100 protein-coding genes, 1 tRNA gene and 5 pseudogenes (2 of these 106 only partly in view) are annotated in these 115343 nt (G+C 47.5%); 47 read left to right on the top strand and 59 right to left on the bottom strand.

The window, feature by feature from the left end; all coding sequences use genetic code 11:
- Window positions 1–1341: the 3' portion of a type I DNA topoisomerase gene (gene topA, locus AC5JR3_RS10535; protein WP_495845641.1), read on the top strand. 1326 nt of this gene lie to the left of the window's left edge; the window shows 1341 of its 2667 coding nt (coding positions 1327–2667); the start codon falls outside the window, past its left edge; it ends in the stop codon at window positions 1339–1341.
- 192 nt (window positions 1342–1533) lie between these two features.
- Complete coding sequence (locus AC5JR3_RS10530; RefSeq protein WP_495845639.1) at window positions 1534–2136, top strand: PNPOx family protein; 603 nt, start codon at window positions 1534–1536, stop codon at window positions 2134–2136.
- Between the two features lie 100 nt (window positions 2137–2236).
- Here AC5JR3_RS10530 and AC5JR3_RS10525 read toward each other — a convergent pair.
- Window positions 2237–2431 (bottom strand): annotated as a pseudogene (locus AC5JR3_RS10525) (ADP-ribosylglycohydrolase family protein); the annotation flags it as partial.
- 227 nt (window positions 2432–2658) lie between these two features.
- On the opposite strand from AC5JR3_RS10525, the gene AC5JR3_RS10520 reads away from it, so the two are divergent.
- Window positions 2659–3234, top strand: coding sequence for a DUF981 family protein (locus AC5JR3_RS10520; RefSeq protein WP_495845637.1), 576 nt, complete (start codon window positions 2659–2661; stop codon window positions 3232–3234).
- Between the two features lie 60 nt (window positions 3235–3294).
- Complete coding sequence (locus AC5JR3_RS10515) at window positions 3295–3429, top strand: hypothetical protein (protein WP_495845635.1); 135 nt, start codon at window positions 3295–3297, stop codon at window positions 3427–3429.
- Window position 3430: 1 nt separating this feature from the next.
- Here AC5JR3_RS10515 and AC5JR3_RS10510 read toward each other — a convergent pair whose 3' ends face one another.
- From AC5JR3_RS10510 to AC5JR3_RS10495, 4 genes are all read right to left on the bottom strand, one after another.
- Window positions 3431–4156, bottom strand: coding sequence for a DUF8832 domain-containing protein (locus tag AC5JR3_RS10510; RefSeq protein ID WP_495845633.1), 726 nt, complete (start codon window positions 4154–4156; stop codon window positions 3431–3433).
- Window positions 4105–4359, bottom strand: a complete 255-nt coding sequence (locus tag AC5JR3_RS10505) for a hypothetical protein (protein ID WP_495845631.1) — start codon at window positions 4357–4359, stop codon at window positions 4105–4107. The genes AC5JR3_RS10510 and AC5JR3_RS10505 overlap by 52 nt, the downstream gene beginning before the upstream one ends.
- Window positions 4352–4900, bottom strand: a complete 549-nt coding sequence (locus AC5JR3_RS10500; RefSeq protein WP_495845629.1) for a cupredoxin domain-containing protein — start codon at window positions 4898–4900, stop codon at window positions 4352–4354. The genes AC5JR3_RS10505 and AC5JR3_RS10500 overlap by 8 nt, the downstream gene beginning before the upstream one ends.
- A gap of 87 nt (window positions 4901–4987) precedes the next feature.
- Entirely contained in the window at window positions 4988–5290 is a 303-nt protein-coding gene (locus AC5JR3_RS10495; protein ID WP_495845627.1) for a hypothetical protein, read from the bottom strand.
- A gap of 325 nt (window positions 5291–5615) precedes the next feature.
- Here AC5JR3_RS10495 and AC5JR3_RS10490 point away from each other — a divergent pair, with 325 nt between their 5' ends.
- Window positions 5616–6161: a methanogen output domain 1-containing protein gene (locus AC5JR3_RS10490; RefSeq protein ID WP_495845625.1), complete on the top strand. Its 546-nt coding sequence runs from the start codon at window positions 5616–5618 to the stop codon at window positions 6159–6161.
- Window positions 6158–7804 (top strand): ATP-binding protein, encoded by a 1647-nt coding sequence (locus AC5JR3_RS10485; protein WP_495845623.1) that lies wholly within the window; start codon window positions 6158–6160, stop codon window positions 7802–7804. Before AC5JR3_RS10490 ends, AC5JR3_RS10485 begins: the two co-directional genes overlap by 4 nt.
- 50 nt (window positions 7805–7854) lie before the next feature.
- Here the strand turns inward: AC5JR3_RS10485 and AC5JR3_RS10480 are convergent, their stop codons facing one another.
- The 3 genes from AC5JR3_RS10480 to AC5JR3_RS10470 all read right to left on the bottom strand — a co-directional run bounded on the left by AC5JR3_RS10480 (window position 7855) and on the right by AC5JR3_RS10470 (window position 10843).
- Entirely contained in the window at window positions 7855–8133 is a 279-nt protein-coding gene (locus AC5JR3_RS10480; protein ID WP_495845621.1) for a DUF1540 domain-containing protein, read from the bottom strand.
- Window positions 8134–8301: 168 nt separating this feature from the next.
- The gene (locus tag AC5JR3_RS10475) at window positions 8302–10563 is read right to left on the bottom strand and encodes a heavy metal translocating P-type ATPase (RefSeq protein WP_495845620.1); all 2262 of its coding nucleotides are present in this window, start codon (window positions 10561–10563) and stop codon (window positions 8302–8304) included.
- An 85-nt stretch (window positions 10564–10648) separates the two neighbouring features.
- Complete coding sequence (locus AC5JR3_RS10470) at window positions 10649–10843, bottom strand: heavy-metal-associated domain-containing protein (RefSeq protein ID WP_495845618.1); 195 nt, start codon at window positions 10841–10843, stop codon at window positions 10649–10651.
- Window positions 10844–11040: 197 nt separating this feature from the next.
- On the opposite strand from AC5JR3_RS10470, the gene AC5JR3_RS10465 reads away from it, so the two are divergent.
- From AC5JR3_RS10465 to AC5JR3_RS10455, 3 genes are all read left to right on the top strand, one after another.
- Window positions 11041–11427: a hypothetical protein gene (locus AC5JR3_RS10465; RefSeq protein ID WP_495845616.1), complete on the top strand. Its 387-nt coding sequence runs from the start codon at window positions 11041–11043 to the stop codon at window positions 11425–11427.
- Between the two features lie 541 nt (window positions 11428–11968).
- A complete protein-coding gene (locus AC5JR3_RS10460) occupies window positions 11969–17362 on the top strand; it encodes a trifunctional serine/threonine-protein kinase/ATP-binding protein/sensor histidine kinase (RefSeq protein WP_495845614.1) in 5394 nt (1797 codons plus the stop codon).
- 147 nt (window positions 17363–17509) lie between these two features.
- Entirely contained in the window at window positions 17510–18247 is a 738-nt protein-coding gene (locus AC5JR3_RS10455; RefSeq protein ID WP_495845612.1) for an iron-containing redox enzyme family protein, read from the top strand.
- A 143-nt stretch (window positions 18248–18390) separates the two neighbouring features.
- Here AC5JR3_RS10455 and AC5JR3_RS10450 read toward each other — a convergent pair whose 3' ends face one another.
- From AC5JR3_RS10450 to AC5JR3_RS10440, 3 genes are all read right to left on the bottom strand, one after another.
- The gene (locus AC5JR3_RS10450; RefSeq protein WP_495845610.1) at window positions 18391–19203 is read right to left on the bottom strand and encodes a hypothetical protein; all 813 of its coding nucleotides are present in this window, start codon (window positions 19201–19203) and stop codon (window positions 18391–18393) included.
- Between the two features lie 358 nt (window positions 19204–19561).
- Window positions 19562–21295, bottom strand: a complete 1734-nt coding sequence (ureC, locus tag AC5JR3_RS10445; RefSeq protein WP_495845608.1) for an urease subunit alpha — start codon at window positions 21293–21295, stop codon at window positions 19562–19564.
- A gap of 257 nt (window positions 21296–21552) precedes the next feature.
- Complete coding sequence (locus AC5JR3_RS10440; RefSeq protein ID WP_495845606.1) at window positions 21553–21999, bottom strand: NUDIX domain-containing protein; 447 nt, start codon at window positions 21997–21999, stop codon at window positions 21553–21555.
- A 111-nt stretch (window positions 22000–22110) separates the two neighbouring features.
- Here AC5JR3_RS10440 and malQ point away from each other — a divergent pair, with 111 nt between their 5' ends.
- Window positions 22111–23622 (top strand): 4-alpha-glucanotransferase, encoded by a 1512-nt coding sequence (gene malQ, locus AC5JR3_RS10435; RefSeq protein WP_495845605.1) that lies wholly within the window; start codon window positions 22111–22113, stop codon window positions 23620–23622.
- A gap of 113 nt (window positions 23623–23735) precedes the next feature.
- Here the strand turns inward: malQ and AC5JR3_RS10430 are convergent, their stop codons facing one another.
- Window positions 23736–24533 carry a helix-turn-helix domain-containing protein gene (locus AC5JR3_RS10430; RefSeq protein WP_495845604.1) on the bottom strand — a complete coding sequence of 266 codons (798 nt, stop codon included), beginning with the start codon at window positions 24531–24533 and terminating at the stop codon, window positions 23736–23738.
- Complete coding sequence (locus AC5JR3_RS10425; protein ID WP_495845602.1) at window positions 24530–25318, bottom strand: pseudouridine synthase; 789 nt, start codon at window positions 25316–25318, stop codon at window positions 24530–24532. The genes AC5JR3_RS10430 and AC5JR3_RS10425 overlap by 4 nt, the downstream gene beginning before the upstream one ends.
- Window positions 25319–25552: 234 nt before the next feature.
- Here AC5JR3_RS10425 and AC5JR3_RS10420 point away from each other — a divergent pair, with 234 nt between their 5' ends.
- Window positions 25553–26290, top strand: coding sequence for an LmeA family phospholipid-binding protein (locus AC5JR3_RS10420; protein ID WP_495845600.1), 738 nt, complete (start codon window positions 25553–25555; stop codon window positions 26288–26290).
- A gap of 234 nt (window positions 26291–26524) precedes the next feature.
- On the opposite strand, the gene AC5JR3_RS10415 is transcribed toward AC5JR3_RS10420, so the two are convergent.
- The gene (locus AC5JR3_RS10415; RefSeq protein ID WP_495845598.1) at window positions 26525–27427 is read right to left on the bottom strand and encodes a phosphatidate cytidylyltransferase; all 903 of its coding nucleotides are present in this window, start codon (window positions 27425–27427) and stop codon (window positions 26525–26527) included.
- A gap of 144 nt (window positions 27428–27571) precedes the next feature.
- Entirely contained in the window at window positions 27572–28174 is a 603-nt protein-coding gene (gene cbiT / locus AC5JR3_RS10410) for a precorrin-6Y C5,15-methyltransferase subunit CbiT (RefSeq protein WP_495845596.1), read from the bottom strand.
- Between the two features lie 648 nt (window positions 28175–28822).
- On the opposite strand from cbiT, the gene AC5JR3_RS10405 reads away from it, so the two are divergent.
- The 5 genes from AC5JR3_RS10405 to atpC all read left to right on the top strand — a co-directional run bounded on the left by AC5JR3_RS10405 (window position 28823) and on the right by atpC (window position 36319).
- On the top strand, window positions 28823–30268 hold the full coding sequence (locus tag AC5JR3_RS10405) for a DUF2079 domain-containing protein (protein WP_495845595.1): 1446 nt from the start codon (window positions 28823–28825) through the stop codon (window positions 30266–30268).
- A 616-nt stretch (window positions 30269–30884) separates the two neighbouring features.
- Entirely contained in the window at window positions 30885–32456 is a 1572-nt protein-coding gene (locus tag AC5JR3_RS10400; protein ID WP_495845593.1) for a PKD domain-containing protein, read from the top strand.
- 614 nt (window positions 32457–33070) lie between these two features.
- Window positions 33071–34132, top strand: a complete 1062-nt coding sequence (locus AC5JR3_RS10395) for a hypothetical protein (protein WP_495845591.1) — start codon at window positions 33071–33073, stop codon at window positions 34130–34132.
- A gap of 240 nt (window positions 34133–34372) precedes the next feature.
- The gene (gene atpD, locus AC5JR3_RS10390) at window positions 34373–35821 is read left to right on the top strand and encodes a F0F1 ATP synthase subunit beta (protein ID WP_495845589.1); all 1449 of its coding nucleotides are present in this window, start codon (window positions 34373–34375) and stop codon (window positions 35819–35821) included.
- 87 nt (window positions 35822–35908) lie between these two features.
- Entirely contained in the window at window positions 35909–36319 is a 411-nt protein-coding gene (gene atpC / locus AC5JR3_RS10385) for an ATP synthase F1 subunit epsilon (protein WP_495845588.1), read from the top strand.
- Between the two features lie 83 nt (window positions 36320–36402).
- On the opposite strand, the gene AC5JR3_RS10380 is transcribed toward atpC, so the two are convergent.
- Window positions 36403–36720, bottom strand: a complete 318-nt coding sequence (locus tag AC5JR3_RS10380) for a 30S ribosomal protein PSRP-3 (protein ID WP_495845587.1) — start codon at window positions 36718–36720, stop codon at window positions 36403–36405.
- Window positions 36721–36830: 110 nt separating this feature from the next.
- Between AC5JR3_RS10380 and AC5JR3_RS10375 the strand changes: the two genes are divergently transcribed.
- The 3 genes from AC5JR3_RS10375 (at window position 36831) to AC5JR3_RS10365 (ending at window position 38521) form a co-directional block, all read left to right on the top strand.
- Window positions 36831–37622 (top strand): TIGR01548 family HAD-type hydrolase, encoded by a 792-nt coding sequence (locus tag AC5JR3_RS10375; RefSeq protein WP_495845585.1) that lies wholly within the window; start codon window positions 36831–36833, stop codon window positions 37620–37622.
- Between the two features lie 247 nt (window positions 37623–37869).
- Window positions 37870–38301, top strand: coding sequence for a beta-carboxysome assembly chaperone CcmS (ccmS, locus tag AC5JR3_RS10370; RefSeq protein ID WP_495845673.1), 432 nt, complete (start codon window positions 37870–37872; stop codon window positions 38299–38301).
- 40 nt (window positions 38302–38341) lie between these two features.
- A complete protein-coding gene (locus AC5JR3_RS10365; protein WP_495845583.1) occupies window positions 38342–38521 on the top strand; it encodes a hypothetical protein in 180 nt (59 codons plus the stop codon).
- On the opposite strand, the gene AC5JR3_RS10360 is transcribed toward AC5JR3_RS10365, so the two are convergent.
- From AC5JR3_RS10360 to AC5JR3_RS10340, 5 genes are all read right to left on the bottom strand, one after another.
- Entirely contained in the window at window positions 38518–39216 is a 699-nt protein-coding gene (locus AC5JR3_RS10360; RefSeq protein ID WP_495845581.1) for a phosphatase PAP2 family protein, read from the bottom strand. The genes AC5JR3_RS10365 and AC5JR3_RS10360 overlap by 4 nt on opposite strands.
- A 185-nt stretch (window positions 39217–39401) precedes the next feature.
- Window positions 39402–39665 (bottom strand): DUF7219 family protein, encoded by a 264-nt coding sequence (locus tag AC5JR3_RS10355; RefSeq protein ID WP_495845579.1) that lies wholly within the window; start codon window positions 39663–39665, stop codon window positions 39402–39404.
- Window positions 39666–40579: 914 nt separating this feature from the next.
- Window positions 40580–40678: a cytochrome b6-f complex subunit PetL gene (gene petL, locus AC5JR3_RS10350; RefSeq protein WP_495845577.1), complete on the bottom strand. Its 99-nt coding sequence runs from the start codon at window positions 40676–40678 to the stop codon at window positions 40580–40582.
- 198 nt (window positions 40679–40876) lie between these two features.
- Window positions 40877–42922: a mechanosensitive ion channel domain-containing protein gene (locus tag AC5JR3_RS10345; RefSeq protein WP_495845575.1), complete on the bottom strand. Its 2046-nt coding sequence runs from the start codon at window positions 42920–42922 to the stop codon at window positions 40877–40879.
- A gap of 168 nt (window positions 42923–43090) precedes the next feature.
- Window positions 43091–43666, bottom strand: a complete 576-nt coding sequence (locus tag AC5JR3_RS10340; RefSeq protein ID WP_495845573.1) for an FHA domain-containing protein — start codon at window positions 43664–43666, stop codon at window positions 43091–43093.
- A 415-nt stretch (window positions 43667–44081) separates the two neighbouring features.
- Here AC5JR3_RS10340 and AC5JR3_RS10335 point away from each other — a divergent pair, with 415 nt between their 5' ends.
- Window positions 44082–46082: a protein kinase domain-containing protein gene (locus AC5JR3_RS10335; RefSeq protein ID WP_495845571.1), complete on the top strand. Its 2001-nt coding sequence runs from the start codon at window positions 44082–44084 to the stop codon at window positions 46080–46082.
- Between the two features lie 297 nt (window positions 46083–46379).
- Here the strand turns inward: AC5JR3_RS10335 and era are convergent, their stop codons facing one another.
- Complete coding sequence (gene era / locus AC5JR3_RS10330) at window positions 46380–47354, bottom strand: GTPase Era (protein WP_495845569.1); 975 nt, start codon at window positions 47352–47354, stop codon at window positions 46380–46382.
- A 151-nt stretch (window positions 47355–47505) separates the two neighbouring features.
- Window positions 47506–48387 (bottom strand): sugar kinase, encoded by an 882-nt coding sequence (locus AC5JR3_RS10325; protein ID WP_495845567.1) that lies wholly within the window; start codon window positions 48385–48387, stop codon window positions 47506–47508.
- Between the two features lie 162 nt (window positions 48388–48549).
- Between AC5JR3_RS10325 and rsmI the strand changes: the two genes are divergently transcribed.
- On the top strand, window positions 48550–49431 hold the full coding sequence (gene rsmI / locus AC5JR3_RS10320) for a 16S rRNA (cytidine(1402)-2'-O)-methyltransferase (protein ID WP_495845565.1): 882 nt from the start codon (window positions 48550–48552) through the stop codon (window positions 49429–49431).
- Window positions 49432–49568: 137 nt separating this feature from the next.
- Here the strand turns inward: rsmI and AC5JR3_RS10315 are convergent, their stop codons facing one another.
- Entirely contained in the window at window positions 49569–50648 is a 1080-nt protein-coding gene (locus AC5JR3_RS10315; protein WP_495845563.1) for a hypothetical protein, read from the bottom strand.
- 367 nt (window positions 50649–51015) lie between these two features.
- Between AC5JR3_RS10315 and AC5JR3_RS10310 the strand changes: the two genes are divergently transcribed.
- Entirely contained in the window at window positions 51016–51471 is a 456-nt protein-coding gene (locus tag AC5JR3_RS10310) for a hypothetical protein (RefSeq protein ID WP_495845561.1), read from the top strand.
- 45 nt (window positions 51472–51516) lie between these two features.
- On the opposite strand, the pseudogene AC5JR3_RS10305 reads toward AC5JR3_RS10310, so the two are convergent.
- Window positions 51517–51675: pseudogene (locus AC5JR3_RS10305) on the bottom strand (nucleoside hydrolase); the annotation flags it as partial.
- Between the two features lie 6 nt (window positions 51676–51681).
- Window positions 51682–52912, bottom strand: a pseudogene (locus AC5JR3_RS10300) (RNA-guided endonuclease InsQ/TnpB family protein).
- Window positions 52913–52950: 38 nt separating this feature from the next.
- Here AC5JR3_RS10300 and AC5JR3_RS10295 point away from each other — a divergent pair.
- Complete coding sequence (locus tag AC5JR3_RS10295) at window positions 52951–53109, top strand: plasmid mobilization protein (protein ID WP_495845558.1); 159 nt, start codon at window positions 52951–52953, stop codon at window positions 53107–53109.
- 102 nt (window positions 53110–53211) lie between these two features.
- Here the strand turns inward: AC5JR3_RS10295 and AC5JR3_RS10290 are convergent.
- Window positions 53212–53910 (bottom strand): annotated as a pseudogene (locus AC5JR3_RS10290) (nucleoside hydrolase); the annotation flags it as partial.
- 61 nt (window positions 53911–53971) lie between these two features.
- Between AC5JR3_RS10290 and AC5JR3_RS10285 the strand changes: the two are divergent.
- Window positions 53972–54403 (top strand): nucleoside deaminase, encoded by a 432-nt coding sequence (locus AC5JR3_RS10285; RefSeq protein WP_495845556.1) that lies wholly within the window; start codon window positions 53972–53974, stop codon window positions 54401–54403.
- A 12-nt stretch (window positions 54404–54415) separates the two neighbouring features.
- On the opposite strand, the gene AC5JR3_RS10280 is transcribed toward AC5JR3_RS10285, so the two are convergent.
- The 4 genes from AC5JR3_RS10280 to AC5JR3_RS10265 all read right to left on the bottom strand — a co-directional run bounded on the left by AC5JR3_RS10280 (window position 54416) and on the right by AC5JR3_RS10265 (window position 60209).
- Window positions 54416–55792: a cytochrome P450 gene (locus tag AC5JR3_RS10280; RefSeq protein WP_495845554.1), complete on the bottom strand. Its 1377-nt coding sequence runs from the start codon at window positions 55790–55792 to the stop codon at window positions 54416–54418.
- A gap of 48 nt (window positions 55793–55840) precedes the next feature.
- Window positions 55841–56773, bottom strand: coding sequence for a ribokinase (rbsK, locus tag AC5JR3_RS10275; RefSeq protein ID WP_495845552.1), 933 nt, complete (start codon window positions 56771–56773; stop codon window positions 55841–55843).
- A gap of 71 nt (window positions 56774–56844) precedes the next feature.
- On the bottom strand, window positions 56845–57954 hold the full coding sequence (locus tag AC5JR3_RS10270; RefSeq protein ID WP_495845550.1) for a hybrid sensor histidine kinase/response regulator: 1110 nt from the start codon (window positions 57952–57954) through the stop codon (window positions 56845–56847).
- Between the two features lie 5 nt (window positions 57955–57959).
- Window positions 57960–60209: a CBS domain-containing protein gene (locus AC5JR3_RS10265; RefSeq protein WP_495845548.1), complete on the bottom strand. Its 2250-nt coding sequence runs from the start codon at window positions 60207–60209 to the stop codon at window positions 57960–57962.
- A gap of 308 nt (window positions 60210–60517) precedes the next feature.
- On the opposite strand from AC5JR3_RS10265, the gene AC5JR3_RS10260 reads away from it, so the two are divergent.
- From AC5JR3_RS10260 to AC5JR3_RS10225, 8 genes are all read left to right on the top strand, one after another.
- The gene (locus AC5JR3_RS10260) at window positions 60518–62983 is read left to right on the top strand and encodes a dynamin family protein (RefSeq protein ID WP_495845547.1); all 2466 of its coding nucleotides are present in this window, start codon (window positions 60518–60520) and stop codon (window positions 62981–62983) included.
- A gap of 299 nt (window positions 62984–63282) precedes the next feature.
- A complete protein-coding gene (locus AC5JR3_RS10255) occupies window positions 63283–63621 on the top strand; it encodes a KGK domain-containing protein (RefSeq protein WP_495845544.1) in 339 nt (112 codons plus the stop codon).
- Between the two features lie 160 nt (window positions 63622–63781).
- On the top strand, window positions 63782–64069 hold the full coding sequence (locus AC5JR3_RS10250; protein ID WP_495845542.1) for a KGK domain-containing protein: 288 nt from the start codon (window positions 63782–63784) through the stop codon (window positions 64067–64069).
- 93 nt (window positions 64070–64162) lie between these two features.
- A complete protein-coding gene (locus tag AC5JR3_RS10245) occupies window positions 64163–64516 on the top strand; it encodes a KGK domain-containing protein (RefSeq protein ID WP_495845539.1) in 354 nt (117 codons plus the stop codon).
- Window positions 64517–64564: 48 nt separating this feature from the next.
- Entirely contained in the window at window positions 64565–64810 is a 246-nt protein-coding gene (locus tag AC5JR3_RS10240) for an HNH endonuclease (protein WP_495845537.1), read from the top strand.
- A 102-nt stretch (window positions 64811–64912) separates the two neighbouring features.
- The gene (gene thrB / locus AC5JR3_RS10235) at window positions 64913–65854 is read left to right on the top strand and encodes a homoserine kinase (RefSeq protein ID WP_495845536.1); all 942 of its coding nucleotides are present in this window, start codon (window positions 64913–64915) and stop codon (window positions 65852–65854) included.
- Between the two features lie 300 nt (window positions 65855–66154).
- Window positions 66155–66664: a hypothetical protein gene (locus tag AC5JR3_RS10230; protein WP_495845533.1), complete on the top strand. Its 510-nt coding sequence runs from the start codon at window positions 66155–66157 to the stop codon at window positions 66662–66664.
- A 227-nt stretch (window positions 66665–66891) separates the two neighbouring features.
- Window positions 66892–68526: an NAD(P)H-quinone oxidoreductase subunit 4 gene (locus AC5JR3_RS10225; protein WP_495845531.1), complete on the top strand. Its 1635-nt coding sequence runs from the start codon at window positions 66892–66894 to the stop codon at window positions 68524–68526.
- A 185-nt stretch (window positions 68527–68711) separates the two neighbouring features.
- Here the strand turns inward: AC5JR3_RS10225 and AC5JR3_RS10220 are convergent, their stop codons facing one another.
- The gene (locus AC5JR3_RS10220; protein ID WP_495845529.1) at window positions 68712–70658 is read right to left on the bottom strand and encodes a GAF domain-containing sensor histidine kinase; all 1947 of its coding nucleotides are present in this window, start codon (window positions 70656–70658) and stop codon (window positions 68712–68714) included.
- 670 nt (window positions 70659–71328) lie between these two features.
- On the opposite strand from AC5JR3_RS10220, the gene AC5JR3_RS10215 reads away from it, so the two are divergent.
- On the top strand, window positions 71329–72450 hold the full coding sequence (locus tag AC5JR3_RS10215) for an EAL domain-containing protein (RefSeq protein WP_495845527.1): 1122 nt from the start codon (window positions 71329–71331) through the stop codon (window positions 72448–72450).
- Window positions 72451–72593: 143 nt separating this feature from the next.
- Here AC5JR3_RS10215 and AC5JR3_RS10210 read toward each other — a convergent pair whose 3' ends face one another.
- The 10 genes from AC5JR3_RS10210 to AC5JR3_RS10165 form a co-directional block, all read right to left on the bottom strand.
- Window positions 72594–73214: a hypothetical protein gene (locus AC5JR3_RS10210; protein WP_495845525.1), complete on the bottom strand. Its 621-nt coding sequence runs from the start codon at window positions 73212–73214 to the stop codon at window positions 72594–72596.
- A gap of 138 nt (window positions 73215–73352) precedes the next feature.
- Complete coding sequence (gene moeB / locus AC5JR3_RS10205) at window positions 73353–74531, bottom strand: molybdopterin-synthase adenylyltransferase MoeB (protein WP_495845523.1); 1179 nt, start codon at window positions 74529–74531, stop codon at window positions 73353–73355.
- Between the two features lie 93 nt (window positions 74532–74624).
- A complete protein-coding gene (locus AC5JR3_RS10200) occupies window positions 74625–75104 on the bottom strand; it encodes a M67 family metallopeptidase (RefSeq protein ID WP_495845522.1) in 480 nt (159 codons plus the stop codon).
- Window positions 75105–75252: 148 nt separating this feature from the next.
- A complete protein-coding gene (locus AC5JR3_RS10195; protein ID WP_495845520.1) occupies window positions 75253–75987 on the bottom strand; it encodes an ABC transporter ATP-binding protein in 735 nt (244 codons plus the stop codon).
- A gap of 86 nt (window positions 75988–76073) precedes the next feature.
- Complete coding sequence (locus AC5JR3_RS10190) at window positions 76074–76298, bottom strand: ferredoxin family protein (protein ID WP_495845518.1); 225 nt, start codon at window positions 76296–76298, stop codon at window positions 76074–76076.
- A gap of 52 nt (window positions 76299–76350) precedes the next feature.
- Entirely contained in the window at window positions 76351–77589 is a 1239-nt protein-coding gene (locus tag AC5JR3_RS10185) for an ATP phosphoribosyltransferase regulatory subunit (RefSeq protein WP_495845516.1), read from the bottom strand.
- Window positions 77590–77713: 124 nt separating this feature from the next.
- Window positions 77714–78751, bottom strand: a complete 1038-nt coding sequence (locus AC5JR3_RS10180; RefSeq protein WP_495845514.1) for a J domain-containing protein — start codon at window positions 78749–78751, stop codon at window positions 77714–77716.
- 126 nt (window positions 78752–78877) lie between these two features.
- Window positions 78878–79708: an inositol monophosphatase family protein gene (locus AC5JR3_RS10175; protein WP_495845512.1), complete on the bottom strand. Its 831-nt coding sequence runs from the start codon at window positions 79706–79708 to the stop codon at window positions 78878–78880.
- A 98-nt stretch (window positions 79709–79806) separates the two neighbouring features.
- Window positions 79807–80322, bottom strand: coding sequence for a thermonuclease family protein (locus tag AC5JR3_RS10170; protein ID WP_495845510.1), 516 nt, complete (start codon window positions 80320–80322; stop codon window positions 79807–79809).
- Between the two features lie 103 nt (window positions 80323–80425).
- The gene (locus tag AC5JR3_RS10165) at window positions 80426–80794 is read right to left on the bottom strand and encodes a 2Fe-2S iron-sulfur cluster-binding protein (protein WP_495845508.1); all 369 of its coding nucleotides are present in this window, start codon (window positions 80792–80794) and stop codon (window positions 80426–80428) included.
- Between the two features lie 139 nt (window positions 80795–80933).
- On the opposite strand from AC5JR3_RS10165, the gene AC5JR3_RS10160 reads away from it, so the two are divergent.
- Window positions 80934–81018: transfer RNA gene (locus AC5JR3_RS10160), tRNA-Ser, on the top strand.
- Window positions 81019–81233: 215 nt separating this feature from the next.
- Here AC5JR3_RS10160 and AC5JR3_RS10155 read toward each other — a convergent pair.
- On the bottom strand, window positions 81234–83012 hold the full coding sequence (locus AC5JR3_RS10155; RefSeq protein WP_495845506.1) for a DMT family transporter: 1779 nt from the start codon (window positions 83010–83012) through the stop codon (window positions 81234–81236).
- Window positions 83013–83170: 158 nt separating this feature from the next.
- On the opposite strand from AC5JR3_RS10155, the gene AC5JR3_RS10150 reads away from it, so the two are divergent.
- A complete protein-coding gene (locus AC5JR3_RS10150) occupies window positions 83171–83347 on the top strand; it encodes a hypothetical protein (RefSeq protein WP_495845504.1) in 177 nt (58 codons plus the stop codon).
- Between the two features lie 146 nt (window positions 83348–83493).
- Here AC5JR3_RS10150 and AC5JR3_RS10145 read toward each other — a convergent pair whose 3' ends face one another.
- On the bottom strand, window positions 83494–84759 hold the full coding sequence (locus AC5JR3_RS10145) for an inorganic phosphate transporter (RefSeq protein ID WP_495845502.1): 1266 nt from the start codon (window positions 84757–84759) through the stop codon (window positions 83494–83496).
- Window positions 84756–85292, bottom strand: a complete 537-nt coding sequence (locus AC5JR3_RS10140; RefSeq protein WP_495845501.1) for an O-acetyl-ADP-ribose deacetylase — start codon at window positions 85290–85292, stop codon at window positions 84756–84758. Before AC5JR3_RS10140 ends, AC5JR3_RS10145 begins: the two co-directional genes overlap by 4 nt.
- A gap of 217 nt (window positions 85293–85509) precedes the next feature.
- Between AC5JR3_RS10140 and AC5JR3_RS10135 the strand changes: the two genes are divergently transcribed.
- Together AC5JR3_RS10135 and cobO are read left to right on the top strand one after the other, a co-directional pair.
- Complete coding sequence (locus AC5JR3_RS10135; protein ID WP_495845499.1) at window positions 85510–85788, top strand: hypothetical protein; 279 nt, start codon at window positions 85510–85512, stop codon at window positions 85786–85788.
- 11 nt (window positions 85789–85799) lie between these two features.
- Window positions 85800–86507: a cob(I)yrinic acid a,c-diamide adenosyltransferase gene (gene cobO / locus AC5JR3_RS10130; RefSeq protein ID WP_495845498.1), complete on the top strand. Its 708-nt coding sequence runs from the start codon at window positions 85800–85802 to the stop codon at window positions 86505–86507.
- Between the two features lie 233 nt (window positions 86508–86740).
- On the opposite strand, the gene AC5JR3_RS10125 is transcribed toward cobO, so the two are convergent.
- Complete coding sequence (locus AC5JR3_RS10125; RefSeq protein ID WP_495845496.1) at window positions 86741–87901, bottom strand: RNA-guided endonuclease InsQ/TnpB family protein; 1161 nt, start codon at window positions 87899–87901, stop codon at window positions 86741–86743.
- 58 nt (window positions 87902–87959) lie between these two features.
- Between AC5JR3_RS10125 and AC5JR3_RS10120 the strand changes: the two genes are divergently transcribed.
- Window positions 87960–88106, top strand: coding sequence for a ribbon-helix-helix domain-containing protein (locus AC5JR3_RS10120; protein ID WP_495845494.1), 147 nt, complete (start codon window positions 87960–87962; stop codon window positions 88104–88106).
- A 202-nt stretch (window positions 88107–88308) separates the two neighbouring features.
- Here AC5JR3_RS10120 and AC5JR3_RS10115 read toward each other — a convergent pair whose 3' ends face one another.
- The 8 genes and pseudogenes from AC5JR3_RS10115 to AC5JR3_RS10080 form a co-directional block, all read right to left on the bottom strand.
- Window positions 88309–88896 carry a hypothetical protein gene (locus tag AC5JR3_RS10115; protein WP_495845492.1) on the bottom strand — a complete coding sequence of 196 codons (588 nt, stop codon included), beginning with the start codon at window positions 88894–88896 and terminating at the stop codon, window positions 88309–88311.
- Between the two features lie 426 nt (window positions 88897–89322).
- Complete coding sequence (locus tag AC5JR3_RS10110) at window positions 89323–90306, bottom strand: RNA polymerase sigma factor, RpoD/SigA family (RefSeq protein WP_495845490.1); 984 nt, start codon at window positions 90304–90306, stop codon at window positions 89323–89325.
- 930 nt (window positions 90307–91236) lie between these two features.
- Complete coding sequence (locus AC5JR3_RS10105) at window positions 91237–91791, bottom strand: GNAT family N-acetyltransferase (protein WP_495845488.1); 555 nt, start codon at window positions 91789–91791, stop codon at window positions 91237–91239.
- Window positions 91792–91966: 175 nt separating this feature from the next.
- Window positions 91967–93418: a xylulokinase gene (xylB, locus tag AC5JR3_RS10100; protein ID WP_495845486.1), complete on the bottom strand. Its 1452-nt coding sequence runs from the start codon at window positions 93416–93418 to the stop codon at window positions 91967–91969.
- Between the two features lie 61 nt (window positions 93419–93479).
- On the bottom strand, window positions 93480–94448 hold the full coding sequence (locus AC5JR3_RS10095; protein ID WP_495845484.1) for an FHA domain-containing protein: 969 nt from the start codon (window positions 94446–94448) through the stop codon (window positions 93480–93482).
- Window positions 94449–94897: 449 nt separating this feature from the next.
- On the bottom strand, window positions 94898–95104 hold the full coding sequence (locus tag AC5JR3_RS10090; protein ID WP_495845482.1) for a glycogen debranching protein: 207 nt from the start codon (window positions 95102–95104) through the stop codon (window positions 94898–94900).
- 60 nt (window positions 95105–95164) lie between these two features.
- A pseudogene (locus AC5JR3_RS10085) lies at window positions 95165–95669 on the bottom strand (GNAT family N-acetyltransferase).
- Window positions 95670–95833: 164 nt separating this feature from the next.
- Entirely contained in the window at window positions 95834–96877 is a 1044-nt protein-coding gene (locus AC5JR3_RS10080) for an RNA polymerase sigma factor, RpoD/SigA family (RefSeq protein ID WP_495845671.1), read from the bottom strand.
- A gap of 822 nt (window positions 96878–97699) precedes the next feature.
- Between AC5JR3_RS10080 and priA the strand changes: the two genes are divergently transcribed.
- The gene (gene priA / locus AC5JR3_RS10075) at window positions 97700–100279 is read left to right on the top strand and encodes a primosomal protein N' (RefSeq protein ID WP_495845481.1); all 2580 of its coding nucleotides are present in this window, start codon (window positions 97700–97702) and stop codon (window positions 100277–100279) included.
- A 296-nt stretch (window positions 100280–100575) separates the two neighbouring features.
- Here the strand turns inward: priA and thrC are convergent, their stop codons facing one another.
- The 3 genes from thrC to rimO form a co-directional block, all read right to left on the bottom strand.
- Window positions 100576–101688, bottom strand: a complete 1113-nt coding sequence (thrC, locus tag AC5JR3_RS10070; protein WP_495845480.1) for a threonine synthase — start codon at window positions 101686–101688, stop codon at window positions 100576–100578.
- A 155-nt stretch (window positions 101689–101843) separates the two neighbouring features.
- Window positions 101844–103235 (bottom strand): DEAD/DEAH box helicase, encoded by a 1392-nt coding sequence (locus AC5JR3_RS10065; RefSeq protein ID WP_495845478.1) that lies wholly within the window; start codon window positions 103233–103235, stop codon window positions 101844–101846.
- 133 nt (window positions 103236–103368) lie between these two features.
- Window positions 103369–104733: a 30S ribosomal protein S12 methylthiotransferase RimO gene (gene rimO / locus AC5JR3_RS10060; protein WP_495845669.1), complete on the bottom strand. Its 1365-nt coding sequence runs from the start codon at window positions 104731–104733 to the stop codon at window positions 103369–103371.
- 283 nt (window positions 104734–105016) lie between these two features.
- Between rimO and btpA the strand changes: the two genes are divergently transcribed.
- The 3 genes from btpA (at window position 105017) to AC5JR3_RS10045 (ending at window position 109503) form a co-directional block, all read left to right on the top strand.
- Window positions 105017–105865, top strand: coding sequence for a photosystem I biogenesis protein BtpA (gene btpA, locus AC5JR3_RS10055; protein WP_495845476.1), 849 nt, complete (start codon window positions 105017–105019; stop codon window positions 105863–105865).
- A 115-nt stretch (window positions 105866–105980) separates the two neighbouring features.
- Window positions 105981–106961: a vitamin K epoxide reductase family protein gene (locus AC5JR3_RS10050; protein ID WP_495845474.1), complete on the top strand. Its 981-nt coding sequence runs from the start codon at window positions 105981–105983 to the stop codon at window positions 106959–106961.
- A 373-nt stretch (window positions 106962–107334) separates the two neighbouring features.
- Window positions 107335–109503 carry a CHASE2 domain-containing protein gene (locus AC5JR3_RS10045; RefSeq protein WP_495845472.1) on the top strand — a complete coding sequence of 723 codons (2169 nt, stop codon included), beginning with the start codon at window positions 107335–107337 and terminating at the stop codon, window positions 109501–109503.
- Window positions 109504–110077: 574 nt separating this feature from the next.
- Here the strand turns inward: AC5JR3_RS10045 and nadB are convergent.
- Entirely contained in the window at window positions 110078–111799 is a 1722-nt protein-coding gene (gene nadB, locus AC5JR3_RS10040; protein ID WP_495845470.1) for an L-aspartate oxidase, read from the bottom strand.
- Window positions 111800–111892: 93 nt separating this feature from the next.
- Window positions 111893–112321, bottom strand: a complete 429-nt coding sequence (psbU, locus tag AC5JR3_RS10035) for a photosystem II complex extrinsic protein PsbU (protein WP_495845468.1) — start codon at window positions 112319–112321, stop codon at window positions 111893–111895.
- A gap of 222 nt (window positions 112322–112543) precedes the next feature.
- Between psbU and AC5JR3_RS10030 the strand changes: the two genes are divergently transcribed.
- The 5 genes from AC5JR3_RS10030 to AC5JR3_RS10010 all read left to right on the top strand — a co-directional run.
- Window positions 112544–113182 carry a peroxiredoxin gene (locus tag AC5JR3_RS10030; RefSeq protein WP_495845466.1) on the top strand — a complete coding sequence of 213 codons (639 nt, stop codon included), beginning with the start codon at window positions 112544–112546 and terminating at the stop codon, window positions 113180–113182.
- Between the two features lie 60 nt (window positions 113183–113242).
- Window positions 113243–113827: a Uma2 family endonuclease gene (locus AC5JR3_RS10025; RefSeq protein WP_495845464.1), complete on the top strand. Its 585-nt coding sequence runs from the start codon at window positions 113243–113245 to the stop codon at window positions 113825–113827.
- 81 nt (window positions 113828–113908) lie between these two features.
- Complete coding sequence (locus AC5JR3_RS10020; protein ID WP_495845462.1) at window positions 113909–114898, top strand: cysteine synthase A; 990 nt, start codon at window positions 113909–113911, stop codon at window positions 114896–114898.
- A gap of 59 nt (window positions 114899–114957) precedes the next feature.
- Complete coding sequence (locus AC5JR3_RS10015) at window positions 114958–115104, top strand: hypothetical protein (protein ID WP_495845460.1); 147 nt, start codon at window positions 114958–114960, stop codon at window positions 115102–115104.
- Window positions 115083–115343: the 5' portion of an LmeA family phospholipid-binding protein gene (locus AC5JR3_RS10010; RefSeq protein WP_495845458.1), read on the top strand. The gene runs 480 nt beyond the window's last position; the window shows 261 of its 741 coding nt (coding positions 1–261); the start codon lies at window positions 115083–115085; its stop codon lies off the right edge, out of view. Before AC5JR3_RS10015 ends, AC5JR3_RS10010 begins: the two co-directional genes overlap by 22 nt.

The following is a 115343-nucleotide window of genomic DNA, read 5'->3' as shown; positions in this document are numbered from 1 at the left end:
GGGTCTGATGATCCCGACGCGGCTCTCGAAGATCAAGAAGTGATTTTGCCGCCGTTGCACAAAGGCGACCATCCCAACTGCAAAGAATTAGACGCGATCGCTCACGAAACCCAACCCCCCGCCCGTTACACCGAAGCTTCCTTGGTGAAAACCTTAGAAAGCGAAGGCATTGGGCGTCCTAGTACCTACGCCAGCATCATCGGTACGATCATTGACCGGGGCTACGCTCAGATGCAGAAAAACGCCCTAATTCCCACCTTCACCGCCTTTGCTGTCACCAGTCTCCTAGAAAAACACTTTCCTGATTTAGTCGATAACAGCTTCACGGCGCGGATGGAACAAACCCTCGATGAGATCTCTACTGGAGAAGCCGATTGGCTCCCTTACCTGCAAAAGTTTTATCTGTCAGAAAAGGGACTGGAAAACCAAGTCAAAGAGCGCGAAAGCCAAATTGATCCCACCGAAGCCCGCACTGTCGATCTGGAAAACTTAGCGGCGAAAGTTCGTATCGGTCGGTATGGCCCTTACATTGAAACGGAAAGTGACGATGGGCGCATCTCTGCCTCGATTCCTAAAGATCTGACCCCTGCTGACCTTGATCCTGAGCGGGTCGAGACACTGCTGCGGCAGAAAACCGAAGGGCCAGAAAAAGTCGGTCTACATCCAGAAACAAGCGAACCCATTTATCTGTTGGTTGGCACTTACGGCCCCTACGTGCAGTTAGGCGAAGCTACCGAAGAGAATAAAAAACCCAAGCGCGTCTCCCTTCCCAAAGGCGTCAACATCGAAGATGTCACCCTAGACATGGCACTCGGTCTGCTGTCACTTCCTCGTACCTTAGGGGTTCATCCAGAAACAGGCTGTAAAATCAAAGCCAGCTTGGGACGCTTTGGCCCTTATGTGGTACATGACCAGGGTAAGGAAGGGAAAGACTATCGCTCCCTGAAAGCTAGTGATAATGTATTGACAATTGAGCTAGACCGTGGATTAGAGCTGCTGGCGGAACCGAAGAAGGGACGGGGCGGCAGTACACGGAAGTCAAAGGCACCGCTACGAGAACTGGGCGCTCATCCGGAAGATGGCGAACCCGTGAATATCTACGATGGGCCCTATGGCCCCTACGTGAAGCATGGTAAAACTAATGCTTCTATCCCTGAAGAGGAATCTGTAGAGGAGATAACTTTGGAGAAGTCGCTGGAATTGTTAGCAGCAAAGGCTTCTACAAAGAAATCTACTCGCTCTAGTAAGTCAACAAGTTCCACTAAGAGTAAGACAACTACAGCCAAAAAGACAACTCGGAAGAAGACAACGAAAGAGACAAGTACGAGTAAGAAAGCCTGATTTTGGAGGGTAAAAAAGTTTTTTGACCTTTTGCTACCGTTTCTAATCTTGGCTCTGCTCGATGAGTTTAACCAAACCGTCTCCCAACAGTAGGAGGCGGTTTTTTCGGGCTTGATTAGAACCTAAAGCGTCAGCAACAATAAGAAGCTGTAGGTGAGTTTTCTTACTGTTCACTTGGGATCTTTGACTTTAATGGAACGTTTCTCACAACTGAATCAATTGCTGGCTCATATCTGGTCTGAAGTAGAGCAAGGGGGAAGGGAACCTGGTCATCCTTACAATACTCCTACTTTTGGAACGGTCAGTAGTCGGGGTGCATCTTTACGCACGGTGGTACTGCGCCGAGTTGATGCCAAAGCGCGATCGCTACTCTTTCATTCAGACTGTCGGGCACAAAAGATTAAAGAAATCCAGCACCAAAACCGGGTAACGTGGCATTTCTGGGACTCTAATAGCAAGCAGCAGTTGCGCTTGATGGGGGAAGCGGATCTTCACTTTGATGACGAGTTAGCCAATGAAGTTTGGCAAAGCAGTCATCCAAAAAGTCTCAAGATTTACGTCAAGCCGACTGCGCCAAATACAAAAGTTGATCAACCGCGATCTGGGCTTTCAGAGCAAGTAGAGTCCGTCCGACTTTCTGAATTGGCACAGGTTGCTTCGGGGCGGGAGAATTTCGCCGTTGTGCGTACCCTAATTGACGAAATTGACTTTCTGCATCTTCACCCCGAAGGCAATTATCGAGCAAGTTTTGTGTGGACTCCTCAGGGAGTAGAGAGTAGTTGGATGATTCCCTAAGGTTGACGCTGTTCTGGAGTCTAATCTTTCTACATGACAAAATTTGACGGGAGAAATAGAAGTGCAGCGATCGCGGAGGTCGTTTTCACTATCGAAAATAGGGATAGCGACGGTAGTACCGCTTGAACTGCTCAATGTATTGGTCAGCATTGAGAAGGGTATCGGCAACCGCAACTGTCAGCACGGTGTCATCAGTGAAGCGACATTTAGGGTGGAATAGGGGAAACTCTTTGGTTTTGATGTTGTTTCCCTCGTAAACTGAACCGATAATGTCGCCCGCGATCGCTCCTAGCATGATTGTCTCCTTTACCTCAGACAGTAAGCTTTCCTGGTGCGATGAGAGCCGTGCAGGGATGGTGAGCGATCGCCAAATTGATGCTGTGTGAATAAAAGCTTGCGATTAGTCGTCATTTATCAAGAGATTCGATATCTAAATAAAGTTAAAAATTTCTTATTAAATCAATTATATTGCCAATAAATCCTATCTTTATATCAGTCGCTTTTTGGATGGCTTAATTCTTTATGATTAACTACATCACATTGATGTTGATTAATATGGTAGCGGGGCTAGTTCTATTAGCTTTATTTGTCTATAAAGGGTTAGATGACTCTTACCAAAAACGTTGGATTCCCGGTTTTGGCATGACTGGCGCGATCGCGTTTGTAACAGGCTTACATATGATCTTTACCTGGCCCATAACAGGCAGCTTCAATATTGCTTTCGGCGAGACTTCCGTGTTGTTTGGCACCTTATTCCTCGGTGCATCTGTATCTCTAGCATTGGGTTGGGATTTAATCACTGTCGCCATTTATGCCTTCTTTGCAGGGACAGCAGCAATTGTAATTGGGTTACGAATCATCAATCTAGGGCTAACACGACAGCCTCTAATCTCAGGTATTGGTTTTATCCTCTCTGGTTTAGCTGGCGTTTGTGCTGCCCCCGCACTGTATTGGAAAACCAATCGCGCTTTTCGCTTAATTGGTGTCGCTGTCTTGGTTATTGCTGCCTTAATTTGGGCAATCACGGGATTTCGAGCCTATTGGGGACACTTGGCTGACTACACCGACTGGAAGCCGCTTCCGATGCAGTCGCCATAGTTGTAGCAAGTCCTAAAGTAGGGGCACGGGAAGCCACATGGATGTCAACTTAAGGTAGAAATGCCTTCTGTATCAGGCTTTTGGCGCTCTCCCACCCTACGGGAAGCAGGCACTCGTCCCCTAACCCCTTCTCCCCGCTCACGGGGAGGGGCGATTATGAAGCGCAATATTATAGAGAAGTGGTACAACTCATAACTCACTTCACCTCTACCCAAAAATCTGTGGTTACAATTTTGCCCCCACGGTTGAATTGTCCCCAAAGTTTATATTTTCCAGGCTGAGGAAAGCTGGTATGAAAACTTACTTCTCCAACGCGACTCTTGCCTAGGGCATGGGCGTGAATGTAGTTTTCTTGGATGATTGGTGAGGATTGGCGAAGGATGACGAGATGCCCTTTTTCTCCTAAGTAAGGCTGCAAGTTTGTCAGCGGTTGATTAGTTTTCGCATCTTGCAAGTTGAATTGCAAGGTCACTTCTTCACCTGCTTTGATTGTCGGGTTAGAAAGGCTAAGTGTGGCTTTTGTATCGCTAAAGGTTTTGGTGCGATTTAAATCGGTAGGAAAGGGAGTTGAAAGTTTTCCTGGAACTGTTGCTTTTAGCAGCGAAACTTGTTCCTTTTGTCCCGCAGGTTTGTAGTCAGCGAACAGGTTGTAATTTCCAGGTTGAGGAAAATCGGCATTAATTTCAAAGCGTCCGTTGCCTTTGAATTCGGGATGAAGATGGCTGAAATGTTGCAGGTCGTCGCTCACTACGATTAAGTGCATGAGCTGTTCTTGAAAGGTATCGAAATTCGCGATCGCCTTCCCGTTTGAGCCTTGAACATCAATAACCAGGGGAACTGATTGATTCGGGGCAATTGTTTGAGGAAGCGTCAGTTTTGCTTGTGCGGTTTCTGTCTTGTGAGGAGTGGCGGCGTTGTCCATCTGATGCCCTGCATGAGAGTCATGGTTTGGCATTGAATGCCCTGCATGGGGTCAGTGGCAGGGTTGGAATGTGTCGCGTCGTGCATCATGCCTTGATGATTCATTTTGCTGAGGGAGTGGATTGCCACTGTTGCAACCGTTCCCCCAGCTAGCAAAGCAGCGATCGCGTAAATCAATGAGGATTTTTTGATGGTTCTACGCATGGGTATTTCTTTGAGAATTAGACGCTGATTCTTGAACTTCGACGACACCCCGGAACATATTCATGCCACAGGTAAATTGATACTGTCCTGGCGTTTCTGGCGTAAATTCTACAGGTGTCACCTGATTCAAATCCAGATCGGCTGCAATGTGGAAATCTGGTAGTAATACTTGCTCCAAGCAGCTACTGGGATCTTTTCGCACAAAATTCAACCGCACGGGTTGCCCCGCTTGCACAACAACGCGGTCTGGATCGTAACCGCCATCGACCGCGATCGCTATTTCCTGCACTCCTTCACCCGCCTCAGCTTGCTTTGCAGAACTTTTGCTAAAGAGAAACCACCACAACTCTGCACCGATCAATGCCAAGCCACCGAAGGTTACAGCAAGTTTCAATGGCAACGGTTGCTCAATGGGTTGAAATTCGCCAGTTGTCTCCACCCCAGTTTCAATTGGTCTAGCTGTAGCAGGAGTACCGGAGGCAATTGAGAGCAAAAGCCCCAATCCTACGAGGCGTCCGTAAATCTTTGTTTTAGTTAGCATGGCTCAAAGGCTCTTTCCTTAATGCTCCACCTTTCTATTATGAAGTCTCCACTGTAGTGGAGAGTCAAGAAAAACAGGGTGAAGAAATTAACCTCCATCCAGCTTCTGAGCCACCAGATATTGCCGCTCCTCACAATCTGTCCCTTCAGACTGCAAGGTTTCGCAATCCATAAAATAGGTTGGGTCTTCTCCTACAACTGCCGGGTTTCTTTCCACTATCGTTCCATCAAGTCGGCACCAGTAATCGCGCTGTTTTTGAAAGGGCATCAGCAGCACATTCCATAGCTTGTTGTCATCGGGGTTGGAGTACGCTGGAACGCCGATGTCGATTTCTGACTGGGGGACGTTTAGCCGCAGGGTGCGATGGAGTCCCACCAAGGAAATAAGCAACTATAAGTCATCCTCAATGAGCGGGACTTCTAAAAGAGGGCAGCGATCGCGTCGCTCTTTTTTCTTTATTTCCACTTCAAAGAAGCGGTTACTGATATTTTTGCGTCTGTTGATTGAATAGATTAGAAAAATTGTTAAGCGCCTATTTTGCAGAAGACAATTCTTCAGATGGTGACATTAGTGAAGATTTTGGAAGAGCCGTTCTTCAAACAAAGTTCTTTATCTAAGATTGAGGTTACTTAGACGGCTAGGGTGGCAAAAGTTACAATATAGGCTTGTTGCAACTCAGCGATCTACCTGAGCAATTTCTTCACGAGAAATCACGATGAATAGTTCTTCTAAAACTGATTCGATAAGCGATCGCAGCATCCCTTTAGAACGCGATGTATTTTTACGCACCTTAATTCGAGAATTGGCTGGCACCCTTCAAGATGTAGTTGGTACAGAGGAAGCCTCAGGGTTTATTAGCGTAGTTGGTCAAAACATGGGTAGGCAGATAGACCGAGACTACAAATCGGCTCTCAAGGTTTCTAATCTGACGCGGGAGCAAGTAGCCGATGTCTTAGTAGACTTAAAGCGGCGAATTCAGGGCGACTTTTTTATCATTGAGCAAACAGATGAAAAGATTGTTTTGGGGAATCGTGCTTGTCCGTTTGCCGACAAAGTCATCGATCGCCCTGCCATGTGTATGATGACCTCAAATGTCTTTGGTTCGATAGCCGCCGATAACCTAGGGTATGCCAAGGTGGAACTGCAAGAGACGATTGCCATGGGCGATGCTGGATGCAGAGTGGTTGTTTACTTAAAACCCACTCCAGAGGCAGAAGAAAGTCAAGGAAGAGAATACTTTAAGGGAGAGGATGAGGGTTGACGCCCGAACAGTTTCTTGAACTCGCCAAAGTATTACCGGAACCCTCGCTCCTGATTACTGGAGACGGACAGATTCTAGCTGCCAATCCACCAGTTACTAAGACACTGGGGCTACGCCGTCAGGAGCTGGAGGGAAAAATGCTTGTTGAGTTGGTAACAAATCCTCCTGAGAAAGTTAAACAATATCTAGGTGCTTGCTCCAGAAGCCGGGAAATGGTGCTTAGCTCGTTAACGTTTCGTAATACTGAGGGACAACCTTGCTTGTATCGCTGCGAAGGGGCAGTGCTGCAACCGCGATCGCCGGAATCTCCTTCACTGATTTTCTTGCGTTTAAAAAACATGGACTCCGCTAGCAGCAGATTCGTCCTCCTGAACAAAAAAATAGATGAATTGGCAAAAGAAATCCGGGAGCGTCAACGAGTAGAAGCAGAACGGGCGCAACTGTTGGTGCGGGAGCAGTTGGCACGAGCGGAGGCTGAGAAGCTGAATCGATTGAAGGATGAATTTCTCTCCACCCTTTCCCACGAGTTGCGGACTCCCCTCAATTCTATCCTCGGCTGGTCTCAAATCCTTCGCACCCGCAAATCGAACGAAGCAACGACAATTCGTGCCTTAGAAACAATCGAGCGCAATGCTAGGTCTCAGGCGCAGCTAGTTGAGGATCTCCTCAATGTTTCACGCATCATTACGGGCAAGATTCGTTTGCATGTTCAAGCAGTTGAGCTAATATCAGTCATTGAAGCCGCAATGGATACCGTGCGACCTGCCGCTGAGGCGAAAAACATTCGACTGCAATCAGTCCTCGATCCAGCAGCAGGGCCGATTTTAGGAGACTTTGAGCGGTTACAGCAGATCGCCTGGAATCTCCTCAGCAATGCAATTAAGTTCACGCCAAAAGGCGGGCGCGTTCAGGTGGGGCTGAAACGAATTAATTCTCATGTTGAGATTATTGTGACGGATACAGGGCAAGGCATTAGCGCGGAGTTCCTTCCCTACGTCTTCGATCGCTTTCGCCAAGCCGATAATTCCATCACCCGAACCTTTGGTGGGTTGGGGCTAGGGTTAGCGATTGTGCGTCAGCTAGTTGAGCTACATGGCGGAACAGTGCATGTGGAGAGTCCAGGTGAAGGACAAGGAGCGATGTTTACTGTAAATTTACCGCTGATGGCAGTTAGCCCGAAGGCTATTGAACCAGAATGGGTACATCCAACAGTGGGAGGTAGCGTTCCGTTTGACTACTCACCTCGGCTAGATGGATTAAGGATACTTGTCGTGGATGATGAGGCGGATGTCCGCGAGCTAATTACCTACATACTAGAAGCCTGTGGGACTGAAGTCCTAGCGGCGGCTTCGGCAGATGAAGCGATCGCAGCACTGACTCGCTCTTCTACAGCAATAGATGTGTTAATCAGCGATATTGGGATGCCGGATGAAGATGGTTATACGCTGCTGCGTAGAGTGAGAGCGCTAAAGCCAGAAAACGGCGGAAAAATTCCCGCTATAGCCCTGACAGCCTATGCCAGAACGGAGGATCGTAGGACTGCTCTTTTAGCAGGCTTCCAGTGCCATATTGCCAAACCCGTTGAACCTGCCGAATTAGTTGCAGTAGTTGCAAATTTAGCCGGACGCACTCAATATCTCTAAATTTTTGTCAGTCAATTAGGGCAGCGATCGCCTAAATGCAACGGAGCTACCTACCCAGTAGCACCACTTGAGGTAGTAGTGTAAGTGGCGCACTGTGCAACACTATCCAGAAGGTTAACGGTGATTGAATCTGCTATGCACCTCTGCCCTTCGTTATAGGTGCAGTCAATTACGTCGCACTGGGACACATCGCCCGCTCCTCTGGCAACCTGCACTGAAGACGATGGCTCTTCTGTTGTGTAGGTGTAACACTGGGCCAGATCATCTAAAAAGGTAACGTCAATTGCGCCTGCTATGCACCTCTGCCCTTCGTTGTAAGTGCAATTCATTACGTCGCATTGAGACACAATACCTAAGTCGATAGGCTCGCCTGTTTGAACCATAGCTTCTCCTGCCGCAAGCTGTTTGCTTAGAGCACTTTAATCACAATAGTTCGCGAAAATCGTATCGTAGGCAACATGGGATGCGATCACAGGTGAGGCTTAAATAATCCTGTTTTATTCATTACTTTTGGGTTGAAAATTCCGCAAGCGCAAGGCATTAGTTACGACGGAGACAGAACTAAACGCCATCGCCGCCCCGGCAATAATCGGGTTCAGCAACCAGCCTGTAAAGGGATAGAGAATTCCGGCAGCAATGGGAATTCCTAAGGTGTTGTAGATAAAGGCAAAAAAGAGATTTTGGCGAATATTGCGAATCGTCGCGCGAGAAAGCTGAATTGCCGTCACGATTCCGGTTAAGTCGCCAGAAATTAAGGTAATATCGCTGGCGGCGATCGCCACATCTGTTCCCGTACCGATCGCTATCCCGATATTTGCCTGAGCAAGGGCGGGAGCATCGTTGATTCCATCCCCTACCATCGCCACAATTTTGCCTTCTTGTTGCAGTTGCTTGATTTTTTCTGCCTTTTGATCGGGACGAACTTCGGCAAAAACCCGCTGAATGCCAACTTCGCGGGCGATCGCTTCTGCGGTTTGGCGATTATCGCCCGTAAGCATCACCACCTCTAAACCCATCTTGCGTAGCGCTTTTACGGCACTGGCTGAAGAGGATTTCAGGGTATCGGCAATGCCAACAGCCGCTTCAACTTGCCCATCCACCGCAATTAAAGCCGTGCTTTTGCTAGAGGCTGCCCATTGTTCGAGAGAATCTAAGAGCGATCGCGCCTCAATTCCCAACTCCGCCATCCATCTAGACGTGCCGATTTGTACTAAGCGATCGTTAACTGTTCCCTGAACTCCTTTCCCAGGAACCGCTTCAAAGTTGCTGACATCGGGTAAAGGTTGTTCCGCCCCTTGAGATTTTGCGTATTCAACAATTGCCGCTGCTAAGGGATGCTCGGAATTGCGTTCAACAGCAGCAGCAAGCCGCAATAGCTTAATTTCGTTGTGGTGGGCAGTTCCGCGAACGGTGATGTAATTCGTTACTACAGGCTTACCTTCTGTGAGCGTTCCGGTTTTATCGAGAACAAGAGATTGAATTTCGTGGGCAGTTTCCAAGCTTTCCGCCCCTTGAATTAAAATGCCGTTTTCCGCCCCTTTACCCGTACCTACCATTACCGAAGTTGGGGTGGCTAAACCCAAAGCACAGGGACAGGCAATAATTAGCACTCCCACTGTTGTAATCATTGCTAGGGTGAGATTGCCCATCAAATTGAACCAGATCACGAAAGTAGCGATCGCGATCGCCATGACGACAGGGACAAACAACCCCGTCACCCGATCCGCCAAGCGCTGAATGGGGGCTTTTGAGCCTTGCGCCTGCTGCACTAACCGCACGATTTGCGCCAGTACCGTATCCTTCCCAATCCGCGAGGCTTGGAACTTGAAGCTACCTGACTTATTAATTGTTGCGCCAATTACTTCATCACCCGGTTGCTTTTTCACAGGCAAACTTTCGCCCGTCACCATCGCTTCATCAACCGTCGAAGTGCCATCCACCACTTCCCCATCCACCGGGATTTTTTCCCCCGGACGCACTAAGATGACATCGCCAACCTGCACTTCCTCAATGGGGATATCGACTTCCTCCCCTTGGCGAATTACCCGTGCTGTCTTCGCTTGCAAGCCCATGAGTTCGCGAATCGCTGCTGAGGTTTGCCCTCGCGCCCGATTTTCAAAAAATCGCCCCAAGAGGATTAAGGTAATCACAATGGCGGCAGTTTCGTAATAGACGGCTGGCTCTAACCCTTGCGCGATAAAAAATCCGGGGAAAATCGTGGCAAATAGAGAATAAAAATACGCCGCACTCGTCCCTAAGGCAATTAGGGTATTCATATCAGCCGAGCGGCGTTTAAATGCCTTCCACGCACCGCGATAAAACGACAACCCGCACCAAAACTGTACGGGTGTCGTCAACACGAGTTGCAACCAAAAATTGTGCAGCCATCCGGGAATCAGGGGGATATGCACTCCTGTCATCATCGGTAGCCCTCCAATCAGCAGCACGACACTGATCGCACCACCCACGATGAGTTTGCGGATTAAGTCTCGCTTTTGGGCTTTGCGAATCTCTTGCTCGGTATCGTCTTCCACCGCCCCCATTTCCTGAAGCGGCGAAGCACCGTACCCGGCATCCGTAACGGCTTGCTGAATGGCTTCTAAGTTGGTTTTTTGGGGATTGTACTGAACTGTTGCTTGTTCGGCTCCAAAGTTGACGCTGCACTCAACCACGCCAGGGGCGGCTTGAATGGCTTGCTCGATATTGGCAGCACAACCTGCACAACTCATACCCCGCAGTTTTAATGTGAGGGTTTCCATGACTAGCTTTTGCTCTTGGTTACTTTCCCTCAGGATAAAGTCTCCAGTCAAAGGGAGAGTCAAGTCCCGCCGCCGTTAATATTATTTAGACCACAGGATATCCGGCTGAGGCGATCGCTTCTCGCACGGCAGTTTCTGGCTTTTGCGTTTCGACGTTGACTATCTTGTTTTTTATGTCAACATCTATACGGGCATTAGGATCGAGAGAATGAACGGCTTTGGTGACTGTTTCTACGCAGCTAGCACAAGCTATTTTGGGAACCTGGAGTTGCATGGGCATAAAATCCTCACTGTTAAGAAATTTGAAGACGAATTGCGATCGCCTTACTCAAAACTACCGAACTTTTCTCTTCCCTATTGGGAGGCTTGTAAATCGGCTTTCCCTCAACCATAAGAAAGATTTGCTGTCCTATTCATCCCAACGGTTAATTTCTAAAACAATCAGACATCAGTTAATAGATGTAAAATTAATTCACTATGTTTGACTCCAATTCTCTCTTTGAGTTTTCCCGGCAGTACTGCATCGCCATCTGTGCGTTCCTCGTCCCCCTCAACTTGCTGCTAGCGGGGCTGACAATGACGTTTGCCGGACTGAATCGTTCGCGAAGACAGATTTCTCGGACGGCGGCGATCGCCTGTATCCCGGCGTTAGTGATGATATTTCATGTATACACGTGGCTGGCGATCGGGGTGGTGATGGCACCCACCTACATCCTGCTGTGGCTGGGGAGTACCTGTCTTTGTCTAAATCTCTGGGCAATAATTCATCCCCAAAGCATGAGGATCTTGTTGAATTTGGTTGTTAGTCGCCTAAAAGCACTGAAACGGCGGCAAAACAGCATCGGTGCTAAAAACTTTCACTAAGAAACTGGCAACAGACCCCTCTTAGACTCTCTTCTCTATGAAAGCGATCGCTACCTCACCGTCAGGAAGGGAGTAGGCGTCAGTTGGGCAATGTCCATCTGACGTTTAATGCGATCGCTCTACTTAAATAAATTTAACTTGCGGAAAATACACAACTTTGATTACAGCGCAACAGACGCTTACGTAAAATTCCCATGTAATTCTTTTAACAAAACGTATATGATATTCCCTTGACAAAATAAAAAACTACTGCTCATCTCTGGCTTGCTCCTAAGTGCACTGTATAGCCTACGCATTCTACAGAGCCACCCCTTCAATATTGCTCTCACCCACCTTTTTAAAGAATCAAAAGACCGTGAGTAACGTTTATTTTAAAAGGGAATAGGGGGAGGCTTTGTCATGATTGAATTACGTGAGTTTAGTTCTCAGGACTTATGCAACTATTTATCAGCAACACGATAAATAACATCTGCTCAAAAAAGCCTGATTTTGTCAAAGATACATAACGGCTACTATCAATAAATCTAGGAAAACTTCAGGTATGATAACGCTTCCTGGCTACCAGATTCACGATTTGATCTATGAAGGTACTAAGTCTCTGGTGTATCGGGGTATCCGTAGACAGGATGAGCAAAGTGTTATTCTCAAAGTTTTAAGAGTTGACTATCTAACACCAGAAGAACTTAACAGACATAAGCAGGAATATAAAATTACCCGTTCTTTGAACCTAAAGAGCGTTGTGAGAGCCTATGAGCTGCAAAAATATCAAAACACTCTAGTTATGATACTGGAAGACTTTGAGGGAGAATCTTTAAAGAAGTTAATGGCTTGTAGAGAGTTAACACTTTTAGAGTTTCTCCTACTCGCTCTAAAGATTGTTGAAAGTTTGAGCCAACTTCATCAACAGAATATTATCCACAAAGATATTAATCCATCCAATATTGTATTTAACCCCGAAACGGGGCAACTCAAACTAATCGACCTTGGCATCTCCACCGTCTTGACGCGGGAAAATCCTACCTTAAAAAATCCCAATGTCTTAGAAGGTACCCTTACCTATATATCGCCCGAACAGACAGGTAGGATGAATCGTTCGCTAGATTATCGAACAGACTTTTACTCTCTCGGTGTTACTTTCTACGAACTACTAACCCAGCAGTTGCCCTTTACATCATTAGATGCAATGGAGTTACTGCATTGTCACATTGCTAAACAGCCAGTTCCGCCTCATGAACTTAATAAACAGGTTCCTCATGCTGTTTCAGATATTGTCATGAAACTGTTAGCAAAAACTGCCGAAGATAGATATCAAAGCGCCTATGGAATTAAAGCGGATTTAGAAAATTGTCTAACTCAACTACAGACAAATGGACAAATTATAGACTTTCCTATCGGTCATCAAGATATTTCTAACAAGTTCCAAATACCCCAAAAACTATATGGTCGAGAACTCAACACTAATGCCCTCCTAGCCGCCTTTGAACAGGTTAGTCAAGGTAGCACTGTGATGATGTTGGTGTCGGGTTATTCGGGTATAGGCAAGTCATCCTTGGTACGAGAGATTTATAAACCCATAACCCAACAACAGGCTTATTTCATTTCTGGAAAATTCGATCAATTTCAGCAAAATATTCCCTATTCTGCTATAGCCAGTGCCTTCTCAGAATTAGTTCAACAACTTTTAACCGAAAGTGAAGCCCAGCTCAATCAGTGGAAAGAAAAACTTCAACAAGTCTTTGGCCCTAATGGAAAACTTATTACTGATGTAATTCCGGAATTAGAACTGATTGTAGGGCCTCAGCCCATTGTTCAAGAACTAGGGCCAGCGGAGTCACAAAATCGCTTTAACTTAGTTTTTCAAAACTTTGTTCGAGTATTTGGCCAGCCGTCACATCCCTTAGTTATTTTCCTGGATGATTTGCAGTGGGCTGACTCCGCAACACTTAATCTTGTGGAATTCATCCTGACAAATTCGGATGTGCAATATCTACTTCTGATTGGAGCTTATCGAAGTAATGAAATCAGCCCCACTCATCCTTTGATGATGACTCTTTCTGAGGTACGCAATGCTGGAGCCTTTATCAGCCACATTACTCTAGAACCCTTAGAACTTGAGCATATTACTGATTTGATTGCAGATACCTTGCATAGCGATAGGGAATCAGTCGTATCCTTGGCATCGCTTGTACTGCGTAAAACTATCGGAAACCCATTTTTTATTAATGAATTTCTAAAATTTCTTCATCAGGAAAAGTTGCTCACATTCAATTTTGAAAAATTGATTTGGGAATGGGATATAGTAACAATTGAAGCAACAGACATCACTGACAATGTCGTGGAATTAGTAATAGGAAAGCTAAAAAGGCTTCCTAAGTCAACACAGGAAGTTTTACGTTTAGCTGCCTGTGTTGGCAACAAATTTAATTTGGTTAATATCTCTATTGTTTATAAAAAATCAATATCAGAAACATTTAAAGATATTGTCCCCGCTCTCACTGAAGAGTTAATTGCCTCCACTTCTGACTTGGAATTATCAGAAAATGAATTAAATGATTCTCAATTAATAATTTCCAACTATAAATTCCTGCACGACCGCGTACAGCAAGCAGCTTATGCCTTAAGTGACGGAGAAGAACGAAAAGCTATTCATCTTCAAATAGGTCGGTTACTACTAAGGAATACACCGTCTGAACAATATTTAGAAAGAATTTTTGAGCTAGTCGATCATCTTAATATTGGACAGGAATTACTGACGGATGAACCAGAGAAAATTAAACTCGCCGCGCTGAACCTGGAAGCGGGGAAAAGAGCTAAAGACGCAATGGCTTATGCTTCAGCCCTGCAATATTTAACGGCTGGTATGGAGATTTTACCGAATAGTAGCTGGAATCAGCACTACGAGCTGGCTTTCTCACTACAGAAGAGACGAGCTGAGGCGGAATATTTAAATGGTAACTTTGAGCAATCCGAAGCTTTGATTGAACAGATATTGCCTCATACAAAATCCATCTTGGAGAAGGCTGAAATTTATAGTTTGCTGATTGTACAGTATACCTTATTAGCGAAATATCAAGAGGCAATTCAGGCAGGACGGAAAGCTCTAATTTTGTTAGGGATAGACTTACCTAGAGAAAATTTGCAAGCCGCGATCGCTATTGAACTTGCTGAGGCAAAAATAAATTTAGCTAATCAAGAAATTGCTTCTTTGATTGATGTAAAAGAGATTACATCTCCAGAGAAAAAAGTCGCTGTAAAATTGTTATCCCATATCGGGCCATTGGCTTACTTTTTTGATTTTGAACTATGGCAATTAATTACTATCAAAACGACTAATCTCTGTCTCAGGTATGGTTACACTTCAGGAACAGTTTACTGCTATTCTTGTTATGGAATGATACTTAGTCAAATCTTAGGAGATTATCAATCAGGTTATGAGTTTGGTTTATTAGCAAAAAAATTAAGCAATAAATTTAATAATTTAGAACAAAAATGTACAGGGCTTGTACTTTTTGCTAACTACTTAAGTAACTGGGTAAAACCAATCAAACTTAGTCATTCAATTAACAACGAAGCTTATCAAGTTGGTTTAGATTCTGGGGAATTGCAATGGGCTGGATACAGTCGCCTTCACAAAGCCATTTCTCGATTTTATCAGTGTCACAATCTTGAGCAGATGTTAGAAGAGATACAGCCTTTTTTGCTGTTTTGCCAAAAAACAAGAAATCAATGGGCAACTGATATCATCCTGGCATATAAACTGACAACTATGAATTTGCTGGGATTGACTAAAAATCAATTTGACTTTGATTCAGAAGATTTTAGTGAAGCCCAGTATTTAGAAAAATGCCAGCAACATAAAAGTTTGGCAGCAATCTGCGAATTTTATATCTTAAAATCTCAAGTTTTTTATCTATATGAAAATCCCCAGGAGGCTTTGCATTTTGCTGTATCTGCATCAAAGCTGATTAATTCTATTCTGGGTCATATATCAGTTGCCAAACATAATTTTTATTATTCACTCATTTTACTAGCACTCTACCCAGAAGCCTCAGAAGAGGTACAAAAAGAGTATTGGCAGCAGTTGGAGACTAATCAACAGCAACTAAAAGTTTGGACAAAAAACTGTCCAGATAATTTTCTCCATAAGTATCTGTTAGTTGAAGCAGAAATAGCTCGGGTTACTGGTAAAACTTTAGAAGCCTTTAACTTATATCACGACACTATTGAATCAACGAAAGAAAAGGAATTTGTTCAAAATGAAGCATTAGCTAATGAACTAGCGGCAAAATTTTGGTTGAGCCAAGACAAAGAAAAGTATGCCAAAGTTCACCTCAATGAAGCCTATTACGCTTATCAACGTTGTGGAGCCAAGCGGAAGGCAGAAGATTTAGAGAAAAAATATCCGCATTTGCTTGCCAGAATGTCAGCAGCTGGTAGTAAAGACACTTTAAATTCTAGTAGTAGTTCTTCTACTAGCAGTAGTTCGGGAATGCTGGACTTAGCGACAGTTATGAAAGCTTCGCAAGCTATAGCTGGTGAAATTGTGTTGGATAAGTTGCTGGCTTCTTTGATGAAGATATTAATCGAGAATGCTGGTGCAGAAAAAGGCGTGCTGCTTTTATTAAGAGAGGAAAAACTTCTAATAGAAGCTTCCTTATCAGTTGAGTTAAAAGAGATAGTTTTACAGCAGTCTATTCCGCTCAACATCTATCAAAACTTGCCTGCTACCGTGATTCATTACGTACAGAGAACTGGCTCTGATGTGGTTTTAAATAATGCAGCTTGTGAGGGGAAGTTTGCCAATGACCCTTATGTTGTTTCCAACCGTTTGAAATCTATTTTATGTACCCCTATCTTTAGTCAAGGTCAGCTAGTGGCTGTTCTCTATCTGGAAAATAATTTAACTGTTGGGGCATTTACTCCTGAACGTCTAGAAATTCTCAGATTACTTTCTGCTCAGGCAGCTATTTCTCTGGAGAATGCTTTGCTGTATGCCTCATTAGAACAGAAAGTGCAAGAAAGAACGCAAGAGTTAAATAAGAAAAATGTGCGTTTATCTCAAACTCTGCACGAACTTCAAGACACTCAGCTGCAATTGATTCAGAGCGAAAAAATGTCTAGTCTTGGTCAGTTAGTTGCTGGTGTTGCCCACGAAATTAATAATCCTGTTAACTTTATTTATGGTAATGTTATTCACGCTAATCAGTATACGAAAGACCTACTAAGCTTAATCGAGTTATATACTGAACATTATCCTGATCCGGTTTCGGAAATTCAAGATTTAAAGTATGAAATTGATATAGATTATTTGGTTGAAGATTTGCCCAACATGCTGTCATCTATGAAGATTGGGGCGGATAGAATTCGTCAAATTGTCTTATCACTGCGGAACTTCTCACGACTGGATGAGGCGGATAAGAAAGCAGTTGATATTCATGAAGGGATAGATAGCACCTTACTGATTCTGCAAAACCGCACTAAAGCTAAACCCGACCGTCCGGCAATTGAAGTGATTAAAGAGTATGGTCAATTGCCGAATGTAGAATGCTATGCGGGTCAGCTTAATCAAGTATTTATGAATCTGCTCACTAATGCTTGCGATGCTTTGGAGGAGAAGATGAAGTCTGAAGTTCAAACTTCGCACTTGACGTTTGAGCCTTTGATTCAGATTTGTACTAAGGTCGTAAATGGTAGTCAGATTGCCATTAGCATTGCAGACAATGGTCTGGGGATGACGGAACAGGTGAAGAAACGATTATTTAATCCTTTCTTTACAACTAAAGCTGTTGGTAAAGGGATGGGGCTGGGTTTGGCAATTAGCTACCAAATTGTTGTGGAAAAACATGGTGGTCAGTTGCAGTGTATGTCAGTACCCGGAGAGGGCACGAAATTTGTCGTGGAGATTCCAATAACAACTCATTTTTGTCAAGGGTGATAGCACTGTTCTCGGAATATGTTTTTTTGATGAAGTTCTAGGTAGAGATATTGAATAAGCTTTAAAAATCGCGTAGTTTCACGGTGTGCGTTTCAGCAATAGACTTCTTACCTTGTACTCATGAAGTTTTCTGGGAAGAGGTGAGCCATGATGCTATTAAAAACTGAGTCTGTCACTGCCGAGAAAAAGTTAGTTACTTCCAAATTGTCTGTAGAAGATGTTGTCAGAAGTGCCACGTTTGAAGAAGCAGTGCTGAAAGTCAGTCAAGCTTATGATTTTCACCATCATCCCTACCTGCTTTGGATGCAGTTAGGCTCTACGTCACGCTCGGAGTTTCTTCACACACAAATACCAGTTATCTTTGCCATTGAGTCGTTTTCCCAGGCGTTAGCTGCAGTGTTGGCTCGCACTCCTGTGTTGGAACAACGACTATCTTTGTTTGAGAACGTGGCGGAAGAACATGGTCAAGGGCAAGTGCAGCACTCTCATAAGCACACCTTCCGGCAATTCTTATGTGCTCTCGGTGCGACCCCAGAAGACCTGAGTGCATCTTACCCTGCATTCGTACTGGCTTTCAATCATTCGCTTCTCAACTATTGTCTGACCCAACCTGGGGAAGCGGGTGCAGCCGCATTAGGGATACTTGAGCATCTGTATGTAAATGTTAGTGCAGCGATCGCGCATACTGTAACTCACAGAGGTTGGACGGCACCAGGTAGCCAGACACACTATACCGTCCATGAAGAACTGGACGTAGAACATGCGCGAGAGCTGCTGATTTTGGCAGAACCCGTTTGGAATGAACCACGCAGCCGCCCTCTTGTGGCTCAGGGATTGATGCTGGGTGCCCACTATTTATGGAATTTGTACCTTGACCTGCTCTAGTCTTGGCAAAGAAGTGAGCGTCTTAGTACATCAGGGATTCAATTATCGGGTAGATGGACGAGGAGTTTGGGTTCGCAAACGGTAGATTTTTGGTATAAAAAAGGGGAGCAATCTCTGCTCCCTTTTTTGCTGTACCGCTTTACTTATAGAGCGTCCTCAACAGCTGAGGGATAAACATCATCTGCAATCAGCACAGGTCTGTCTTTGTATTCAACTTCAAGCTGTCTTTGCAAGTCCAAATCCCAAGTTAAATCGTAATCTCTTTCGATTTCAGCGATGACAAATGGGCGTAGTTGACCTGTAGCGACAACAGCCTCGCCATCTGCAATGGTTCGCTCTGGATTTGCAACTAAGACTAGCAAATCTCCACCGCTAGTTAACTGGTCTTCGTCAATTGTAAATGCTGTCGGGCCGACAATATCTTCAACTTCACCCTTGACAGCAAGTGTCTTGCCGTAGAACAGGTTAGGGTTCTCTGTGACTTCGCCGGGTTCAGGAGCTAAGGCGATTGACTGGGCAACAATTGCTGGTCTGTTTTCGTATTCTACATACAATTCCCGTTCCAAGCCTAAATTAAACTCTCGTTCTACATCAGCAATTACGAACTGACGAACTTCTCCGGTTACTTGAAGTTCTGTATCGTCGTCAGAAACAACTGGGAGAGGTTGACCTGTGGCGTTGACAACTAAGATATCTTCACCATTGAAAAACTGATCGTCTTCAATTTTGAAGGCATTGGTGCCGATTGCTTCTTCGATTTCGCTTCTGACAGTGACGGTCTGACCAACTAGTGCTGCGGTATTATCAGCAACGTCCTCAGCCGTGACGTTTTCTTGCGTATCGGGGACAGTTGCTGTGTCGGTTCGATTAGCACTGCAGGCGGGAAGTAAAAACGCTGAGAGTGCTAAAGCGATCGCACCTGTACGAAAATTTCCCTCCAGTGGTTTGTTAAACATTTTTGATTTACCTCTTCATTCTAAAATTTAGGACGTCGCGATAGCGCTAGCTGCCATTGCTGGTAGCTCACTTGTCCAATTCTTGACATCCCAAATTGTGATTATCTAATAACTATATTTAGGGTAATGTTATTCATTTTGCCTCTCTCTATTGGAGTAGCGCTCTTGCTTTTATACCTAAGGATAGATTTTTTTTAGAAATTTTACTTACTTTTTGTCCCAAAGTTGCATTACTTTGGAAGTTTTGAGTTCTAGCTGAGAATAGGCTTTCATCCACTCTCTGTAAGTGAAAGCTTGGGGAAGCGAAACTTTGTAGAGACAGTCCCAGCAGTCTCTACGACTATACAAATAGCTAGTTTTAGAACAAGAAGTAACGCTGTGCCATAGGAAGAACAGTGGCAGGTTCACAGGTTAGTAATTCACCATCTGCCCTGACTTCATAGGTTTCAGAATTGACCTCAATCTTTGGTAAAGCGGCGTTGAGTTTCATGTCTTGCTTGCTAAGTTGCCGCGTATTGGAAACCGCAACGGCGGGTTTTTGTAAGCCGAGTTGGGCAGGAGTTCCGTTTTCTAACGCCGCTTGCGAGACAAAGGTAAGAGAAGTTGCCGCGATCGCGCCCCCAAAACTGCCAAACATCGGACGCATATGCACAGGTTGCGGGGTAGGGATACTAGCATTAGCATCCCCCATCTGCGCTGCTGCGATCGCCCCACCTTTAATTACCATCTCCGGTTTCACCCCAAAAAATGCCGGACGCCAGAGGCACAAATCCGCCAACTTACCTTCTTCAACGGAACCGACATAATCCGCAATTCCATGGGCGATCGCCGGATTAATCGTGTATTTAGCTATGTACCGCTTTGCCCGGAAGTTGTCGTTCCGTTCTAATCTCTCCACGTCTCCCCCATTTTCCAGGGGAGGGAGAAAGCCGCGTTGTACCTTCATTTTGTGGGCAGTCTGCCAGGTACGAATAATCACTTCTCCCACGCGTCCCATCGCTTGCGAGTCAGACGCAATCATGCTGAATGCGCCTAAGTCGTGGAGGATATCTTCAGCGGCGATCGTTTCCCGACGAATCCGAGACTCAGCAAAGGCGACATCTTCAGGAATTCCTCGGTCTAGGTGATGGCATACCATCAGCATGTCGAGGTGTTCTTCTAAGGTATTGCTAGTGTAAGGGCGAGTGGGATTTGTGGAAGATGGCAAAACATTCGCTTCCCCGCACACTTTGATAATATCCGGGGCATGTCCGCCGCCTGCCCCTTCGGTGTGGTAGGTGTGGATGACGCGATTTTTAAAAGCCGCGATCGTGGTTTCGACGAATCCAGCTTCGTTAAGGGTGTCGGTGTGGATGGCTACCTGAACGTCATACTCATCGGCAATACTGAGGCAAGTATCAATAGTGGCGGGAGTTGTCCCCCAGTCTTCGTGCAGCTTTAACCCCATCGCCCCAGCGATAACTTGTTCTCGTAATCCTTCCGGTTGGGTGCTGTTTCCTTTTCCTAAAAATCCCAAATTCATTGGGAAGGCGTCAGCGGCTTGTAGCATCCGGTAGATATTCCAAGGCCCAGGAGTGCAGGTGGTGGCGTTGGTTCCAGTGGCTGGGCCCGTACCGCCGCCTAACATCGTGGTGATGCCAGAGGCGATCGCTGTTTCGATTTGCTGCGGACAAATAAAGTGAATGTGGCTATCAATTCCGCCTGCGGTAAGTATCATCCCTTCCCCCGCCACCACCTCAGTACCGGGGCCAATAATAATATCAACGTTGTCCTGAATATAAGGATTTCCCGCTTTACCGATTTTGAAAATCTTGCCGTTTTTAATTCCAATATCAGCTTTCACCACCCCCCACCAATCGAGAATCAGAGCGTTGGTAATCACCGTATCCACCGCTCCATCAGCATTAGAGATGGGAGATTGCCCCATACCGTCACGAATCACCTTGCCGCCACCGAACTTCACCTCGTCGCCGTAGGTGGTGTAGTCGCGTTCGACTTCGATCACGAGTTCTGTGTCTGCAAGTCGGACGCGATCGCCTACAGTTGGCCCAAACGTCTCCGCGTAAGCGCGGCGATTCATACGGTAACTCATACGCTTAACTTTCCCTTGAGGTGAAAAATATAGGCAAACTCCCGCTTTTGTTCGGGAAAAATTTGCTTGATAACTCGCTCAACTTCCGCCTTAGTTTTGCCGTTAGCAATTGGCATTTCTTTAAGTAGCGCTATCGAGACATCAGCCTTTTACAAAGTTTTTCCATTCCTTGACAATTGCAGAGAATTTGGCTGTTTGTCTTCACTCACTACTAATAGAGGTCAACTATAGCCAAGGAGAGACTCTTAAGTATCAAATTACGCCTGTCCTGCTGACGACAAGCGAGGACGCCAGCCGTAGTGCCGATAGTGCCAGTAATCCTTGAGAATGCGATCGTGGTCAAAACACAGCCCCTCAGGAATCTCCCAGCTATTAAAAATCCCCAAACTTTTGGCATCATCTGCCGCTTTTGGTTCTCCCTTACCCGTAGCGATAAACACAACACTTAAAGTGTGCTTGCGAGGGTCACGTTTGGGATCAGAATACACCTGAAACTGCTCTAGTAATTCCACCTGCAAACCAATTTCCTCTTTTGCTTCTCGTTGTGCTGCGGCTTCTACCAACTCGCCATAATCAACAAACCCTCCCGGAAGTGCCCAACCCAAAGGAGAGTTTTTGCGCTCAATGAGAATGATCGGTCGATGGGGTCGATCAACTAACTCAATGATGATATCGACCGTAGGAATCGGATTTCTATAAGTCATATTCAAACATCTTGCAGTACTAGTCCACCAAATCCTACCTGGGAGCGAGGTTGAAACCCTTCCTTGCCGTGATAGATTCGTGAAGTTTGGAACACATCTCCCACGTCATTTATGCCGTTTCCCAGATCGAGTGGCGTTTTGCTACATCCTACTTCTTTGCCCAGCCAATTTGGCATTGGTGACTTGGGCTTAGAAGCGTTCCGCTTCGTTGACTTTTTGGCAGAGGGTGGTCAAACACTTTGGCAGGTTTTGCCCCTAGGGCCAACGGGGTATGGTCATTCTCCCTACATGTCTTACTCCGCCATGGCTGGCAATCCGTTGCTAATTAGCCCAGACAAGTTACGGGATCAAGGGTTACTTTCCGATGATGATTTTCAGAATTTACCAGAGTTTCCTCTGGAGAAGGTAGATTACGATCGCGTAATTCAAACCAAGATGCCCTTGCTCCGAAAAGCTGGCGAAAATTTCAAAGCTCAGGCAACACCGTTGCTACAAACGGAATTTGCTGGCTTTTGTGATAGCAAAGCGTCTTGGCTTGATGACTATGCCTTATTTATGGCACTCCGGGAGGTTCACGAAGGGCAAAGCTGGCATACCTGGGAGCCGGAACTTGCCCACCGTCAACCCGAGGCTCTTGAGGAGTGGCGTCAACGTCTCGATGCAGAGATTCAGTATCACAAATACTTGCAGTTTCAGTTTTTCCGCCAGTGGTCGGAGCTGAAGCTTTATGCCAATATGCGCGGCATTCAAATCATTGGCGATATTCCGATTTATGTTGCTCACGATAGTGCGGAAGTCTGGGCGCATCGGGACATGTTTTGTTTGGATGAAAAAACTGGCGAACCGTCACTGATGGCGGGGGTGCCGCCAGACTATTTCAGCGCCACAGGTCAGCTATGGGGCAACCCGGTTTATAACTGGGATCATTTACAGGAGACTCACTTCCAGTGGTGGGTGCAGCGCTTCGAGATGCTACTAGACTATGTAGACATTATCCGCATCGATCATTTTCGAGGTTTTGAGGCGTACTGGGCAGTTAAGCGGGGGGAATCAACAGCCCTGAATGGGGAGTGGATGAAGGCACCTGGCGAAACTTTTTTTGAGGTACTCAAAGGAAAACTCGGTCAGTTGCCGATTGTGGCTGAGGATTTGGGCACGATTACCCCAGAGGTACACGCACTACGCGAACAGTTTGAGTTTCCTGGTATGAAGATTTTGCAGTTTGCCTTTGGTGAGGGGCCAGATAATCCCTATTTGCCCTTCAGCTACGAGCGCAACTGTATGGTTTACACGGGAACCCACGATAACGATACGATTGCAGGCTGGTATAGCGAGTTTCCAGAAGAGAAAAAGGAAAGTCTTGTGCGCTACTTAGGTTGTACGAGTCCTGATGGCATTCACTGGGATTTCATTCGGCTCGCTATGGCTTCTGTAGGCAATCAGGTGATTATTCCTCTCCAGGACATCTTGGGATTAGGCACCGAAGCGCGGATGAATTTTCCGAGCAAAGCTGAGGGGAACTGGGAATGGCGCTATCAACCGGGTACTTTGACGAAAGAGTTAAGCGATCGCGTACATACCCTAACCTACACCTATGGTCGCCTCAGAGGTGCCGCTAGCTAACAAAGAGGGTGGGCAAGTTGCCCACCCTCTTCGCTAATTGCCCTGATCAAAACCTTTTCGCCTTTTATTTATCAGTCGTCATTACACAAAGGCAACTCAACTTAAGTTCAGCCTTAAGATTCTCGTTGGGCAGCAAAGGTCACTTCCTGCACTTCACCAGGAGCGCCCATTTGTTTGGCTTGCTCATCATTAAACTCCACCAAAACTCCTCCAGCATTACCCGCTCTGACAATCACTTGTTGATTGCCAGCCCAGGTACGTTGGGTTCCTTCCGGCAAGACGCCCTCAAATTCTGTCTTGCCATCAGCAACTACCCGCAACCAGGATTGAGATTTGAGAATCACACCGACCTGAACAGGCTTTCCCCCAGCACCATTTACATTGGCAGCGTTTAGGTTAACTGTTGCTCCTTGCTGTTGAGGGGCAGTTGGGGCGGAGTTTGCGGCTATAGGAGCAGGGCCTGCGGGGGGTTGGGGAGTAGAAACAGGAGCAACCTGTATCGCTGATCGGTTCACTAGGTAAGACAGACCGCTAACTGAACCAATCACGAGTAAGACATAAAGCCCATAAAGATGAATTGGCCGCAGTTGGGCGGAGGGTAAGTGCCGCCAGGTGGGTCTGATCAACTGTAAACCTGGCCCCGTCGTCGGAAAGGCACTAGCAAACTCTGTGCCATTTAAACCTAAAACGTCGGCGAAACGCTTGATAAAGCCTTGAATGTAAACGGGTTCTGGCAGTTCTTCAAGCTGACCTTGTTCAATAGCGTTTAGTAAACGTGCCTGAATTCGAGTCCGAGCGGCGACCTCTTCCAAGGAGATACACTGTTCAGTGCGGAACTGGTGCAGGTAAGCCCCCAGTTCTTGTAGCTGCTCAATTTGTTCTTGCTGAAAATGCAGCTTATTCTCCTTCATACACGCTCCTCCTTACTCTGGACTGGCACTTTTTCTGATACTAAGTTGACTTGGTCTTGGAGAAAATGAACTTCAAAATCTTGCAGGTGACGATAACGACCAGGAAACAGGGGTTCCCCTGCTGCTTGTAATTGAATCGAACCGATCGCGCTGCGGTGGAGATGAATCACAGGATACCCTAATAGCTCTGCAATACGACGAATTTGGCGATTTCTTCCTTCTGTCAAGACAATTTCTAAAAGTGTTTTTGAGGCTTGACGCTCGATCGGGTTCACGCTTGCAGGTAGGGTCTTTTTTCCCGACAAAATCATACCCTGACGCCAAGATTCTAAGATTGAATCAGGAGGATGTCCTTGTACCCAAACTTGATAAGTTTTGGGGAAGTGGTGGCGAGGGTGGGTAAGGTGAAATGTTAGTGCGCCGTCATTAGTCAGAATTAGTGCCCCTGTAGATTCAGCATCCAATCGTCCGACGGGATGGATTCCTTGGTCGTGACGTAGTTGGGGGGGGAGTAAGTCAAGAACGGTAGTGCGCTTTTGAGCATCACGGCAGGTGGAAACGACTCCGGCAGGTTTGTGTAATAGCAGGTAAAGCAACTGGGGACGGTTGTCTGCTTTTATAGGCTTACCATCGACTTCTAGGTAGTCTGTTTCTGGATTGGCTTTTTGCCCCAAATGCACTACGGCACCGTTAACCCGAACGCGCCCTGCTAAGATGATTTTCTCAGCTTCGCGTCTTGAGGCGATTCCCCACTGGGAAAGAATTTTTTGTACTCTTTCTTCCATGAACAGACTAATCAATATGTAAACTTTTCCATTGCAAAAGGGCTGATTGATTCACGGCGTATTGCCAATTGGCTGACTACGTGACATTGACCTAGATAGACTATGTACAAATATTACAAGAAGTCAGATCCGTATCAATACCCAGTTTTGCAAAAAACAATAAAAAACTGGATAATTAGCCCCCTGGCTCCTTTTTAGGTGTAGTTACGTCGCAAGAGAAGAATGTCGTCAGTTATGAATATGGAAGCTGTGGAGCCAGTGAAGCCGCATCGGAGCCGAATTATTAGCCGGGTGTTGTCACCCGCATTGCGGTTATGGCTGCGATCGCAAGTCGAACAAGTAGAAGCACTAGAGTTTACCGTTGAAGGAGGCGATCGCCAAATTCTCAGTGGTCATATTCCTAAAGTCTTCGTTGCCGCCCGCTACGCCGTTTATCGTGGCTTGCACCTGAGCCAAATTCAACTTACTGGTAGCGAAATTCATATTAACCTAGGTCAAGTCATCAAGGGCAAACCGTTGCGCCTCTTAGAACCCATCCCCGTTGTCGCTCAGTTACGACTAGAAGCCGCCGACTTGATGGCATCTCTGGACGCCCCTCTGCTCTCCAATGCCCTGACCGATTTGTTGGGAATTCTCTTGACCTCTGGCGGCAGTTCCAGCTCGGCTGAGTCCTTGAAAGACAGGCAAATTAGCTGGGACAAGGTTGTCTTTGACGACGGGCAATTAACCTTAAGTGGCACAATTACTGATGCAAATCATCAGATAACTCCTGTAGAAATTTGTGCCGGACTTCAGCTCGCCAGTAACCATACCCTACAACTGTATCCTCTCAAGATTAGCGCAGCTCCTGAACTATCGGTAGGCAGTTGGGAAAGCTATGAGATTGACTTAGGTTCAGACGTTGATGTTCAGGAACTAACCCTCACCCCCGGTCAGTTAGTTTGCCAAGGACGCCTGATGGTCAGACCTTGAGCAGAGTGCTGAGTCCTGAGTGCTGAGTCCTGAGTCCTGAGTAGGGGAAAAAGTATGAAGGATGAAGGATGAAGGGTGAAGGATGAAGTATGAAGGGTGAAGTATGAAGTATGAAATAGGCGATTGGAGTGATGGCTAATCGTCGTCAATTTTTCTCTACCCCGCTCCCCTGCGCCCCTGCGCCCCTGCTTCCCCTGCGCCCCCGCTCCCCTACTCCCCTGCTCCCTCAAGCCCTTACAGAGTGGAAGGTAGCAACGGTAACAGGAGGGTGATGAAATAGTAGACCAGGGGAGCGGTGAAAACGTAGCTGTCGGTACGGTCTAGTATGCCGCCGTGACCGGGGATTAATTGTCCGGAATCCTTGACACCCGCATCTCGCTTCATCATCGACTCGGTCAAGTCTCCCAAGAGGCTGGCGATCCCTACTAGTAAGCCGAGAGCGAGTCCACTGAGTTGCCAACTGGGCCAGTGGAGGTACCAAGCACCAGCCGAGGCGATCGCCATACTACCTGTGAAGCCGAAGACAGCACCTTCGACGGTTTTTTTCGGGCTGATATCAGAAAGGCGGGTGCGACCCCACAACCGACCGAAAATGTAAGCTCCAATATCTGCTGCCCAGATGCAAGCAAAGGCTAAAAGCGTCACGGTCAGTCCTTGGGGAAAGTGGCCAAAATCGAGCCAGGAATTGGGCCAGTAGCCATTTAAGGGTAAATTGGAGGCGATCGCATCAGAAGGTAAGGAGGAGACTTGTGCTAAGTCTATTTGTCGCAGCCGCAGCCAATAGCTGGGCAAATAACCACCGTAAAACAATCCTAAAATCGAGGTAGAAATATCGGCGATCGTTGCCAATTTGGGCTGGAATAGCAGGTAAAAACAGATAAATGCTCCAGCTAAGGGAAACAAGGCATCTGTCAGAGTCGGTGAAAAGGTGGTGCTTACCAGCAGCAGTAGCGAAACAATCAGAGTAGTTTTGGCAGCCGGGGCAATTCCTTTGGCTTTGACCAGTTCAAAATATTCCAGTTCACCGAGATAGACGATTATGGCAAAGCCAAGGGTGAAGTACCATCCCCCAAGGATAATCATCCCCAAGGCGATCGCGATCGCTACAATTGCACTAAAAATCCGAGACCAAGGCATAGTAGGTTTTAAGTTTTGAGTTTTGAGTTTTGGGTTTTGGGTTTTGAAGATTCAGGGCAGGTTTACTAAATAGATTTTGCTTTTTTCTCTCTACCCCCTACTGCCTACTCCCCACTCCTACTTCCGTCCCCCTGAGGCGGCGCTTCAATCTAGCTTCTCACCACTGAGTACAAAAATGGGATTAACCGCTGCAAAGGTTTGATGAATGCCTCGTTTCTCCAAGCGATTGACGGCTGACTGCACTACTTCAATATTACGAGCTTGTAACTCTGCAAATCCTTCAGATAAGGCATAAAGATTTTCTAAATTAGCAGCAGTCGCGACTACTCGACCCGATGGTTGTAGGTATTGCCAGACTTCCTTGAGGAGTCCCTTGATAGGGCGTCCTCCCTCAATGCAGATGCGTTGCGGCATTACGGTTAATTCCCGAAGACATTCTGGAGCGCTCCCTTCAATGACCTGGACATTGCGAACGCCGAAGCGATCGCAGTTGCGGCGAATTAAATTGGCGACATCTTCATCCCGTTCGACAGCGATTACTTGCCCCTGAGGACACAGTAACCCAGTTTCTACGGGAATTGTTCCAGTTCCCGCCCCGACATCCCACAAAACTGAGTCGGCTTGCAACCGCAACGCCGAAATGATCAGCAACCGCACTTCTCGCTTGCTCAGAGGAATCCCCGGTAAGCGCTCAAATAGCTCATCAGGAATACCGGGGGTCACGTATGGCCAGAAAGAGGAATGCATAAAAAGTGCAAAAGAATTGAGCTGATACCCTTACCGTTTTACAACGCGTGATGCTAAAGATCGCCCTGCAATGGGAACGAGAACGAAGGCTTAGGAGCGTACACCTGCCAATTGTCTGCTTCCCCCTAGGTGGCACATCAGCGTAGACACCTCAGGACTTACGCCAGTTATTAAGCCAGATCCAATCAGTAGGAGCGATCGCCACGGATACCTATCTCCAAAAGCCTAGGGAAATTTTTTTAATCTCTCTCTGGGTAGAATAGCCGCTTTAGTTTTTGCTTTATTCTGAGCCTAATCAAAATTATTGGGATAAATTTAACGAAAAATTTATTCTTTATAGACAAACTTATCCCTTTCTCATCCTGAGAAGAACTCAGAAAATTACCAAGCACAAACAGACACTGCCACAACAGTAAACACGGAAAGTCTCCTTGATTGCTCCAGAGCTAGTTAACATTAGCCGTCGCCGGATGTTAACTAGCTTTTTTAGGGAACAACCCTTGATAACTTAATCCTCATCGCCTACTTCTTAGCAATGAGTTCTCTGGGACAAATTTTCGTCAAAATTCCTCCTACATAAAACTGTCTGCATTCATTAGGCAATCGGTTCCGGCTCAGTGACTTAGACCCTATTTTTTATCACGCGCCATGCAAAACTCTTCTCCTGTAAATGCCAGACTTGTAGATCAATCTCTCAGCAGAACTCAATCGCAATCGCAATTCCCAATTCTTACGGGGATGATTGTCGTCAGTGCCTTGATTTTATTTGCTGCAAGTAGCCTCCGACATGCACTGATTCAGTCCAATGCTTGGGATTTAGGAATTTTTGATCAAGCCGTTTATCTAATTAGTCAGGGGCAAACCCCCTTCTCCTCTTTTCTGGGTTTTCATATCATTGGCGATCATGCGGCGTGGCTTTTCTATCCCTTAGCGTTGCTGTATAAGATTTCTCCAAACGTCCATTGGTTACTAGGGGTACAAGCGATCGCCTTAGCTGGGGGGGCAATTCCCACCTGGTATCTGGCAAGGTTAGGAGGACTCGAACCAGAGCAATCGGTGGCAGTAGTTGCCACCTATTTGCTATTTCCAGTTGTTTTTAATACAAATTTGTTTGACTTCCACCCGGAAGTATTTGCCCTTCCTGCCCTTCTGACGGCAATTTTGGCAGCACGCTTGGGTAGGGTGATTTGGTTTGTTTTGGCGATTATTGTGATCTTGGGATGCAAGTCGATCATGGCGCTAACCGTAGCGTCTCTCGGCTTTTGGCTCTTGGTATTTGATCAACGCCGCTTGTGTGGAGCGATCGCCTTAGTGGCGGGTATTGCCTGGTTTCTCTTGGCAACAGAAGCCATTATTCCGTCCTTTGGCGGGGGTCAAGAAGTCTCACTAGCGCGTTATGCCTATCTAGGCGGCTCGGCTTTAGAAATTGCCAAAAATGTATTTCTTAAGCCGGGAGCAGTCATCTCTGTTGTCTTTTCCTGGCTGAATCTGAAGTACTTGGTTCTACTATTTTTGCCCGTAATTTGGGGGCTATCTCCAGCTCATCTGACGCCGCTAGTCGGAGCATTTCCAGCCTTAGCGCTAAATCTCTTAGCGGACTACGAACCCCAAAAAAGCTTGGTTTACCAATACTCCCTTCCCATTTTGCCCTTTATCTTAGTTGCCATCATCTCCACCCTGGCAGCGGGTAAGGGATTTTTACGCAGTAAACGGGCGATCGTTCTCTGGTCGCTATTTTTCTTCTTTGCTCTAGCGCGGTGGAGCTATTTTTTCACCAAGTATATGCCAACGCTCGATACTTGGCAGGCAAGCCGAGAAGCGATCGCTTTAGTCCAAACCCAAGGCGGTGTTTTGACAAGCGAGCAACTGGCTCCCCAAGTATCTCAAAGACCCTTGGTGAAGCTAGCTCTTCCTTATCAAGAACTCCCTGAGTTTGAGAGCTTCCAGTATGTTTTGTTAAATACTCGTCATCCGGGTGTGAATATCGACCCCAGTTTTGCCAAGGGTGTAGCCGAAAAAGTTAAGCGCAGAGGAGAATTTCAACTGCGCTACCAACGCGATGATGTATTTTTGTTTGAGAAAATTATCAACTAGTGCTCGTAATGCCATCTCTCAGCAACTAGAACTGATGTGATGCGTAAACAAGAGTGAGTTTTAACCTTAGGGATATAAGCTGGTAGCTAAATTGCTCCAGCTAAGAGTAGTAAAATGCTTATAGGTTTGGGTGACTGCTACAAGAGCTGGATGTTGAAGTTCATCGGAACTCCCCTGCAACGAGAAAAGAAAATTAAAATTTGTATCTGTGTAGAGCACTGCTCGCTGCTAGATACATCGGGAAATATCAGGGTGCATCACTGAGGTAAGACACACCTGGGATGCTTGGTGAGAGGCTCGGGAAGGAGTTAAACTTTGGCTCCTCAATAACCCCAGAATCAGCGCCTATTTATAGCACTGAATGTCAGAACCCATCAAACAGTATCAATATGATATAGGGTACTATTCTCTCTAAAGAGGCGTGAACGAGCAGCGTCACATCTTTTTCAACTGGCTCTTCCGCCGCTTAGTAAAAGTTTTGCGGTGCATTCTACTTTTTCAGCCACAACTTTAGCCAGTGTGTAGCCTGGCTCCCCAATCGACAGTCGTTGTCTGGGGAAGCTGCGCTCACCCATAATTCCTGACCTGTCTTTAATATCTATAGATATTTGGTTCTATGAATCGTCCTCTTATCAAAATCCTTGCCACCAGCTTTACGGGGGCAACTCTGCTTGCCTTAGGCTCTACAACCACCCCGGCGATCGCTACCACTCTCACAGGCTTCTCCACCTTCGGGGATATGATGGGCGGTATGCAGGTGACAGTCGGTTTCTCAGACGGCACCTTGAGTCAAGGAACCTGGAGAGCCACAGCCAGAGGAGCAGGGGCAGCATCTGGGGCTAATTGGCTATTAAAGCAATCCGGTGATACCTTCAATAATCTTTGGACATTTACCAACAGGGGTCAAGCCGTTAAGTCTTTGGTGATTAACGCTATTCCCGGAAATACGGTTTTTGACATTCTGCCGGATCTGGGGCTTCCCAGGAGTACACCCAAGTCTGCTGATGGCTGGGCATTTCAGGTCTATAGCGGGCCTAGACCAGACACCTACGTCTACTCAGACCCCATCGACATCTCGGTAGGCGACCTCTTTGGCTCCCTCTCTATGTATTGGAGCAATGGCTTTCGAGATACAATCACCTTCGGAGCCGATACTGACAGCGGTGCTCCTGACGATCCTGTCCAACCACAAGCTCCCGTCGTAACTCCTGTCCCGCCACCACCTCCCCCCGTAGTCAGTCCTGTCCCGCCGCCACCACCTCCTGTAGTCATCAACACCCCTCCTGCAATTACAGCCTTTTCTCTACCGCAGGTGATCAACGAAGGGCAATCCGCCGCTGCTGTCTTATTTGCTGAAGACCCAGACGATGATGCCGTCACGTTCTTCCTAAATGGCGAGAGTTTGGGTACAGATGAGCGCCTTAGTGAAACTCGTTCTGCTAGCAAAGACCTGGGTGTCTTTGTCAATCAAGGAGTGTTTACTTATACAGGGCTAGCGAGAGACGACGAGGGCAATTTTAGTAACTCAGTAACGTCATCGATTACGGTCTTAAACGTTGCACCCACCATCACCCAACTGACGAATGATTTAGTGATCAATGAAGGGGATGCCTTTACCTTTGGCGCTACAGCGACCGATCCAGGAATTCAGGACATCCTAGCGTTTGATTGGGATTTGAATAATAACAGCGTTTTTGACTACTCTACAAGTAGTAGCGATCGCGCCAGCACGGGACAGTATTCCTTTGCGGATGAAGGTGACAATCCGATTAATCTCCGCGTCTCTGATGGGGATGGCGGCTTTGATTACGGTTCGTTTAGAGTCAAAGTGCAAAATATCGCCCCAACCATTACCTCTGTCACCTCTAACCTGTTGTTGAGATCCGGTGAATGGTTCGATTTTGCGGCGGCTGCCACTGATCCCGGTGTTTTTGACCTCCTCACCTTTGACTGGGACTTAGATGGCAATGGCGAATACGATAACTTTACAGGCGATCGCGGCGGTTATGCCTTCGATGAAAAAGGCGTCTACACCGTTGGGCTAAGAGTATCCGATGGAGACGGCGGCTTCGCGTATAGTTCCTTCACAGTGGAAACTGTCCCCGAACCTGCTTCAGTTCTTGGTCTTTTAACCTTAGGAGCCTTGGGTGCTGGGGGAGTTTTGAAGCGAAAACAGCTAAAACACTGATTCACTGAGAAATCTTTCCCCCTCATCCCCTAACCCCTTCTCCCTTGGTGGGAGAGGGGGAGTAAGCTCTCACTTACTCACCCACCCAGAGTTAAAACTTTGGGCTAATAGCTTAAGTACACGCTTTGTGGACTAAAACTGAATTGCACTGACCTAACATAGGTTGCACGTTAGCACTGAAGTGCTGGCGGAGTTAAAACGCTGACTACAAACCTTTAAGTCAGTGCCATTTAACGCAGATGTTGCTTCCACCGGAGGCAAATCTTTATTAGCTTTTAACTTAATCAAAACTTCATATAAATATGTTTTTTTGGTAAAGACATTGACAAAAACTCTTAAAAAAGAAGAAATCATGTCAGTATTTACACAGAAATTTAAGCAAATCCGGCTAAACGCTTACTACCTGTACGGGCGTTTAGGTGGAGAATTTTGCTGTCATCAATAAACTAGTAACGCGCACTCGCTCTACCAGCCAACACCAGGTTAGCCCCATTTTATGTTATTTACAATCCTTTACTTATTTTAACAGTTTAAGTACTTTCACTAACAAGCAATAACCGATGCGATCGCACTTTTAAATAAGCTCATTTATGTAAGATACAGGAGCAATATATATGAAGCGGATTTTTAACACGGTTAGCTCAATTGCTATTGCGACAACGGCTACCTTTAGCATTTCCACTGTGCCAGCAATGGCAGCTATCCTAAGTAACCAACCTGGTGCTGGTACGGTGACAGTAGGCGTCGATGCGTTTGGCTCTTTTGGGGCATTTTTGGGTGGCGACGGCACTAGCGATGCATTTTATACAACAGTGGATGGAGATACCGCCAGAACAGTTGCCCAATCTGGCATAATCGTCCGCCGACAAGGTGAAGACCCAATCTTTCTGACGAGTGGTTCCTTCTTCGATATTCAAGGAGGAGAAAATCCTTTATTCTTGGATACTGCATCAGATGATGCGACAAGTACGTTCCGCCTTGGTGACTTGTCGTTCAACTTAAGGCAGGAGCTTACAGCGCAGTTAGATGACGGCAACAACCAGATCGGCTCGGTGCTGACACAGACTTATCTAATTACAAATACCTCAACAACAGCGATTGACTTCGACTTATTTCGTGTCCTAGATGCCAATGTGTTATTTTCAGGCAGATTTAATGACGATGGTGGCGGTCGAGTCAGCGTTCCTAAATTAGGCGATTTAGTTTTTGCCACCGATACAATTTCAGAAGACGGGACTATCGATCCAATTAAGTTTGTTGGCATCACAGCCACAGGCGGTACAATACCCGCAACGGGCCGCTTTGAAGTCGATTTCGTTAATAACATACTGCTTGGCTCGATTCAGCCCATTGGTGGCAGGCTTAGAGATGGAGTGGTCTATGATGCTGGTTTCTCTGGCAACAATAATGACATTCTGGAACTCTCTGATCTTCCTGTTCCAGACATAGATACTAACCTCTCGTCAGTTTTGGACAATGTGTTCTCTCTTAATGTTGGCGAGACAAATACTTACACCACTCGAACATTCTTTGGCAGACCCCTCAAAAAAGTAGAGCCAGAACCCGAACCGATCCCAGAACCGACCCTGGCATTAAGCTTATTAGCCTTGGGTGGTTTAGGTGTAGCCTTGCAGTCAAGTCGCAAACAGCAAAAGAAAGTGAAAACCAAAGTCTAGATCAACAAACTCAACCAGGTGTAAATCCCCTTTTGTAACTGCCGTTTCTTTTAGCAAGAAGGAGGGCAGTTTTTTACATTGAACCTACGCAGGCAGAGCGATCGCTCCTATCCCCTTGAAACCGTTGCCTCGATAGTGAGAGCGTCCTTTCGGTGGTACTCTGGAAAGGGACATTTTTAATTGTTAAGACTGTTTTTTAGCATCAACAGTCAATAGCTTCTCTAAACAATAGGCGTAAGCATGGTCAGCACCACAGAAAAGACAAACACAGGTTTTCTTACTCAAATCATCGGCCCGGTTGTAGACGTTGAATTCTCTAGCGGTCATATGCCGCCGATTTACAACGCCTTGAAAATCGCAGGCAAGAACGAAGCTGGACAGGACGTTTCCGTTACCTGCGAAGTGCAGCAACTACTGGGCGGCAATCAGGTACGCGCCGTTTCCATGAGTAGTACAGACGGACTTGTGCGGGGCATGGAAGTCGTAGACACTGGCGCTCCTATCAGTGTACCCGTTGGTAAAGCCACCCTGGGTCGGATCTTCAACGTCTTGGGTGAGCCTGTAGATAACCGGGGTCCCGTCGATGCTGAGGACAGCTTCCCCATCCACCGTCCGGCTCCCAAACTGACAGACTTGGAAACCAAGCCTTCTGTCTTTGAAACAGGAATTAAAGTTATTGACCTGCTGACTCCCTATCGGCGGGGCGGCAAAATTGGTCTATTTGGCGGTGCTGGTGTCGGCAAAACCGTCATTATGATGGAGCTGATCAACAACATTGCCACCAACCATGGTGGAGTTTCGGTGTTTGGTGGTGTGGGCGAACGCACCCGTGAAGGAAATGACCTCTACAACGAGATGATTGAGTCAGGGGTTATCAATAACGAAAACCTCAACGAATCAAAGATCGCCCTAGTCTACGGTCAGATGAACGAACCACCGGGAGCAAGAATGCGCGTCGGTCTTTCGGCTCTGACCATGGCTGAGTACTTCCGGGATGTGAATAAGCAGGACGTGCTACTGTTCATTGACAATATCTTCCGGTTCGTGCAAGCGGGTTCTGAAGTGTCGGCGTTGTTGGGACGGATGCCTTCTGCGGTGGGATACCAGCCAACCTTGGGAACTGACATGGGAGACTTGCAAGAGCGCATCACCTCCACCACGGAAGGGTCGATCACCTCAGTCCAAGCGGTTTACGTACCTGCTGACGACTTGACTGACCCCGCTCCTGCTACCACCTTTGCTCACTTGGATGGAACAACAGTATTGTCCCGTGGCTTGGCATCTAAGGGGATTTACCCCGCTGTAGACCCACTGGGTTCAACTTCGACGATGCTCCAGCCGAGTATCGTTGGCGAGGAACACTACGACACCGCTCGTGCAGTCCAGTCAACTCTACAGCGCTACAAGGAACTCCAGGACATCATTGCCATTTTGGGCTTGGATGAATTGTCTGAAGAAGACCGTCTAATTGTTGCCCGTGCTCGGAAGGTTGAGCGCTTCTTGTCACAGCCTTTCTTTGTGGCAGAAGTCTTTACAGGTTCTCCAGGGAAGTATGTATCTTTGGAAAAAACCATTAAGGGCTTCCAGATGATTCTCGCGGGTGAACTGGATGAGTTACCGGAGCAAGCCTTCTACTTGGTAGGCGACATCGACGAAGCGGTCGCTAAAGCTGAAAAAATGAAAGGTTAGTCCCTAGTGATTAGCTATTAGCCATTAGTCGTTAGCTAATGGCTAATGGCAAAGGACACTGACAACTGACAACAAACAACTGAACAAATGGCATTAAATGTTCGTGTAATTGCGCCAGATAAAACAGTCTGGGACTCACAAGCTGAGGAAGTTATTCTACCCAGTACTACTGGTCAATTGGGAATCTTGAGCGGTCACGCTCCTTTATTAAGCGCCTTGGATATCGGTGTGATGCGGGTTCGTCCTGGCAAAGACTGGGTGGCGATCGCGCTAATGGGTGGCTTTGCCGAAGTTGAAAACGATCAAGTCACCATCTTGGTCAACGGTGCCGATCGTGGTGACAACATTGATACAGAATCGGCGCGGACGGCTTTTACAGAAGCTGAAGCCCGTTTCAATCAGCTACAAGGTACTGACAATCGTCAAGAAAAAATGCAGGCGACTCAAGCCCTAAAACGTGCCCGCGCTCGCTTTCAAGCGGCTGGTGGCATGGTGTAGAGGGAAAATTTAAAAAGATAAAAGGCAAAAGAAGGAGGAGTTCTCATTTCTTTTGCCTTTTATCTTTTTACCGCTACTTGCGATCAGGCGCTGCCAGTAAAACTTACTTCCGGAAACTTAGATTGAGCTTCTGACATTGGACGCCTCCGTCCTTCCTCTTGCCAGTAATTAATTACTTCTGTGGCTTTGTTAAGTAATTCGACGCGATCTACCTCACTGATCCAGTGTTTGGCTTCCAACTCCTTTTTTAGTTGTTCCCAAGCATCGTTCCGGGGCCAAAAGAAGTAAGAAGTTAGCGGGCTTGTACCTTTACCCACCACCTGATCGACGGCAAGTGCCACATTCTCTTCTAGCCAGAGAACTTTTAAAATAAACTTCGACAATTCCACGTCCGAGGACATCCCAGACTACTCCCATCGCTTTACAATCCTTAATTGTACCCCACTGTTACCCCTGTAGCGCAAATGATTCGAGGTTGGGGATGAGCAATAAATCCTAAAATCATCAACTAATGACTAATACAAAAGCGGTTGTTGTTTACGATATTGACGGTGTAGTGCGTGATGTTAGTGGGTCTTACCGACGAGCACTGGCTGATACTGTGGAGCATTTTACTAATGGCGCTTATCGCCCTTCATCGATAGATATTGACCGACTCAAGTCAGAAGGCATTTGGAATAATGATTGGGAAGGTTCGCAGGAACTGTTGGCTCGCTACTTCGAGACACAAGGACAAACGCGATCGCAAATCAATCTTGACTACGATACAATTGTTGCCTTTTTCCAGTCGCGTTATCGCGGCACCAATCCCCACAACTGGGACGGCTACATTGCAAATGAACCTCTGCTCTTACAAGCTAGCTACCTAGAACAGCTAACCGCCACAGGGATTCCCTGGGGCTTTTTTAGTGGTGCGACTAGGGGTTCAGCCGAATACATTCTGCAAAAACGCCTAGGGCTGCAAACACCCGTGTTGATAGCAATGGAGGATGCACCAGGGAAGCCTGACCCTACAGGATTATTTGCCACAGTGCGCCTGATGGAGGAACGCTTTGCGGTAGAAGCGACAACCCCCGTATTCTATGCAGGAGATACGGTGGCTGATATGTACACGATCCAGAAGGCAAAAACCCTCCAGCCAGAACGATCCTGGATTGGTGTGGGAATTTTGCCACCTCACGTACAGGAGATCGCCGAACGTCGTGATGCCTATGCTGCTACGCTTAAAGAAGCGGGCGCGGCAGTAGTTTTCAGTAATATTGAGCAGTTAACAGCAGAAGCTATTCAGCAACTGCTGGAGTGATGGGGAGCAGGGGTGCAGGGGAGCAGGGGAGCAGGGGAGCAGGGGAGCAGGGGAGCGGCGGAGAAAATAACCAACCCTATTCACCCTTCACCCTTCACCCTTCACCCTTCATACTTCATATTTTCTCACCGACTCAGGACTCTCTTCGCCTGATCAAGTGAGGAATTAACCATTTTCAACCTGAGTTGGGAAATAGACAAGTTAAATTCACATCAACTTTAGTCAGTTTTTAGTCGTAATCGTCATGATTCAATTTGGTAAAAACCCTTCAGAACCTGGACAAAAGAGTTGGCGTCGCCAGCTCGATCAGTTTGTGAAGGAAAATCAGCAAGACTTAGCCGCACTATCCTGGGGGCTATGGCTAGAAAATGGCGATTCTCAGGGCAGTATAGGTATCGATATCGAACCCACGCCACGTTTTATCTATTGCCCAAAAGCAGCGATTGAGAAACTAAATCATCAAGCAGAGGACACGCTGCGGGAGATGTTAGGTGTCATTGATGCTCATAATCCAGAGTTAGAAGTTCTCTTGATCGGGATTAGCAGTGGACAGATTAATCTGGTGCAGTTTAAACCAGAACCCGCTCCTCCTGTTTGTTTTGAGGAAGTGGGAAGGGATGTCGATACATTGCTGACTCAGTTAGAGGAATCCCTCAGCAAGCATCTCACAAGCGTTTAGCCGATGATGGTGAGTAAGAGTATCTCTTCTAGGGAGCAGCATGAATGATCATGAGTCAGATGAGCAAAGAAATTGGCATCAAAAACCTGTGGTTAGAGTGGTGCTGCTCTTGCTGCTTCCACTGATTGTTGGGGGCTTGTATCTGATTTCTACTTACATCACTCTCACAAAACCGCCATCTGTACCAGCGACTCCTGAGCCTTCAGTTCCAGAACGTTAGGTAAGATGATGGCTCTTCTTGTGAGGTCTAATGAGCAGAGCAACTCCTACTGTCCAGCCAACAGATGCCGTCCAACCTGCAATAATATCGCTGGGATAGTGAACGCCTAAATACAATCGCGTCCAGCCAATCGCCAATACAAACACGCTGCCAATAATCAGCAGAGGAACGCGCCAGCGAGTATCCCAAGTCAAAATAACTAATACAGCAACCAGCGTCATACTCGACATAGCATGTCCACTGGGAAACCCGTAGTCAAATTCAGGAGCGGGTGACTCCCAAAGTTGGGGACGAGCACGATGCAGTAATACTTTGGCGGTGCGGTTAAGAACAATACTACCTAAGAGAGTCGTGAACAAAAATGTCAGCGATCGCCACCGATGTTTCTGGAACAACACCAACGCCGTCAGCACAGCCGCCGGAAATACTCCCCAAAATACCCCAAATTTAGTCAGCGTCGTGGCAAAAGCGTCTAACTGAGGGGACGCCATACTGTGAATAGCAAGCAAAATGGGTCGATCCCAGGGGAAGCCGCCTTCATTTTCCCAGACTTCCTCCGCCAATTCTCCAAAAATCTGCAACGGTAAAAAGACGCCGATGAGCAGCAAAAGAAGCGATCGCCAATGAGATATAAGCGATCGCTTCAAAAAACTTAGAAAAGACTGGCCGAACTGCCAAACGCGAGACTTGAACATTCGTCTACCCAACTATCTATGAGTGCTTGTGTTTTAGAACACTTTGCTTATTGTCTAAGATGGGCGGCGATCGCTTCTAAAAGCTTGGCAGTTGTCCTTATAGATATTCTGGCTAGACTCAGCAGTGAGAAAGACAAAGGAAGTATTAATCGTTGAAATGTTGCTTAGACGTTTGATACAGTTAATTACTTCGTTTCTGGTGGCAGATCAGAGCCAATCTGCATCGCCTTCTTACTCTGCTTCAACTCCTTCCACAAACCTTTGACCTTGTCATAGGCTTGGATGGGAGAAAGCTTACCACCCGTTTCCAATGCAGAGATGTAGGAAACTCTCTGAGCAAATTCTTGTAAATTCGCGTTAAACGCTAACTGCTCAGGTGTAAATGTTCCGTAGTAGCGGCTACGGGGATAGAGAAAGTTGGTTTTGCTAATTTCGTCAGAATCGTTCATTGCTGCCTCCTATTAAATGTCTGTTCTTAAGTAGTTATTGGCTCCGGATTGCTATCTTAACCTTTGCTTCAAGTCATTTTAACCAACCCTTAACCAAACTTCCCCTATTTCCTAGGGAAGATATTTTGGGTTGGTCAGTGAATACGAATATACTTCACGCCAGGGGAGAGGCAATCAGTGAAAATAAGCATCCCTGGCGTAGGGTTTGCGAAAACTTTTGCGTGAAGTCTATGCCTAACGCACTTCCGTGAAGGCGCGTCTACGTAGCTTATGTAGCTAATGACTACGAATGCGTTTTACTCAAAGAGCATTGGCAAGTTCCGTCCCCCTACGCACCCCCTTACTTTCTACGGTAAGCGATCGCTCAACTTCCCGATGTGGTTTTAGTACAAAGGGTAGGAATGGTGCCAAAAACCCTGCACCTCGTCCGTTAATCTTTCACAGAAGGAGCAAGATTCGAGACCCTGAGGTGTAAGTCCCTCCTTGCCACAGAACAGAAACAAGAAATTTTGCCGCTTTTCTACACTAGCGGCGGTAACAAATTATCCTCAACATTTGGCTCTCCCGTACAGATACCTATAGTGCAGCATAGGGAAGCCGAACTAACTGGCACTTCACCAATGTCAACTAAAGGCACCAAGTGTGAAGGATGAAGTATGAAATTTCAGCCCCATAAATCAATTCTGGGGTTTGAAGTCAGGACGCTAGTAATGATTCGACGCCTAAACGGCTGACTCCCATCAGATGTTTTTCTGCTCTTTGGATTTAAACCAAGGGGAGAGAGACTATTGATGGTTTTCACTCATACTTCATCCTCCATCCTTTTTAGTCATTTTGAACAGAACGCCATGGAGAGCTTGGGTGTGTTTGGTATGACCTGGTGAGGTTTGGGGGATGTCGCTGACGGCTTAGGCTTAAATTAGCTTAATAGCTTTTAGACCAAAGAACAGGGCAAGAGCCGTACCTGTGGCACCTGCCAGAATCAAGAAATAAGCAATAACGGCGGAAACCATAAATCTCCTTTGAATCTACTAAATATATTGAAACATCTAGCGAGATAGAATTATCGAGGAATTGGAGCTAGAAGCTCCCTCTTCTAGGGGATTCTGAGCAGTAACCGTTACAGAACCAGTACCGACGGATGTGATTTGGAACGTTCTTCAGCAAATGCAGCCTTAGTGATTGGAAGGTGAGAGCTAATTATTTTGCGCTCAATGAGCCGAATTTAACAGCACTTGCTCATCCCCAGCGCAGCGGTAAAAGCTGTAATCATCGCGGAAGGGATAGTCCCCCCAAACGTGATGAATAATGCCTCGCTCGATTAACAACTGCCCTAACTGAATTGCTTGTTGGCGCGTACAGTTTTGTTGTTGTACCAGCCATTCTACGGCTTCTGCACCGATAAAGCAGGCGGGATAGAGGTTGAAGCGATAGCGGCGGTCTTTGATTTCCAGTTCTCCCGATTCTCGCATGGCTGTGGCTAGGGCATTGAGATCAACAGCGACCAATTTCTCGTCGGTAAGAACAGCAGCTACGGCTTGTTCGGGTAGCGGTTCTAAGGAAGAATCGGGGAAGCGATCGCTGCGGTTGTTTCCATTGGTACTAGGCGTATCGGTTGCCATCGGTGCTTGGTGCTCAAACCAGGTATGGAAGAACTTTTCTAGTTCTGGCGATCGCACATGCAGATCCCGTTGGGGGAACGGCACTTCTATACCAGATTGCCTGAGGCTTGCCTCAATGCGGTAGTAGAGGTCACTTCTGACCCGAAACTGCTTTTTGGGTTCCCCAGTCCAAACCATCAGCTCGAAGTTCAGCGAATTGTCCCCAAACCCCTGAAACCAAACTTGGGGTTGAGGTTTGACCAGCACATCGGGGTGAGTTCTTGCTGCCTCTAGCAGCGCCGCCTGTACCTGCTCTACCGATGAGCTATACGCCACCCCCACGGGAATCTTGAGGCGGGATACAGGGTCGCCATGACTCCAGTTAATCACCTCAGTTTCCAAAAAGCGGGAGTTGGGCACAATAATTGTCACCTGATCGAGGGTGCGAATTTCTGTACTCCGCGCCCCAATACGCTCAACTGTCCCCACCAATTCACTTACTTTGACAAAATCTCCCACTTGAATGGGTCGCTCTAGGGTGATGATCAAGCCACTGATGAAGTTGTTGGTGATGTTCTGGACGCCAAAACCAATCCCCACACCGAGGACACTAGCGAGAATTGCCAGAGAACCGACATCTAGCCCCCAGATTTGCAGCAATACAATCAGCCCTAGGAAGGTGAGGATGTATTGCGCCAAAATGGCAATAACTTCCTGCATCCCCGGATCGGCACCTGTTCTCACCAGAACATAGAATCGGAAAACTTTGGTGAGGGCGCTAACTGCAAACCATAACCCGATGGTAAAGGCGAAGAGCAGCAGTAGTTGCAGGGCAGAATAATTGGTTGTTCCTAGTCCAATGATCGGGGAATTGATGAAGTTAAATAGCTGGTAGCGCCAGTGGCGGGCGACGGGAAAAAGATCGCTAATGTAGAAGGCAACGGCGATCCATAATCCGGTCTGCAAACCGATGAGGGCGAGTTGCAGGAATAACTTGAGCGGTGATTCTCTCAAGTGTAGGGGAGAGGGGATCGCGCCGAACCAGCGTAGGATTTGGTGGGAGAGCAGCTTACCGAGGACGTGCAGACAAAGATGGATGGCGATCGCTCCTAGTAGCACCCCCATACTGAAAATTAGCGCCTGACGCTCATAACTGGAAGTGCGTTCGAGTCGGCTTTGTTGTAAGGAATTTACAATGGAGCGCCGCCAGATAACTCCTTGACTGAAGGGACTAATGCCAGGAATGACATCTTCCTTCGTTACCGTAACGAGATTGCGATCGGTAGGTATACCATCGGGGTTATTGGCGGTGCGACTGCGAATAGTCGTTAGCTGGTTGTCCTGAACTACATCAATTTCAACAGGAGCGAGCGATCGCGCTTCTTGGGCTAAGGCTGTATTGATAATTGCCGCTCGTTCAGCCGCCGTGAAGTTGCCAGAGTTTCTGACCTTAAACAACACTCGACCATCGACGACAACAGGAGCCTCGGCGGTACGCTCAGGAATAGGAGCCTGCGCCGTGCTAGAAACGGGGGTTAAGACAAGTAGTAGGGTTAAGATGCCCAGCAAAATTGTTGCCAAGTGCCGTGGCGATCGCCTCCTCCGACCAAATTGAATGAACCCGTCGCGAGTCGTGGTGTGCTGGGAGAAGGGCATGAGGGGAATGGGGAGCAGGGGAGCAACAGAGGAATGGGGGCAGAGGGGAGAATCTTACTAGCCCACTTTTTTAAACGGGGTTGGGGGAGCAGATTTTTTATAAATTAACTTTTAGGCATCGATATATCTACTCAGTTTTAGCACCCGATAAATTCTCTTTCTACTTCGTCAACTAATCGGGGAGCGTTGCAAAGGTACGCTACTGACAGGGGTGGGAGCTTCGGGAACGCGGGGACGCGATCGCTCGAGCAGGTTGCTGACTAAAAACCAAGCCCCAATACCCATCAGCACCAACACCAGCCCACCTACTAACCAAATAACTAAAGCGTTACTGGGTAGGCTACTACCTTTTTGAAAATGGGTATGCTCCCGGTTGATTTCCGTGGAATCGAGGTCGTTGTCCCGCACTAAGCTCGCGATAATTTTGTAAGAACCAATGCGGAGGGTGTCTTTGCTAGAAAAAGGGTGATTACCGGGGCGAAGGGGTTGCCCATTGAGAAAGGTGCCGTTGGCGCTGCGATCGGTGACGTAGAGCTGATGATTCACCACCGTAATTAAGCAGTGAAATCGGGAGACTTGCTTGTTGGCTAACTCCAGGCGAGAGACAGCTTGTTCGCCTAAGTTTTCTGGCATTTGGTCTAGCTCTCGACCCATAGCGATCGGTGGTGCCAAAATGGGCTGCTGGGATTCACCAGTCTCGGTGTCTTCCCAGATCAATTGAACGTAAAGAGGTTCAGCAGACATAACACGCCTTTGAAATTCAAAAATCGGGAGTTCGGAACTGGAGAGAGATTGCCGCTTCTAAGCTGTGTCGGTCTTAGGTCAGTTTTGTTCTCTAACATAACCTGGTAGCGGCAACAATAACGGTGGATTTTACGTCATTAGTGTACTTGAGGCTTGCCGTGTCTGGTCAAACCTATTGGGTTGTATATGGTGTTATAACCCAGTCAGGATCATAAAAGAATTTAGCAGATGGCGCTTGGCTTTCCGGTTGTCCGGAAAATGGTTGGGGATACTATCTCACCGATCATTTAGCCTTAGCTTCACTGGGTCTTCAGGAAATTTTGAGATATTTACTCAAAGTCGATCCAAATAATCGCTTCTGAAGTGGGTATTTATAAATAAAGAACAGCAATCGCTCACAAGTAAAGGGCACGGTATGGCACTCAACCTTTTAAATCTATTTCAACCAGCTAATTCTGAGAAGCCTCTAGGCGGACGCTACATAGTCATTAGTGAGCTGGGAGCGGGGGGATTTGGTCAAACCTTTCTGGCAGAGGATTTGCACTTGCCAGGACAGCCCCGTTGCGTGGTGAAACAATTCAAGCCTCAGGTGAGCGATGCTGAAAGTTTACAAACGGCAAGCCGACTGTTTGAGACAGAAGCGAGAGTGCTTTATCAATTGGGTATTCACGACCAGATTCCTCGCTTACTTGCCCACTTTGAGGATAATCAGGAGTTTTACCTGGCTCAGGAGTTGGTTGAAGGGGAACCTCTGACGCAAGAGCTGATTTTAGGGCAACCTTGGTCAGAAGCTAAGGTGGTGGCGCTATTACAAGATATTTTGTATGTACTAGCGTTTGTGCATCAGCAGAATGTGATCCACCGCGATATTAAGCCTTCTAATCTGATGCGCCGCCGCGAAGATTATAAAATTGTGCTGATTGACTTTGGTGCGGTGAAGCAAGTTAGCTCCCAGCTTGTTAATACTAAAACTGGACAAACGAATTTAACTATTTCTATTGGTACGCAGGGCTATATGCCTAGCGAACAACTTAGTGGAAATCCCCGCTTTAGCAGCGATCTCTATGCAGTGGGGATGATTGGAATTCAAGCCTTAACAGGAGTTCATCCCAAAAACCTCAGCCAAGATCCACAAACGGGCGAAGTGAGTTGGCGCGATCGCACTCGGCAGGTTAGCCCAGAACTGGCGGCAATCCTTGATTGTATGGTGCGTTACGACTTCCGCGCCCGTTACCGGAGTGCTGTAGAGGCAATGGATGCCTTAAGCCATCTTCCTGCCAATCTTGCCGAATCTTTACCCCCACAACCGTTAGTCTCAGAACCGACAGAAGTTGTAAGGCCTCAGGAATTTCCTTCACCTACCCTGACTGGATTAACGGCACCAGGAATGAGGCAACCGCAACCGAGCACCCGCCCGCAATCTAGGAGAATAGTAGTTCCAACTACCGTTAACCAAACGCGATCGCTCAAGCCTGGGACTGCACTAGCCGTTTTGTTGGCTGTGGGAGCCAGCTTTTTTGCCACAAAAACGCTCCTCTCTTCCCAATTTGCTAACTCCCAGTCTCCTATCCCTAGGGTGTTGGCAAAAAAAACAACGGCAGAGGTAGAGGCGGAGCCGAACGCGGTCTCTATTGAGGAGTCTACCCAGACTTCTGAGGGTGAGACAGCCGCCCCTAAGGAAACGGCTAATGAACCTGAAGAATCTACCCCATCTGTTCCTACTAGTGCTACGGGTAGACCTGAAGTCGAAGCCTCACCAGAAATTAAACAATCGGCAGCAGTCGTTACTCCGCCCAGACCAGTACAAGCGGCTGCCCCTGTCGCTCCTGCCGCTCCTGCTCCTTCAGAGCCGAAGGTGGCAGACGTGCTCGCTCAGGCAGAACGCCTGCGACAAGGCGGACAGTACCAAAAAGCGATCCAATTTTATGACCAAGCCCTGAGCCGCAAGTCAGATATTTCTGAAGCTCACTGGGGACGCTGCTATAGTCTGAACTCTTTGCAGCAAATCAATGAGGCGATCGCGGCTTGTAATGAAGCCTTGGCAATCAACCCCAACTATCCAGAAGCCCTAACTAGCAAAGGCTATGCATTAGAACAGCAACAGCGCCATTTAGAAGCCTTAAAACTCTACGAGCAAGCCACCGAGGTCAGACCCAATTTTGCCGATGCTTGGAATAATCGGGGATCGGCTCTTCTGGTCTTAGGTCGTAGCTCAGAAGCAGTTGACGCCTTTGATAAAGCAACGTCCCTCAAGCCCGATTTTGCTGATGCTTGGGCAAATCGAGGGGCGGCTCTTTGGGACTTAGGACAATTGGACTTGGCGATCGCGTCTATGGACAAAGCCCTCCAAATCCAACCCAACAACTCCAGCGCCGTTCACCTCCGTCAGTTAGCACGGCAAAAGTTAGGACGATAGTTAGTTAGTCCTGAGTGCTGAGTCCTGAGTGCTGTAGGGAAGAAAGGATGAAGGGTGAAGTATGAAGGGTGAAGTATGAAGTATGAAGGGTGAAGTATGAAGGGTGAAGTATGAAGGGTGAAGTATGAAGGGTGAAGTATGAAATTATTAGGGGATTGAAGTAATGGCTAATCGTCATCAATTTTTCTCTCCTCATCTCCCTCGTTCCCATACTCAGGACTTACCGGATCAGGATTCTTTTCATACTTCATATTTCACCCTAGCCTCCGGCAACGGCTTCGCCGAACATACTTTTTTTTACTCTTCGACCCTATAACCCAACTCAGCTAATTGCAAGCGAGATTGACGCCATTTGGGTTGCACTTTTACAAATAACTCTAGATAAATCTGACCCGCAATTAATTTCTGGATTTGTTGGCGGGCATCACTGCCGATCGTCTTGAGCATGCTGCCTTTTTTGCCAATAATGATGCCTTTTTGCGAATCACGTTCAATGTGAATCGTTGCTAGCACCCGCGTAATCGTTGGTTCTTCCTCGACGACATCAATGGTAATTGCCACGGAGTGGGGAATTTCCTCGCGGGTATGGAGTAAGATTTGCTCTCGAATCAGTTCGCCCATGATGAAGCGTTCTGGCTGATCCGTCACTAAGTCAGGGGGATAGTAGTAAGGGCCAGGTTCTAGTTGCTCAATTAACAAGTGCAGTAAGGTATCTAGTCCCTCGCCTGTAAGGGCAGAGAATTTTGCCATCTGCCAGTTGTAGGTTTTAGCAAATTCAGCGTAACTATCATCGAGTTGCTGCGAATCCGCTGGCTGTTGGTCGGATTTGTTAATTCCTAAAATCACTGGGGTTTCGGTGTTTTCCAGGAGTTCGGCAATAAAGCGATCGCCTCTTCCGGCTGCTACCGCTCCATCCACCACAAACAGCACCACATCCACTGAGTGAATCGCAATCTGGGCATTTTTCACCAGCACTTTCCCCAATTGGTGATGGGGTTTGTGGATTCCTGGCGTATCGACGCAAATCAGCTGGGCTTCTGGTGTGGTCAAAATCCCTCGTAAGCGATTGCGGGTTGTTTGCGCTACGGGTGAAGTAATGGCAATCTTTTGCCCTACCAGTTGATTCATCAACGTAGACTTCCCCACATTCGGGCGTCCCACAATGCCCACAAATCCAGATTTAAATCCCTCTGGGGCTTGAGGAATACTCAGCTCAAAGATGTCTCCTCGATCGCTGTCTAGGGCGAAGTTTACTGGGTTGCCGTCTTCCATGCTCTATCAGGGGGTGCAAATTTTCTACTTTCTTCAATTTATACGAAGGAGGAAGGATGAAATTGATGATCTAGATTGGTGAGCCGCCATGATTCCAGACTGGCGTAGCCGAAAGGGAGCGCCAACGATCAACAGATCCCAACATTACCGCTCAAATCTCAGGACTCTCTTCTCCTTCCACCTCCATCCAACGTCGTGTGCCGAAAAATTGACAGGAATGGGAGGCAATTTTTGCGGCGGAGGCTAAAGCGTGGGGAAAGCTTTGCCAAAGGATGTAGTGGCAGAAAGCACCGTGAAAGATATCGCCTGCGGCTACTGTATCGACGGCGTTGATTTGCGGTACGACAAGTTGAGCAGTTTCCCCGGTGTTGACGTACTGAATCGGTTTTTCGCCGTTAGTAATGGCAATGTGAGGAATACCAATGGCTTGCAGGTAGGTGATCGCTTCCTCTGCATTTCCACAACCAGGGGGATAGAAGTTAGCAGAACAAAGAGCATAATCCACAAATGGCAGTACGGTTTCAAACCCAGGCTTCCAACTGCCGCCATCAATGACGACGGGGATATTGCGGGCTTTGGCAAGGGAGGCGATCGCTCGTCCGGCTACCATTTGATGACCGTCAATTAAAACCACATCAATATTGGAGATAAGATCGGCAGTCAAACGATCGCTAGAGAAATCAGTTTTGGGGGCTGGGAGAGAAACGACGGCGCGATCGCCTGTGGCTTGGGTAATGATGATGGAAGCTAGGGGAGGAGGTTGGGATTGGGTGGAATTTAAGTCAGCGATCGCTACGTTATAAGTTTCCAAATCCGCTTTAATTAGATGACTGAGGGGATGATTGCCCAAAACTCCCACAATTGTGGATTGATTTTTCAGATAACTAAAGGTGACGGCGGCATTTGTGGCTGGCCCTCCCGCCGCCATCGCGTAGTCAGATGCGGCAATTTTTTGGTTACTACTCGGAGGCCCATCGGTAAGATAAATCAAGTCCCAAGTAACCATCCCGACAAACAGCCCTCGTTTAGCCATCTTTTCTCTTCCAGCTCAAATACATCCACACTCTCCCATGGTGGAGCTAAAAAACTAGCGTTGTAGAGACTTGCATACCACTTCTCTACTCAAGCTTTAGCCTGATGACCGCTATGATTAAGGGTGATTAACGGCAAATCTTGTTGGTGTGGTGGCAGTTTAGTGACTACAGGTATTCTTTATCTTGTCGGAACACCGATTGGCAACCTGGAAGATATGACCTTCCGGGCGGTACGAACTTTGCAGTCTGTGGATGCGATCGCGGCTGAAGATACTCGCCACACGGGAAAACTCTTACAGCACTTTCAAATTACAACGCCGCAACTGAGTTACCACGAACACAATCACGCCCAGCGATTGCCGGAGTTGCTGGGACGGTTGAGCCAGGGGGAAGCGATCGCCTTAGTGACGGATGCGGGAATGCCAGGAATTTCCGATCCCGGTTATGAATTGGTCAAGGCTTGCGTTGAAGCCGAAATTACAGTTGTGCCGATTCCTGGCGTGACGGCTGTAATCACAGCGTTGACGGCTTCCGGCTTACCCACGGCTCAGTTTCTCTTTGAAGGTTTTCTGCCAGCAAAACCAAAAGAACGCTCTTTGCACCTAGAATTGCTCTCTACGGAAATGAGAACGTTAATTTTTTACGAGTCTCCCCATCGGTTGCGGCAGACGTTGCAAGACATTGCCCAGATGCTGGGAGCAACTCGTCAGATTGTCTTGGCGCGGGAACTGACGAAGCTGCACGAAGAGTTTTGGCGCGGGAGTGTTGAGGAGGCGATCGCTTATTACACCCAACACGATCCCAAAGGAGAATTCACATTGGTGTTAGCAGGGGCAGAACAAACTACGCCTGTCCTTTCAGAATCTGCCCTGATCGCGGAATTGAAGCAGCTATTGAGATCCGGCATATCGCGATCGCAAGCCAGCCGTCAGCTAGCCAAAGCCACTTCTCTTCCCCGCCGCCAAATTTACCAACTCGCGTTAGAAATTCCAGAATCTCCCAATTCCGAGCTGGATACTTCATCAGTAGCAGAAAAAAGTTAACTGAAATTTCCACTCAAAAGCGAGTTTACCTGCCTTTCATCTGAGTTCAAAGCAGTGAATTCCCGAACATCCTTTCCGACGCAGAGTATGGGTAATCCTCTCAAGCAAATCTCATCCCTTCGCCACCGGAAACAACATTATCTGCCTTGAAACACCTCATCAGAAAACATCTCAGTCATCGTCCGCAGATAGGGCATGAACGTTGCCATATCTTCAGGAGTCAAGGTGTTGAACATCTCCCAGCCCACAATCTTAAGCATGTCTTGCACTAACTTCCAGCTCACCCCCAAGCGAGGATATAGCATTACGCAGAGCGGGAAGAGTTCTCGCTGTACTGAGCGGATGTCATCTTCCAAGACACACAAGCATAAATACACCTGAAACATCTCTGCATCACGAATACTCGCCGTTTTGACCACCGACTCAGTGAGAGAACCGCTGTAGGTACGATGCGCGGGGTGCAGGCGGCAGATTTGATCGCACACTAGGTGAGCAATCTTGGTGCTGACTGGCAGTAGATGCTGTACAGCTTTAATGGCAGGAGAGTTGTATTCATGATTTCCGGCGGCGTCGTAGGCAGCCCGAAGCGGCATGTACATATGGTCGTCCATCACCTTTAAGTAGGGCTTCCATAATGCTTGTTCTACTGGCGATAGCCACTCTAATAAAAGCTGCCCTGTATAGTGAAACTGCATACTGACAAAGCCAATAGCACGGGGGTCTTCAGAGGTATATTTCTGTCGAACTTTCCCAAAGTCCTGCCCTAAGACAACAGACAACCGTCTAGGAGTTGCCCGCTCACCGTAGGCAGCCAGTGCTTTTTCAAACAGATGGCGAGTATCGGCGGCAATCTGCAATGGATTGAGCAACTCGGGGTTGATGCCGTGGCGTTGAACTTCTTTTGACAGCAGCGTTTCTGTTAAAGACCAGGCGCGGGCACTACCCAAACTTAGGTTGCTCAAAAGCTTTTCAGCCGTATAGTCGCGACCTTCTTTCGAGGTGACTTCCCTTAAGCTCTCACTCTTACGTAGCTGCTCTGCGTCGTAATCCTTGGTAACAGCACTGAAGTATTTCCTCGCCCAGAGTGCCGCGAGGGAATGAACATTTGACTTAGAAGAGTTACTGCTAGATTCCCGTGAAGAATTTGTCACAAGTTGAGGCTTGGGAATCGTAGCGTTAGGAGTATGAGATTGAGATGATGCGAGATAAGAAGTCATACCAAATCCAAATGTAAAATAATGGAAAATTAAAATTCAGGCGTCCCCAAGCCACCAAAAGTGAGAAGCCGGAAGCCAAGAATAACATAGTCAATCAATAGCAAAGCTAGCCAAAGCGACCGCTCCAACCCTTGGGCTAGTCTCACTTTAGACAGAAGCGCTCTGCTCCTTAATAAACTTAGATTATTCCGTAGTTTCACTGGTTTCTGATAATAAAACAGACATTTATTTACGAAGGTTAATTTAAATTAATACTTTCTCATTATTTTACGTAGCACGGGAACGAGGCTTGGGTTAGAACTAGATTTGTGTAGGCAAAGAAGCGCTCACAAAGGATTTCAGGGGAAATAGGGAGACGATCGCCCCAGTGCCGCGATTATCTAGCCTACAAATCGATAAACCTCAGGTCAACCAAAAAGCGATCGCTCCAAAGGGGTGCCAGCTTAAGTCCTTACAGCTAGAGACAACAGCAAAAATCATGAACACGTTTTTGTTCAAACTCATTGGATTGATTCTCCTTCTCGTTGGCGTTTACTTTCTAGGACAAAACATCATCTTCACCACTCAGTACTCCCCTTACTTTTGGCGAGACATTCCTGCTGCTGCCTCTGTTTTGGCACTTATAGGCGGCATGATTAGCCTGCTCCTGTTTCCCAGAGAAACGGGCAGCTTAGGATGGATTTTATTAATTATTGGTTGTGTGCTCGTATTTTTGAGCGGTGGCGTAGTTTTAAGACCCACCAGTTTGTGGACGTTCTTCGTTGCCTTTGCCGCATTGATTGGTGGATTTAAGTTATTAACCGAGGGGAGAGTTCGGTTTTAAATTCCTCAACTACTTACAACCCTTCAGAGCCGAAAATAGCCAACTTCACCGCGCCCATTGTTGTAAAAGATAGTCGTAATACTTAGACTTATTCACCTGCTCCATCGCCTGAATCTTTCTGCCACCACCTTCTATCTTTGTCCGTCCCTGACTCTCTCCCGTCGTCACAATTACAGTTTCCCATTCTCGCAATTGTTGACACTCCCCCGGCTAAAGCACGGGGGATTCTAAGTTCATCGTCAGAACTTGCTCTACCAGGTTTGCACCAAGTAGCGTAGAGATTCCAACTCCCTTAGCGTTACTTCGGGACTGTCCATCCCTAGATTTTGCTTTGAGCAAAATATTTATTGCCGCGTTCCAATCCCTTTGCAGAATCAATCCACACGAGCAAACGTGAGATAAGAGTACTGAGGGATTTTTTGACTATCGCCTTACACTGGCTGCATTCTTGTGAGGTGTACTGAGGTGGAACAGCAACAGCTAATCTGCCAAACTTAGTAGCAAAATACTCTATCCACTGCCTGAACTGATACCAGCTAACATCAGCAATTGACTTAGCTAAACAGTGGTTTTTGAGTAAATTGCTAACCCTTAAGTCTTCATAGGCTACTAGGTCGTTAAACCTGCAAACGTGACGCGCTAGCTTCTTAGCGTGTTCGGTACGTTGCCTACTTACTCTTAAGTGTTTTCGGGAATATTTAGCTCTTGCCTTACGGCGTCCAGTTGAACCTTTGACCTTTTTGTAAATGGCTTTTTGACTGTGTTTGATAGCCACCTCAGCTTTCCGCAAAAACTTAGGATTTGGCTCTTGATGTCCGTTTGAATCGGTGTAGAACGACTCTAGGCCAACATCTAAGCCAATCTCCTGACCTGTAGGCGGCTGAATATCAATACACTCGACATCAACAGCAAACTGGCAGTAATACCCATCGGCACGTCGCACTAAACGTACTCTCTTGATGGACTTTACAGGATATTGATGAATATCCCACTTACCTAGAAGCTTAAGTTCACCAATTCTTTTTTTATCGGTGATGTTGATACGTCTTTTGGTTTTGTGAAGCGACCACGCTTCGAGAGGCCTCAGCGACCATCCAGAGGTTTTGTACTCTACTGAACGGTTGTCTTTCTGGAAGCGAGGGAACCCCTTTTTACCAGACTTCTTAGACTTGCAATTATCGTAAAACCGAGAGATTGCCAGCCACCCACGTTCAGCAGCAGCCTGTACTGCCATCGAGTTAAGGTCTTTGACAAAGGAGAATTCATGGCGGAGTTCTGTTGAATACTTATTCAAAGCAAACCGATTGATTTTGGTATCTTTGGGTGCATCCATCCAATAGCGAATCGTTTTATTTCGGATGAACTGCACTGTCCTGATAGCTTCATCAATAGCCTTGTATTGCTGCGGTTTGGCTTTGATTTTGTACTCTAAGACTCGCATTGATTCGACCTCTCAACGTGCTTTTTTGATTATAGTATATGTGTAGCCAAATGTGTGTACAAATGAAGACAGAGAGATTAGATATTAGGCTGACCAAATATGAGATGCGACAACTACAGGAAGAGGCGGTTAGACGAGGGATGAGTAAGTCTGAATTGATTAGGAGCTTGATAGCTTGTTTCCCCACTCCTTTGTAGTTTAGTCATCTCCGTACCGTTCGGCTGAGCGCTCACGTCGAAGCCTCCGATGACCCGCCTTATATCCCCCGGCTAAAGCACGGGGGTTTTACGGCGTTTCCGATAACATTGTCCAGCAAAATCAGAAAGGGGATACTGACGTTGTTTACCTAACCTATAGACAAACTCTGAAGTTACAGGCACCGTATTGGTAATATCCAACGGACACATCACAATCGGAATTGCGGTTTGCCAGACGCGATGGGCAGCGATAGAGTCCCAGTAAACATTCCATTCTGCCGAACCATCCTGTCCCGCCTCTAAGCTTTTTTCAACATTGCCAGGAACATTAAGCGCTCCTCCCATCCAGACAATTTGCTGAATTTTGGCTTCAATTTCTGGTGCTATATCTAGCGCCGTAGCAACGGTTGTCAATGGCCCCGTTACCAGCAGCGTTACGGGTTCCGGCGCGTCTTGCAGCACCTTCACCATAAATTCTTGCCCTGATTTTTTCACCAATGGCGTCTCTATTGTCTCTTGCTCGTTGAGGATGGGGAGATGGTCAACGATAAATGAATCGCGGCGATAGAGTCGGGGAAAGGGATTAATTCCGCGCACCGTACTTTCTGCCACTGGAATATCAGAACGTCCCAGCAAATCCAAAATCTTGCGCGTCGCAGCAACGGCGGGTTGAATATAGCAATCGGCGGGAGTGACGATAACGCCAAGAGGTTGGACGCCATCCATCGTCATCAGCAGTAAAGTGGCGAGGTAGTCATCCACACCGCCATCGTGATCCATTAGCACCAGTTGTTTGGGCATAGATATCTAGTGGAGTTGGGGTAAAAATTAGGAAGACCGTCTACCGGAGAATAAACGCGCCATGAACGAATTTATGCAAGCAGCTATTGAGGAAGCCAAAGCGGGACTCAGTGAGGGAGGAATTCCTATTGGTTCGGTGCTGGTGAAGGAGGGAAAAGTGGTTGGTAGAGGGCACAATCAGCGCGTCCAAAACAACGACCCCGTTACCCATGCTGAAATTGACTGTCTGCGAAATGCGGGGAGAATTGGTAACTACACAGGAACAACCCTGTATTCAACTTTAATGCCTTGCTACCTCTGCTCTGGTGCGGTGGTGCAATTTGGGATTAAAAAAGTGATTGCTGGGGAATCAGCCACGTTTCCTGGTGCTAGGGAGTTTATGGAGTCTCATGGCGTTGAGGTAATTGATCTGGATTTGGAGGAGTGCAAACAGTTGATGAGTGACTTTATCCACAGCAATCCGGACTTGTGGAATGAAGACATTGGCAACTAAAGGGCGCTGAGTTTATTTAGGCAATGTGTTGGCATTTTGAGCCTCGGCTGTTTTCACCCGCTCTATGACAACCATCTGCATCTTGCTAGGAGGAGCCACGGTTAAGCCACGGCGTACAGGCTTGGCGGGACGCTGATCAACCAGAGCTAGGTGAAAGCGGGACAGAATCGTCGCCAGTACTAGTTTCATTTCCATCTGTGCTAGTGCCATGCCAATACAGAGGCGATCGCTTCCACCAAAGGGGAAATACTCGTAGGGTGAAAATTGCCGTTCTAGAAAGCGCTCTGGCTGGAAGCGCTTAGGTTCTGGGTAGATATCCTCCCGCTGATGCACTAAATAAATGCTAGGCAACAGTACCGTACCTGCTTTAAAGTCATGCCCCATTAGCTCTAGCGGTGATTTGAGAATTCTAGGGAAGGTTGTTATGGCAATGGGATAAATCCGCAGGGTTTCCTGGCAGACTGCCGTGAGGTAGGGAAGCCGGGAAATTTTGCCCTTGTCGGCGTCATCGCTGAGGGTTCCTAGCTCACAACGCAGCTTTTCCTCGACTTCGGGGAGGTGATGAGTCCAGTACAATGCCCAGGTGAGAGCGGATGCGGTGGTTTCATGCCCCGCAACTAGCAGTGTCATCAACTCGTCGTGTAACTCTTGGTCTGTCATGGGCTGACCCGCTTGATCGCGAGCTGACATCAGTAACGTGAGGATATCAGTGCCAGAGAAGTCACCTTGCTCTCGGCGATCGCGAATCTCATCATAGATTAGCTGCTGAATTTTCTGCTTTTGACGCAAAAAGCGCCCCCACGGGCTAAGTGACCCCCAATCCTTTTGGAGTGAAGGAAAAAATAGCAAGGCGGAACTCAAGGGAGAACCGATCGCCTCTAGCAGCGAACTGAGCAGTTGCCTGAGTTGCTCGTAACGATCTCCTTGATGCAGCCCGAACACGGCTTGGAGAATCACTCGTAGGGTGATTTCTTGCATCGATAAACGGATCGGGAAAGGCTTGCCAACTTCCCACTGTGCCGTCACCTGTGCGGTAATATCGCAGATTAGCTGGTTGTAGGTACGCAAGCGATCGCCATGAAAAGGTGGCATCAACAGCCGTCGCTGGCGCTGATGTTGAGGTCCATCCATCAATAGCAGGGATTTGTCCCCCAGCAAAAATCGTAGAATTCTATTTCCCTTACCAATTTCAAACCGCTCTGAATCGGCGGTAAAAAGCTCCTGGATTGCCTTGGGGTTGCTACAGTACACGACGGGAGAATTCTGGCTACCCACCGTGAAGAAATCCCCATAGCGTTGAGCATAGTCATCCATGTACTCTAAGGGACGAGCCACCAGCTTCAGCGTCCGGAGAAGTTGAGGAGTTTTCGGGCCGTTGGGCAGTTTCATAGAATTAATCGCCAGTGCTTTTCTTTTATTGTGACTTGGCGATCGCGGCTACTGCTTCCCGTCGTTTCTCACCAGAAACGCCTCAAGAGTTTCTCGCTCAGGTAGAGATGGTTGCGCCCCAGCTTTCGTTGCTGACAAGGCACCAGCCCCTGCCCCCCAGAGGACGGCTTCCCGCAAGGAACGCCCTTCTGCTAAGGCGGCTGCTAAAGCGCCATTGAAGGCATCCCCAGCTGCGACAGTATCAATGGCTTCTACGGCAAAGGCAGGAACAAAGAAGGTTTCGACCGTTGTGGCGCAAACAACACCTTTTGCCCCCAGTTTCACAATTACTGTACAGGCTCCTCGGCGCTGCAACTCAGCGGCTGCTCGTTGAGCGGTTTCTGGGCTATTCACAGCAAAGCCGACTAACTGACTGGCTTCGACTTCATTGGGCGTGAGGATATCTATTAAGGGATAAAGTGCCGCCGGGATGTCTTGGGCGGGTGCGGGGTCGAGGATCGCAGGTACCCCTGCTTGCTGTGCGGCTTGAGCTGCCGCCATCACTGCCGCGAGCGGAATTTCTAGTTGTAAGAGTAAGGCGGCGGCATTGGGTAATAAGGTACAAAGGCGGGCAACATCTGACTCATTCACCTGTCCATTTGCCCCAGCAACAATGATGATGTTGTTCTCGCCAGCATCATCTACGGCAATAACGGCAACACCAGAACTGACGGTATCTACTAGGAGTTGGTCGGTTTTGACTTCCGCCGCGTGCAGGCTAGTAAGCAGGGCGTTGCCAAAGTTATCGTTTCCCACCCGTCCCACCATTTGAGTTGGGATTCCTAGGCGTGCGACGGCGACGGCTTGATTGGCTCCTTTGCCACCTGCAGTGATCGAGAAGTCATGACCGTGTAAGGTTTCCCCTGCTACGGGTAGCCGAGGAGTTCGGACTACCAAATCCATGTTGATGCTGCCGAAGACGATAACTCTTGGTGATTTCACGAGCAAAAAAAGTTTGGCGATCGCCTCTAAATCAGTAGGTGAGAATCAATCAAACTCCATAAAGCAATGGTTTAAATGAAAACACAGTTAAATAAAGGTAACGTCACGGTAAACGTTGTACCCACACCCGGTTCGCTTTCGACGGTGATTTTCCCGTTGTGGAGATCTAAGCATTTTTTGACCATCGTTAGCCCTAGCCCATGTCCGGGAATATCACCAACGTTTGTAGCACGGTGGAAGGACTCAAACAGCCGCTTTTTATCCGCTGGAGGAATACCAATACCCTTGTCTTTAACCTTAAAGATCGTTTCTCCATTCTCACAATGCAGATCAAAGTAAATGTTAGCGACATGGGGAGAATATTTTAGGGCATTGACTAGCAAGTTACTCAGAATATGCCGGATTAGCTTTCTATCGAGGCAGACATCTGTGCAGTCCCCATGAATATTAAGAATAATTTGATGCTTATGTCCAGCGCTAAACTGCAACTCTTCGACCAAATTACGACAAAATTCCTCTAAATCGAATTTTTCAAGCTTACATTCTAATTTTCCACTTTCTGCCCTGGCAAAATTCAAAACTTCATTCAACAACTCATTTACAGAGTAAACAGAGGTTTGAATCAGATAGAGATATTCTCGGCGTCTAATTTCTGACAATTCATGGCTGTGGTTTTCTAGAAGTTCTGCCGCTGAAGAGATGGCTGTGAGGGGGTTGCGAAACTCATGGACAACCATAGACCAGAAGCGAGATTGGATTTCGCTGACTTGTTGGGCTTTTTCTAAGGCAATGCGAGTGGCGGCTTCTGCCAAATGCCGACGCAGCGCAATTTCAATCGTCGTTTGCAAATCTCGCTCATCGAAGGGTTTTAGGATGTAGCCGAATGGCTCAGTGATTTTGGCTCGCTGGAGGGTATTTTCGTCAGCATTTGCTGTCAAATAGACAATGGGGATATCAGAAATATATTTAATTTGTTCTGCGGCTTCAATACCATCCATGTCTCCTTGCAAGTAAATATCCATCAAGATTAAATCTATCTGGTCTTCTCTGGCTTTCTGAATTGCTGTTTCTGCGGAAGCAACAGAAGCAACAACGGTGTAACCTAATTCTTCTAGACTTCTTTCTATATCTTTAGCGACGATTCTTTCGTCTTCTACTATTAAAATCCGGGCGCTTTCCATTTTTATTATTCCCGTCCTATGTTTTCTTTTTCTGCAAAAACAGTTTTGAAGGATGTTCCTTGACTACTATTAAGCTCAATTGTGCCACTTAACTGCTCGGCTAGGGTGCATACTAATTCTAAACCTAGTGATTTGGTTTTTCTAAAGTTTAAGTCTTCTGGGAACCCAACACCGTTGTCACTAACTATTAGTGTTAACTGATCCTTTTTTTGAGATTGCAGCTCAATCGTGATTCTGTTGTCTGAGCTGGCGTTGGGGAAGGCGTGTTTCAAGGCGTTGGAAACTAGCTCGTTGACAATCAAGCCACAAGGAATTGCGGTATCAATACTCAAAGGAATGCTGTCAAGCTGGCTTTCAACAGTCAGGAGTTGGGTGTTAGCACTATAGGAACGGAGAAGATTTTTGGATAAGTCGCGAATGTAATCAACGAAGTTGACTTTTGATAAGTCTTTAGACTGATATAACTTCTCGTGGATGAGAGCCATTGAGCGGATGCGATTTTGGCTATCTTTAAAGAGTAACCGTGCTTCTTCATCTTTGATATAGCTAGATTGCAGCCGCAGGAGACTAGAAATAATCTGCAAATTGTTTTTGACGCGGTGGTGAATTTCCTTGAGCAATATCTCTTTTTCTTTGAGGGAAACTTTAAGTTTTTCCTCAGCGCGTTTGCGTTCAGCGAGTTCTGTTTGGACTTGCTGATAAAGTTCTGATTGTTGAATGGCGATCGCAATTTGCGTGGCTAATTGTTTTAGCAGATCGATCTCATACTCTCGCCAACGTCTTGGGCCAGAGCAATTATAGGCACATAGTAGCCCCCATAAGTGGTCGTTTTGCAGGATAGGGACAACCAAGTTAGCACGAATATCAAAGAGTGTCAGGATGTCGATGTGACACTGGCTCAACCCCGCCGTATAAATATCCTCTGTAACTTGAATTCGTCCTTCTTTATAAGAGTGAGCGTAGTCTTTCCCAAAACAGGTATCTTTGATGGTGCTATTTAAAGCGGGTTCCCAGCCTTCCCCGGCAGATTCTACAACTACGGTGCCGCTTAAGTCAGGATTGAAACGATAAATCAGCACGCGATCGGTTTGCAGAAACTGCCGCACTTCCGCAACTGAGGTGTGGAGAATCTCATCTAATTCCAGAGACTCCCGAATGCGGAGCGCCATCTCTGTCAGGAGACGATAGCACTGCAATTGCTGCCGGAGTTCGGCAGGACTTTCCTGGCTGGAAGGGGAGTCTAAATCAACGTCTTCTTCATTGGGGGAGGTGGCTTTCTGGGCAGCAAATTCCTCGACGGATTGCTGCAACTGCTCAATTTTTGCCGCCATTTCTGTGATATCGAGGGTTTGTAGAAAGCTCGTAGGTGTGAGAATTCCTTTTAGTTCAGCATCCTGTGACACCACGACTTGCTGTACCCGGCTCTGCTGCATTTCCCAAAAGACTTCTAAGACTGACTGGGAGGGACTGAAGGCTAAACAGGGTGTACTCATCACCTCCTGCGCCTGTAGCTTTTCTATGTCTAGAGCAAAGGATTGCAGTTGCACGATGTCTCGTTGGGTGATGATACCTGCGAGGATTGGGGAAAGAGTACTGAGTGCGGAGTCCTGAGTCGTGGGTAATGAAGTGCTAAGTTTTTCTGGCTCCGGTTCCCCTGTCCCTCCCTTTTCTTCCTCTATGATCACAACATGACTCACCTGATGTTCTTGCATTAGTTGAGCAATGCTCATGATTGAGGCGCTTGGCGGGGCTTGAATTACGGAAGTATTCATCGCTTCGGACAAACACCGCGACTTGAGCAGCTCATCGAGTTGCAGAGCTTGGCGAAGGCTTTCGAGGGTGATGATGCCGACGGGCTGCTGTTGTGCGTCTACGACAGGTAGGTGACGGATTTGATGCTGGCGGAGGAGAGACAGGGCGGTGAATATGTTGTGCGCCTCTGCTTCGGGAAGGGCGATCGCAGATGATGGAACTACCTCACCCACTGTCATATCATCTAAGTTCTTTCCTGAGGCGATCGCTCGCACTGCATCGGTTTCTGTAAATATTCCTCTCAACTGGGAGCCATCTACCACCAAAACAGCACTGGCTCTGGCTTTATTCATTAAAATTAATGCCATAGGCAGATTGAAGCCCGGCAGCATACAGCTACTTTTCGCTTTACCCATGATGGCGATCGCCTCCTGCAACGTGGTGTCAGGAGTAACCTTCAAAGGGCGACGATCAATTGCCTGCTCCCAGCGAAGCAATTTCATCTGTTGCATAAGTTAATAAATAGATGGGTATAAGCGAGTGAGTACTCACACTCACTTCTTTCTCTACCTTTTTATATGCCCTACGACTAAACTGTCTACTGTAATTTGGCAGATCCTTAGGTGATTGTCTTCTCAAGACTGCAAATTTTAGAAAAATCTGGTTTTTTATGACGTGGGTGCGGGGGAGCTAGGGAAGCTCTTAATCGTGTTGCGTCCCTTGCTATATTCAGATGCGGAATGGGAACTCTTAGAGGTGGAGGGATAAAAGCCTCTGTTTTTTTGAGAATTTCCTCAACCCATTGCCAATTATGACTCAAATGTTACCTCAGTGCGAAAGCCTAACCGCTCAGGTGGAAAGCCTCCTGCAACTGTTGCATCAGGAGCCTACGCTGCGGCAAATTGATACGACGGCGGTTCGGACTTCTCTGCAAAAAGTGATTGCGCCGAAGTTTGAGATTGTGTTTGCAGGAGCCTTCAGTGCGGGGAAATCCATGCTGATCAATGCGCTGTTGGAGCGGGAATTACTTTACAGTGCTGAGGGACACGCCACGGGAACGGAGTGTTATATCGAGTACGCCCCCGCCGATAAGGAACGCGTTGTTCTCACCTTCATGAGTGAGATGGAAATCCGCGAACAAGTCGATGCGTTCTGTGAGCAATTGGGATTGCCGAAACACCCCAATATTAATTTGCAGGAAGTGCTCGATTTATTACGCCAAGGGTGCGAAGCGATTATCGAGACAGAGGGGGGAGAAGCGAAAAGCGAACGGGCTAAACAAGCCAAGTCGCTATGGTTCTTGTTGGAGGGATTTGAGGCAAATCGCGATCGCGTTCTCACTAAAGACAATAACTCTGTTTCGATGGAGGATTTTAATTTCTCCAATCTCCAAGAAGCCGCAGACTATGCGCGTCGCGGCAAAAATAGTGCTGTCTTGAAGAAGATTGAGTATTACTGCCATCATCCCCTCCTCAAGGATGGTAATGCGATCATCGACACGCCAGGAATTGATGCTCCGGTAAGAAAAGATGCCCTAGTTGCTTACAACAAAGTAGAAAATCCTGATACCTCAGCGGTGGTGTGTGTTTTTAAAACCGCTACAACCGGGGAGTTGACTTCAGAAGAAACAGAGCTACTGGAGCGGATGCAGAAAAGTCCGGGAATTCGCGATCGTGTTTTTTACGTCTTCAACCGCATTGATGCAACTTGGTATGCACCCCAGTTAGATCACCTACTAGAGAAGGTGATTAGTTCTCAATTTCGGGATACCACGAGAATTTATAAAACTAGTGGTTTACTGGGATTTCATGGCAGCCAAATTAAGAACACAAGTGCTGGCGATCGCTTCGGGCTAGATTCGATTTTTGCTAAAAGCGCCAAAGGGCTGAATGGACAAGAAGAAACACCACAATTTGTCTTTGCGTTTAATAACTACTGTTCCAATTCTGGTAAGTTAGCGGCTACTCAATTTGACACTATTGTCAAGGGGAAAGAAACTCCTAATGAAAACTATGTGCGGCTTCTCAATGAATGGGGAATTCCCCTCCTTGATAAGCTGATTCAAGATAGCGGTATCGAAGAATTCCGCAGTGCGATTATTCGTTACCTGACGGAAGAAAAGCGCCCGCAACTCTTCGCCGCCTTAGCGGATGATTTGCAAGACCTTTGCATTAATCTCAAGAAACATTATCAGGCAATGCAGCGGGAATTGGATAGTCAGCCCCGCGAAATCGACCAAATGAAAGAGCGGGAGTTGCAATACCTCAGTCAAGAACTCAATGAAATTGGCAATGCCTTCCGCGAACACATTAAAAGCGAAATAACTGAGGTTATTGGTGGTACAAACATCCCCTTTGAGGAAGAGTTTCAGAAACTCAAAGCACGGATGGTAAGTCGCTTAGATGAGTTGCTAAAAACGTTTTCAATTAGTACCGCTCACAATCGCGCTGTCGTCAGTCATCGCCGCAATACAGTAGTACCGTTGCTGGCAATTTTAGCGGAAGCCTTTTACTACTTATCCAATGAGTTAGAAGATGTCTTAGTTGCTGCTTCTGAGGAAGTCGTTGCCAACTTTTTCCAGCGTTTGCTTGAGCGAGTGCGAAAGGCAGATTATTACCGTCAAATTTATCGCTTGTTGGGTAATGATGGAGGAATCGAGCAACAGCTAAAAGAGCTACAAGTACAGGTAGTTCATGCATTAGTGAATGAAGCGCAAACGGAATGCGATCGCTACGTGCGAGAACGTCCTGATTTTTACACCGAAGGCACCAGTGCTATATGGCAATTGCGGCAAACCTTACAGCAAACCTGCCGCAGCTACGACTACGAAAGCATGAAGGAAGCCGAACCCGCTATCCGACAACTGCTAAAACTAGATTTCGATCCGAAAATTTCCCATACCGTTAATCGTACCTTCCGCGCCACCATCAACACAACTCTCAATAAACATCTCACACCTAGAGCGGAAAAACAGGCTGCGGAAATCCTACAACTATACGATCGCGCCCGTACTTATCTCGGACAAACGTTGGATAAAGAAGCTGAGGAGAAAATCAAGCAAAACCTACGGCGACAAAGTGAGGTGGAAAGCAAAATTCAAACCTACAGCAAAGCGGTTGAAAGCATCAACAGTTGCTTAGAAGCAATGCAGTTAGATCATCATCACCAGTTGCCAACAATTGGGAAATCTGATTTCAACTTGATTCTTCCTATCCCAGAAGTTGTTGGTATCAGCAACGGGATTGTTGATGTTGTTGCAACGATATCAGAAGCCTAAGAGGATGTCTGAAAAGTTTGTGGAGGGTATATTTTGTCATTCTGAGCGTAACGAAGTGGAGCGAAGAATCCCAATTTTCCATTGTGGTTTGAGATGCTTCACTACGCTGTCGCTCCGTTCAGCATGACATTTTTGACTTCTCAGACATCCTCTAAGGAGTAAACTTGCGGCTATAGGAAGGAAGCACGCCTATGCGGGTTGTAAATGTTCTTCACCTGCGTAGGTACGCTTCACCTGTGTAACCGCGACTTCAGTTGTCGAGATTACTTGAAGACAGTTAGTTTGACTAAGGATGAATCATGAGCAATAACTTTAAACCTCTAGACGTTACCTCTGAACATAAGGACACTGTTGTGTCCTTTTCTTCTTCGATGTTTAAAGCTAGTGATTTTTTTACAGTAGTAAAGGAGTCATTAAAAAAGAAAGGATTAGATGAACTTAGAATTAGATTGGATCAAAAAGGAGGAATCCCCGGTGATTGCAACGGTTGGTATGTTCAGGGTGTAAGTTCTGAGTTACTGCAACCTGGAACGCAAGGATGGATAAAAGGCAAACTGAGAATCAATATAAGCCTAGAATTTTGTCCTAATGAGCCAGAGATTAGTGAACCAGAAGCCCGGTTCGATGATGTTCGCTAAATGATTCTCGAAGGCATTCAAAAACTGCGATTAAACTCGCAGCTATGCGAACAAAATTAGCCTGCACTGACTAAAAGCTTGTCCTTGATAATTGACGTAACACTTGCTATAAGAGGTTAAAATGCACAGTGAATTTGAATCGATAAGTAAAGATGAAATCGTGTCTATTGAACATCAACCCATAGGTCAGGAGTTGGGATTACACAGCAACAACTTCAGTTCAATACAGTTAAAAATGGAAGATTTTTTAGAAGCAATAAAAAGGAAAGTGAACTTACCCGATCAAAGGAAAAAGGATTTGTTTAATGATGGTATAGATTGTCAAGTTTTAAAATTTCGTTCTGAAAGTTGGCAAAAAGGAAAAATCAAAATCAGAGTCATTGTGGAGTTCTGCCCTGATGAACCAGAGATTAGTGAACCAGAAGCCCGGTTCGATGATGTTCGATGAATGATTCTCGAAGGCGAGATCCCCGACTTCTATAACGGGGATCTAAAATGCTAATTTAATCAGTTGCCAAAAAATAGAAAACAGCACCTCAACATGGAAAATAATTTTGAATCCTTGGATGGTGACAACGATGTCATCTCGGTTTGCCAGGACGGACGCATTTTCATCGATAACTGCACTTTTAAGAAGATTGAATTGCTCAAAAACCTTACAGGAGTAATAAGAAATTATGAAAATAACTATTCAGGTAACAGGGGACAATGGGCAGAAAAAAAACTGGACTGGTTCTCTGAAGGTATAGATTGTGAAGTTATCAGAGCTGATGGCAAAGGATGGCAAACAGGAAAAGTGAGAATTACTTTAGAGTTTGCTCCTGATGAACCTGAATCTCCGCTTGATGACATTCGCCGTAAGATTAGCGAGGAGAATCAGCAAAGCGACTCTTAAATCAAACTACAGCAGTCGCAGCACGTTGCTATAAGGTAGCGATAATTTATGAACAAAACTCCTCGCATTCCCATTCCCCCCGAAGTGAGAAACTATGTTTTTGAACGCGATCTCTACCAATGCCAAAGCTGTCGCAAAACTAACCTAGAAGCAGAACTGACCATCGACCATATCATTCCCCTCGCCCGTGGTGGACAAAACGACATCAGTAATTTACAAACCCTCTGCCGTCAATGCAACCAAAAGAAAACTCATCATCTCGATCCACGCTTCCGGCGTCACTTCAGTAGTTGATCGAGTGTAAAGAGGGAACTGTTATCAGCCAATCTCAAAACTTGTAAGTTGCTGGGGTTCGCCCGTGAGTAAAATCTCAAGGAAAACACCAGTAAATTTTTTATGTCTATTAGTTCTACTGTTACTGTCACTGTCCCCGCTACAACTGCCAATATCGGGCCAGGGTTTGACTGTATTGGGGCAGCATTAACGCTATACAACCAGTTCAAGTTCACTTCTCTCGATAGCTCTTCCTCTGCTGGACTAATCATTGAGGTAGTTGGGACTGAGGCGCATTTAGTTAAAACGGATGAGACGAATCTTGTCTACAAAGCGTTTGCAAAGTTCTACGAACATCTGCGCCAAACTCCACCGCCAGTGCAAATCGAGATTAGCTTAGGAGTGCCACTAGCACGAGGGTTGGGCAGTTCGGCAACGGCAATAGTAGGCGGGTTAGTCGCCGCTAATCAACTAGCCGGGGCACCCCTCGATCGCTCAGAAGTGATGAAAATGGCGATCGCCATCGAAGGACATCCAGATAACGTTGTCCCCGCTCTGATTGGTGGCTGTCAGCTAGCCGCATCAGGTGGAGATGTTCTCAAAGCTTGGGAAATCTGCGACATTCCCTGGCACAGTAATATTGTCCCTATCATTGCCATTCCTAATTTTGAACTGTCCACCCAAGCCGCACGCCGCGTCTTACCCAACGACATCAGCCGCGCCGACGCTATTTTCAACATTGCTCACTTAGGCTTACTCCTGCGGGGACTGGAAACGGGACGGGGTGACTGGTTGCGAACGGCTTTGCAAGATCGTTTGCATCAACCCTATCGCCAAGCCTTAATTCCCGGTTATGACGCCGTCAACGCGGCAGCATTAAAGGCTGGGGCATACGGGATGGCGATCAGTGGAGCCGGCCCCACCCTCATCGCCTTGGTTGATAGTCCAGGGGCAGAAGCCGTAGCAACGGCAATGGTAAACGCTTGGAAAGCAGAGGGCATTTTAGCCGAAGCGCGATCGCTTTCTCTCGACACCGAAGGCGCAAAGATGAAGGATGAAGGGTGAAGTATGAAGTATGAAGTATGAAGGGTGAAGGATGAAGTATGAAGTATGAAGGGTGAAGGATGAAGTATGAAGGATGAAAGGGGTTATTGGTTCTCTTCCTCTCCCCTGCTCCCCCGCTCCCCCGCTCCCCCGCACCCCTGCTCCTCTGCTCCCCTGCACCCCCACTCCCCCGCTCCCCCGCACCCCTGCTCCCCTGCTCCCCTGCTCCCCCGCTCCCCCGCTCCCCCGCACCCCTACTCAGCACTCAGGACTCAGGACTCAGGACTCAGGACTACTACCCAGATTAACGAGGAAGAAATTGTGAACCAAAACCCGGCAGAGAGGGAGGCTTTTCTCGCTCAGATTGAGGCATTACGCGCCGAACGTGCGGCATTGATTAGTGACAATGCTGTCACTCCAGAGGATGATTCTCCAGAGGCGATCGCCCAAGCCTACCGCGAGCAAGCTCGACAATCGGCCCAACTCTTTGCTGAAATCAAAGGCATTGATGATGCGATCGCGGCTTTAGAAGCACAACTGCGACAAATAAAAAGCGATCGCCGATCCTTACAAATCAGCACCCGACAACAATCCCTCAAAGAAGAGGTTGAAGAAGGCAGACAACAGGCAAAAATTCACGCTGAACGCATCAACGAACTAGCCTCAGAACTAGCAACCGAAATCAAAGCACTCAAAGAAAGTGCCGATCTCCTCAGTCCCTTATACTGGCAGGTCTATTACAAGCCCTTCATCACAGGCTTTCAAACCATCTCCGTCCCCCATGTCCGCTCAGATGGCGACGTTTGGACAATCGTCAATCGCGTTGTCTAATCTCCTAATCCAAACTACTCATTTAGATGGTTGCAAATGCGACCATCTTTTTTTGACTATCTTCTTAACAAAAGTTAATATCCTTGCTACACTGGCGAAGGCTACGAAAAATAAGTATTTATGCTCAGTAATTTTGAAGATTTGATGTCTTTGCTTCCAGCCTTTTCTCAAATCTTCATAGAACTTAATATAATGTCATCGTAGCCAGTAGGCATTTATTCTTAGTAATGATTAGCACTCAATTCCCTTGGTTGACCACCATCATTCTGTTACCGCTAGTCGCTGCTCTTGCCATCCCCCTCATCCCAGATCGGCAAGGTACAACAGTGCGTTGGTATGCTCTTGCCGTTGGGCTGGTAGATTTTGCTCTCACAATCTATACATTCTGGACTCACTACGACTTACAAAACTCATCCTTCCAACTTGTTGAAACTTACCCCTGGATTCCCCAACTAAAACTGAACTGGGCATTAGGTGTCGATGGTTTATCGATGCCGTTGATTGTCTTAACTGCCTTAGTGACAACCTTGGGAATCCTCGCCGCTTGGAAGGTCGAGCGCAAGCCACGCTTGTTTTATGCCCTGATGTTGGTGATGTACAGCGCCCAGATTGGCGTCTTTGCCGCTCAGGATTTACTTTTATTCTTCTTAATGTGGGAACTAGAATTAGTTCCGGTTTACCTGTTAATTTCCATTTGGGGCGGACAAAAGCGTCTCTACGCCGCCACCAAGTTTATTCTCTACACTGCCCTCGGCTCGATATTTATCCTCGTGGCTGGCTTGGCAATGGCATTCTATGGGGATACCGTCACCTTCAACATGACGGAACTAGGGCAAAAGCACTACCCCATTGCCTTTGAACTCCTCGCTTATGCGGGCTTCCTGATTGCCTACGGTGTCAAACTGCCAATTTTCCCGTTACACACCTGGCTACCAGATGCTCATAGCGAAGCTTCTGCCCCCGTTTCAATGATTTTGGCAGGCGTACTGCTAAAAATGGGCGGTTACGGGCTAATTCGCATGAATATCGAAATGTTGCCCAGCGCTCACATCTACTTCGCTCCCGTGCTGGCAATTCTCGGTGTCGTCAACATCGTTTACGGTGCCTTTGCCGCCTTTGCTCAAACCAACCTCAAGCGGCGACTGGCTTACTCCTCCATTTCCCACATGGGATTTGTCCTAGTAGGGATTGCTTCCTTTACCGAATTGGGGATTAACGGTGCTGTCCTCCAGATGATTTCTCACGGATTGATTGCTGGGGCGATGTTTTTCCTCTCCGGTGTCACCTACGAACGCACCCATACTTTGGTGATGGAAAAGATGGGAGGTATGGCGAAGGAAATGCCTACGGTGTTTGCGTTGTTCACAGCCGGTTCGATGGCTTCCCTTGCTCTACCAGGGATGAGTGGTTTTGTGGGTGAGTTGACTGTATTTTTGGGAATTACTACTAGCGATGCCTATAGTTCTGCCTTCAAGGCGGTGGTTATATTCCTAGCTGCAGTTGGGTTGATTCTCACTCCTATTTACTTGCTCTCAATGCTGCGCCAGATTTTCTACGGACAAAACAATTCTGGGCTAATCATTGAGAAATACTTAGGAGATGCCAAACCTCGTGAGGTCTTCATTACCGCTTGCTTGTTACTTCCGGTAATCGGGATTGGGTTGTATCCCAAAGTGGCAACGCAAACTTATGATATCAAAACGGTAGAAGTTGCCAGTCATGTTCGAGAGATGTTGCCTGTTGTGGCGACCTCACGCGGTTCTTTCAGAACGGCGTCGCTGATGCGTACCGACTCTCGTCCCTTGGCTGCGCCCTCAATTGCTAGTGCTGAGACACCCCAATGGCTAACGGCGATGAAGTAAATTCCTACTTCAATTACCAAGGTTGGCAATTTTGATAGGGGCGTAGCGATACGTCCCTAAGTTTTTTTAGGGCTATAAATGTCACTTTAGTAGATCAATCCATTGCCCTCACTCGCACCCCAGCCCTTCGCCCAATGGGAAAAGGGGTTAGGGGATGAGGGAAAACAAAGGTGACAGGCTCCCTCTCAACTTGTCTGCCGCAGAGGAATCTCGATGGCAAACTCTGTTCCTTGTCCTGGTGCTGAAATGCACTGCAACTGCCCTCCATGTTTCTCCGTGACAATCTGGTAGCTAATCGGTAGCCCCAAGCCCGTTCCTTTACCCACAGGTTTTGTCGTAAAGAATAGATCGAAGATCCGGTGCTGCAATGATGCGGCTATTCCAGGGCCATTGTCAGCGATGCGAATTGTCACTTGCGAGTCGCTTTTAGCTTCAGTACGAATCCAGATTGTAGGAATTGGCGATCGCGATATCTTGTGATCGAGTGTGGAGATGTTCTGATAGCCAAAAGAACCTTCTCTTATCTCCCTGTTTTCCTCTCCCCCCATCTGCCCATCAGATGCCGCCGATCCTCCAACTTCCTCTTCTAGCGCCTCAATCGCATTAGTCAAAATATTCATAAACACCTGGTTAAGTTGTCCCGCATAACACTCAACTTGAGGTAAATTGCCATATTCTTTGATGACTTTGATTTCCGGGCGATTTTCCTGCTCCCTCAGCCGCCTGTCTAAAATCATCAGAGTGTTGTCAATGCCTTCATGAATATCTACAGACTTGATCTCTGCCTCATCAAGACGAGAGAAGTTCCGTAGAGAGTTCACAACATCACTAATGCGATCGGCTCCTGAGCGCATTGAATTCAATAACTTTGGCAAGTCTTCACTAAGAAAATCTAGCTCACTGTTCTCTAGAGCTTGTTGAATATCTGGCGCAGGTTGGGGATAGTGCTGGGCATAGAGTCGCAGCAGGTAAAGTAAATCCTGGAAATACTGATGAGCGTGATCGATATTTCCGTGGATGAAACTAACGGGATTGTTGATTTCGTGAGCAATTCCTGTGACGAGTTGACCTAAACTCGACATCTTTTCACTTTGAATCAATTGAGTTTGTGCTTGTTGGAGTTCGCGCAGAGTCTGCTCTAATTGCTGCGCTTTTTGTCTTAGTTGTTGAGATTTGTATTCTAATTCAGCATTAGCCTGGGCAAGACGCTCTCTGTCTTTTGCCCGTTCAATTCGCACTCCCAGGATGCGGCAAGCCGCAAGGATCAAATCTTGTTGAGGAGACTCCTTCACAGACTTTAATCGCGACTCTAGGGTGAGGACACCAATCACCGTACCATCAGGTGTTGAAATTGGAAAAATCCCTAGCCGCTTAATTGATGGATGACGAAAGGCGGCTATAGCTTGCGGATGATTGGCATAATCCTCAACAAATACCGGGCAACCCGTTTCTACCACTTGCCACAGTAGTCCTTCACCATAGGGGATGCCCTGTCGCAGAAGTACCTCCATTTCGGCAACAGCAGGTTCACCATAAGTAGCGATAAACTTACCAGATATCTGATTAGTCAGAGTACAAGCTTGACGCTGTTCTGCAATTCCATAAATTATCTTGATATCCCCAAAGGCACAGTTTGTAGTTTGCACGAGATAGGCGAGAGCAAACTGAGCAATCTCGCGTAAATCAGTAGAGGATTGTAAGTACTCGGTTAAACCGAGCAAAAATGACAAACGCTCGACTTCCACATTCACCTGTTGCTGACTAGTGATATCGACAAGCAAGCCATTCCAGAAAACATTGCCATTCGTTTGGGAAGTGGGTTGAGCATCCCACCGAATCCATTTCATTTTTCCAGACGGTAAGATGCAACGCCCTACCCACTGCCAAGGCTGCAACATCTCTGCCGAGGCGGAGATAGAGTCGAAGAAGTCTTGTCGGTCATCGGGATGAAGGAGGGAGACAAGAACTGTAGTGTCTAACTCTCCGTGGGCTGAGGACAATTCAAAAAATTCCCGGTAACTGAAACTGAGGAAGATAAAATTGACCGAACCATCCTGACGCCGCAAGAATTGATAAATGAGTCCCGGTACATTGACTAAGAATTTCTGAGCTAATGTCTCATTTTCAGACATGGCAGATTATTGACAGTAACTGGCTGGGCTTTGACTACAGGGAGAAAGGGAATAAAAGTTGTAAGCAGCCTTGACGTTGCTTAACTAAACAACTGAGCGACTATAGTGGTTTGAATAGATAATAAATAAATGTAATAAAAGATGTAGCTCTATAACGAAACTAATATATTTTTTACACCTTCTTAATTGTGTTGATTTATTTTTACCTCTATCTTGAGGGCGATTATTTAGAGCTGAACAGCATTGAAAATAGAATTTTCAGGGTATTTACTGTTGAGCTTATCCCTTCCTTAACCTATAAGTTGAGAGCGATTCCCTCTTGGTTAAGTTTTGCCTGTTTCTTGCAGGAACGTCAACCCTAGTTTTACTGAGAGAGCACTACCTCTCAAGATGTAGAGCGAATTCGCAGGATTTTCATATTTGTGTGTTAGCAGCAATTACTATCACCATACAGATGCCAAAACTATTCTAGAAACAGACCCAGAGGGAGAGCGGTAAGCTAATTGCTACTAGAAAGAAAAAACTGTGTGATACCGCCTTTTATAATTAATTGTTAAAGCTCAGCGGCTCAATTTAAATTTATTACCCTTACATCTTACTTTTATGGATTCAGAAGCTAAAGTAATAAAAGTACTGCCTCCTCGTTCAACCTGCTTAGCAAAAATTACTCGTGAACATAGTTAACACAGCATTTGGGCGCTGCACTCGTTGTCAAGCCCTTCCTAGCAAAATCGAGGGTAGGGGAAAACTATATTTATGGTTCCCCGTCAAGCATATTTTGAGCAAAGTCGTTTCAATTTTGGGGCAAGCTCAACTTGACTACCAGGTGCTAGAAGACGAACGTTGCTTAAAGGTGGCTTTGAGCCAAGATAATTTGGAAGGTCTTGGCAAGCTGTTAGTTGCCAGACTCACCGAAAAAGAGTTGAAAGAAACCAAAGCCTTGTGGATGCCTAGTGAAACCGAACCACAGTTTTACGATTTCTCACGGGTGGTTTCACTGCACAACTTTATTCACCTTAGTGAGTCAGAATGGTTGATCGATTTACTGGCATCGGAGCGTTTGACCAGTTATTTTCAGCCGATTGTGTATGCTAACGATCCCAGCCGAATCTTTGCTCAGGAGGCGCTGCTCCGAGGCTTTGACGAACACAATCGGCTAATTTCTCCGAGTAAAATATTCACGCAAGCGGCAAATGCGGGTCTTTTGTTTCAGCTTGATGTCTTGGCAAGATCAAGTGCCATCCGCCAAGCCAGCCAACACCGCATAAAAGAGCATCTGTTTATTAACTTCTCGCCCAGTGCTGTTTACGATCCCACTACCTGCCTACGCATGACGGTACAGGCAGTTGATGAAGCAGGTATTCCTCATAATAAGGTTGTTTTTGAGGTAACAGAGTCAGAACAGCCTCCAGATATTCGCCATCTGACTAATATTCTGCGGTTTTATCAGGATGCAGGATTTCTGGTGGCTCTAGATGATTTTGGGACGGGGTATTCTAATTTAAATCTGATTCACCAGCTACGTCCTGACTTTATTAAGCTGGACATGCAACTGATTCGCAATGTCCATCAAGACCCGTACAAGGCGCTGATTACGGAGAAATTGTTAGAAATCACCGATCAGTTGGGCATTCGCACGGTTGCGGAAGGAGTTGAGTCGGTGGAGGAGTTTGATTGGGTACGGGAACGGGGAGCCACGTTTGTGCAGGGTTATTTGATTGCTAAACCGACGACGCCACCGCTAAACATGACTGGCTACTGTGAGCTGGAATCGATGTCTGTATCCGCTTAGAAATGCCCGCCGACCGATCAGCCCCTCAACTCGACGGAGGGAAGTCGCGGCTATTGCGTTTACAGCCCGTGTAAGCGGGCTGTAAAGCTCATGCAGTTAGCACTAGATGAAAGGCTGTCTGATCTAAGGAGGGATTGAGCGGGTTAATTTTCAGGAGTGATGGGAGTAAAAGGTATAGGGCTGGGGACGGCTGGAGATGAACCGGGAGGGGCGGCACTAGGAAACAACCGACGTGGCAAACTCTCAGCTGCAATGCAAGTGTCCATTGCTCTTGGGGGAGAAAAATCAACTTCGCGGCTTAAGCCAATAACACATTCGGAAAAGCGAGCCGGGAGAAGGCTGCGGCGACAGTAATTGAGTACAGCGATCGCCTCTGAGGGTTCAAGGGTTCTGTTGATGTTGTACACGCAGGTGCCTAGTTCCACAGGGCGTCTCACCTGGCTACAAGCCACCAGCGCCTCCGGAGCCAGTGTGGCTGTCAGCACGCTGATTCTCGTCACGCAGCGAGACAAGTCTTGAGGATTTAGGGCATCGGCACAAGCATTTGCGGCTATTTCTGGGGCAATCTGCGCCAAGCGCACTAATTCAGAAGCGCAGCGTTGAAATGAATTAGCGGCATGAGCTGCACCACTGGGAATAGCAAGGGTGAGTAGACCTGTTTGCAGGGAAGCGATCGCCCCCCAACTGACTGCGCCAGCGATCGCTGACGAAGGAAAGGAATGAGCAAGAGTAGGCTTCTGACGACAAGCGCTTTGCCTGGGCATAATAACTTCTACACAACGATTTTTATAGCTATCCTACAACTACACCGACTGAGATGTTAACTAATACGTTGATAGGGGCGCACCGTTACGCGCCCCCCTATCAGGTGTTAACTTGCTTAACTTTAACCACCTGCTGATTTAGTACTCAGGGACGGAGGGATCGATTTGCTGACTCCACGCGGCAATTCCCCCTTTGACATTGGTGCCTTCAATGCCTGCTTCTTTGAGGATTCCCAGTGCTTTCGCGGAGCGTCCTCCCATCTTGCAGTGGGCAATCAAACGATGACCGTTACCGTTGAGGAGGGATTTCACTTTCTCAATTCCTGTACCGTTCTCAATGTCGGGTAAGGGTACGAGAACTGAGCCGGGAATTTTGGCAATCTCGTACTCGTTGGGATTGCGAACATCCAGCAAGACAACATCCTTGGCACCACTATCAAACAGTTGCTTGAGTTCCTGTACCGTCATTTCTGGCATTTCCATTTGTCGTTTTGCCTCTTCTTCCTTGGCTTGCGTGACTCCACAGAAAAACTCGTAATCGATCAGTTCTTCAATGACTGGACGCTCTGGGTTCGGGCGCAGCTTCAGTTCCCGGAACTTCATTTCTAGGGCGTTGTATAGTAGCAGTCGCCCACTGAGGGTATTACCCTGACCGAGGATAATTTTGATAGTTTCCGTTGCTTGGATTGTGCCAACAATCCCACATAGCACGCCGAGAACGCCGCCTTCAGCGCAGGAAGGAACCATTCCGGGGGGTGGGGGTTCCGGATAGAGGTCGCGGTAATTAGGCCCTTCTTGGTAGTTGAAGACTGTTGCTTGACCTTCAAAACGGAAGATGGAGCCGTAGACGTTCGGCTTGTCCAGCAAGACGCAGGCATCATTAACCAAATACCTTGTGGGGAAGTTATCGGTACCATCCACCACAATGTCGTAAGGCTTGATGATTTCCAGAGCGTTCTCGGAACTCAGGCGGGTTTCGTAGAGGTCAACCTGACAGTAAGGGTTGATTTCGAGAATCCGATTTTTAGCTGACTCAATTTTCGGTTTGCCTACCCAGGAAGTACCGTGGATAACTTGGCGTTGCAAATTGGAACTATCGACAATATCAAAATCGACAATCCCGATTCGTCCAATTCCCGCCGCTGCGAGGTAGAGCAACAGGGGCGAACCGAGTCCACCAGTACCAATACACAGGACACTGGCAGCTTTGAGACGTTTTTGTCCTTCCAGTCCGACTTCCGGCAAAATTAGGTGTCGGGAGTAACGTTCGTATTCTTCTTTGTTTAACTGGACTTCGTCCAGATTCGGGTTGAGCATATTACAAGTAGTGGGGAAGAGCGAATTAAGATCCTACCCAAAAACCAGATTAATTGTGCCTGGTTAGTTTGTTTTTAAAGTAAGTTCTTAGTTTTAGGTAGAGGTAACTATCGTCATCTTTTCTGGCTGGAACTGATGATCATCATCAAGACTCCAGTTTTTCAAGTCACGCGCGGTTCCGTTTTGAACAGAGACAATGATATAGGAATACTGGAACCAAGCGATCGCCCGGTCAAATTCCGAAGGAACAGCAGGGTGATCTGGGTGAGAGTGATAGATACCAATGATATCAAGTTGGCGATCGCGTGCATCTTTTTGCACGTTGAGCAATGTTCGCGGCGCAATGGAAAATCGTTCCCGCTTGGTAGAACTCAACTGAGCTGAACCCGGAATATCCTTAAAGGCTGCCGCCGCTTCCTCATCCCAGCTATTTTCCGTGGGTAAGACTTCAAAAAGAGTTTTGACATTACCTTGCAATTTTCCCAACAAGATGCCGCAGCACTCATTAGGATAGGTACTTTCGGCGTGGGTGCGAATATTTTGGAGATGACTTTCCCGGATCGTTAAAACCATAGAGGTATCGCATCACATTGAGAGACCGCCCCAACTATAGATTAGGGTTGAACTTTTTGATAAAAGCAGTCAACGTTCCCTTAACTTCGTCATCGTCGTCGGGTGCTTTTTCCACTCTGGGACTTGTCTAAAATCTGTCTGGCTTACCTCAATGTGCTGTTGTTACTCCTAAATACAGTTCTCCCACTTTCGGGTCATTAAGTAAATCTTGACCGGGCCCTTCAACGCGATCGCGTCCGGTATCCAAGACATACCCACGATCCGCCATTGCTAAGGCTTTTCGAGCATTTTGCTCAACCAAAACAATTGCTGTCCCTGTTTCGTTAATCGCTTTAATCTGCTCAAGCACACTATTAACCAACAAAGGAGACAATGCCGCTGAAGGTTCGTCTAACAACAACAAACTCGGTTCCAGCATTAACGTCTTCCCCATCGCCAGCATCTGCCGTTCCCCACCGGAGAGGGTTCCCGCCCGCTGACGCCGCCGATCCGCCAGTCTAGGAAACATGGTGAAAATTTTCTTCTTCAGCGGTTGCCAGGAATCGGTGCGAATAAACGCCCCCATCTCCAAATTTTCTTCCACCGTTAGAGAGGGAAAGACATTGGCAATTTGCGGCACGTAGGACATCCCCCGCCTCACAATCTGATCGGACTTGAGAGGGGTGATGTCTTCGCCTTTAAAGGTAATTTTGCCGCGATTGGGCGTTAATAACCCAAAAATGGTTTTGGCGAGGGTCGATTTCCCCGCCCCATTGGGACCAATGACGGCAACTAACTCTCCTGGAGCAATCCGGAAATTGACTCCTTGCAAGATATTCAAGTCTTTGACATATCCTGCATAAACATCTTCTACCTCAAGTAAAGGAGCAGAATTATTAGTCATTGCTGATTTAGTTACGGGTCATTGGTCGGAGGAAAATTGTTTGTTGTCCAGGGTTAACACCACGTACAACAAACAATGGACAAATCTTACGGTGTCTTTTGCAGATCGGGTCGTTCTTCAGGAACAATTGCGCCTTCAACGGGGCATACCTGTAGGCAAATACCGCAATCAATGCAGGTAGCAAAGTCAATCCAGTACCAGTCAGTTCCCTTGGTATTTTTACCGGGCCCTTCATGGATACAAGCTACGGGACAGGCATCGACGCAATCAGCGACGCCTTCACAAGTATCAGTAATGATTGTGTGTGGCACAGTGTTCTCTCTCTTCTAGCTCTTCATCTAGCCTACCAACATGACGATGAGTTCACGCCGTCAGCGTCTCAATTCTAGGGGTGCCCTCGGCGTTAACCCAGGCGATGCGAATGATGTGGTGGCGACGGGCGTATTCTCGAACATCTTGGGGAGAACGCTTGCCCAAATCCATTTCTACTCGCACCAAATGTACTGAATCTCTCAGTTTCTGGGCATAGGTAAAGGCGGCGGCTTCTGCCTGGGGGGTTTCCGGCACCACTAACCAGTCACTAGCTGGGGTTTGGCAAGGTAATTGGGCACTGGAGAGGAGGATGTAATGGAGGTCTTCAATATTGAAACTAAAGCCAATACCAGGGTAGGAGGTTCCCTGAGGGTGGTACAAACCGAGCAATTGGTCATAGCGTCCTCCTTGCCCCAGCACTCGCAGTCCCGCATCCGTGCCACCAATTGCTTCAAATACAATGCCTGTGTAGTAGTCAAAGGTTTGAATCAAGCTGAGGTCGAGAATCAGTGGTAAGGGCGTGGGAGATGTCTCCTCAAGCAGTGCCATTAAGGATTTTAGGTTATCGACACTATGGTGTTGGGATGGCTCTAAGTCTAGACTGGCAAGTTTTTGCAGCACATCCGCCGGACGTCCCCGCAGGTCAAATAGTAGGGTTGCCCGTTCTTTGAGTTCTGGGGAAAGGGGTAGGGTTTCGATGGCGATCCGGTCAAGGTGGGCGATCGCCTGACGAACTTGAGGGCGTAACGAGTCTGGAAAGGGTGAAAAGAGCGATCGCGTCAACCCCGCTTCTCCCACAACCAGATGCCACTGATTGATCCCCAACTGCTGCAAGCAATCTGCCAGCAATAACAACATCTCTGCATCTGCCAACACGCCGTCAGCTCCCAAGAGTTCAATCCCTGCTTGGTAAAACTCTAGCTGCCGCCCATGATGCCCTACAGAGGGGCGGCGGAAGACGTTGGCATTATAGTAAAGGCGTTGGGGTAAGGAAAGCATCGTTTTGCCTGTTCCGCTTGCCATGCGGCTGACGACAGCACGGGCAATCGAGGCAGTGAGTTCCGGGCGCAGCCCCAAGGTTCTCTCTTCGGCTTCTTGAAGCTGAATCACAGTTGAGCGCTCAATTGCGCCCCCTGCCATTAAGGTATCTAACCACTCCAGCGTGGAAGTGATAATTCGGTGATATCCCCAGCGGTGAAATACCTGCTGCAAGCGCTCTTCAATCCAGTGCTTTTGGGCAACATCAAGGGGCAGCAGATCCCTAGCACCTGCTGGTGGTTGGTGAATCATGGGTTAGTTGGTGGTCAGTTGTTAACGGTTTAAGGTTCGTAGTTTAAGGTTTATTGACTATTAGCCAGCTAGCCGACTAGTCATTAGCCCTAACTACTAACCCTACTTCACGTCCTGTAGCAATCTATTTCTTCTTACCACCAAATAGACCGCCCAAGAATCCGCCCGACTTCCCAGCCGACTTGTTATCACTGGAGGTTGTCTTACTATCTGAATTGCCTCCTTTGCCATCTGCGCTTGTCTTACCTCCAGTTTTTTGTGCCAGCTTATCTAGGTACTGCTTACCCTTCATTGCCATTTCATCGTTGGGGTTCAACTGCAAGGCTTTTTGGAGGTGAACTTTCGCCATTGTTGTCTGGTTTTGCTTCAAGTAAGCGACCCCTAGTAAGCTATGGCAGCGCCCATGATTTGGCTCAAAGCTGAGGGCTTCGCGTAACTCCAAGGTCGCTTTGGCAAAGTTACCTTTCGCCATATACCCTTCCGCCCGCCGGAAGTAGGAATCGACGCGGGAGCTTTGAGCCTCTGGCTGTGGCTTCATCCCAGCACTTGGGGGAGTGCCCGCCGCCGTATTAACACCAGCACCAGCACCAGCACCAGTAGCTGTCTGTGCCCCTGTCGCGGTGGTAGAGCTTCCCGTTCCTGTCGAGTGGGAGAGCGGTTTTTTCGCCGTGCCAGTTCCTTCGCTCTTCCCTCCCTTCTGCATCAGGTAGACCATATTAAGTTCGCTAATTTCTGCGATCGCTTCTAAGACTTTATCTAGTGATTCGTACTGTCCAGAGGCGAGATTTTGAATTGAACTTTTATAAGTGTGGTCTAAATTTGCTCCGGCTTGGTTTAACTGCTTGGCAACTTCACTGGAAAAGGAAACTTTCGCGGATTCTCCCGCCAAGCGTTTGCCGATGCGATTCAACATCACCGCATATTCACGACTTCCCGTTGATAGTTCTTCGTAAGCCGGGTTAACGAGTTTTGATAAAAGTTCACTGGCTTGTTTTTTCTCGGCTTCACTGGCTGCTTTACAACTATCAGGATGCAAGCGACGGGCAATTTTCAGATATCGCTTGCGGACTTCCTTGACATCTGCATCAACGGGAATCCCTAAAATGGCGTGGTAGTCGCTGAAATCATACTTAAAAAGTCCACGATCGATTTGAAAAGACATAGTGCCGCCCAGTATCCGTGCCAAATGAATTGCTTCTAGTATGTCTTACATTTTGCGATAACTAGTAAATCCTTGGCATCCGCAGGTTTATCTAAAATTCACTGTATTTAAAACAACAGTTTAAATTTAACCAACAACCTGATCCCAGCTAGACATGGGCGGCACTTGTAAAAGTTCGCGGCTCAAGTTGCTATGGAGCGCACCGTTTGTTGCCAAAATTCTCCCTGACTCAAGCACAAAGGCGCTGTCATCGTAGGCTGTTACTTTGCCTCCCGCTTCTTCCACCAGCACCACCCCAGCCGCCACATCCCAAGGCGAAAGTCCCCGTTCCCAGTAGCCATCCAACCGCCCACAGGCAACATCTGCTAAATCCAGAGACGCTGAACCACTGCGGCGTACGCCCTGGGTCAGATGGGTTAAGTAACAAAACTCAGCGTAGTTATTGTCTCTCGTTTCATGTCGGTCGTAGGCAAAACCCGTCACCAACAAACTTCGACTCAGTTCTGCCGTCTGAGAAACGTGAATGGGTTGGCGATTTCGCGTTGCCCCTAGTCCTTTGGCTGCACGAAATAACTCATCTCGAAAGGGATTGTAAATTGCTCCTACCTGGGGCGTTCCTGCAATAATTAGCCCCACAGAAACAGCAGCCATTGGATACTGATGGGCATAGTTAGTGGTGCCATCAAGGGGGTCAATTGCCCAAAGGTACTGATCAGAGCGATCGCCTAGTTGCCCCGATTCTTCAGCTAAAATAGCGTGTTCTGGTACATGCCGTCGTAGCATCGCCAAAATTGTCGCTTCCGCCTGCTTATCTGCGATGGTTACTAAATCTCCCGGACGCCCTTTTTCTTCCACTGCATCCAACTTCCCCCAATACTCCCGCAAAACCGCCCCGGCTGCCATTGCTGCTTCAGTAGCGATATCCAGGAAGATTTGTAATTCATTGGGGTTTGTCATTTGTCCGTTGTTATACAGTTGGTGAGTAGTGGCCGTGAAGATTTGTCCGCTATCGGCGCTCAGTTAGTTTATATTCATTGCTCATCCCCCATCCGCCATCAAGGATTTTGCTGACGAAACTCGGAGGGAGTCAAGCGCATGGGTTCTAAGGGGTTCCACAGACCTTTTCCGAGGATGCGGGCTTTTTCTTCGGCGCGGACAATACGACGATCGTACTTGCTGTTATACAGTCGCGATCGCTTTTCTTCCACAGCCATGTTTTCTATCGGCGTGACAGCACTGTAGTCGCTGCGGGGTGCAGCTAAGACATATCCCTCTGCCGCTAACTGTTCATTGATCAATACGCCATCATGCCAAACATAGGCAAGTTGACGACCATACTTGTCTTTGAACAGCGGATCGGTTTGGAGCAACACTGACTGTAAAACGAATTGCTGACCCGAAACCTTGCTAATCATTCTCTCTAGGTGATTTTTAGCCGCTGGGCCCCAAGGCTGCTGCTGTAAATCCGGGGCTTCGATGCTCAGTAGCCGTACCTGTTGGATTAAAGGCGGTTGCTGGCTCGTGTCTACAACTTCTAAGGTTTGCCCACTGAGGACTCGTTGAACTTTCACTACAGTTCCCTTGGGTGCGCCTTGAGGTTGGCAACCCACCAGGAGAAGGCAAACGGAACAAGTCAACAGGAAAACAAAAACAGCAACCGGGCTATTTTTCGCCTTACTCATCGTCCAGGGGTAGCCCAAAGCGAACTTTTCCTTTGGCAAAGTAGCGACCGAACTGAAGTTCGTAAACTTCATCCTCATCCTGCGTCTCTACTTCCAAGTCAGAGCGGGGATAGCTGACACACAGCAAGGCATAGCCTTTTTCGCGAAGCTTGGGAGAAATTCCTATTGCCTCTGGCTGATAGATTTCCCCAGATAGAACGCGTACCGCACAAGTCGTACAAGCTCCATTGCGGCAGGAAAAAGGGAGTTCGACGCCTTGACCTTCCGCTGCTTGTAGGATGTAGCGGTCTTCTGGGACTTGTAAGCTATGCTTAGCCCCGGTCTGGCGGTTGTGAATGCGAATTGTATAGAAACGTGTCATAAGTCCAGTGTACGTCACTCGGTAGTTTTCAGATCCTCAAGCTCAACCTGACTCTGGCTCGGAAGATTTTGAACTTTTTTCCAAAAAAGTTTCCTATTTGACCATTTTTCCCTTATCATTAATAACTGCGACCATGCCTGGAGAGGTGGCCGAGCGGTTGAAGGCGCAGCACTGGAAATGCTGTTTAGGGCAACTTAACGAGGGTTCGAATCCCTCCCTCTCCGTTGACAGATCTAGTGTAAAACGGGTCGGGACTAAACCTAAAATTTAGTCCCGACGCGATGTTAGTGCCTTTAGGATCTGTAGACTAGAGGCACAGTTGCCATCTAGCTATTGCTGAAATTGGGGCAATAAGCACAACTTGGCTTTGACTAATCTGCTGAGTCCGCTGCAAAGCGATCGCTAAAATTTTGGTAATATCTCAGACTACGGCACGAATTTAAGCCGACTTCGCAGGTTGAGGCTTGTTCGTTTGGCGACGCAGGCGCTCAAAGCTGAGGGCTGAAACTCCTAGAGTTACTAGCAACATTCCCAGAATTTGCTGCCCTGTTAAGGCTTCTCCAATAATAATCAATGCTAAGAGGGCGGTCAGTGCTGGGCCCGTTGCTCCTAAAATCGAAGCTCTAGCGGCACCAATGATGCTAATGCCAATGTTGTTGAGGAGATAGCTGACAAGAGTAGTTCCTCCCAAGACTAGACTACTGATAATCAGACCCGGCCATGCCGCTGGCTCGACAGCAAAACGCCAAGAGTCAGGGGCTGGCCCTGCCAAGCAAAGACCTGAAAGAAAAAAGATCAGTAGAAAGTGAATTAAGGTCAGAGGAACTGGATTTAGCTTTTTTGCACAGGCTTGGATTAGAAGTACGTAAAACGCGAAGGCAATACCCGATCCAGCCGCCGCGAAGATACCTGAAAAAGAAAGTAAAGCCCCCCCACTAGTGGGTAGGGAAATTAAAATAACTCCTAGCATCACCAAACAGATAACCACGCTACGGAAGAGAGTGGGGCGATCGCCAAATAATAACCAGGCAAACAGCACCGTCACAATCGGGTAGATGAAGAAAATTGTGATCGCTACTCCGGCTGAAAGCGCTCCTAAGGCAATGTAAATCAGCACTTGAGATAAAAACAGAAAGAAGCCACTGGCGATGACATTGATCACCAGACGTCGGTCTTTGAAGCGGGCAAATTCTCGAATGTCTCGGAACACCGCCGGGTAGAGAATCCTCGCCAGAACTACCATCAGCGGCACTACCACTAGCATCCGTAGCCACAAGATTAATAAGGAATTTCCTAGACCGGGTGCGATAAATCCACCCATAGTAAATTCATTAAAAATCAGCTTAGGCTTGCCGAGAATGATCTTAATTAAAATATTAAAAAACGACAGCGACAGTGAGGCAACTAGAACTAGTAAAAAGCCGAGCTGGGCGTTAGAGAGATTTTTTAACTGAGGCGTCGAACGTGGCAGTGCGGCAGCCGATTCTGGCTCCGGAACGATAGGAACCGGGGGAATTGGTGATGGGGGGGTAGAAGAGCGATCGCCTACAGGATGATGATTATCCGGGGGAACAATTGGCAGTTCCCAATCAGGCTGGGAAGGATGCCCAGACACCGCAGGAGGAGCCGAAGTTGCTTGAGCAATTGGTGTTGGGTCTTTGGAAATTTCGTCTCGCAGTCGATTCACCAGGGCTTCTAAGATTGCCTCTCCCTGCTGTTCCATGCTGTGCATTTGACCTAACTGCTGGGAAAGAGAGCTTTGGTAACTGCTGAGGTCTTGCTGGAGAGTCTTGAAGGTGCTTCTGAGGGTGGAATCGAGAGAGGCAATCAACCGATAGGCATTCTCGTTGTATTCCGTGGCTCCTGCACTACGGGTAAAAGTTGCCCCCCCTGAGCTTTTGGAGGGTGCGGCGGAATTGTCCATTTGTTGCAACCGCTGCGCCAACAAATCTTGTAGTTGGTTTGCCAAAGCCGGAGCCAGTTGCTTAATTAGCTGCTGTTGTTGAGTTAGTTGCTGCTGACGTACCTGTTTGAGCCTGTCAATTTCGTCAATTAAATAAGATTTTTCGTTCTGAAGTCGCTCAACATCTTGAGACAACTGGGCAATGAGATTGTGCTGCAGATTCTCAAGTTCAGCCGTCATCTGGCTCAAGAGAGTTTCTGCTGCTTTTGGATCGCCGGCACCAAAGTTTTCCGGTTGCAAGTCCTTTTGCCCCATTATGCGTTTAACCTCTATCCACTTGGCGTCCAAAGAACCGAGTTAGGAACTTAATCGAGAATTTTGCTGCTGTTCTCAGTATTTTCACAAACTAAGCCCCTCTTTTTATAAAATTTCTCTTAAAGAAATCTGCTTTTTTATTCAGAGAGGTTTTCTAGTTGGCAGTTATTGTCGCTATTGTATGCGAGGTAAAAGCAAGCCGCCAGAGACTTAAGCCCCTCAAGGCGATCAAATGGGGCGCGATCGCATCCTTTATTCATCTCTTGCTCAAGTCGGGAGTAGGGGGAACAAGGCTGAAGGTTGAAGGCTGTAGACCCTTTGAGATGCTTTGCTGATTAGGGCAGATCTCTCGAAAACCAAGCTGAAATTAAGAAATATTGAGGAGTGCCTTTTTATACTCCAGTGCAGTACAGCAGAAGTAAGTGACTCGTTAAAATATCCCATCTCCCGATCAGTCTTAACGATGTAGCCGGAAACGATTTTAAGCTTTGAGGAACAGCCAACGCAAGCCCAGAAAGATTGTCGCCCCAAGACCTCCTGCGGCTGGCAGGGTAACCACCCAGGCAAGGATAATCGATCTGACCGTTTCAAAGCGCACCTTTTGCCAACTTTGAATCAGTCCAATCCCGATGACGCCACCGACAAGAGCGTGGGAGGTAGATACGGGTATCCCCAGTCGCGAAGCGAACAAGATGGTTGTGGCGGTGGCAATCTCGGCGCAGAAGCCGCTGCTGGGTTGGAGGGAGATGATGCCTTCGCCAATGGTGGCAATGACGTTTTTTCCTAAAACAGCTAAACCTGTAACAATGCCAACCCCACCAAGAACCAAAATCCACAGGGGAACATCGATACCAATCAAGGGAACGGTACCTGTACGTAAAATAAAGGCGATCGCGGCTAAGGGAGCGATCGCATTACCAACATCATTGGAGCCGTGAGCGAAGGCAACAAAACAGGCACTGATGACTTGAAAGCGTCCTAATTGCTTCTCAATGGGCGAAGTAAGATTGGGGTTGGAGCTTACCTGACTATTTTCCAGGTTACGCCAGCTCACCATCGTTAAACCAACAGCGGCAAGACCCCCGGTAGCAAGGATCAGGTCGTGGCGAGGGAGCGGTAGTGAGGCAAAAAAGGGAGTATCAAACAGCGTCGGCAGCACAATCACACCAAAGACGCTGATGATGGCAGCACTGAGCCAAGGAATCCATTCGCGCAGTTGCATCAGAGGTTGGGGACGATCGAGAATTCCCCACTTCAGCAGGCTGTAAAAGGCGATCGCCAAGATACCGCTAACCACAGGTGTGACAACCCAAGCCAGGGAAATCATACCGATGTTTTTCCAGTCCACGGCATCAATTCCCATGGCAAGCCAACTGAATCCCGCGATCGCTCCCACAACAGCATGAGAAGAAGCAACAGGCAATCCCTGACTGGTGGCAATCTGTAACCACAACCCACAGGCGAGCAACACCGAAACCATCCCCAATAACAAAAGTTGCGGTGTCTGGGCAAACAACTCCGGGTTGACAACCTCCGTCGCCAGCGTCGAAGAAACCCTCCGACCAAACAGTACCGCCCCTGTAAACTCTAAAGTTCCAGCAATAATTAAGGCTTGCCGCAGCGTCACCGCCTTGGAACCCACAGAGGTTCCCATTGAGTTGGCGACATCATTCGCGCCTAAATTCCAGGCAACATAAAATGCCAAAATTGCTGTCAAACCGAGCTGAATTAGATAAGGTGTAGTCATGGCTTGCTGCGGGACACAATAATCTCCTCCACTGCTGCCCTATGGCAGTTGTAGGAGTGGGAACTGAAACAGACAAAGATAACCTGCTCAATAGCTGGGTGACTCGCCAAAAACTCCTGCACTGTCTTCACCGCAATTCTGGCAGCGCGTTCCGCAGGAAACCCATAGACCCCCGTGCTGATAGCTGGGAAGGCGATGCTACGGATGTTGTACTCCTCTGCTAGTTCCAGGCTGCGACGATAACAACTGGCTAACAACTCATCCTCATGATGAGTTCCATCTTTCCAGACTGGCCCTACTGTATGAATCACCCAATTGGCAGGGAGATTGTACCCTTTGGTAATTTTGGCGTCGCCCGTTTGACAGCCCTTCAACCCCTGGCACTCTTCGAGCAAACCCGAACCTGCTGCCCGATGAATTGCTCCATCAACCCCACCACCACCTAGCAAAGAGGAATTAGCCGCATTCACAACCGCCTCAACTTGTTGCTGAGTAATATCCCCTTCAATAACGGCGATTTTGCTTGTTTTCATAGGAAGCTTTGTGCGATTTGATTTGTTCTAAATCTTTACCATTGAAGCAGAAAGAGGCAGATAAGTTAATAAGAGGTAGTCAATACTTTCTGAGCTTTTTAACTCAAAACTTGCGATTCTCTTCCTAAACTCGACTAGCAAAAGTTTATTATTGATATAAGTTCACCTAAGAACTAACGGATAACCTAACTTCGTTCTTATTCCGTATACCTTAGCTATGACCGACAACTTTTTATCAGATTTGACCTGTGCCGTTCAGTTGCAGCAAGGTTCCCAAAAACACTGGCACAGTTTCGAGGAAATTGTGCAGCGTTTGCACGGGGAAGGCATTTACATTCATCCAGAGCAACTTGCAGAGTTTTATTTAGCCCATGGCTTACCTGTCCATCTCCGCTACGTGCCTAATCATTTAAAAGCAAAAGCGGCGAAACTGAACGAGAATTATCAAGGAGATATGGCTGCTTTGACTGAAGAAGAAGACTACCCGCCATTTTGAGACTTTTCCTGATGAATAATGTAGACAAGACCACTGACAATGAGTGGAATCAGCAGGCAGACCAATTCAAAGAGCAAGGGCAATCAGAGACAACTGGATTAACCTCAGCGCAGTACCAGCAGAAGATGCAGCAGCGCAAAGCTGTACAAGATAAACGGGTAGCGCAAGCTTCAAAAGAGAAAGGTTTAACCATTGTTCACACCGGTAACGGCAAAGGCAAAACAACGGCGGCGTTGGGAATGGTATTGCGATCGCTTGGTCATGGCTACCGAGTCGCGATCGTTCAATTCATCAAAGGAGCCTGGGAACCTGCCGAAAAAGCGGCATTTCACCACTGGACGATTCCACAAGCCGATCAACTCCCGCAGTTAGAGTTTCACGCCCTAGGAGAAGGTTTCACCTGGGAAACTCAGGATCGAGAGCGAGACATTCAAAAAGCCCAAGAAGCCTGGAACAAGGGGCTGGAATTTATCCTCAATCCCGACTTTCAGTTGGTGTTATTAGATGAAATTAACGTCGCCTTGAAGTTGGGCTACTTAGATGTTCAAGACGTAATTGCAGGAATTGAGCGCAAGCCTGAGGACTCTCATGTGATCTTGACGGGAAGAGGCGCACCCGCCGTCTTAATAGAAAATGCTGACTTGGTTACAGAGATGAGCTTAATCAAGCATCCTTTTCGAGAACAAGGCGTTAAAGCCCAGCCAGGAATTGAGTTTTGAGTTGTAGGGACGCCAATCGCCTCTCTACTTAGAGCTACCGTGTATACATAACTGGATTCTTTCTGATGCAAGTTTCGTTCAAACCCCCTCGCGTCCCTTGATAAAGGGGTTAGGGGGGTAAGGAATAGCCAAAAGCTTGATTTTAAGCTTGTGTATACACGGTAGCTACTTAGAGAGGAGTGAACTTCTCTGAGCTTTTGACATACTCCCCGTCCTAAAGCGACGGGGATTCTTTACGCTTCATTGACTGATGCTACCGAGGTAGTCTTACTCTGTCTCGACGTACATTTAAGGTCGTGCCGATGCCCCGTGCCGACCATTTCTATATTTATCGATGCGTTTTCATCTCGGTCGTGTTCTGTACCACAGCCTAAGCAAAGTACCGAGCGTATTAACAGATCAATTTTGCCCCATTTGTAGCCGCAACTAGAGCAGGTCTGGCTTGTTGGCTCCCATCTACTGATTACTACGAACTTCCGTCCATATTTTTCAGACTTCGCCTCAACCAAAACGCGAAAGTCTCTCCATCCCTGCTGACTAATTGCTCTAGCCAGTTTGCGGTTTTTAACCATGCCCGATACATTTAAGTCTTCCAAAACGATAGTTTGGTTTTCACTAACGATTTTGGTTGATAATTTGTGCAAAAAGTCTTTGCGAGTATCTGCAATCTTGTTGTGAGTCCTAGCTATCTGAATCCTGGTTTTATGTCTCCTGCTTGAATCTTTCTGTTGTCGTGCCAACTTCCGTTGCAGCTTACGCACTTTGAGGTCTAGCAACTTATAGCAGGGACTAAACGCTTTTTCACCGTTGCTCACCACGGCAAAAGTTTTAATCCCTAAATCGACCCCCACACTTTGATTTTTGGCATTAATACTGACTGGCTCAACTTCTACAACAAAGCTCAGGAAGTAGCGATTAGCACAGTCTTTAATCACAGTTACAGAGCTTGGCGCTGTTGGCAGTTCTCTTGACCAGATAGGCTTAACAACACCTATTTTTGCAAGATAAACACCTTCATCTTTAATAGAGAAACCTCCAATCCTGAACCGCGCCGATTGACTATTAGTCCGTTTCTTGAATTTAGGATAACCAACTTTTTTACCTTTTCTCTTACTTTTGCAGGAATTAAAAAAGTTCTTAAAAGCTATCTCCAGATCGGCTACTGACTGCTGTAATGGAATGTTTGAAACTTCGCTCAACCAAGCCCTAGCTTCAGTCTTTTTAGCTTGAGTGATAACAATCTTTTGGAGTTCAGCAGATTTTGGTTTTTTCTCGGATTGTTTGCAGATTGCCAGAGCATCGTTATACACAACACGAACGCAACCAAACAACTGAGCCAAGCCTTGCTGCTGTTGGTCTGTTGGGTAAAAACGGTACTGATATCTTGCTTTCATTTTTCAATCCTCCTGTTACCATTATCCTAAATGTGTATCCAATTGTCTGCACACCTGTATGAAAACAGAAAAAATTTATATTAGATTAACCGAATACGAAAAGCGGCAACTTGAAAAAGAAGCCGCAAGTCGTGGAATGACTAAATCTGAATTGATTAGAACTCTAATTGCTCGTTTTCCAGAGCCTAATAAAAAGCCGTCCTAGTGGTCACTGAGCGTTCGACTGAGCTCACGCCGAAGTCTCACGCCGAAGTCTCACGCCGAAGTCTCACGCCGAAGTGAAGGACAGGGCTTGTATCCCATTATTTTCGGTCAATGAGGTCGCTTTTGAGGGCATATAAACAAATAGAGTGGACATTGCCCACTCTACAAAATGCTTTTTTAATGGGTTAGCGAATCAAACCCTACTATTGATAGCTAGCTTTACAGGTATTTAAGAGCCGTTGGTCGTTTTCGCTAACTTGAGAAATCGGTGTATATCCTTCCAGTTGCACTGAGTGCGGGTAGGTAACAGAATCGTAGCTATCTTGAGTCCTTAACTGGTTACCCGCATAAGCCACTTCCGTTGGCTGATTGAGGGCAATAGTGTGAGAAACTGCTGTCTGGTCGTAAGGATTTACCATGGTTAAGTCCATTTTCTCCGACTGCAATGTGCCGTAGAAGCAACTGAACTCGGAGCCAGGGAGGTACATCGCGCCCACTACATTACCGCCATTGGCTTCAAAGACTAGATACTCTTGACCAATCTGCTCAGGTTGGGGGGTCTGTCCGTAGAGGTAGGTTCCGTTAGCGATCGCTTTACTGGAGGTGGCGACTGGTACAGCGGCAACAACTACGGAATCAGAGTTTTGCACTTGTTGTTGAGCTTTTGCTGCCTGAAAAAACGCTCCACTCGCGGCAACTCCAACGGTGAGGAATAACCCGGTGAGAGGCAAATGTAGGCGATTAAGTGTTGGACGACCTTGTGATATTAATTTAGTTAGTTGGCTAAACACCGTAGTTACCCCTTTTAAAAATTGTTTAAACGTTGCACCTTGAAAGAGCCAAAATGAAGAAAAAACCGACTTAAAACTTTTATATGGCTATTTTTTAAGTGTTTCTGTAACGGTTATAAACGGTGGAAATGTTCTTTTTCGATTAGTGCCTGACGGTTCATCAACCGTCACAGTTGGTAAACTATCGTAATCCTATAACCGTTATTAATTGAGAACTTCATACCCCAGTTACTAAACAATACCTAAGTTGTAGTACCTAACCGCTCTCTCAAATGGGTGAATTTACCTTCAGACTTGTGGATGATAGCTTCACGAGTGTTCGGTAGAATTTCGTAATAAGTTTACAAACGTTTACAAAAAAAAGTGGCAACAATTTCTTGCTACCACTTGGAGTAATTTTTAGGTTTAACCCGCTACGGGTTATGACTAACTAGCGATGTACTCTTTGACAGTCGCATGACGCCGACGCAGGTGTGCCAGCGCTTGGTGCTCTAGCTGACGCACTCGCTCCCGGCTGAGGTTGAGTCGTTGACCAACCTTTGCCAGAGATAGCTCATTGCCATCTTCTAAGCCAAAGCGTAGGGACAGTACTTCTCGCTGTTGGGGAGTGAGTTCGGCAAGCAGTTTATCGAGGTCTTGCCGTAAGGACTCTTGAGTCGTGTAGTTGACTGGGGTTAAGCCCTCGTCTTCAAGGAGTTCGGACAACTCAGTATCTTGATTATCTCCGACGCGAACATCAAGAGAAATTGGCTGACGGGCAACGCTTAGATATTCCCGGATCTGGGAGGGTTCTAAGTCCAGCTCTTTAGCGATCTCAGCAGCGGTGGCGCTACGCCCCAGTGTCTGAGCCAGTTCCCGCTGTACTTTTTTGATTTTGTTGAGCTTTTCGGTAATGTGAATCGGCAGTCGAATCGCCCGCGCTTGTTGCGCGATCGCTCGCGTAATCGCCTGACGAATCCACCAGTAGGCATAGGTGGAAAACTTATAACCCCGCATCGGGTCAAACTTCTCAACACCTCGTTCTAAACCTAAGGTACCTTCCTGGATTAAGTCCAGAAACTCCATGTTGCGCTTTTGGTACTTCTTAGCGATCGCGACAACAAGACGCAGGTTCGCTTCGATCATCTTGCGCTTGGCTCGCGTTCCTAAAGTAATTGCCTTATTTAGCGCGGCTTCGTCTAGCCCAACCTGTTCAGCCCACTCCTGAGTAGTTGGTTCATGCTCCAACGTTGCAGTTAAAGCTTCTTGAGCTTCTAGCAGTGACATCATGTGCTGCACTTGCTTACCATAAACGATCTCTTGTTCATGGGTAAGTAGTGGCACGCGACCGATCTCATGGAGATAGGTACGAACCATGTCTGCTGACAACGTGGGCTGGGTGGTTTTTTTCTTAGTTTTATCAGTGGACATCTGTGAGTGGTAACTCCGTAAACAAGCAACAAGTCTGTGGCTAGAACTGCTCCTCAGGAAAGCTGTGATCTTCTTATGTATCCTGAGGATAGGGAACTAAATCAATGGGCTACATCTGGTAAAAGATGTATAAACCGCCTGCCTTCATTCAGACAGGAGATCTAGGCGTGAATATCAAAATCTTTAACGTTTAACGAATGTTTATCTAAGTCAAGTCTGCGGCGTTCCTTACTCCGTCACTGCTCTTTAACTGGTAAAGCAACAACTTGAAGTCAATATGAGTTTGCTTTACTCTATGGTATTACAAACTTAGACGCTGGTAAAGTAAAAAAAGTTCAACAATTTACGATTTGGACGATGGTGCTGTAACATGACGGTAATACTCCTCAAGACACCGTTAGAACTCACTTCCTAACATTGCATCCTTACTTTAATGATCGCTCAGAAACCCCTCCACTGAGACAGCCGATAGACGGAGATAACCGTACTTGTTTCGGTGGTAATATCTATAATCCTTGGTACTCCTCAAGACACAAATCAGGATTAACTGACGACCACCACCTTGCATCCTTACTTTTTATAATCGCCCAGGGACTCCAGAGCGGAGGGATTAGATAGAGGGAGATAACCGTACTGATTCTGGTGGTAATCTCTGGAACTAGGGATTTGAGATAGTTGCGTAGCAGCAAGGAAGCGTCAACCGTTAGCCATAACAACTAACAACTGACGCCCCTCTACTGGGGACTAAAAAGTAGAGATATCTCCGGTGACGATGCAATCAATCGGTACGCCTTAAAACTCTGTGGGGAGTTGCTTGCAGATGTTGGGAGAACAGACGTAGATTCGTAGCGATCGCTCGCCGATGCCCAAATCCCTTACTTCAGGTGTCATCTACCAGAAAGCTCAGATGAGGAATTAAGGTAAAGAGTTTTAAGGTGCAATGGCATTAGGGGCGTCGAGTTTGAAGAGGAGGAGTTCGACACCGTCGTAATACCTATTTGTGCGCCCCATTGGTTCCATTCCCAATCTCTGTGTGACGCGGATTGAAGCATTATTTTCCGGCTTCACCACGGCATATAGCACTGGCAAATGCAAAACATTAAATCCGTAATCAACGATCGCTCGTCCTGCTTCCGTTGCGTATCCTTTACCCCAAGAAGCCTGTCGAAAGTGCCAGCCCACCTCATAGTCCTGAGTAGGCAAACCATCATTATCGGGTAGTTGTTTAAGAAGAATGGCTCCCACAGCTCTTGTGGTTTCCTTTTCAACAACTGCCCAAGAGCCAGTCCCGTTATTGAATTGGTTATAGCGCTCGATTGTTTCAGTCAGCCTCTGACGTAGCGTCTCGACGTTTGCTTCCGTCTTACCGCTGCCAATAAAGCGCATCACTTCCGGATCACCATAAATTTCAAAGGCTTGTTCTGCATCCAGCTGAGGCATCCAACGGCGAACAACTAGGCGATCGCTTTCAAAAAGGGTAGTCATTAGATAGGAAAATCCTCTAGAGAGACTCAAAGGCAACAGTCACGTTACCAACGCCTCTATCTTGTTCCAAAATCCCAGATAGAGGCGGGAAAGGGGAAATTCAACGCCCCTCTCCGTGGCGGGGAGGGGTTGGGGGAAGGGTCAAACTTAGAACTCCGAGGGTTTTACGCTGAGGCTAGCCTCGCGATCGCCTACTGAGTTGAGGATAAAGCGCACAGTAGCGCTCCCATGCTTCGGCTAGGGCTGACTCAAAATGTCCTGGAGTCGCGGCTAGGGTTGGTGCTGGGGTGAGTTGGTGGATTGTTGAGGTGTCAGTATAGATACCCGTCCCCATTCCAGCAAGGATGGCAGCGCCTCGCGCCGAAGCTGCCGTTACCGCCGTGGTGTACAGGGGAACTCTCAGAATATCTGCAAGCAACTGCTGCCACGCTATTTCTTGCGTACCTCCGCCGGATAGTTGCAGTTGAGTCGTGCTAGCTCCTGTAGCTTCTAGGGCTTCTAAGCCTTGTCGCAAAGCAAAGGCAACCCCCTCCAAGGCAGCACGCATCAGATGGGAGGGGCTGTGGTGGAGTCCTAGCCCTACCCAGGCACCTCGTGCGTTGGGGTCAAGATGGGGAGTGCGTTCCCCTGTGAGATAGGGTAAAAAGACTAAACCCTCACATCCTGGCGGTACGGCGAAGGCTTCGGCGTATACTTGCTGCCAGCTCATACCCAAAATGCCTCGCACCCATTCCAAGGCTAAACCCGCATTTTGGATGGCGGCTAGAGCATACCATTGTTTTGGGAGGGCGGTACGATACAGGTGAGTGCAACCTTGGGAATCGACCATCGGTTGAGAGCAAAGGGCGATAATTTGAGCGCCGGAACCGATGGTGAGTTGCACTAAACCTGGCTCTAGGAGTCCATTACCTAGGGCGGCGGCGGCGGTATCGGCAGCTCCGGCAACTACGGGTAAGCTAGCAGGTAAACCTAGATGTTCAGAAGCCTTAGCGGTCAGGTAGCCAGCGATGCTGCTAGAGGGGATGATTTGAGGCAGCCAGTCACTGCGGAGATTTAGGGCTTCGATGGTTTCAAATGCCCAGTTATCGGCGAGCAGGTCGTACAGTAATGTTCCGGAGGCGTCGGAGGGTTCTGTGGCAACTGTGTCTGTTAGTTGGAGGCGCAGCCAGTCTTTGGGCTGAAGTGCCCAGCGAGCAGTGTTGTAAAGTTGGGGTTCGCGATCGCGCAACCACAATAAACTCGCACCTGCCATCCCTGCGGTAATCGGGTTTGCCAATCGTGCTTGCTTCTGTCCATCTAGCTCGTGATAAGCAGCGAGGGTTTCGCCAGAGCGTGTATCTGCCCAGAGAATCGCCGGACGCAGGGCTGACCCTTCCGCATCGCTCAGAACAACGCCGTGCATTTGTCCGGAGAGTCCGATCGCCTGAATTTGATTGGCATCATCTACGGTGGCAGTTCTTACCGCGATCGCGACAGCATTCCACCAGTCTGCGGGATTAGACTCTGCCCAACCCGGGTGCGGTGCTAAGACAGGATAGGTACTGGAGGCTTCCCTGATCACTGTGCCATCGGTTGCCAGGAGTAACGCTTTGACAGAACCTGTCCCTAAATCAATACCTAGCAGCATCTGAGGATTTTTGTCCAGTTGTACTCAATCCGGTTAAAGGCGAAATGACGTCACACAGATGCTAATTTTTGTGCAGAAAAGCATCAAGATTGGCAAAAGAGCCACCATAGAAAGACGTTGCCTTTTCGCCTCCCTTCAGTTCAACCGTCATTTTTGTAAACACCTCTTCACCCATTCCTGAATCTTGAAAATATTGATAGAGCGTTTCTCCCAAGGCAATATCTAAACCAATTTTTTTGCTAGCGGCTTCTAGGTTAAAAGCCTTCTTCACAGTATTTCCGAGCGCTGTATATTCTAGATGATCCTCATGGCTAGCATCGCTATCTACCATTGCATAACCTGTATTGACTCCTACCCCAATCGGCAATGAGAAGGGTAAAGGATACTGCTGGTTCAGCGCTGATGTCATGGCGTACAGGGCGCTAATAGTTTCACAGATATTCTGCACTTCTTCGATGTTGACGTTTTGAGGGTGATGACACCACACCGCCACAATGGCATCCCCGACATAGCGATCGACCCAACCATCATAGTGGCGGATAATTGTCTCCGCCTCGCGAAACCAGGTGCCGATCACTTTTGAGAGGATTTTTCCATCCACTTGCTGAGTCAGGGCTTTGAAGTTGCGGATATCAACCACCAGCACGGAAATTAGGCAACGGACGCGCTTGAAAAATACAGAGGAGTTCGTGCCATCGGAGGAGGATTGAGGTTCTGTTTGAGGGCGATGAAACGCTAACTTGCTATTGCCAAAGGTTAAGCGATCGCCATCTTGCAAAGTCACGGGCAAAATCACCCGCTGTCCATTCACAAAGGAACCATTACGGCTGCCTAAATCGATCAGATAGATGTCACCGCTTTCGGTGCAGTGCAACAGCGCGTGGCGTCGAGACACCGATTGCTCTAGCAGCAGCACGTCGCTGTGCTTGCTACGACCAACTATCCAGCGGTTTGTCCCCGCCAATGGCAGAGGACGCTGAGCCTTGTCAGCATCAACAAGTAAATAAGGAGTGGACGATAATGTTTCCACTGGTTTAGAAGCAGAGACTTTGGTTGAGCTCGCGTGGTAAATTTCTGTTTTGAAGTCAGCAAACCGACTACAGCAAGCTGCACTGAGTAATCTTCCCCAAGCACGTTGCTCAGACGATCTGCTATTTCCTTAAGGTACTATAGACTGAATTTTTCCTGCCACTACTATTGGAGGAAATAGTTGCAGGCAATCCTTGGCGGAACTGAGAGGTCACAGATGCTAGGAAAAGTTAGCGTAAGAGTATGCTCAGTTAGCTTCTACGCAAAAAAATCCGATTCGTTTGGTGAGGGAATTTTCCCCTGATGCTCAGGTAATTCTGGATAGATTTGTTGAAAATCCCAGGGAATGAACTCCATCGGTAGACCTCTTGCAAAAATGTACCAGACCCCCCTTAATCCCCCCTTACTAAGGGGGGATTAAGGGGGGTCTATTCGACTTATGCAAGAGGTCTAGTTGAGTTTGAGAGCATTAACGGGAACTTCATCCCAGGATTCTACTGTCCTAAGACGCGCTACCCAGCCGGAAGATGTTTGCGCGGCGGTTAGGTTGTTTTTAAAAGACTTATGGCAGTCTTGCGCCATCTCTTCGTTACAGCAAGCAATACAAGAATAAAGAAGACCCGAAGGGTCAATCTGTTCGTTTACCCAAATGGTCATAATTGCTGATTCCTACTCTTTAAGGCACTAATTTTAGATATAGCTGAATTTGTCAGGCTGTCAAATTAATTCAATTGCTGCTTGGGCGGCTAACTGAGTTAAAGAATCACCCGTGACTCGGCAGATGCGCCAGTCGGGTAAAATCGTTGCACCCATTTTTTTGTAAAGGGCGATCGCATTTTCATTCCAATCCTAAACGCTCCATTCCAGACGCCCACCACCACGGGAAACTGACAACTGCGCCAGGTAACTTAAAATTGCCTTGCCAATACCCCGCCGCCGATACTCCGGTAACACAAACAAATCTTCCAAATAAATCCCTGGTTGGGTCAAAAACGTAGAGTAATTGGGAAAGAACAGGGCAAATCCAGCGGTTTTTCCGTCCCACTCTGTCAAAATCGCCTCAATATAGGGGCGATCGCCAAAAAGATGTTCTCTCAAAGCCTCCTCATTGCCCACTACAGCATCAGATAGCTTTTCATACTCTGCTAGGGCTTTAAATCAAGTCAAAAAGTACAGAAATGTCTGCGGGTGTGGCAGGACGCAAAGTTAATTCAGAAGCCATTAGTTGCTTTCATTGAGCCAATCATTGAGTCAGTCCTGAGATATTCTAGCGGATGGCAAAATGGGGAGAAAGGAGGAAAAGTACAAAGCCCAACCCACCATTACTAAAAAAGAGAGAAGTATTCTGTACTCCTCTCTTCAACAAATTAGCCCTTGCCAAACTTTTTAGTTCAACCAACCCTTCAAGCGGCGAGCAACTTGGGGACGGCGCAGCTTACGCATCGCTTTACTTTGAATTTGCCGTACGCGTTCGCGAGAGAGATTAAACATTCCACCCACTTCTTCCAAGGTGTAGGGTTCGCTACTAGTGAGACCATAGCGCAAGGAAATGACATCTTTTTCCCGTTCCGTCAGTACATCGCTCAAAACATCCCAGATTTCCTGGCGCATCATGGTTTCGCTCATCTGCTCTTCCGGTAAGCGCAGGTCGTTATCTTCGAGTAGATCAACTAATTCGGTATCTTCACCCTTACCGACGCGGTGATTGAGGGAGAGCGATCGCCTGCGTAACTGTAGCAACTGGCGTAAATTAGAGCGAGAAACCTCTAAGAACTCTGCTAGTTCCTCTTCACTCGGATTGCGCTGCAATGTCTGCTTCAGGTCGCGCTGGGCTTTTTTCAGCTTGTTTAGCTTCTCAACAATGTGGATCGGTAGGCGGATTGTGCGAGCATCATTGGCAATGGTGCGGGTAATTGCCTGACGAATCCACCAATAGGCATAGGTTGAGAACTTATATCCTTTTTCGGGATCAAACTTTTCAGCCGCGCGGTTCAAGCCTAATGCGCCTTCTTGAATCAAATCTAGGAAGGGAACTCCCCGATTTAGGTAGCGCTTGGCAATAGAAACAACCAATCTCAGGTTGGAGCGAATCATCTTTCGCTTCGCTACACGACCGCGATACAAGCGGTTTTCTAACTGGCGCTCCGTCAAATCAATCGCCGCCGCCAACTCAGCTTTGGTTGGCTCATGCTTCAATTCTTCTCTTAAGTGCTCACGAATCTCTTCCATCTTTACGAGGAATTGCACGTTATTCGCCAGATCTACTTCTTCTTCTGGCTTGAGCAGCGGATAACGCGCCATTTCCTTAAAGAAAGCCCCAACTGTGTCGTCTGAACCCGTTTTCTGGTATCCCGATGTCCGGCTTCCTTCCAATCCTTCTCCAGAGCCTGAGAATTCAACTTCAACCAGCGCCAAATCGGGTTCTTCCATATCGGTATCAGTCTCAGCGTTATCAGGAAAATCTGGCTTGAGATCAGAGTCCAGGGTGTTGCTTTCGTTCAGTTGAGTAACATTCATAGTGAGAAATAGAAATATGATCAGGAGCGACTACAAGAGTGAGTTGGTAGAACTTTGCTTCAGTGTTCAGCCTATCCAGGAGAGCCTGGAGGGATTTGACTGAGTTATGTTTTTCTCAAAAAATAAAGGTTTTTTGGCTTTTGGGGAGCGATCATCACCTATGAACTAGTGACGATGAAGGCTTTTGCTCAAAAAAGAGAAAATCGTTTTTTCCTACGGATCTAGAAAAAACATTTTTTCTCAGGCTAACAGAATATTTGTAAATAGTTGTTTGCCTGATTACAGAATTGCGAAGTCCTCAGCTAATTAGTAGTTTTAGTGAGGTTAGGAGGAATTAACAAACGACAGCGGGACTGGAAGGAATCAAATAGTTTTAGGAGTTTCTTAAATTAATCTGTTATTTTCAAGAAACACCTTAGGCATTAAACTGACTTTCCTTGATACTGTTGAGTATGTCCTACTAACTGACTTTACCGTTCCTTTTATTTAACTTTGCTATATCTTTATGCTCTCATATCTTAACTAGATTGCCTCTCTATCGCTAGTCAGAAAACTAGTACTATCTCTGAGAGAGTCTTGTGTTCGCTGAAATCTGCTAGTCGAGAGAAAATACTGATGACAGCAGGCTTGAGGGTAGGTGTTGAGTTTCCAGAACGATCGCCCGCTACAATCAGATTGTTTCAAGGCGCGATCGCGCCTATCAGCTCGGATTCCGTGGAGTGGTAAGTTTGCGGTATGTCTAATCAGCAGGTGGGTCTAGTCCTGGCAGAACCTGGGGAGTCTTATCAGTCGGGTTCTACTATAGAGCGCTGGATTGAAGTGCTGGTGGATTGTCCGGGAACGCAGGAATTATTTACCTACCGCTTACCTGCCGATTTACAGGTGCGTCCTGGCGATATCTTGAGTGTCCCCTTTGGGGCGCAACAGCTAGGGGCGATCGCGATTGGGCTTGTGGACTCCCCCCCTCCCGGTCTCGACCCCTCAAAAATTAAAGAAGTTGAGGATGTCATTAGTGCGGGGTTCTTTCCAGCATTTTATTGGCAACTCTTGGAGCGCGTCGCCGCCTACTACTGCACGCCGCTGATCTCGGTGATTCGTGTGGCGTTACCACCGGGATTGCTGGCCCGATCGCAACGTCGGGTGCGCCTGAGAGAGGAAGCGATCGCCTCAAGTGCTGATACCTTTATTAGTCCTGTAGCGCGTCAGGTGTTGGAACTTTTGCGATCGCAACCCAACGGCAACTATAGCTTGCCCTACATCCAGCGACAAGTTCGTGGAGCCAGTCGCGGACTGCGGGAATTATTGAAGCGTGGCTGGGTAGAAAGCTACGTAGAACCACCGAAACCTACCCAACCCAAATTACAAAAAGCCGTCACCTTAGTTAGTGATAGTTTTCCCTTAGATTTAACGCCACGACAGCGAGAAATATTGGACATTTTACGGCGTCGTGGTGGGGATTTGTGGCTGACAGAATTGCTGCAAATTTGTAACACCAGTTCTACAACTGTAAAGGCATTAGAAACGAAAGGATATATAGTAATTCAGTCTAGAGAAGTATTGCGAACTTCAGCTGAACCCGATCTTGCTGCCGATCGCCCGAAAGCCCTCACGCCTGATCAAAGTGCGGCTTTAGCAACTATTAGCAACTTACAAGAATTTAGCCGCGTGCTGTTGCATGGGGTAACAGGCTCGGGAAAAACCGAAGTATATTTGCAGGCGATCGCGCCCATCCTTGAACAAGGAAAATCTGCCCTCGTCTTAGTCCCAGAAATCGGACTCACCCCCCAACTCACAGACCGCTTTCGCGCCCGTTTTGGCAACAAAGTTTGCGTCTATCACAGCGCCCTCTCCGATGGCGAACGCTACGACACTTGGCGGCAAATGCTCATCGGAGAACCCCAGGTAGTCATTGGCACCCGCTCCGCTATCTTTTCCCCGTTACCCCAGCTCGGTTTAATTGTCTTAGATGAAGAACACGACTCTAGCTTCAAACAAGACCAACCCGCCCCCACTTATCACGCCCGCACTGTCGCCCAGTGGCGTGCAGAACTAGAAAACTGCCCCCTGATTTTAGGTTCCGCCACCCCCTCTTTAGAGACGTGGGTGAATATTGGGGAGCGGGGGAGCGGGGGAGCAGGGGAGCGGGGGAGCGGGGGAGCAGGGGAGCAACAAACTATTGACACTCCTCCGAACTCAGGACTCAGGACTCAGGACTCAGGACTCAGCACTCACTACCTAACCCTACCCGAACGTGTCCAAGCTCGACCGATGCCACCGATAACAGTTGTGGACATGCGGTCAGAATTGCAACAGGGCAATCGCTCCATCTTTAGCCGTTCACTGCAAGACGCCTTGCAACAGCTCCAAGAACGGGGTCAACAGGGTATTTTATTTATCCACCGCCGAGGACACAGTACCTTTGTTTCTTGCCGTAGCTGTGGATATGTAATGGAGTGCCCTCACTGCGATGTCTCCCTGTCCTATCACTACACTCACGAAGGCGCAACGGAGTTATTGCGGTGTCATTACTGCAACTACACCAAACTGCACCCCCGCAACTGCCCCGAATGCAGTTCTCCTTACCTCAAAAACTTCGGCAGTGGCACCCAGCGAGTCGCCCAGGAATTAGCCAAGGAGTTTCCCGACCTACGCATCATCCGCTTTGATAGCGACACCACCCGCACCAAAGGATCTCACCGCACGCTGTTAACACGTTTTGCCAATGGGGAAGCTGACTTATTAGTGGGGACGCAAATGCTTACTAAGGGGCTGGATTTAGCACAGGTAACATTGGTGGGCGTTGTCTCCGCTGATGGCTTGCTGAATCTGGCAGACTATCGCGCTACCGAACGGGCATTCCAAACCCTGACGCAAGTTGCAGGACGTGCTGGACGCGGCAATGATCCCGGCAAAGTGATTATTCAAACCTACTCTCCAGAGCATCCTGTAATTCAAGCAGTACGCCAACATCAGTATCAGTCTTTTATCGAAGCCGAACTAGAACAACGCGCCGCCCTAAACTATCCGCCCTACGGACGTTTAATTCTTTTACGTTTAAGTGGATTGGATGAAGTCGAGGTGATGCAAACGGCGGAACACCTAGTAGAGGTACTCGAAAAAGCTAATTTTGCCGGGGAAATTCTTGGCCCTGCTCCTGCCAGCATCATGCGCGTTGCCCGTCGCTATCGCTGGCAAATATTGCTCAAGTTCCCTCCGGAAGTCCCAATAGAGGTGTCAGTGTTGAGCGAGTTGCGGGAAACCTGTCCCAAGACAGTGAGCTTCTCTGTCGATGTTGACCCACTGAATCTGATGTAACTGCTTAGTAATAGGCGAGATTGTGTTGCCATGCAAATATTTAAAAATTGATTCTTAGTCAGGGTTAAAAACCTGACTACAAACCTTTAATTATTGGTATGTGCTACTTACACAGTGAAGTAGGCACGACATTTAATATTTCCAAGGTTTTAAAAGAGCGGAAGGGGGGATTTAATCTTTCTTTGGGGGTATGACAAAGCTGTGCCTCTACCCGGCTAAATAAGGGATTTTTTATTTTTGCTCCGAGGTTCCCGCTCTATCCAAACGATACAAGCGATGAGCGTAGATCAATTATTCTAAAATCCCATGACTTCAGCAACTGCCTCGATCGTTGGCTCGATTCCTGGTTTTAAAGGATTATTACTGTGCTCAATGGCGTTATCTGGGTCTTTCAAACCATTCCCAGTCAAGACACAAACTACCGTTGCTTCGGCTGGCACTTCGTCTTTCACTTTCAGTAAACCCGCAACGGAAGCGGCACTAGCGGGTTCGCAGAAAACGCCTTCTTGAGAGGCTAATAGTCTATAAGCTTCGAGAATCTCAGCGTCGGTAACGTCCCTAAATTTTCCTTGGCTGGCTTGTTGCACGGCGATCGCGCGTTCCCAATTCGCCGGGTTCCCAATCCGAATCGCTGTTGCCACGGTTTCGGGATGCATTACAGGTTGTCCTGTAATCAGGGGAGAAGCACCACTGGCTTGAAATCCCATCATCCGAGGCAAGCGATCGCATTTATTTTCCTGGTGGTACTGACAAAATCCCATCCAGTAGGCAGTGATGTTTCCTGCATTTCCTACGGGAATACATAGCCAATCGGGAGCATTCCCCAAGTCATCAACAACTTCAAATGCTGCCGTCTTTTGACCTTCTAGGCGGTAAGGATTAATAGAATTAACCAGCGTCACCGGATAGGTTTGGGCCATTTCCCGAACAATATCCAATGCCCGATCAAAATTTCCCTTAATTGACAGCACTTCTGCGCCATACATCAATGCCTGCGCCAATTTTCCCAGCGCTACGTAGCCTTCGGGAATCACCACAAATGCCCGCATCCCACCGCGACGCGCATAAGCCGCCGCAGCGGCGGAGGTGTTCCCCGTGCTGGCACAAATTACCGCTTTTGCCCCAGCTTCTTTTGCCTTAGAAATCGCCATAGTCATTCCCCGGTCTTTGAAGCTACCTGTAGGGTTTAGACCATCGTATTTCACATAAACCTGCACTCCTTTGCCAATCAGTTTGGCGATCGCCGGAACGGGGATCAAGGGCGTATTTCCCTCAAGCAACGTCACAACAGGGGTTGTAGCGGTAACGGGCAAATAGGGACGGTAAGCCTCAATTAGACCTTGCCACCGGGGACGTCGGGCAGCATTGTTGAGGTCAGGAGAGTTAGTAGTAGATAGACTTAGAGCCACAAGCGTTTCGGGATGGGAAATTGACGAGTTAAGGATTGGCAGACCGGGATAGGGATTGGGGATCGGGGGCTTATAAGGCACTCATACAATAAAACCATCATTCTTTTTACGATTGGCTTTCCCTAGCCCCTAGCCCCTAGCCCCTTGTCCCTAGTTTACGACCGATTTTGTACAGAAGTTTTCTGACTGCGCTCAACTCGTCGCTTGGGAGCTGAGGGACGGTCATTTACTGATGGCTCTTCTGATGCCAGCCAGCTCGGTTGAGTTTGGTCATAGACCATTTGCAACGCGGCGGCGGCGATCGCATGGGGATCGTACTCTTCGCTCAAGTCTCTGACAATCGGTAGGAAGGATGCCATCCGTTCGCCAGCAAGAGCTTCCCGTAGTTGGTCTTGCAGTTTTTCGAGTCGTTTCGCCTCAATTTGCGACCGGGTAGGAATCCGCAAAATTTCTACCGTTTGGCGCACTTTACGCTCGATTTGCCGCATTTTGTACTTATCTAAGGGGCTGATCAGGGAAATCGCTGTTCCTGTCTTCCCTGCCCGACCTGTACGACCAATGCGGTGAATATAACTTTCGACATTATCTGGTAAGTCGTAGTTAATCACGTGGGTGAGGTTGTCTACATCCAAACCGCGAGCGGCAATATCCGTGGCAACTACCCAGCGGACTTGATTTTGGCGGAACCGAGACAATAGGCGCTCTCGCTGGCTTTGGCTCAAATCGCCATGGTACTCATCAACGCTGTGACCAGCCGATTGCAAATGGTTGGTCAGCTCGGCGGCGGCTCGTCGCGTCCGCACAAAGATTAATGCGGTTTCTGGGTCTTCCAACTCTAGAATCGGCTGTAAGGCTTGGGCTTTTGTCCAACCACGCGGCACTAGGTAAGCATGTTGCTCGATGCGTGACGGGGTAGCTTTTGGTTGCTCAACCGTAACGGTAGTGGGCGAGTTCAAGAACTGGTTGACTAAATCCCGAATTTGTCGGGGCATCGTCGCGGAAAAACAAGCCGTTTGGCGATCGCGTGGCGATTTCTGGAGAATCTTCTTGACATCGTCGATAAAGCCCATGCTTAGCATTTCATCGGCTTCATCTAAGACTGCCCAGCGGACTTTATCCAGCTTGAGGTCTCCTCGGTTTAGCAAGTCAATGACTCGCCCTGGCGTCCCAACGACAAGGTGGACACCCCGTTGCAGGGAACGGATTTGGCGATCCATTGATTGACCACCGTAGACCGTGAGGATATTGAGACGGCGGTTGCTGGAAAAGTCACGGATCGCATCGGCTACTTGCGAAGCTAGCTCCCGCGTCGGTGTCAAGATTAAAGCTTGAACGCTGCGGTTCTCCAGATCAATCAGGTCTAGGATTGGCAGTGAAAAAGCTGCCGTTTTACCAGTGCCTGTTTGAGATTGACCGACCACATCCCGTCCAGCCAGCAATTCGGGAATTGCTTGCTCTTGGATGGGGGTGGGCGTTGTGAAGCCTAGATTTTCCAAGTGTTGGACACGAGCTTCAGACAGGCCCAGGCTTTTGAAGGAAAGGGTCATAATTTGTTTGTTGTTTGTTGGTTTTCAGTTAAAAGGTATGTCGCGCAATTTGAGGCAAGAAAATGTCGTGAAGTAGTTAGTTTGGGTTCTTCACTCCTTCAGCTCTAAATAGGGCTGACTTGCCTAATTTGCCTCAAGTCGCGCTGTTGACGACGAGTCGCTGGTCTGATTGAGCATCGGACACGGGTGCGACTTCACCAAACAGGTCGTAGATGTCGGCATCGGTAATCTCAACGGGCACGATTTTCCCCAGTTGGGCATTGCCTTGGATGTAAACCAAGCCATCAACTTCCGGGGCAAATTTTGCCGAGCGACCAATAAGTTCGCCCGTAGACGGGTTTTCTTGTTCAATCAGGACATCAACGACTTTGCCCACATAGGCTTGATTTTTCTTTAAGGAAATCGGCTGTTGGGTTGCCATTAAGGCGTCCCGCCGAGCATCCATCACCGATTGTGGGAGTTGGTTAGGCAAGGTGTAAGCGGGGGTTCCTTCTTCTGGGGAAAAGGTAAAGACGCCAGCATGGTCAAATTCGTGGCGCTGTACAAACTCCAACAGATGCTCAAAATGTTCATCTGTCTCTCCAGGGAACCCGACGATGAAGGTAGTCCGCAATACTGCCTCAGGTAGCGCTGTTTTAAGGCGCTCAATCAGCGTGTCATTGACCCGCCCTTGCCAGGGTCGGTTCATGGCTCGCAAAATTTCTGGATGGGAATGCTGTAGGGGGAGATCCAGATAAGGCAGTACGTTAGAGGTTTCTCGAATCGCTTCGATTACAGGAGGTGTTAAACCTGTCGGGTAGGCATAGTGCATCCGAATCCAGGGAACATCAACGTTCCCTAGTGCTCGCAGTAGTTCTGCTAGCATCGGTTTACCGTAGAGGTCTAGACCGTAGTTAGTAGTAATTTGGGAAATGAGAATAATTTCTTGGACACCTTCTGAGGCAAGTTGTTGGGCTTCAGCAACGATTGATTCAATCGAACGCGACCGCTGATCGCCCCGCAGATGGGGGATAATGCAAAATGCACAGCGATAATCACACCCCTCAGCTACCCGTAGGTAAGCTACTCCCTCAGAGGTTGTTCGATAGCGTGGTAGAGTTTCGTCAGCGATGAAGGTCGGTTCGGCTGAGATCTGCTTGACTCGCTCTCCGACTTCTACCCGTCGAATCACATCGACTATTTTATTATAGTCCCCTGTACCCACAACGGCTACAGCTTCTGGTAATTCTTCGAGCAGTTGCTCTTGAAAGTGCTGCGCCATACAGCCAGCGATCACAATTTTTTTATCCGCTTCTGCTAGTTCTACTAGGGCGCGGACAGACTCCGTTCTGGCAGCTTCAATGAAACTACAAGTGTTTACAATAACGTAATCGGCTAATTGTTCATTCGTATCGACCTGATAGCCGGCTTGCACTAGCAGACCGAGCATATGTTCTGTATCGATGCGATTTTTCTCGCACCCTAGATGAGAAATTGCAATGGTTGGCTTGTTGCCCATGCGGTTAGTATATCTGTCTATGGCTCCCTCCAGTGGGGGATCGCTCATCAGTGAGAAGCATTTTACAACATAGGAGCTTTTAGTTTCACCCAGACTTCAAGCAATTGCGTGATGTTGGGTGATTCCTTTGATAAACCCCGTTCCTTATTGTAGATAAAATTCTATTGAGGAAACCGAAGCGATCGCCTTTTATTCTGCTCTGTTCGTTTTTTTCGACCCAGTACAGTAGACGATTGCTTGTAGCCTTAGCAGAATATAGCCGGTGTTTTCATCTATAGCTCCCGTGAACCTAACTCAAATTTTCAAGACACCGAATCCAATTATTGGGGTTGTTCATCTCCTTCCCCTACCCACGTCTCCCCGCTGGGGCGGTAGCCTCAAAGCGGTCATTGAGCGGGCGGAGCAGGAAGCAACTGCCCTAGCCGCCGGGGGAGTTGATGGTATTATCGTTGAAAATTTCTTTGACGCTCCCTTTACCAAAGATTCAGTTGATCCCGCTGTTGTTAGTGCGATGACGCTGATTATCCAGCGATTAATGAACCTGGTGACGTTGCCTGTGGGGATCAATGTATTACGCAACGATGCCCACAGTGCGTTGGCGATCGCCACCTGTGTCCATGCCCAGTTCATCCGTGTCAACGTCCTTACAGGCGTTATGGCAACCGATCAGGGATTAATTGAAGGACAAGCCCACCAGTTACTACGCTACCGACGAGAACTCGGCAGCGACGTCAAAATTTTGGCAGATGTCCTGGTCAAACATGCCCGTCCTCTGGGTTCTCCCAATCTCACGACCGCTGTTCAAGAAACCATTGAACGCGGTCTAGCTGATGGAGTAATTCTCTCCGGATGGGCAACGGGTAGCCCTCCCACCTTAGAAGATTTGGAATTAGCCTCGGCTGCTGCCAACGACACCCCCGTTTTTATCGGTAGTGGTGCCAGTTGGGAAAATATTTCCACCCTGATGCAGGCAGCAGACGGCGTAATTGTTTCCAGTTCCCTCAAGCGCCGAGGCAAAATCGAGCAACCCATTGACCCGATTCGCGTCTCTCAATTTGTCGAGGCTGCCCGACGCAGCGTTTCTCCAAAAACGGAACCTCAAGCGATTTCTTCGGTCAAGCTACATTCGTAGAAGTCAATCACTAGCCTCTAGTCAGTTATTTATTTAGTTATTAGTTGGTACAAAAACTTTGTCCTTCTAAAGACTAAAAACTTTTCTTAGCCCCTAGTTTATAGACCTTAAAATTATGAGCCGCCGACGTTCTGTTCCCTGGATTCATCGCTGGTCGCGTCCAATAATGGGAGCGATCGCTACTATTGGTGCCCTGCTGACCGCTTATCTGACTGTAGTCAAGTTCTCAGGAAGTAGCGCCGCTTGTAGTGCCGGAGCCGCAGGTGCTGCCAGTTGTAATGATGTTCTTGCTAGCCCCTACGCCAACATTTTTGGTTTGCCCCTGTCGCTATTTGGGTTCCTAGGCTATGCCAGTATGGCGGCTTTTGCCCTCGCTCCTTTGCTGATTAAATCAGAGCAAAACAAAGACCTGCGTGCCAACTTAGAGAAGTGGACATGGCTTTTGTTGTTTGCAGGTGCCACCGCTATGACTATATTTAGCGGCTATTTGATGTACCTGCTGGCGTTTAAAATTCAAGCCGCTTGTCTGTACTGCATTGCCTCCGCCCTATTTTCCTTGAGCTTGCTAGTGCTTGCCCTCATCGGTCGTAGTTGGGAAGATATCGGGCAACTCCTTTTTACAGGTCTTATTGTCGCTATGGTGACGCTTGTTGGCACCCTGGCTGTCTACGCTAGCGTCGGAGAGTCTGTGGCTGGCGGTGGCTCTGGCACACCAATTCCCCTGGTTAATACTACCCCTCAACCCCCCAACGGCTGGGAAGTCACCACCACATCAGGCGAAGCCGAACTCGCCCTAGCGCGTCACCTTCAAGAAAGCGGAGTGAAAATGTATGGCGCTTACTGGTGCCCTCACTGTTTTGAGCAAAAGCAGCTATTTGGTAAAGAAGCTGCCAAAATATTCCCCTACAATGAGTGCGCTCCTGATGGTACAAATCCTCAGACTGAAGCTTGTGCCCAAGCGAATGTTAAAGTTTTCCCAACTTGGGACATTAGTGGCGAAGTTGTTACGGGTACTCAGTCGTTAGAACAACTTGCTGATTTGTCTAACTATCAAGGCCCACGCAACTTTAAGTACGTTCTGCCGGGTCGTTCTTAAGCCTACGGCTAGCCGGGTTGACTTTCTTGAGGAGAGCGATCGCAATTATCGACTTCTCCCTCACCTAAGTCTCCTCAGCTAGAACAAAAGTCGCTCCACCCTTTCCCTCTTCGTGACGGGGAAGGATGGGGTTGTTAGGATGACTCTCAGCTTGAGCTAAATGCTAATTGCACCCGATTAAAATCCTTATAATCAAGAACATCTACCTCTTCCTCAAACCGGGAACTCTATACTCAGTAATTAATCAAGCTTAATGTCAGTTACTTTGAGCCAATTTTCCACTACCAACTTGGAAATTCTGACATACAAAGGGAAAAGATAAAACTCGCCGAAATTACGGATAACGGTTGGGGTAGTTGTGCCGTCACTATAGATGCCGAAAAGACATTTACGGTTAAGACTGAGACCGCTGTTAGAGCAAGGGCGTCCAGCGTTGCTCACCTCCTTTGGTGTGGCAGGCGGTATTATTGTTCTGCGCTTGTTGGGACTCCTACAGCCATTAGAACTAGCAGCTTTCGACCAATTATTTCGCTTGCGTCCCCCGGCATCTGTTGATCAGCGCCTTGTGATTGTGGAGGTTGGGGAGGCTGACCTACAGCAAATTAATCAATGGCCAATTCCTGATGCGGTCATGGCTACTTTGCTGGAAAAACTAGCCGCTTACCAACCGCGTGTAATTGGGTTAGATATTTATCGGGACTTGCCTGTCAATCCGGGTCACGATCGCTTTGTCAAGGTTTGTAAAGCGCTGCCAAAATTGATTGGCATAGAGAAACTGGCGGATGAGCAAAGCGCTGGAGTTTTGCCTCCCCCCTGCTTAGATTCAAACCAAGTCAGTTTTAACAATGTAGTTGTAGATCGGGATGGAATAGTTCGTCGCAGCGTACTCTACTGGCACATTGATGAGACTCTACACAAGAGTTTTGCCCTGCAACTGGCTTTGAAATATCTAAAGGCAGAAGGTATTAGTCCTAAACCTGCAAAAATAAATCCTGACTATTTACAGCTGGGTCAAGCAATTTTTCCGCTGCTACAGCCGAATGATGGAGCGTATGTGCAGGTGGATAATTTGGGCTACCAGATTGTTGCCAACTTTCGTACGGGCGCTAACTTTCGCACGGTGTCCCTCGCCGATGTTTTAGCGGATCGAGTCCCGGCGCATTGGATACGCGATCGCATTGTTTTGATCGGCTCGACGGCACCCAGTTTGCAAGACTTTTTCTACACCTCTTACAGCAGCAGCCTGCTTGGTGACGCTCAACCTGTGGCGGGCGTAAAACTTCATGCTCATTTTGTCAGTCAAATCCTCAGTAGCGCTTTAGAGGGTCGTCCGGTTATTCATGCTTGGTCGGAACCAGGAGAGTGGCTGTGGATTTTAGGGTGGTCTGTGTTGGGGGCGAGTGCTGTTTGGCATTGGCGATCGCCTCGACGCGCCTTCCCCTATCTTCTGCTGGCAAGTGTGACTTTAGGTGGCAGCGTCTACATTGCTTTCTTAGCGGGGTGGTGGCTACCCCTAGTACCGCCACTCTTGGCACTCGGCAGTTCCGCCATCGTTGTTACCAGTTCTATTGCCCACCAGGAAGAGGAATTAAAAAGATCTAAAGAATTTTTGCAGAGCGTAATTAACACTATTCCCGATCCAGTTTTTGTCAAGGACAAAGACCATCGCTGGATTATTCTCAACCCAGCCTATTGTCAGTTCATCGGCTACCCCCTCGAAAGCTTATTGATGAGGTCTGACTACGACATTTTCCCCCGCCAGGAAGCGGAAGTCTTTTACTCGCAAAATGAGTTGGTGTTCCAGACGGGGATTGATCAGGAACACGAAGAAGAATTTACCGACGCCTTTCAAACCACCCACTTCATTTCTACAAAGCGATCGCTGCATAAAGATGTTAGGGGCAATCTTTTTTTAGTAGGGGTGATCCGTGATATTACTGAGCGTAAACGCATGGAGGAAGAACTTAAGCGTACCGCTGCCGAACTGACTCGTTCCAATGCCGAACTTAAGCTGTCAGAAAATCGCCTACGTTATTTAGCTCATCACGACCCACTGACAGGTTTATCAAATCGTCAAAACTTTCAGGATTCCCTCCGTCAGTCTCTAGAATTAGCAAGTAGTAACGAACAAATTTTCGCCCTCTTATTTTTAGATTTAGACGGCTTTAAGCAAGTCAATGACTCCCTAGGTCACGATTATGGCGACCTCATCCTCAAAGGTGTTGCCCAGCGATTAACAGGCTGTTTGCGTAGCAACGACATCGTTTCTCGCCTAGGTGGAGATGAATTTACTGTCATCCTTCCCAATCTTGCCAGAGTGGAAGATGCCGCTAGAGTTGCCCAAAAAGTTCTCACAGCCTTGTCTAAAGGCTTCTTGCTTCAGGGACACACTACTTTTGTTACGGTGAGTATTGGTATTAGCGTCTATCCCCGAAATGGTAAAGACGTAGAAACATTAATTAAGAAGGCTGACACAGCAATGTATCACGCTAAAAACCTAGGAAGAAATCAATATACTTTTGCTCAAGAATTAATTTTTTAAAATTTAGAATTTTATCCGGAAAAAAGGTTTCTGGTATTGAGGAATGTACGGAAGCCACAAACACTGTACTGAGGGATGAGTTTACAGGAAATTAAATATATTAAGATTCTATGTAACACATAATTAATACCTATTGATTCCTCCAAGGCTTACCTGGCTAGGGTTTAGCGCTTCATACTTTTTACTTCTATGGCAAAACTTTATTTAATTTATATGCACTGTAAATCTTTGGTGAAGGAACTCAATTTCTCAAAAACCAGTGAATATACTGAAGACACTTCTTTGAACTATTCATCTACCGCTAGGGCTGTTATGTTTACTTGCTTCCGTCTCACGAGTACAGTACTTTTACTGGTTGGACTGCAGCTTTTGACCCCTGAAGTAAGTAATGCTACACAAAAGCTGAGTCTAACCAATGACATCTCAGCACAGCGCTTGATGGTGATCGATCGCGTTGAGGCTCTCCCAGTGATTGAGACCAGCCTCCAGGCTGATGAAACTTACAAGCCGCCAAAAAATGGGGGCCCAAGAACTAGCCGGGGTTCCGGAACACGTTTTAGACTGTCAATGTGAATCAATTCAAAACTTGAGGAGCGGTAATCCTCTCAGATCGCCACAACCGCTCATTTTGTAGCAATGTATGAACTTGCCAGTGCCGGGAATCAGTTTGAGGATAATCGCTACGGTAATGTCCCCCTCGGCTTTCTGTACGAAATGCTGCACTTTTAAGAATTAAGCGAGCAACATCTAGAAGGTTATAGGTCTCTCCCCACGCCCGCAATCCTTGATTGGCGTCGAGGAAATCAAACTGCACCGTTTTGAGAGGAGAAAGATGCAGTAACGACTGGCTGATGGGGAGGGCTACAAATTCTTGACGCCAGGTTTCAATGGAGGCGATCGCGTTTTCCATCACATCCTGTTGCCGACAAATGCCTGCACTTTGCCATACTAAGCGTTGTAAGGCTTGCCGCATTGCAGCGATCGTCTGGCATTGCACCGTCCAATCCTCCACTGTCAAGGAAACCGCTTCCGGCGTTGAGGGCGAGGACTCCTGCAGCATCCCCTTAGGCTCAAGTTCTATCTGGGCAAACTGAGTGGCAAATACAACGCACTCCAATAAGGAGTTACTGGCTAACCGATTTGCACCGTGAACCCCCGTGCTTGCCGTTTCTCCGATGGCATACAAACCAGGAATCGAAGTGCGATTCATTAAGTCTGTGGCAATACCACCCATCCAATAGTGAGCCGCAGGAGCAACGGGAATCGGTTCTGAGAACACATCCACTCTCCAGTGCTGACACACTTGAATGATATTTGGGAAGCGATGGCGAATTTTGTCCGGAGGAATGGGGCGTAAGTCTAGGCAAACGTGAGCCTCTGCGGGATTTGCTTCTGTTTGCTGTAAGTGGCTAAAAATCGCCCGACTAACTACATCTCGCGGTGCCAGTTCCCCAGCCGGATGATAGTGGAAGGCAAAGCGACAGCCTTGGGTATCTACCAGGTGTGCGCCTTCGCCACGCACGGCTTCGCTAATTAGAAATCGCGGCGCACCCGGTTTAGTCAGAGCAGTGGGGTGAAATTGGAAAAATTCTAGGTCGCGCAAAACAGCACCGGAACGCCACGCGATCGCGCAACCATCTCCTGTACTCACCTCAGGGTTGGTCGTCTGGGCAAACACCTGACCGCCGCCGCCTGTTGCCAAAATCACCGCCCCCGCTCGTATCCAGCTCACCCGACCGTTGTGAATCAAGCTCACACCCTGGCAATGATGGGTTTGTGGATGTAGCCACAAAGACAGCACAAATGCCTGCTGAATCACTCGGATATGGGGACGCCGCAACACCTGAGCGGTGAGAGTGCTGACAACTTTTCGCCCTGTCGTATCTGCCGCGTGTAGTACACGGGGGCGAGAGTGGGCTGCCTCCAATGTCAAGGCTAAGTCACTTCCTCGGCGATCGAACGCTACCCCTAACTCAACTAATGATTGAATACAGGCGGGTGCTTGCTCAACAAGAAACTGCACCGCCTCCCATTGGCAAAGTTCTGCCCCGGCTTCCATCGTATCTTTGACATGTAGTACGGTCGAGTCAGCCGGATCGACGACAGCGGCAATACCGCCCTGCGCCCAATCACTCGCCCCTACAGATAGGGTGTCTTTGGTAATTAAACCAACGTTGAGGTTCTCTGGCAGGCAGAGGGCAGTATACAAACCTGCCGCACCAGCACCAACGACCAAAACATCAAAGTAGGTAGGGAGGTTTTGTTGGGGGAAAGAATTAGATTCTGAGGAAGACAACTGCGATTAAGTCCTGAATGCTCCGTGATAAATAATTTAATAGGGGCACAGGTTGTGCCTGCGCCCCTACTGAGAATTTAACTCCTGTGGTTTTTAGTAAATGCCGTTGTTGATACGATCGCCACCTTCGGTGTAGACGGTAGATACCTCCGTCACAGCAAATTTATCCAAGTTGGATTGCAAGGTCTGTTTTTGTCGCTCGCTCAATCCAGGAATGTCAAAGATATCTTCGACCTTCTGGTAGGGAGCATTATCAACAACTTTGCGTGCCAGGGTCGGGTACATCCCAGCATACTTCCGGAAAGCACGGACGTTGGTATTGTTGATATCAATTTTCTGACCAAACTCAGTATCGAGCTTATCGTCAGCACGATTACGCAACTGGGCTTCAGTCGCCAAGATCGAGGATGATTGCCCAACAGCATTGCTCAAGCTAGAAGCGATCGCTTGCTGTTGTCCGGCAAATCCTAAGCAACCGACTACCAATACTAAAACGGCGAATAACCGAACCAAACTTCTCATTTAAGTCAACTCCTTCCTACACAGCATTCAGAGAATCTAGCGTCTCTAGCTCTCTAATAATTTAACTTTTGTTTTCTATTTTCTCATTTTAACCTCGCAACAAATCATCGAAGTCAGGTTAATTCCTGAGAATCCTAAAAAGATCTAAAACCCGACCGGGAAACCGGGGTTTTGTGGCATTATTAAGAATTGTCCCGCTATTGGTTTACAGCGAAATTAGTTATGGCTCTTCGACTAGGTGATACAGTACCTGACTTCAAGCAAAATTCAACCCACGGCGAAATCAGCTTCCACGACTGGGCAGGCGATAGCTGGGTTGTGCTATTTTCCCACCCCGCAGATTACACCCCCGTTTGCACCACCGAATTAGGTCAAGTCGCGAAACTTAAGCCCGAATTCGACAAGCGCAATGTCAAAACGCTTGCCCTCAGCGTTGACGATGTTGATTCTCATAAAGGCTGGGTAGGGGACATCGAAGAAACCCAAAGCACCAGCATGAACTACCCGATTTTGGCAGACCCAGACCGCAAAATCTCTGACCTCTACGACATGATCCACCCCAACGCCAACAACACGTTGACGGTGCGTTCAGTCTTCATCATTGACCCCGAAAAGAAACTGCGTCTGACCTTCACGTACCCTGCCAGCACCGGGCGCAACTTTGATGAAATCCTCCGGGTGATCGACTCGTTGCAACTGACTGATAACTACAAGGTGGCAACGCCTGCCAACTGGACAGATGGCCACGATGTGGTGATTGTCCCATCCATCAAAGACCCTGAAGAATTGAAAGAAAGATTCCCCAAAGGTTACGAGGAAATTAAGCCCTACCTACGGATGACTCCTCAGCCCGACAAGTAGAAACTTAAATAAGTTGGGTGGGCATTGCCCACCTTACTTTTTAACGGAGGAAATCTAATCATGCTTTCATCTCCCCTGGTTGTGCAGATTCCGCCATCAATGCAAATCACAGACGAACAGTTCTTTGAGTTCTGTCAGGTTAATCGCGACCTACGCATTGAGCGGAATAAATTTGGTGAGATAGTAATTATGCCTCCTACAGGCGGAACAACAGGCAATCGCAACTTTAATATCGCTTTACAGTTAGGAAATTGGGCAGAGCAAGACGGAATCGGTATTTGTTTTGACTCCAGCACAGGATTTAAGCTCTCAACAGGTGCAGAGCGATCGCCTGATGTCTCGTGGATGAAACGAGAGCGCTGGAATGCCCTTTCGCCCGAACAGCAGGGAAAGTTTGCCCCTATCTGCCCAGATTTTGTCGTGGAACTCAGGTCGAAGAGCGATCGCCTCAATCCCTTGCAGGAAAAAATGTCGGAGTACATGCAAGAGGAAGGCGTGCAACTAGGTTGGTTGATTGACCGCAAGCACCGGAGAGTCTACATTTATCGTCCGGGTGTACCCGTGGAATGTTTGGAGAATCCCGATACTGTTAGTGGCGATTTGGTGTTGCCTAGGTTTGTCCTTAACATGAGTAAAGTTTGGTAGGAATAGCGATCGCGCACGGGGCATAAATCCTACTGCCGCTACAAGCCAAAATTTTATAGAAAGAACTTAGGAAAATTTAAAATGGATATCAAAGATGGATTTGTGGGCACGATTGGTAACACGCCACTCATCCGCCTCAACAGCTTTAGCGAAGAAACAGGGTGTGAAATTCTCGGTAAAGCAGAATTTCTCAATCCCGGCGGTTCTGTGAAAGACCGGGCAGCACTATATATGATTCAAGATGCTGAAGAAAAGGGCTTGCTCAAACCCGGTGGCACAGTCGTAGAGGGAACGGCAGGCAATACGGGGATTGGTCTAGCCCATATTTGCAATGCCAAGGGTTACAAATGCCTGATTATCATCCCTGAAACGCAATCCCAAGAAAAGATGGATATGTTGCGGACATTGGGTGCGGAAGTTCGCCCAGTCCCGGCTGTGCCGTACAAAGACCCGAATAACTACGTCAAGCTGTCGGGACGTATCGCTGAAGAGATGGAAAATGCGATTTGGGCAAATCAGTTTGACAACTTAGCCAATCGACAGGCGCATTATGAAACGACTGGGCCTGAAATTTGGGCGCAAACCGATGGCAAGGTAGATGCTTGGGTAACTGCAACGGGGACGGGTGGCACATTTGCTGGCGTCTCAATGTTCTTGAAAGAAAAAAATCCCCACCTGAAATCTGTTGTTGCAGACCCGATGGGAAGTGGACTATTTAGCTACATTAAAACGGGCGAAATTAACCCAGAAGGCAACTCCATCACTGAAGGCATTGGCAATAGCCGCATCACAGCAAATATGGAAGGTGCCCCTGTCGATGATGCTATTCAGGTGGATGACCATGAGGCGCTGCGGGTCGTTTACCAACTCCTGTATAAAGAGGGACTGTTTATGGGCGGTTCCACAGGGATTAACGTCGGGGGAGCGGTTGCCTTAGCTAAGCAATTAGGACGGGGGCATACAATTGTGACACTCTTGTGTGACAGTGGCGCTCGTTATCAGTCGCGCTTATTTAGTCGTGAGTGGTTAGAGTCGAAAGGGTTGTCTGTGCCGGAATTCGCCAGCGTGTAATTGTTCCCTCAGACAAAGGGCAGAGGTTAGTAGCTAGATAGTAGTAGTACAACCTGAGGATGAAACATTTTGTGAGTTTTTTTGACACCGTGGGTAACAGGTGTTCAGACGGGTTGTGGTGGAAAGGAAGCGATCGCGCTCAAAACCGCAATGCTGAATATAGCAATCAGGAGATAACAAAGCGATGTCAGATCAACCACGCCTAGAAGAGCAAGCCGTTTCACAGGTAGCCAAGACACAGCTATCTCAACAAGTAGATGCCGCCGAAGAGATAGACGTAGATATCCACACCGATCTGCTCAAGATGGCTCAGGGACATGCCGATTCAATTTCGGTTGCAGGGAAAGGATTGGTAACGAAGCAAGACCTACACATGCAGGAAGTGGAACTGCATACTAGTCCCTTGGACATCAATCCTCTAAGCGTTCTGCTTGGCAAAATTGAG

Source organism: Kastovskya adunca (assembly GCF_059505785.1).
Note: the sequence above shows the minus strand (reverse complement) of the source record. Positions and strands in the feature narration are given on the sequence as shown.

Bases quoted from the DNA above. Each gene is read 5' to 3' on its own strand.
- AC5JR3_RS10210 (WP_495845525.1), bottom strand. From the start codon at position 73,214: ATGCCCAGGCAAAGCGCTTGTCGTCAGAAGCCTACTCTTGCTCATTCC.
- AC5JR3_RS10460 (WP_495845614.1), top strand. From the start codon at position 11,969: ATGATAACGCTTCCTGGCTACCAGATTCACGATTTGATCTATGAAGGT.
- AC5JR3_RS10470 (WP_495845618.1), bottom strand. From the start codon at position 10,843: ATGCCCATGCAACTCCAGGTTCCCAAAATAGCTTGTGCTAGCTGCGTA.
- AC5JR3_RS10240 (WP_495845537.1), top strand. From the start codon at position 64,565: ATGAACAAAACTCCTCGCATTCCCATTCCCCCCGAAGTGAGAAACTAT.
- AC5JR3_RS10155 (WP_495845506.1), bottom strand. From the start codon at position 83,012: ATGGGGCAAAAGGACTTGCAACCGGAAAACTTTGGTGCCGGCGATCCA.
- AC5JR3_RS10195 (WP_495845520.1), bottom strand. From the start codon at position 75,987: ATGACTAATAATTCTGCTCCTTTACTTGAGGTAGAAGATGTTTATGCA.
- AC5JR3_RS10345 (WP_495845575.1), bottom strand. From the start codon at position 42,922: ATGCCCTTCTCCCAGCACACCACGACTCGCGACGGGTTCATTCAATTT.
- AC5JR3_RS10045 (WP_495845472.1), top strand. From the start codon at position 107,335: ATGCCGAAAAGACATTTACGGTTAAGACTGAGACCGCTGTTAGAGCAA.
- AC5JR3_RS10335 (WP_495845571.1), top strand. From the start codon at position 44,082: ATGGCACTCAACCTTTTAAATCTATTTCAACCAGCTAATTCTGAGAAG.
- AC5JR3_RS10500 (WP_495845629.1), bottom strand. From the start codon at position 4,900: ATGCTAACTAAAACAAAGATTTACGGACGCCTCGTAGGATTGGGGCTT.
- AC5JR3_RS10050 (WP_495845474.1), top strand. From the start codon at position 105,981: ATGAGCCGCCGACGTTCTGTTCCCTGGATTCATCGCTGGTCGCGTCCA.
- AC5JR3_RS10530 (WP_495845639.1), top strand. From the start codon at position 1,534: ATGGAACGTTTCTCACAACTGAATCAATTGCTGGCTCATATCTGGTCT.
- AC5JR3_RS10395 (WP_495845591.1), top strand. From the start codon at position 33,071: ATGAAGCGGATTTTTAACACGGTTAGCTCAATTGCTATTGCGACAACG.
- AC5JR3_RS10180 (WP_495845514.1), bottom strand. From the start codon at position 78,751: ATGTCTTTTCAAATCGATCGTGGACTTTTTAAGTATGATTTCAGCGAC.
- AC5JR3_RS10015 (WP_495845460.1), top strand. From the start codon at position 114,958: ATGAAACATTTTGTGAGTTTTTTTGACACCGTGGGTAACAGGTGTTCA.
- AC5JR3_RS10065 (WP_495845478.1), bottom strand. From the start codon at position 103,235: ATGACCCTTTCCTTCAAAAGCCTGGGCCTGTCTGAAGCTCGTGTCCAA.
- AC5JR3_RS10340 (WP_495845573.1), bottom strand. From the start codon at position 43,666: ATGTCTGCTGAACCTCTTTACGTTCAATTGATCTGGGAAGACACCGAG.
- AC5JR3_RS10375 (WP_495845585.1), top strand. From the start codon at position 36,831: ATGACTAATACAAAAGCGGTTGTTGTTTACGATATTGACGGTGTAGTG.
- AC5JR3_RS10220 (WP_495845529.1), bottom strand. From the start codon at position 70,658: ATGTCTGAAAATGAGACATTAGCTCAGAAATTCTTAGTCAATGTACCG.
- AC5JR3_RS10400 (WP_495845593.1), top strand. From the start codon at position 30,885: ATGAATCGTCCTCTTATCAAAATCCTTGCCACCAGCTTTACGGGGGCA.
- psbU (WP_495845468.1), bottom strand. From the start codon at position 112,321: ATGAGAAGTTTGGTTCGGTTATTCGCCGTTTTAGTATTGGTAGTCGGT.
- AC5JR3_RS10245 (WP_495845539.1), top strand. From the start codon at position 64,163: ATGGAAAATAATTTTGAATCCTTGGATGGTGACAACGATGTCATCTCG.
- AC5JR3_RS10475 (WP_495845620.1), bottom strand. From the start codon at position 10,563: ATGGAAACCCTCACATTAAAACTGCGGGGTATGAGTTGTGCAGGTTGT.
- AC5JR3_RS10225 (WP_495845531.1), top strand. From the start codon at position 66,892: ATGATTAGCACTCAATTCCCTTGGTTGACCACCATCATTCTGTTACCG.
- AC5JR3_RS10105 (WP_495845488.1), bottom strand. From the start codon at position 91,791: ATGACTACCCTTTTTGAAAGCGATCGCCTAGTTGTTCGCCGTTGGATG.
- AC5JR3_RS10490 (WP_495845625.1), top strand. From the start codon at position 5,616: ATGAATAGTTCTTCTAAAACTGATTCGATAAGCGATCGCAGCATCCCT.
- AC5JR3_RS10255 (WP_495845544.1), top strand. From the start codon at position 63,283: ATGAGCAATAACTTTAAACCTCTAGACGTTACCTCTGAACATAAGGAC.
- AC5JR3_RS10515 (WP_495845635.1), top strand. From the start codon at position 3,295: ATGCCTTCTGTATCAGGCTTTTGGCGCTCTCCCACCCTACGGGAAGCA.
- priA (WP_495845481.1), top strand. From the start codon at position 97,700: ATGTCTAATCAGCAGGTGGGTCTAGTCCTGGCAGAACCTGGGGAGTCT.
- AC5JR3_RS10020 (WP_495845462.1), top strand. From the start codon at position 113,909: ATGGATATCAAAGATGGATTTGTGGGCACGATTGGTAACACGCCACTC.
- cbiT (WP_495845596.1), bottom strand. From the start codon at position 28,174: ATGCATTCCTCTTTCTGGCCATACGTGACCCCCGGTATTCCTGATGAG.
- AC5JR3_RS10425 (WP_495845602.1), bottom strand. From the start codon at position 25,318: ATGGAAGAAAGAGTACAAAAAATTCTTTCCCAGTGGGGAATCGCCTCA.
- AC5JR3_RS10120 (WP_495845494.1), top strand. From the start codon at position 87,960: ATGAAAACAGAAAAAATTTATATTAGATTAACCGAATACGAAAAGCGG.
- AC5JR3_RS10175 (WP_495845512.1), bottom strand. From the start codon at position 79,708: ATGACAAACCCCAATGAATTACAAATCTTCCTGGATATCGCTACTGAA.
- xylB (WP_495845486.1), bottom strand. From the start codon at position 93,418: ATGCTGCTAGGTATTGATTTAGGGACAGGTTCTGTCAAAGCGTTACTC.
- AC5JR3_RS10505 (WP_495845631.1), bottom strand. From the start codon at position 4,359: ATGCGTAGAACCATCAAAAAATCCTCATTGATTTACGCGATCGCTGCT.
- AC5JR3_RS10325 (WP_495845567.1), bottom strand. From the start codon at position 48,387: ATGGCTAAACGAGGGCTGTTTGTCGGGATGGTTACTTGGGACTTGATT.
- AC5JR3_RS10200 (WP_495845522.1), bottom strand. From the start codon at position 75,104: ATGGTTTTAACGATCCGGGAAAGTCATCTCCAAAATATTCGCACCCAC.
- AC5JR3_RS10420 (WP_495845600.1), top strand. From the start codon at position 25,553: ATGAATATGGAAGCTGTGGAGCCAGTGAAGCCGCATCGGAGCCGAATT.
- atpC (WP_495845588.1), top strand. From the start codon at position 35,909: ATGGCATTAAATGTTCGTGTAATTGCGCCAGATAAAACAGTCTGGGAC.
- AC5JR3_RS10280 (WP_495845554.1), bottom strand. From the start codon at position 55,792: ATGAAACTGCCCAACGGCCCGAAAACTCCTCAACTTCTCCGGACGCTG.
- AC5JR3_RS10030 (WP_495845466.1), top strand. From the start codon at position 112,544: ATGGCTCTTCGACTAGGTGATACAGTACCTGACTTCAAGCAAAATTCA.
- malQ (WP_495845605.1), top strand. From the start codon at position 22,111: ATGCCGTTTCCCAGATCGAGTGGCGTTTTGCTACATCCTACTTCTTTG.
- AC5JR3_RS10405 (WP_495845595.1), top strand. From the start codon at position 28,823: ATGCAAAACTCTTCTCCTGTAAATGCCAGACTTGTAGATCAATCTCTC.
- AC5JR3_RS10110 (WP_495845490.1), bottom strand. From the start codon at position 90,306: ATGTCCACTGATAAAACTAAGAAAAAAACCACCCAGCCCACGTTGTCA.
- AC5JR3_RS10355 (WP_495845579.1), bottom strand. From the start codon at position 39,665: ATGAACGATTCTGACGAAATTAGCAAAACCAACTTTCTCTATCCCCGT.
- thrB (WP_495845536.1), top strand. From the start codon at position 64,913: ATGTCTATTAGTTCTACTGTTACTGTCACTGTCCCCGCTACAACTGCC.
- AC5JR3_RS10365 (WP_495845583.1), top strand. From the start codon at position 38,342: ATGAATGATCATGAGTCAGATGAGCAAAGAAATTGGCATCAAAAACCT.
- AC5JR3_RS10295 (WP_495845558.1), top strand. From the start codon at position 52,951: ATGTGTAGCCAAATGTGTGTACAAATGAAGACAGAGAGATTAGATATT.
- AC5JR3_RS10380 (WP_495845587.1), bottom strand. From the start codon at position 36,720: ATGTCCTCGGACGTGGAATTGTCGAAGTTTATTTTAAAAGTTCTCTGG.
- cobO (WP_495845498.1), top strand. From the start codon at position 85,800: ATGAATAATGTAGACAAGACCACTGACAATGAGTGGAATCAGCAGGCA.
- ureC (WP_495845608.1), bottom strand. From the start codon at position 21,295: ATGAGTTACCGTATGAATCGCCGCGCTTACGCGGAGACGTTTGGGCCA.
- moeB (WP_495845523.1), bottom strand. From the start codon at position 74,531: ATGCTCAACCCGAATCTGGACGAAGTCCAGTTAAACAAAGAAGAATAC.
- era (WP_495845569.1), bottom strand. From the start codon at position 47,354: ATGGAAGACGGCAACCCAGTAAACTTCGCCCTAGACAGCGATCGAGGA.
- AC5JR3_RS10510 (WP_495845633.1), bottom strand. From the start codon at position 4,156: ATGGACAACGCCGCCACTCCTCACAAGACAGAAACCGCACAAGCAAAA.
- AC5JR3_RS10140 (WP_495845501.1), bottom strand. From the start codon at position 85,292: ATGAAAACAAGCAAAATCGCCGTTATTGAAGGGGATATTACTCAGCAA.
- petL (WP_495845577.1), bottom strand. From the start codon at position 40,678: ATGGTTTCCGCCGTTATTGCTTATTTCTTGATTCTGGCAGGTGCCACA.
- AC5JR3_RS10440 (WP_495845606.1), bottom strand. From the start codon at position 21,999: ATGACTTATAGAAATCCGATTCCTACGGTCGATATCATCATTGAGTTA.
- AC5JR3_RS10080 (WP_495845671.1), bottom strand. From the start codon at position 96,877: ATGGAAGAACCCGATTTGGCGCTGGTTGAAGTTGAATTCTCAGGCTCT.
- AC5JR3_RS10285 (WP_495845556.1), top strand. From the start codon at position 53,972: ATGAACGAATTTATGCAAGCAGCTATTGAGGAAGCCAAAGCGGGACTC.
- AC5JR3_RS10480 (WP_495845621.1), bottom strand. From the start codon at position 8,133: ATGAATTGCACTTACAACGAAGGGCAGAGGTGCATAGCAGGCGCAATT.
- AC5JR3_RS10185 (WP_495845516.1), bottom strand. From the start codon at position 77,589: ATGATTCACCAACCACCAGCAGGTGCTAGGGATCTGCTGCCCCTTGAT.
- AC5JR3_RS10270 (WP_495845550.1), bottom strand. From the start codon at position 57,954: ATGGAAAGCGCCCGGATTTTAATAGTAGAAGACGAAAGAATCGTCGCT.
- AC5JR3_RS10315 (WP_495845563.1), bottom strand. From the start codon at position 50,648: ATGACTTCTTATCTCGCATCATCTCAATCTCATACTCCTAACGCTACG.
- atpD (WP_495845589.1), top strand. From the start codon at position 34,373: ATGGTCAGCACCACAGAAAAGACAAACACAGGTTTTCTTACTCAAATC.
- AC5JR3_RS10135 (WP_495845499.1), top strand. From the start codon at position 85,510: ATGACCGACAACTTTTTATCAGATTTGACCTGTGCCGTTCAGTTGCAG.
- AC5JR3_RS10260 (WP_495845547.1), top strand. From the start codon at position 60,518: ATGACTCAAATGTTACCTCAGTGCGAAAGCCTAACCGCTCAGGTGGAA.
- AC5JR3_RS10090 (WP_495845482.1), bottom strand. From the start codon at position 95,104: ATGACCATTTGGGTAAACGAACAGATTGACCCTTCGGGTCTTCTTTAT.
- AC5JR3_RS10125 (WP_495845496.1), bottom strand. From the start codon at position 87,901: ATGAAAGCAAGATATCAGTACCGTTTTTACCCAACAGACCAACAGCAG.
- AC5JR3_RS10450 (WP_495845610.1), bottom strand. From the start codon at position 19,203: ATGTTTAACAAACCACTGGAGGGAAATTTTCGTACAGGTGCGATCGCT.
- AC5JR3_RS10520 (WP_495845637.1), top strand. From the start codon at position 2,659: ATGATTAACTACATCACATTGATGTTGATTAATATGGTAGCGGGGCTA.
- AC5JR3_RS10360 (WP_495845581.1), bottom strand. From the start codon at position 39,216: ATGTTCAAGTCTCGCGTTTGGCAGTTCGGCCAGTCTTTTCTAAGTTTT.
- AC5JR3_RS10465 (WP_495845616.1), top strand. From the start codon at position 11,041: ATGTTTGACTCCAATTCTCTCTTTGAGTTTTCCCGGCAGTACTGCATC.
- AC5JR3_RS10025 (WP_495845464.1), top strand. From the start codon at position 113,243: ATGCTTTCATCTCCCCTGGTTGTGCAGATTCCGCCATCAATGCAAATC.
- AC5JR3_RS10165 (WP_495845508.1), bottom strand. From the start codon at position 80,794: ATGACACGTTTCTATACAATTCGCATTCACAACCGCCAGACCGGGGCT.
- AC5JR3_RS10145 (WP_495845502.1), bottom strand. From the start codon at position 84,759: ATGACTACACCTTATCTAATTCAGCTCGGTTTGACAGCAATTTTGGCA.
- AC5JR3_RS10430 (WP_495845604.1), bottom strand. From the start codon at position 24,533: ATGAAGGAGAATAAGCTGCATTTTCAGCAAGAACAAATTGAGCAGCTA.
- rimO (WP_495845669.1), bottom strand. From the start codon at position 104,733: ATGGGCAACAAGCCAACCATTGCAATTTCTCATCTAGGGTGCGAGAAA.
- AC5JR3_RS10265 (WP_495845548.1), bottom strand. From the start codon at position 60,209: ATGAAATTGCTTCGCTGGGAGCAGGCAATTGATCGTCGCCCTTTGAAG.
- AC5JR3_RS10455 (WP_495845612.1), top strand. From the start codon at position 17,510: ATGATGCTATTAAAAACTGAGTCTGTCACTGCCGAGAAAAAGTTAGTT.
- AC5JR3_RS10415 (WP_495845598.1), bottom strand. From the start codon at position 27,427: ATGCCTTGGTCTCGGATTTTTAGTGCAATTGTAGCGATCGCGATCGCC.